Origin of the sequence: Jannaschia seohaensis (assembly GCF_900116765.1) — a bacterium.
Classification (GTDB): Bacteria; Pseudomonadota; Alphaproteobacteria; order Rhodobacterales; family Rhodobacteraceae; genus Jannaschia; species Jannaschia seohaensis.
In genome coordinates this window covers 56,356-171,698 of sequence record NZ_UETC01000003.1, presented here as the reverse complement: position 1 = coordinate 171,698, position 115,343 = coordinate 56,356, and the positions used below count along the sequence as shown (strand labels likewise).

At 68.4% G+C, this 115,343-nt stretch carries 78 protein-coding genes and 4 pseudogenes (2 of these 82 only partly in view); 49 read left to right on the top strand and 33 right to left on the bottom strand.

The genetic code is table 11. The features are described from left to right. From DTQ71_RS08720 to DTQ71_RS08605, 22 genes are all read left to right on the top strand, one after another. Window positions 1–605: the 3' portion of a GntR family transcriptional regulator gene (locus tag DTQ71_RS08720; RefSeq protein WP_146204830.1), read on the top strand. The gene continues 85 nt to the left of window position 1, outside the view; only the last 605 of its 690 coding nucleotides appear in the window; its start codon lies off the left edge, out of view; its stop codon occupies window positions 603–605. Between the two features lie 278 nt (window positions 606–883). Further along, window positions 884–1,279 carry a (R)-mandelonitrile lyase gene (locus tag DTQ71_RS08715; RefSeq protein WP_109563912.1) on the top strand — a complete coding sequence of 132 codons (396 nt, stop codon included), beginning with the start codon at window positions 884–886 and terminating at the stop codon, window positions 1,277–1,279. A gap of 181 nt (window positions 1,280–1,460) precedes the next feature. After that, window positions 1,461–2,633: a 2OG-Fe(II) oxygenase gene (locus DTQ71_RS08710; RefSeq protein WP_109563911.1), complete on the top strand. Its 1,173-nt coding sequence runs from the start codon at window positions 1,461–1,463 to the stop codon at window positions 2,631–2,633. Between the two features lie 29 nt (window positions 2,634–2,662). Then, window positions 2,663–3,205: a sigma-70 family RNA polymerase sigma factor gene (locus DTQ71_RS08705; protein ID WP_109563910.1), complete on the top strand. Its 543-nt coding sequence runs from the start codon at window positions 2,663–2,665 to the stop codon at window positions 3,203–3,205. Continuing rightward, window positions 3,189–3,956: a hypothetical protein gene (locus DTQ71_RS08700; RefSeq protein WP_146204829.1), complete on the top strand. Its 768-nt coding sequence runs from the start codon at window positions 3,189–3,191 to the stop codon at window positions 3,954–3,956. Before DTQ71_RS08705 ends, DTQ71_RS08700 begins: the two co-directional genes overlap by 17 nt. Window positions 3,957–4,234: 278 nt before the next feature. After that, a complete protein-coding gene (locus DTQ71_RS08695) occupies window positions 4,235–5,089 on the top strand; it encodes a CPBP family intramembrane glutamic endopeptidase (protein WP_109563908.1) in 855 nt (284 codons plus the stop codon). Between the two features lie 4 nt (window positions 5,090–5,093). After that, window positions 5,094–6,251: a serine hydrolase domain-containing protein gene (locus DTQ71_RS08690; RefSeq protein ID WP_109563907.1), complete on the top strand. Its 1,158-nt coding sequence runs from the start codon at window positions 5,094–5,096 to the stop codon at window positions 6,249–6,251. 2 nt (window positions 6,252–6,253) lie between these two features. Then, window positions 6,254–7,264, top strand: a complete 1,011-nt coding sequence (locus DTQ71_RS08685) for a medium chain dehydrogenase/reductase family protein (protein ID WP_109563906.1) — start codon at window positions 6,254–6,256, stop codon at window positions 7,262–7,264. Between the two features lie 32 nt (window positions 7,265–7,296). Beyond that, entirely contained in the window at window positions 7,297–8,661 is a 1,365-nt protein-coding gene (locus DTQ71_RS08680; protein ID WP_170125371.1) for a serine hydrolase domain-containing protein, read from the top strand. A 635-nt stretch (window positions 8,662–9,296) separates the two neighbouring features. Continuing rightward, complete coding sequence (locus DTQ71_RS08675; RefSeq protein WP_109563904.1) at window positions 9,297–9,821, top strand: P-loop nucleotide/nucleoside kinase family protein; 525 nt, start codon at window positions 9,297–9,299, stop codon at window positions 9,819–9,821. A gap of 1,839 nt (window positions 9,822–11,660) precedes the next feature. Further along, on the top strand, window positions 11,661–15,422 hold the full coding sequence (locus tag DTQ71_RS24590; RefSeq protein ID WP_109563901.1) for a CHRD domain-containing protein: 3,762 nt from the start codon (window positions 11,661–11,663) through the stop codon (window positions 15,420–15,422). A 791-nt stretch (window positions 15,423–16,213) separates the two neighbouring features. Then, window positions 16,214–16,444, top strand: a complete 231-nt coding sequence (locus DTQ71_RS08655) for a Flp family type IVb pilin (RefSeq protein ID WP_109563900.1) — start codon at window positions 16,214–16,216, stop codon at window positions 16,442–16,444. Between the two features lie 78 nt (window positions 16,445–16,522). After that, window positions 16,523–17,329 carry a Flp pilus assembly protein CpaB gene (cpaB, locus tag DTQ71_RS08650; protein ID WP_109563899.1) on the top strand — a complete coding sequence of 269 codons (807 nt, stop codon included), beginning with the start codon at window positions 16,523–16,525 and terminating at the stop codon, window positions 17,327–17,329. A 26-nt stretch (window positions 17,330–17,355) separates the two neighbouring features. Then, on the top strand, window positions 17,356–18,945 hold the full coding sequence (locus DTQ71_RS08645; RefSeq protein ID WP_109563898.1) for a pilus assembly protein TadG-related protein: 1,590 nt from the start codon (window positions 17,356–17,358) through the stop codon (window positions 18,943–18,945). Between the two features lie 10 nt (window positions 18,946–18,955). After that, a complete protein-coding gene (locus tag DTQ71_RS08640; RefSeq protein ID WP_109563897.1) occupies window positions 18,956–19,462 on the top strand; it encodes a TadE/TadG family type IV pilus assembly protein in 507 nt (168 codons plus the stop codon). Continuing rightward, the gene (locus DTQ71_RS08635) at window positions 19,459–20,178 is read left to right on the top strand and encodes a TadE/TadG family type IV pilus assembly protein (protein ID WP_109563896.1); all 720 of its coding nucleotides are present in this window, start codon (window positions 19,459–19,461) and stop codon (window positions 20,176–20,178) included. Before DTQ71_RS08640 ends, DTQ71_RS08635 begins: the two co-directional genes overlap by 4 nt. Before the next feature lie 20 nt (window positions 20,179–20,198). After that, window positions 20,199–21,410, top strand: a complete 1,212-nt coding sequence (locus DTQ71_RS08630; protein WP_170125370.1) for a CpaE/TadZ family protein — start codon at window positions 20,199–20,201, stop codon at window positions 21,408–21,410. 10 nt (window positions 21,411–21,420) lie between these two features. Beyond that, the gene (locus DTQ71_RS08625; protein ID WP_109563894.1) at window positions 21,421–22,821 is read left to right on the top strand and encodes a TadA family conjugal transfer-associated ATPase; all 1,401 of its coding nucleotides are present in this window, start codon (window positions 21,421–21,423) and stop codon (window positions 22,819–22,821) included. Further along, window positions 22,821–23,810 (top strand): type II secretion system F family protein, encoded by a 990-nt coding sequence (locus DTQ71_RS08620; protein ID WP_109563893.1) that lies wholly within the window; start codon window positions 22,821–22,823, stop codon window positions 23,808–23,810. The genes DTQ71_RS08625 and DTQ71_RS08620 overlap by 1 nt, the downstream gene beginning before the upstream one ends. Window positions 23,811–23,823: 13 nt before the next feature. Continuing rightward, window positions 23,824–24,822, top strand: a complete 999-nt coding sequence (locus DTQ71_RS08615; protein WP_109563892.1) for a type II secretion system F family protein — start codon at window positions 23,824–23,826, stop codon at window positions 24,820–24,822. Between the two features lie 176 nt (window positions 24,823–24,998). Further along, complete coding sequence (locus DTQ71_RS08610) at window positions 24,999–25,820, top strand: response regulator transcription factor (RefSeq protein WP_109563891.1); 822 nt, start codon at window positions 24,999–25,001, stop codon at window positions 25,818–25,820. Continuing rightward, window positions 25,817–26,284, top strand: a complete 468-nt coding sequence (locus DTQ71_RS08605) for a prepilin peptidase (RefSeq protein WP_109563890.1) — start codon at window positions 25,817–25,819, stop codon at window positions 26,282–26,284. Before DTQ71_RS08610 ends, DTQ71_RS08605 begins: the two co-directional genes overlap by 4 nt. 569 nt (window positions 26,285–26,853) lie before the next feature. On the opposite strand, the gene DTQ71_RS08600 is transcribed toward DTQ71_RS08605, so the two are convergent. Then, window positions 26,854–29,292 carry a calcium-binding protein gene (locus DTQ71_RS08600; RefSeq protein WP_109563889.1) on the bottom strand — a complete coding sequence of 813 codons (2,439 nt, stop codon included), beginning with the start codon at window positions 29,290–29,292 and terminating at the stop codon, window positions 26,854–26,856. 152 nt (window positions 29,293–29,444) lie between these two features. Then, window positions 29,445–30,086 carry a response regulator gene (locus tag DTQ71_RS08595; RefSeq protein ID WP_109563888.1) on the bottom strand — a complete coding sequence of 214 codons (642 nt, stop codon included), beginning with the start codon at window positions 30,084–30,086 and terminating at the stop codon, window positions 29,445–29,447. A 56-nt stretch (window positions 30,087–30,142) separates the two neighbouring features. Between DTQ71_RS08595 and DTQ71_RS08590 the strand changes: the two genes are divergently transcribed. Then, entirely contained in the window at window positions 30,143–32,227 is a 2,085-nt protein-coding gene (locus tag DTQ71_RS08590) for a sensor histidine kinase (RefSeq protein ID WP_146204828.1), read from the top strand. Between the two features lie 48 nt (window positions 32,228–32,275). On the opposite strand, the gene DTQ71_RS08585 is transcribed toward DTQ71_RS08590, so the two are convergent. Then, entirely contained in the window at window positions 32,276–33,235 is a 960-nt protein-coding gene (locus DTQ71_RS08585) for a LysR family transcriptional regulator (protein ID WP_109564179.1), read from the bottom strand. Between the two features lie 158 nt (window positions 33,236–33,393). Here DTQ71_RS08585 and DTQ71_RS08580 point away from each other — a divergent pair, with 158 nt between their 5' ends. The 8 genes from DTQ71_RS08580 to DTQ71_RS08545 all read left to right on the top strand — a co-directional run bounded on the left by DTQ71_RS08580 (window position 33,394) and on the right by DTQ71_RS08545 (window position 40,203). Beyond that, window positions 33,394–34,167 carry a transporter substrate-binding domain-containing protein gene (locus DTQ71_RS08580; RefSeq protein WP_109564178.1) on the top strand — a complete coding sequence of 258 codons (774 nt, stop codon included), beginning with the start codon at window positions 33,394–33,396 and terminating at the stop codon, window positions 34,165–34,167. Between the two features lie 118 nt (window positions 34,168–34,285). Beyond that, a complete protein-coding gene (locus tag DTQ71_RS08575) occupies window positions 34,286–34,933 on the top strand; it encodes an amino acid ABC transporter permease (RefSeq protein ID WP_109563886.1) in 648 nt (215 codons plus the stop codon). A 16-nt stretch (window positions 34,934–34,949) separates the two neighbouring features. Continuing rightward, complete coding sequence (locus DTQ71_RS08570) at window positions 34,950–35,606, top strand: amino acid ABC transporter permease (protein ID WP_109563885.1); 657 nt, start codon at window positions 34,950–34,952, stop codon at window positions 35,604–35,606. A 19-nt stretch (window positions 35,607–35,625) separates the two neighbouring features. Further along, window positions 35,626–36,408 carry an amino acid ABC transporter ATP-binding protein gene (locus DTQ71_RS08565; protein ID WP_109563884.1) on the top strand — a complete coding sequence of 261 codons (783 nt, stop codon included), beginning with the start codon at window positions 35,626–35,628 and terminating at the stop codon, window positions 36,406–36,408. Beyond that, window positions 36,405–37,769 carry an aminotransferase family protein gene (locus DTQ71_RS08560; protein ID WP_109563883.1) on the top strand — a complete coding sequence of 455 codons (1,365 nt, stop codon included), beginning with the start codon at window positions 36,405–36,407 and terminating at the stop codon, window positions 37,767–37,769. The genes DTQ71_RS08565 and DTQ71_RS08560 overlap by 4 nt, the downstream gene beginning before the upstream one ends. An 11-nt stretch (window positions 37,770–37,780) precedes the next feature. Further along, on the top strand, window positions 37,781–38,707 hold the full coding sequence (kce, locus tag DTQ71_RS08555; RefSeq protein WP_109563882.1) for a 3,5-dioxohexanoate:acetyl-CoA acetone transferase: 927 nt from the start codon (window positions 37,781–37,783) through the stop codon (window positions 38,705–38,707). 3 nt (window positions 38,708–38,710) lie between these two features. After that, complete coding sequence (locus DTQ71_RS08550) at window positions 38,711–39,196, top strand: GNAT family N-acetyltransferase (RefSeq protein ID WP_109563881.1); 486 nt, start codon at window positions 38,711–38,713, stop codon at window positions 39,194–39,196. Beyond that, the gene (locus tag DTQ71_RS08545; protein WP_109563880.1) at window positions 39,193–40,203 is read left to right on the top strand and encodes a histone deacetylase family protein; all 1,011 of its coding nucleotides are present in this window, start codon (window positions 39,193–39,195) and stop codon (window positions 40,201–40,203) included. Before DTQ71_RS08550 ends, DTQ71_RS08545 begins: the two co-directional genes overlap by 4 nt. Window positions 40,204–40,697: 494 nt before the next feature. On the opposite strand, the gene DTQ71_RS08540 is transcribed toward DTQ71_RS08545, so the two are convergent. The 5 genes from DTQ71_RS08540 to DTQ71_RS08520 form a co-directional block, all read right to left on the bottom strand. After that, window positions 40,698–41,291, bottom strand: coding sequence for an NAD(P)H-dependent oxidoreductase (locus tag DTQ71_RS08540; RefSeq protein ID WP_109563879.1), 594 nt, complete (start codon window positions 41,289–41,291; stop codon window positions 40,698–40,700). 57 nt (window positions 41,292–41,348) lie between these two features. Next, a complete protein-coding gene (locus tag DTQ71_RS08535; RefSeq protein WP_109563878.1) occupies window positions 41,349–42,257 on the bottom strand; it encodes a pirin family protein in 909 nt (302 codons plus the stop codon). Window positions 42,258–42,444: 187 nt separating this feature from the next. Further along, the gene (locus tag DTQ71_RS08530; RefSeq protein WP_109563877.1) at window positions 42,445–43,479 is read right to left on the bottom strand and encodes a glutathione S-transferase family protein; all 1,035 of its coding nucleotides are present in this window, start codon (window positions 43,477–43,479) and stop codon (window positions 42,445–42,447) included. A gap of 12 nt (window positions 43,480–43,491) precedes the next feature. After that, window positions 43,492–44,313, bottom strand: a complete 822-nt coding sequence (gene ygiD, locus DTQ71_RS08525; RefSeq protein ID WP_109563876.1) for a 4,5-DOPA-extradiol-dioxygenase — start codon at window positions 44,311–44,313, stop codon at window positions 43,492–43,494. 58 nt (window positions 44,314–44,371) lie between these two features. Further along, on the bottom strand, window positions 44,372–44,803 hold the full coding sequence (locus DTQ71_RS08520) for a DoxX family protein (protein ID WP_109563875.1): 432 nt from the start codon (window positions 44,801–44,803) through the stop codon (window positions 44,372–44,374). 148 nt (window positions 44,804–44,951) lie between these two features. On the opposite strand from DTQ71_RS08520, the gene DTQ71_RS08515 reads away from it, so the two are divergent. Then, window positions 44,952–45,857 carry a LysR family transcriptional regulator gene (locus DTQ71_RS08515; protein ID WP_109564177.1) on the top strand — a complete coding sequence of 302 codons (906 nt, stop codon included), beginning with the start codon at window positions 44,952–44,954 and terminating at the stop codon, window positions 45,855–45,857. Window positions 45,858–46,624: 767 nt separating this feature from the next. Here DTQ71_RS08515 and DTQ71_RS08505 read toward each other — a convergent pair. From DTQ71_RS08505 to DTQ71_RS08485, 4 genes are all read right to left on the bottom strand, one after another. Beyond that, complete coding sequence (locus DTQ71_RS08505; protein ID WP_109563873.1) at window positions 46,625–47,587, bottom strand: M23 family metallopeptidase; 963 nt, start codon at window positions 47,585–47,587, stop codon at window positions 46,625–46,627. Next, entirely contained in the window at window positions 47,584–48,423 is an 840-nt protein-coding gene (locus tag DTQ71_RS08500; protein WP_245947360.1) for a DUF6544 family protein, read from the bottom strand. The genes DTQ71_RS08505 and DTQ71_RS08500 overlap by 4 nt, the downstream gene beginning before the upstream one ends. A 590-nt stretch (window positions 48,424–49,013) precedes the next feature. Beyond that, window positions 49,014–49,982, bottom strand: coding sequence for an alpha/beta fold hydrolase (locus tag DTQ71_RS08490; RefSeq protein WP_170125369.1), 969 nt, complete (start codon window positions 49,980–49,982; stop codon window positions 49,014–49,016). Continuing rightward, window positions 49,982–50,884: an SRPBCC family protein gene (locus DTQ71_RS08485; protein ID WP_109563869.1), complete on the bottom strand. Its 903-nt coding sequence runs from the start codon at window positions 50,882–50,884 to the stop codon at window positions 49,982–49,984. The genes DTQ71_RS08490 and DTQ71_RS08485 overlap by 1 nt, the downstream gene beginning before the upstream one ends. A 98-nt stretch (window positions 50,885–50,982) precedes the next feature. Between DTQ71_RS08485 and DTQ71_RS08480 the strand changes: the two genes are divergently transcribed. From DTQ71_RS08480 to DTQ71_RS24180, 8 genes and pseudogenes are all read left to right on the top strand, one after another. Continuing rightward, window positions 50,983–51,465 carry a winged helix-turn-helix transcriptional regulator gene (locus tag DTQ71_RS08480; RefSeq protein WP_245947358.1) on the top strand — a complete coding sequence of 161 codons (483 nt, stop codon included), beginning with the start codon at window positions 50,983–50,985 and terminating at the stop codon, window positions 51,463–51,465. A gap of 673 nt (window positions 51,466–52,138) precedes the next feature. Then, window positions 52,139–53,020 (top strand): annotated as a pseudogene (locus DTQ71_RS08470) (aldo/keto reductase). Between the two features lie 145 nt (window positions 53,021–53,165). After that, complete coding sequence (locus DTQ71_RS08465; RefSeq protein WP_109563866.1) at window positions 53,166–54,056, top strand: LysR family transcriptional regulator; 891 nt, start codon at window positions 53,166–53,168, stop codon at window positions 54,054–54,056. 107 nt (window positions 54,057–54,163) lie between these two features. Further along, the gene (gene wrbA, locus DTQ71_RS08460) at window positions 54,164–54,787 is read left to right on the top strand and encodes an NAD(P)H:quinone oxidoreductase (protein WP_109563865.1); all 624 of its coding nucleotides are present in this window, start codon (window positions 54,164–54,166) and stop codon (window positions 54,785–54,787) included. Between the two features lie 423 nt (window positions 54,788–55,210). Then, on the top strand, window positions 55,211–56,110 hold the full coding sequence (locus DTQ71_RS08455) for an EamA family transporter (RefSeq protein ID WP_109563864.1): 900 nt from the start codon (window positions 55,211–55,213) through the stop codon (window positions 56,108–56,110). A 405-nt stretch (window positions 56,111–56,515) separates the two neighbouring features. Then, window positions 56,516–56,845 (top strand): annotated as a pseudogene (locus tag DTQ71_RS24860) (2Fe-2S iron-sulfur cluster-binding protein); the annotation flags it as partial. Beyond that, window positions 56,769–56,978: pseudogene (locus DTQ71_RS24855) on the top strand (hypothetical protein); the annotation flags it as partial. The pseudogenes DTQ71_RS24860 and DTQ71_RS24855, both read left to right, overlap by 77 nt. A gap of 13 nt (window positions 56,979–56,991) precedes the next feature. Beyond that, window positions 56,992–57,546, top strand: a complete 555-nt coding sequence (locus DTQ71_RS24180; RefSeq protein ID WP_245947357.1) for a [Fe-Fe] hydrogenase large subunit C-terminal domain-containing protein — start codon at window positions 56,992–56,994, stop codon at window positions 57,544–57,546. Between the two features lie 494 nt (window positions 57,547–58,040). Here DTQ71_RS24180 and DTQ71_RS08445 read toward each other — a convergent pair whose 3' ends face one another. The 3 genes from DTQ71_RS08445 to ftsH form a co-directional block, all read right to left on the bottom strand. After that, complete coding sequence (locus DTQ71_RS08445; RefSeq protein ID WP_109563863.1) at window positions 58,041–59,834, bottom strand: PHA/PHB synthase family protein; 1,794 nt, start codon at window positions 59,832–59,834, stop codon at window positions 58,041–58,043. 286 nt (window positions 59,835–60,120) lie between these two features. Continuing rightward, on the bottom strand, window positions 60,121–60,294 hold the full coding sequence (locus tag DTQ71_RS23450) for a hypothetical protein (RefSeq protein WP_170125367.1): 174 nt from the start codon (window positions 60,292–60,294) through the stop codon (window positions 60,121–60,123). Next, the gene (ftsH, locus tag DTQ71_RS08440; RefSeq protein WP_109564175.1) at window positions 60,291–62,183 is read right to left on the bottom strand and encodes an ATP-dependent zinc metalloprotease FtsH; all 1,893 of its coding nucleotides are present in this window, start codon (window positions 62,181–62,183) and stop codon (window positions 60,291–60,293) included. Before ftsH ends, DTQ71_RS23450 begins: the two co-directional genes overlap by 4 nt. A gap of 283 nt (window positions 62,184–62,466) precedes the next feature. Between ftsH and corA the strand changes: the two genes are divergently transcribed. Next, entirely contained in the window at window positions 62,467–63,561 is a 1,095-nt protein-coding gene (gene corA, locus DTQ71_RS08435) for a magnesium/cobalt transporter CorA (RefSeq protein WP_109563862.1), read from the top strand. Between the two features lie 5 nt (window positions 63,562–63,566). Here the strand turns inward: corA and DTQ71_RS08430 are convergent, their stop codons facing one another. Next, window positions 63,567–63,851 (bottom strand): hypothetical protein, encoded by a 285-nt coding sequence (locus DTQ71_RS08430; RefSeq protein ID WP_109563861.1) that lies wholly within the window; start codon window positions 63,849–63,851, stop codon window positions 63,567–63,569. Window positions 63,852–63,989: 138 nt separating this feature from the next. Here DTQ71_RS08430 and DTQ71_RS08425 point away from each other — a divergent pair, with 138 nt between their 5' ends. The 8 genes and pseudogenes from DTQ71_RS08425 (at window position 63,990) to DTQ71_RS08395 (ending at window position 71,148) form a co-directional block, all read left to right on the top strand. Further along, complete coding sequence (locus tag DTQ71_RS08425) at window positions 63,990–64,925, top strand: HlyD family secretion protein (RefSeq protein WP_109563860.1); 936 nt, start codon at window positions 63,990–63,992, stop codon at window positions 64,923–64,925. Continuing rightward, on the top strand, window positions 64,922–65,848 hold the full coding sequence (locus DTQ71_RS08420) for an ABC transporter ATP-binding protein (RefSeq protein ID WP_109563859.1): 927 nt from the start codon (window positions 64,922–64,924) through the stop codon (window positions 65,846–65,848). Before DTQ71_RS08425 ends, DTQ71_RS08420 begins: the two co-directional genes overlap by 4 nt. Window positions 65,849–65,862: 14 nt before the next feature. Beyond that, window positions 65,863–67,167: an ABC transporter permease gene (locus DTQ71_RS08415; RefSeq protein ID WP_245947356.1), complete on the top strand. Its 1,305-nt coding sequence runs from the start codon at window positions 65,863–65,865 to the stop codon at window positions 67,165–67,167. Beyond that, a pseudogene (locus tag DTQ71_RS24850) lies at window positions 67,053–67,865 on the top strand (MFS transporter); the annotation flags it as partial. The gene DTQ71_RS08415 and the pseudogene DTQ71_RS24850, both read left to right, overlap by 115 nt. A 112-nt stretch (window positions 67,866–67,977) precedes the next feature. After that, on the top strand, window positions 67,978–68,295 hold the full coding sequence (locus tag DTQ71_RS23840; protein WP_211317129.1) for an MFS transporter: 318 nt from the start codon (window positions 67,978–67,980) through the stop codon (window positions 68,293–68,295). A gap of 117 nt (window positions 68,296–68,412) precedes the next feature. Next, window positions 68,413–69,366 (top strand): LOG family protein, encoded by a 954-nt coding sequence (locus DTQ71_RS08405; protein WP_245947354.1) that lies wholly within the window; start codon window positions 68,413–68,415, stop codon window positions 69,364–69,366. Window positions 69,367–69,384: 18 nt separating this feature from the next. Further along, window positions 69,385–70,764 (top strand): MBL fold metallo-hydrolase, encoded by a 1,380-nt coding sequence (locus tag DTQ71_RS08400; protein ID WP_109563858.1) that lies wholly within the window; start codon window positions 69,385–69,387, stop codon window positions 70,762–70,764. Window positions 70,765–70,788: 24 nt separating this feature from the next. Continuing rightward, window positions 70,789–71,148, top strand: a complete 360-nt coding sequence (locus DTQ71_RS08395) for a SpoIIAA family protein (protein ID WP_109563857.1) — start codon at window positions 70,789–70,791, stop codon at window positions 71,146–71,148. A 6-nt stretch (window positions 71,149–71,154) separates the two neighbouring features. On the opposite strand, the gene DTQ71_RS08390 is transcribed toward DTQ71_RS08395, so the two are convergent. The 17 genes from DTQ71_RS08390 to DTQ71_RS23445 all read right to left on the bottom strand — a co-directional run. Then, window positions 71,155–71,982: a F0F1 ATP synthase subunit gamma gene (locus tag DTQ71_RS08390; protein ID WP_109563856.1), complete on the bottom strand. Its 828-nt coding sequence runs from the start codon at window positions 71,980–71,982 to the stop codon at window positions 71,155–71,157. After that, window positions 71,982–73,511 (bottom strand): F0F1 ATP synthase subunit alpha, encoded by a 1,530-nt coding sequence (locus DTQ71_RS08385; RefSeq protein WP_245947352.1) that lies wholly within the window; start codon window positions 73,509–73,511, stop codon window positions 71,982–71,984. Before DTQ71_RS08385 ends, DTQ71_RS08390 begins: the two co-directional genes overlap by 1 nt. Beyond that, a complete protein-coding gene (locus DTQ71_RS08380; RefSeq protein ID WP_109563854.1) occupies window positions 73,498–74,238 on the bottom strand; it encodes a F0F1 ATP synthase subunit delta in 741 nt (246 codons plus the stop codon). Before DTQ71_RS08380 ends, DTQ71_RS08385 begins: the two co-directional genes overlap by 14 nt. 4 nt (window positions 74,239–74,242) lie before the next feature. Further along, entirely contained in the window at window positions 74,243–74,491 is a 249-nt protein-coding gene (locus tag DTQ71_RS08375) for a F0F1 ATP synthase subunit C (RefSeq protein ID WP_109563853.1), read from the bottom strand. Window positions 74,492–74,504: 13 nt separating this feature from the next. Beyond that, window positions 74,505–75,170, bottom strand: a complete 666-nt coding sequence (atpB, locus tag DTQ71_RS08370; RefSeq protein WP_109563852.1) for a F0F1 ATP synthase subunit A — start codon at window positions 75,168–75,170, stop codon at window positions 74,505–74,507. Then, window positions 75,160–75,444: an N-ATPase subunit AtpR gene (locus tag DTQ71_RS08365; protein WP_170125366.1), complete on the bottom strand. Its 285-nt coding sequence runs from the start codon at window positions 75,442–75,444 to the stop codon at window positions 75,160–75,162. The genes atpB and DTQ71_RS08365 overlap by 11 nt, the downstream gene beginning before the upstream one ends. After that, window positions 75,441–75,728, bottom strand: coding sequence for an AtpZ/AtpI family protein (locus tag DTQ71_RS08360; protein ID WP_109563850.1), 288 nt, complete (start codon window positions 75,726–75,728; stop codon window positions 75,441–75,443). The genes DTQ71_RS08365 and DTQ71_RS08360 overlap by 4 nt, the downstream gene beginning before the upstream one ends. Then, window positions 75,725–76,165, bottom strand: a complete 441-nt coding sequence (locus DTQ71_RS08355; protein ID WP_170125365.1) for a F0F1 ATP synthase subunit epsilon — start codon at window positions 76,163–76,165, stop codon at window positions 75,725–75,727. Before DTQ71_RS08355 ends, DTQ71_RS08360 begins: the two co-directional genes overlap by 4 nt. Before the next feature lie 38 nt (window positions 76,166–76,203). After that, window positions 76,204–77,616, bottom strand: a complete 1,413-nt coding sequence (gene atpD / locus DTQ71_RS08350; protein ID WP_109563848.1) for a F0F1 ATP synthase subunit beta — start codon at window positions 77,614–77,616, stop codon at window positions 76,204–76,206. A gap of 4 nt (window positions 77,617–77,620) precedes the next feature. Then, window positions 77,621–78,502, bottom strand: coding sequence for a universal stress protein (locus tag DTQ71_RS08345; RefSeq protein WP_109563847.1), 882 nt, complete (start codon window positions 78,500–78,502; stop codon window positions 77,621–77,623). A 796-nt stretch (window positions 78,503–79,298) separates the two neighbouring features. Continuing rightward, a complete protein-coding gene (locus DTQ71_RS24845; RefSeq protein WP_170125364.1) occupies window positions 79,299–80,021 on the bottom strand; it encodes a cupin domain-containing protein in 723 nt (240 codons plus the stop codon). A gap of 858 nt (window positions 80,022–80,879) precedes the next feature. Next, on the bottom strand, window positions 80,880–81,638 hold the full coding sequence (locus DTQ71_RS08335) for a SapC family protein (protein WP_109563845.1): 759 nt from the start codon (window positions 81,636–81,638) through the stop codon (window positions 80,880–80,882). After that, on the bottom strand, window positions 81,635–82,459 hold the full coding sequence (locus DTQ71_RS08330; RefSeq protein WP_109563844.1) for an efflux RND transporter periplasmic adaptor subunit: 825 nt from the start codon (window positions 82,457–82,459) through the stop codon (window positions 81,635–81,637). Before DTQ71_RS08330 ends, DTQ71_RS08335 begins: the two co-directional genes overlap by 4 nt. Next, window positions 82,456–84,396 (bottom strand): preprotein translocase subunit SecA, encoded by a 1,941-nt coding sequence (locus DTQ71_RS08325; protein ID WP_211317116.1) that lies wholly within the window; start codon window positions 84,394–84,396, stop codon window positions 82,456–82,458. The genes DTQ71_RS08330 and DTQ71_RS08325 overlap by 4 nt, the downstream gene beginning before the upstream one ends. Further along, entirely contained in the window at window positions 84,393–86,543 is a 2,151-nt protein-coding gene (locus DTQ71_RS08320; protein WP_109563842.1) for an HlyD family efflux transporter periplasmic adaptor subunit, read from the bottom strand. The genes DTQ71_RS08325 and DTQ71_RS08320 overlap by 4 nt, the downstream gene beginning before the upstream one ends. Then, window positions 86,536–88,374 carry a GAF domain-containing protein gene (locus DTQ71_RS08315; RefSeq protein ID WP_109563841.1) on the bottom strand — a complete coding sequence of 613 codons (1,839 nt, stop codon included), beginning with the start codon at window positions 88,372–88,374 and terminating at the stop codon, window positions 86,536–86,538. Before DTQ71_RS08315 ends, DTQ71_RS08320 begins: the two co-directional genes overlap by 8 nt. Further along, window positions 88,371–115,343, bottom strand: the 3' portion of a protein-coding gene (locus DTQ71_RS23445) for an LEPR-XLL domain-containing protein (protein WP_109563840.1). The gene runs 3,354 nt beyond the window's last position; the window shows 26,973 of its 30,327 coding nt (coding positions 3,355–30,327); its start codon lies off the right edge, out of view; it ends in the stop codon at window positions 88,371–88,373. Before DTQ71_RS23445 ends, DTQ71_RS08315 begins: the two co-directional genes overlap by 4 nt.

The window sequence follows — 115,343 nt, the reverse complement described above, 5'->3', positions numbered from 1 at the left end:
TCGGCCTCCTTCGCCCGCACGAAGAGCTGCCGGAAGATGCGCTGATCGCCCGTTTCGACGCGAAGCGGCATGTGGTGCGCCAGGCCATCGCGCTGTTGATCGACCGCAGGGTCGCCACCAAGCCGTTCAACCGCTCGGCCCGGGTCAAGGACGTCTCGCCGCAGGAGGTGGCCGAGATCTATGAGATCCGCGACATCCTTCAGCGCGCGGCGATCCTGCGACTGACCTTCCCCAGCCCCCGCGAGCTGGACCATATCGAGGCCGTTCGCCAGGCCCATGCGCGGGCCTGTGCGCGCTCAGACCGGCGCGAGATCCACCGGCTGAACGACGCTTTTCACGCGGCGATCTTCAACCATTGCGCGAACAGGAGCTTGGCGCGGGACGTGGCGCGCTATGCCCGGATGGCGAATGCCGTCCGCTCGTTCGGCATCGCCGATCCGACGCTCCGCGCCCGCGCCCTGCGGGACCATGCCGAGATGGTGGAGGCCCTGAAGGCGCGGGACCGCGATGCCCTGGCGGAGCTTTGCAGCACCCATATTCGCGCCTCTCTGGACACATGGCTGACCCAGCGCGCGCCGATGCAACCCGGAGGCCTGCGCGGCTAAGCCGCCGCGGCGCCGCCAGGGCCGCGCAGACGGCGGAGCGGCCCAGCGTGACGAAGAGGCGGATCTCGGGCGCGGTCACAGGCGCGCCCATGGGAAAGGCGCGGCCATTGGACCAGGCGCGCCTCCAAGGCGTCCAGCATGTCGAAGACCTGCATGCGCTCGGGTCAGATCACGCCGCCCGATGATGAACTCGCCTATGTCCCACCCGGCGCTCCCGCGCTTAACCTCTGGGTCGGAGAAACGGCGCGACGGCGCGCCGTGCAGACAGGAGACCGCAGATGAAGATCACCCGCGCCGGCACAAACCCTTCCGGGCCCGGTCCCGCCGACTGGTTCACCGGAGCCGTCCGGATCGACCCGCTATTTCAGGCCGAAGCGCCCGGACGCGCCGTCGGCGCCCATGTCACCTTCGAGCCCGGCGCGCGCACCGCCTGGCACACGCACCCGGCCGGCCAGACCCTGATCGTCACTTTCGGCCGCGGCCGCGTCCAGCGCGAGGGCGGCCCCATCGAGGAGGTGCGCCAAGGCGATGTCGTCTGGTTCTCCGCCGGTGAGAAGCACTGGCACGGGGCCTGTCCCGACACCGCAATGAGCCACATCGCCATCCAGGAAAGCATTGATGGGAGCGCGGTGACCTGGATGGAGAAGGTCACGGACGACCAGTATCGCGGCTAGGCTACCGCAGCGGAGGGGGCCGACACGGCCATGCCCGGGCTCAGGCGCGCGCCCTCGGCGGGGGCACGGGCACCGCAGGATCTCATCCCTAAAAGGAACGGCGGCGACAAATCTGTCGCGGCGGGGGATGGGATGGCCCGCGGACTCCGTATGACCGATAACCGCATGATTGAGAGCCCGAATGGATTCCCCGTTAAAGATCGACGCCACGACCCTGCTGACGCCAGGCGACCCGGCGCCGAGTTTCATCCAAAGAAGCGTCGCCAACCCGCGCTATGCCTTCGACAGCGCGGCCGGGCGCTACCTCGTGCTCTGCTTTTACGGCAGCGCGGCCGATCCCCATGCCCAGGACGCGCTTCGGGCGGCCCATGACCGGCCGGACCTCTTCGACGACGATCGGGCCAGCTTTTTCGGCGTGAGCGTCGACCCGGCGGACGAAGCCCAAGGGCGGGTCCAAAACCGGATCCCGGGCTACCGGCATTTCTGGGATTTCGATCTGACCGTCTCGCGCCGCTACGGCGTGGCCGACAAGGCCGCCACACCCGCCAGCGGCACGCCGCTCGCATTGGTCCGGCAATGGGTCGTGATCGACCCCACGATGCGCGTGATCGCCGCGATCCCGTTTCGCCCGGAGCGGAGCGACCTGGCGGAGGTGATGCGCCTTCTGGAGGCGCTGCCGCCGCCCGCGCGCTTCGCCGGGGTCGAGATCATGGCGCCGATCCTGTTCCTGCCGCGCGTCTTCGAGCCGGAGCTTTGCCAGCACCTGATCGGGCTCTACGAGGCGCAGGGCGGCCAGGAGAGCGGGTTCATGCGCGAAATCGACGGCAAGACGGTCGGCGTGACCGACCCGGCGTTCAAGCGCCGCAAGGACTACGACATCCAGGATCGCACGTTGGTCTCCGCCCTTCAGGCGCGGTTCCTGCGCCGGGTCGTGCCCGAAATCGCCAAGGTCCACCAGTTCCGGGTCACGCGGATGGAGCGCTACATCATCTCCTGCTACGCCGCCGAGGATGGGGGGCATTTCTCGGCCCATCGCGACAACACGACCAAGGGCACCGCGCATCGCCGCTTCGCCGTCTCGGTCAATCTCAACGACGATTTCGACGGCGGCGAGGTCAGCTTTCCCGAATACGGGCCGCGCAGCTTCAAGGCCCCGCCGGGCGGCGCGGTCGTGTTCTCCTGCTCGCTTCTGCACAGGGTGAGCAAGGTCACGCGCGGCCGGCGCTATGCCTTTCTGCCCTTCCTCTATGACGAGACGGCGGCGCGTCTGCGGGAGGAGAACGCGGGCCATGTCGGCACATCCGGCTCCTCCTATCGTGCAGGGACGTCGGCCCGGGCCGAGGCCGCGCCATGACCCGCCCGTCGGACGAGAGGTGAGCCGCCATGGCCCGTGACACGCTCGACATCGTCGGACAGCTCGACGCGCTGCGGCGCTATGCCCTCGTGCTGACGCGGGATGCCGAGGCGGCCGACGATCTGGTGCAGGCTACCTTCGTTCGCGCACAGGAACGGCGGGCCAGCTTCCGCGACGGCGCGGATCCGCGGGTCTGGCTAATGGCGATCCTGCACAATCTCTTCATCGACGGCCATCGCAGCGCGCGGGCGGCGCAGGCGCGGGAACGGGCCTGGGCCGAGTCGCGGCCCCCCTTCGTCGCCCCGTCCGGGGAGAATGCGGCGCGGCTGGCGCAATTGCGCGTCGCCTTCCTGTCGCTCAGCGCCGAGCAGCGCGAAGCGTTGCACCTGGTTGCTTTGGAGGGGCTCGGACCGGTTGAGGCGGCGCAGGTTCTCGACGTTCCGCCGGGCACGGTCATGTCCCGCGTCGGTCGGGCGCGGGCGGCCCTGCGCGCCTTCGAGGATGGCGGAGCTGAGACAAAGCCCGCGAGGCCTTTCCGCATCGTCGGAGGACACAATGCACGACAGAACTGACCCCGATCCGGAGTTGGAGGCGGATCTTCTGGCGATGTTCCAAGGGCGGCTGGACGCCGATCGCAGCCTCGCCGTCGCCGATTATCTGGCGGAGCACCCGGAGCGGACATCCGACCTGCTGGCCGACGCGCGAAACGCCGCCGCGTTGCGGCGCGCCCTGTCCGAGGCAGAGACCCCCGCGCCGACACGGCTCGTGACAGAGGCCCGCCGCTTGCAGGATCGGCTGCGCGCCCAGCGCCTGCTGCACCGCGTCGCGCCCATCGCGGCAGCGGCCGCTCTGGTCGCGCTCGGCTGGACCGGCCATGTCCTCTGGCAAGCGGCCGGCCCCGCCACCGCCCCCCCGCTGGTCGAGGCCGCGCTCGACGCCCAAGCCGCGCTGGAGCTTCGGCATTGGATGGTGTCGCAGCCCGAAAGCGCGGATTTGGACCCACAGGAGATCGTCGCGGCGCTCGGCATCGACCTGCCGCAGCTGCCGGAGGATTGGACGCTGCGCGACGTTCAGATCGTCGCGACCCCCGACCGCCCGGCCGTCGCCATCGTCGCCGACGCGCCGGATCTGGGACGGCTCCTGCTGCTGGTCGTGGCCCGCAGCCCGGAGGATGCCGAGGACCCGCCCACGGCCTTCGAGTATCAGGGCCGCACCATCGCCATGTTCGAGCGCGGCCGGTCCTCCTTCGTGCTCGTCGATGAGTCCGGCCATCCCGAGCAGCTGGCGGGCGGCGCCGACCGGTTGCTGTCCCGGGCGAACTGACCGCCCGGCAGCCAGCCCGCAGCCGACAAGCCTGCGCAGGCGGCGGGCGCGCGTGGCGCTCTCACGCCGATCGCGCGGGGCGGACGCCGACCTCCCCCACCGAACCCCGAACCGACGTCCCCTCGAACCTGCCGGCCCTCGGCTCACACGGGCCCTGCGCCACAGGCGCACTCCACGAAAGCGGCTCCATGCGCCGTTCGCTTGATCCAGGTCACGGCAACGGTCCGGGGGGCTCGTTACCGGGGATGCGACCTCTCCCTTACCCGGCGGATCCAGCCATGGCAGCGAAGTCGAACACCTCCTCCTCGATGGCGATTCCGAGTTCGGCGCTCGCCCTGTTTCTCGGAGCGACGTTCCTGATCACCTGGGGCCTGATCGGGATCTACATCCTGGCGCCGGACAAGGCGGCCAGCCTCTTCGGCGAGATCAGCGGATCGCACCCGTTCTTCTTTCTCGCGACCTGGGCGCCCGCCATCGCCGCGTTCCTGATCGTCTTCCGCTATGCCGGAGCGTCGGGTCTCCGGGCTTTCCTGTCGCGCCTCTTCCTCTGGCGCGGATCCTGGGGCTGGGCGGCGTTCATCCTGCTCGCCTTGCCCCTGGTCTTCGTCGCGGGATCGCTGCTCAAGGGCGGGCCGATGCTGGCCCCGCTGCCGCCCGAGGGCGCGGGGCCGGTCGTGGCCGTTCTCTTCATGATGCTCTTTCTCGGCCCGGTGGAAGAGTTCGGCTGGCGCGGCGTCATGCAGCCCCTTCTGCAACGCCATATGGCGCCGATCTGGGCGGGCGTTCTCATCGGCGCGACCTGGGGAACCTGGCACCTGCCCGCCTTCTTTCTCGCGGGCGTGGTCTTCGCGGACTGGAACTTCCTGCCCTTCTTCGTGGGCAACGTGACGCTCGCGGTGCTGGTCACGCCGATCTTCAACAGCGCGCGGGGCAGCCTGCTTTGGCCGATGCTGTTCCACTGGCAGCTGATCAACCCGTTCTGGGCCGACGCCCAGCCTTGGGACACATGGATCCTGGTGGCGGTGGCCGGGGTCATCGTCTGGTGGAACCGCGCCACGATGTTCACCCGCGCAGGCGCCATAACGGAGGTTCTCCCGACGGCGTCCGGCCCTGCACCGCAGCCCGCGGAGTAAGGCGATGCGCCGGCGGTCTTTCCTCGCCCTGGCGACGGCGAGCCTCGTGGCGCCCGCGACGGCACAGGAGGATCGGCTTGCCCGCGCGTTGCGCGATGTCCTGGAGCGATATGGCATCCCGGGCGTGACAGCGGCCCTCGTCCTGCCGGACGGCGCGGTGATCTCCGGGGCCGCGGGCTTTGCCGATGTCGAAGCGGGGCGCGCCATGACGCCGGAGACACCGATGCTGGCGGCCAGCATCGGCAAGAGCTTCGTCGCCGCCACCCTGCTGGCGCTGGAGGACGAGGGCCGGCTCTCGCGCGACGATCTCTTGTCGGCCCATCTCGGGGATCGCCCCTGGTTCGGGACGCTGCCGAACGCCGACAGCCTCACCCTCGGCCAGCTTTTGCATCACACCTCCGGGATACCGGACTATGTGCATCTCCGGGAGTTCCAGGAGAGCTGGGCCCGGCTGACGGGGGACGGCAGCGCCTTCGACGCCGAGCGGCTCCTGGCCTTCGTGGCCAGGCGGGCGCCGCTCTTCGAGGCCGGACGCGGCTGGGCCTATAGCGACACGGGCTATGTCCTGCTGGGCCTCGTCATCGAGGAGGTGACGGGCGAGGGCTGGCACGACGCCGTGCGCACCCGCCTGCTGGGTCCGCTCGCGCTGGGCGCCACCTTCCCTTCGGACCGCCCCGACCTGCCCGGCCTCGCGGTCGGCTATACCGACCCCGCCAATCGCTTCGGTCTGCCCGCGCGCACCAGCGATGTGGAGGGGCACCTGCTCTGGAACCCGGCGGTGGAAGCCGCCGGCGGCGGCTTTGCCTCGACCTCCGCCGATCTGGCGCGCTGGGGCCATCTGCTCTTTGGCGGCGCGGCGATGCCGGGCCCCTATCTCGACCGGTTGATCGACGGCGTCGCCGTGGACCCGGACGCGCCCGGCATCCGCTATGGCGCGGGCGTCGCGATCTATGCCGATACGCCGCGCGGGCCTGTCTATGGCCATGGCGGCTGGATCCCGGGCTATGTCTCCAGCCTGCGCCACTACGCGGCGCACGGCGTGAGCGTCGCGTTCCAGATCAACAGCGATATCGGGATCGCGGATGACGCGAGCGACCTCGTGCCCGCCCTGGAGGCCGCGCTTGCGGATCTCGCCATCACCCTGAAGAACGAACGGAGATAAGGATGCCCTGGACCCAGGTCAGACTGACAGCCTTCGGCGGCCCCGAAGGTCTTGAGCTTGTCACGCGCACCGATCCCCCCACACCCGGGCCGGGCGAAGTGCGTGTCCGGGTGCGTGTGACCAGCGCCGCCTTCACCGATGTCATGATCCGCAAGGGCATGTATCCAGACGTGACCGAAAAGCCGCCCTTCGTTCTCGGCTACGACATGGTCGGGGTCGTGGATGCGCTCGGACCGGAGGCCTCCCGTTTCGCCCTGGGCGACAGGGTGGCGGATCTGACGACCATCGGGGCCTATTCCGAGTATCTCTGCCTGCCCGAGGACCGGCTGACGCCCGTGCCGGAGGGCCTCACGGATGTGGATGCGCTCGGCATCATCCTGTCGGGCGTCACGCCTTATCAGATGCTGCACCGGGTGGCGAAGCTGACCGCAGGCCAGAGCCTGCTGATCCACGGGGCCGGGGGCGCCGTCGGGACGGCGATGCTGCAACTGGCGCGCGATGCCGGGATCGCGGCCTTCGGCAGCGATGTCGCGGCCAAGCATGACGTGATCCGCAGCCTTGGCGCCACGCCGCTGGACGCGGATGCGCCCGAGGGGGTGATCCGGGCCGCGACGGGAGACGGGGTCGATGCGGTCTTCGACCCGCTGGGCGGCGACAGCCTCTCCCGCTCGCTTCATGTGCTAAAACCGGGCGGGATGCTCGTGGCCTTCGGCTTCCAGAACGAGGTGCTGGGGCGCGGCGGCACGATCCCCCTGGATTTCGTGAAGCTGAAAATCTGGGACTGGCTGCCCAACGGCCACGCCACTGCGTTCTACTCGATCGGGGCCATGCGACGAGCACATCCCGAGTGGTTCCGGGCCGATCTGGGCGCGCTGTTCGGGCTGCTGGCCGAGGGCCGGATCGCGCCGGTCGTGGCCGAGGTGCTGCCGCTGAGCGCGGTGCGGGAGGCGCATAGGCGGATCGAGGCAGGCACGGTCACGGGCAAGCTGGTGCTCCGGGTCTCGGAGGCATGAGGCCGCGCGCCCCGCGCTGCGTTTGTCAGGCAGTGACGATCTTCGCCGCGTTGACCCAAGCCGTGTCGGCGGACCCGGAGGGAGTGGCCGCTGGCGAGGCGCTCGGTGCCACGATCACGGGCCGGATGGCGTCGGACGGTGTGGCGGGCGCGGTGGTCGTACTGATCGAGGACGGCGCGCCGGTCTGGACGGGCGCTTTCGGCATGGCCGATCCGGCGACGGGCCGGCCGATGACCACGGACGCGCTCTTCCGCGTCGAGTCGATCTCCAAGCCCGTGACCGCCTGGGGCGCGATGCGGCTGGCGGAGACCGGGCGGCTGGATCTCGATGCGCCGATCGGCGGATACCTGACCCGCTGGACGCCGCCGGGCGACGCGGCGGCGATCACGCCGCGCGCGCTGCTGAGCCACAGCGCCGGTCTCGGTCTCGGCGATTTCGCCGCCCGCTTTCCGCCGGGCGCGGAGCGGCCGGACCTGCCCGGCCATGTCGCGGAGGATGTCGCCCTGATCGCCCCGCCCGGCGCGGGGTTTTCCTATTCGGACACCGGCTACAGCCTACTGGAGCTCGTCATAGAGGACGCCACGGGCGAGGATTTCGCCGCGCTGTTGTCGCGCGAGGTTCTGGAACCGCTCGGCATGGCGCAGGCCAGTTTCGACTGGACCGGCAAGCCGATCCCCGTGGGCCATGACCTGCACGAGCAGCCCGTCGCGCCCTATGTCTATCCGGGGCGCGCCTCGGGCGGGCTGCATGCGACCGCCGCCGATATCGCGCGCTTCGCAGTCGCCGGGATGGCGGGTGCGGACCAGCAGGTGCTGTCGCCCGATGACGTGGCCCGTCTGCACCGGAGCGAGGTCGCGGTCGGCGGCCTCTTCGGCTTCGCCGCCGAGGGCTATGGGCTGGGCCATTTCACCGAGCGTCTCTCGGACGGGCGGAGGGCGGTCTGGCATGGCGGGCAAGGCTACGGCTGGATGAGCCATCTGCATCTCGTGCCGGACACCGGCGACGGCATCGTGATCCTGTCGAACAGCCAACGGGCCTGGCCGCTCTTCGCCGCGATCCTGCGGGAATGGTCCGAGCGCCTCGGCGTCGCCCCCGTCGGCATGGCGCGCGTGCTCTGGGCCGAGCGGGCGGCGCAGGGGGCCATCGCGTTGGGCCTCGCCGTGGCCGCGCTCGGCCTCTGGCGCGCCTATCGCGGCAACCGGCGGCGCGCCCTCCTCCTGCGGATGCTGTCCGGCGGGGTGGCGCTTCCGCTTGTCCTCTGGCCGCTCTGGGCGCTGTGGCAAGACTATCTTTTCCTGTTCTCGATCCTGCCCGGGCTCTGGCCCTGGCTCGGGGCCGCGTCTGCTCTGGCGGGCACCGGACTCGCCGCGATGGCGCTTGGACCTGGGCGCGGGTGATAGACCTCCCGTCCCGTCGTGGCCGGTCGCCCGCCGCGATCCGCCCTTTGCTTCGGGAAGCGCAAGCCCGCGCGCGAGCGGAGGCGAGCTGCGCGCGCCCCACCGACAAGAGCACCGGGCTGGCACGTCCGAGCGCAGCGATCAGCTCGACCCCAAGCGAGCCGGCCAGGGCCAAGTCGTTCAGGAAAAACAGGATTTCGGTGAGGCAGAACGCCCGGACCGGAAAAGCGGCTGACGGAAGACGACGCGAAGGGAAAGGCGGGCGGCCTGTCTCGACCGGGGATAGAGGCACCCTGCATGACGCGGTGATGGTCGTGCATTCGTATGTGCTCGACCGCCGCCGGCTGCGGCCGGTGCCGCGCGGGCGCGGTTGCCTTCACGATCGGACCCGATGTTGGCGCCGCCGATCGACATGGCTGGAGGCGCGCCGGAACCCTGCGCGGACATGAGAGCCCCCGCCCCGACCGTTCCGCGACAGGCGCGGTCGCGCCACGGGCCGCGGGATCCCTCCCGTCGCTGGGGTGCCCCGCGCCATCCGGGCGACAGGATCGCGGGTCTTGTCCAAGCCGCCGAAAGGTGCCCCAGAGACGACACGGGCCGGCGACAGGTCCGGCGAATGACAGGAGAGCGCATCGATGCCGAACGCACAGCCAGTGCTGCACATCCTCTGCGGCAAGATCGCCTCGGGCAAGTCGACGCTGGCGGCCCAACTCGGCGCGGCCCCTGGAGCCGTCCTCATCTCGGAGGACGCATGGCTCGACGCCCTCTTCGCAGACGCGCTTCAGTCTCTCGACGACTATGTGAGATGCAGCGGCAAGCTTCGGCGCGTTATGCAGCCGCATGTGGCGGCGCTGCTGGAGACGGGCCTGTCCGTCGTCCTCGACTTCGCCGCGAACACGCCGGGCCAGCGCCGATGGCTGAGGACGCTGGCGGCGACGCCCGGCGTGGCTCACAGACTGCATTTTCTGGACATGTCGGACGACGCATGTCTTGCCCGGCTGCGCGCCCGCAACGCCTTGGGCGCGCACCCTTTCACGGTTAGCGACGCCCAGTTCCATGAATTCAACCGCCACTTCACGCCACCCACGGCGGAGGAAGGCTTCACCGTCCTCCACTACGGCGATGGCCGCGACGTCCGGCCCTGGGATCCGGCCAGATGACGGCGGCGCCGCGCCGCCCGTTCGTCGTCGGAACCGTCGATATTGCTACCCGCGTTCAGAGCTACGCCTTTCTTTCCCCAGCTCGGCTTGACGCAAGCCATGCAGTCCATAAGCGACGACACCCATGACGTGCCCGGCCAGGGCGCGATGTCGGACCAAGACCGGTCCCGCGCCGACCGGGGCCTTCGGCTCCTCACGCCAACCCGATGCGACCGCCGACGGCCCGCCCATGGCGGAGCGAGCTCGGACGCGCATCACCCTCTGCCCACGCGGGAGCGACCGATGCCCTCTCGTTTTCCCGCGCTATTGACCCAATCAGCGCTTGCGTTCGGCGTCCTCGGCTGTCGCCCGGTCAAGATCCGCGGGATCTGGCAGTTGGAACGCCACCGCCGGGTTCTGATAAATTCAGAGTACGGTCTCTCGGTCTATGGCGGCGCGGGCACGCCTCGGATGGACCGGAAGGCGCTGCCCCCAAGGGACGGGCGCGCTCCGATCGCAGCCGGTCCTGGCGCGACCGTCGAACAGGCCGCCGTCACCGGTGCGTTGGAGACCGCCACCGGCGAGGCGCGGCGCTCTCGCCCCACCTCAGGCCGCCCCCAGGAGGACGTCCGACCCAATCGGGCGATAGACGCTCATGACCGGGGGCGTCGCGGTGCGTCGACTGCGCGGGGAGGACGGCGAGGGCGACCGCCGCCCGGATGGCCCTCCACCAGCGCTGCGAGGAGGAGCCCCGATCGCCGACAATGGCATTGCCACGCCCCAAGCCCCTCACCGCCACACGTCGCTCTGGCGCCGCGCGCAGCTTGACCGCCCGGCCGGGCATCGAGCGGATGGGAGAGCATCCGTCCCGGCCGGTCGGAAGCGGCCACCGCCATGCAACCGTAGCAGCCGCGCGAGCGGCCAAGCGCGTTCAGGCGAGTGCCCCCTTCCGCTGGCCGCCTTGTAAGGGAGCCGGATGTCGCTGCGGTCCATGCAGACCTCCTCGGGTTCGGACCCTGCGCCGCCATCCCAAAGGCCTTCGAACGCCCGCGCCCATCGCCCTACCTTCGACCATCGGATGCGCAGCTTCGACGCTCGCCACGACGGGCCAAAGCGATCCGGGAGGGTGCGCCATTTCGCATCGTTCCGTAGTCGCCTGACGAGCCCCCTCGGCGACCGTCCTTTCATCGCGCAGCGGACGGCCCGTCCCAAACCGCGCCACGTCCAGGGCAGCCTTGAACGCGACCCGCTCCTCATCGCTCAACTCCAACGCGCCACTCGAATCCAGCCCCCGGTTCAGTGCCCAGACAAGACATGGTCGGGCATGTACGAAATCATTCGGATCGGAGGCGGGCTGAGCCGGAGGGGCCGGCTGGCCACCGCGTTGCGGATCCTGCCGCGACCGGTTCATCCGTGGCTCTATCCCGGAATCGCGCGGAACAGATACCGCCTGGGCCGGGCGGATCTGTCCGCCTTGTCGAACGAACGCCTCCGCCGGAGATTGATGACCTCACGACGCCGCGCGACCGGGCTGCCGATCTCCGCGTTTCACGATCCGCGCCGGCCCGAACGCTCCGGCTGAGACCTGCCCTTGCCATAAGCGGCGGGCGGGACGGACGCGGCCTCCGGTGCCCCGCGATCGGTAGGAACCGCCCCTCCCCGCGCGAGGGAGACGAGGGGTTACCGCGCCCCCCAGCGACCAGCGCAGAGGGCGACCCCGGGGCGGCACAACCCAGTGCCACGAGGGCCGCGCCACAGGCTGTCGGCCGGTGGCGGCCGCTTGATCCGCATCCTTGATACTCATCAAAGACAGGCATCGATCTTGGGCTAATCGGAAGGCCGAACGACTGAGGTTTGAGAATGACTTACCAGCTATTCCCCATTGCCGGCGCGACCCGCACACAAGCGGAGACGATCTCCGATCAGCGCGATCCGGTCATCGCCTCCCTGGCCGATGGCGGCGCCGTCGTCGTCTGGGTCAACCAGCCCGATGCGGACGACAGCTCGACCCATGAGTTGCTGGCGCAGCGCTACGATGCCGCAGGAAATTCCGTCGGCGCGCTTGAGACGATCTACAGCTCGTCCTCCAGCCGCAGCAGCAGCATCAACCCCGTCGTCACGGGGCTCGAGGACGGCGGCTATGCGATCGCCTGGCGGGATGCCGAGGCCGCGAATATGCGCGTCCGCACCTTCGATGCCGCGGGCCAAGACCTGTCGGATCGGATCCTGGCCCTGCCCGACCGCCAGATCTCCGAGACGCAGAGCGTCGAGGTCAACGGCCTCGCCGGCGGATATGGCGGCTCGACGATCACCGCGCTCGAAGGTGGCGGGTTCGCCGTCACCTGGGAAGCCGGCTATAGCGGCATCCTGGCGCAGTATATCGGCGCGCAGACTCTCTACAGCGCCATTTTCGGCGCCCAGGGCAACCTCACGACGGCCCCCTTCCAGGTGAGTCCGTGGATCGGGACGGGCTCCTATTCTTACGACCGCTGGAACGGAGTCTACGACTCGACCGGGCTTGCGGACGGGACCTATGCGATCGTCACCCGAATCGGCGAGACGACGGATGGCAATGACAGCGGCTTTCCCTCGGTCGGGATCCAGATCAGGGGACCGGAGGGCGCCCTTCTGCGCGATGCCTATCTCGTCTCGTCGGCCCCCGATGAGCCGATGGGCAGCCCGGCCGTCGCGACGCTCCGGGACGGCAGCTTCGTGGTCGCCTGGAACTCCTCCACCGAGACCCTCTGGCGCCGGTTCGACGCCGACGGGACGCCGCAGGGCGGCGATGTCTCCCTGGGGGCGCTCTATGACCGGCCGAGCGTGTCCGCCGTCGAGGATGGCGGCTTCCTGATCGGGCTTCGCTCGAAATCGGGCTACAACCCGTCCTTCGAGTCCTATGCCTTTCGGTTCGACGAAACGGGGGCGCAGGTCGGCGAGCGGTTGCAGATGCACACGCGGGGCGACTTCGAGATCAACTACATTCAGGTCACGCCTGAATTCGTGTCGCTCGGAGATGGCTCCCTACTGGCGCTGTGGAGCGGTCACGCGAGTTGGAACGGAGACGACGCGGATGTTCTGATCCGCCGGTTCATGGCCGAGCGGATCGGCACCGAGGCCGGCGACACGCTGACCGCAGCCGAGACCTCCACCGCCCTCTTCGGGCGCGAAGGGGACGACAGCCTGACCGGATCGGGGGCGAATGACGTGCTGTTCGGTGACGCCGGAGCCGACACGCTGCGCGGCCGCGGCGGGGACGACACCATCGCCGGCGGGGCGGACGGTGACGACATCTCCGGGGATGACGGCAACGACCTGCTCGACGGGGCGGAAGGCGACGACACCGTCTCCGGCGGCGCGGGGGACGATACCGTCACGGTCGGGTCCGGAGACGATGTCGTCTCGGGCGGGGACGGCACCGACCTCCTGGTGGTCGGCGCCCCAAGCGTAGCCCTTGTCGTGCGCGGTCCGGAGGATCGCCTCGTGCTGACCACCGAGGCCGGCACCATCACCACCTCGGGCTTCGAGACCTTCGAGTTCAGCGATGAGACGACACTCGATCTCCCCACGCTCCTCGCGCTGCGCAACCAGACGATCCGCGGCACGTCCGGCGCCGACGACCTGACCGGCGGCTATGGCGACGATCTGATCGAAGGATTGCAGGGTGACGACCTGCTCGCCGGAGCCGAGGGCAACGACACGCTGATCAGCGGATCGGGAAACAACACCCTCCTCGGCGGCGCCGGCGACGATGTCCTGCGGATCGAGGGGAGCGGATTGCGCGTCATCGACAGCGCAACGGTGAACCCGCTCACCCAGCCGCTTGCATTGGGGCGGGATTGGAGCCTCCTGGAGACGCCCGACATCGAGAATGCCACGACCCGCCCCCATCAGACGCTTGAGATCACGGGCTCCGGCGACCGGGAGGAGGCGTTCACCTTCCAGGCGAAGGCCGGGCAGACCTGGGTCTTCGACATCGACGGGGCCAGCTTCGACACGTATCTCACCCTGCTCCGTGCCGACGGGACGGCCATCACCTGGGATGACGACAGCGCCACCGGCTTGGGCGGCGCGGGTTCGACCTCCGGGCGGGATTCTTTCATCGAGCACCAGTTCGATGCCGATGGCACCTACACCATCTCGCTGAGCGCCTATGGCGGCAGTGTTTTGTCCGAGACCTCGACCGCGACGTTGAACATCAGCGTGGAGGGCGGCTTCGGACCCGAGTTCACCGTCGATGGGGCTAACACGGCCGATGGCGGGGCGGGCGACGACCGACTGATCGGGGGGAGCGGGAATGACACCCTGACCGGCGGGGACGGTGTCGACGTCGCTGTGCTGGCGGCCGATAGCCGGGCCATCGCGGTGGCCGCGGCCGAGGGCGGCCTGTTGGTGACCTCCGCCGCGGGGGCCGACTTCATCGCAGACGACATAGAAACCATCGCCTTCGACGACCGCACGCTGAGCTACGCGGATCTCGACGCGCAAGTCGGGTCGGCGGCGAACCGCGTGTTCCAGTTCACACTCGATGGCACCCAGCCCACGACGCCGACCGGCTCGGCGGGAAGCGGGGTCGGCTATGCCGTCTTCGACGCCGTGGCCGGCACGCTCAGCTATAGCGTGACGGTCGCGAGTCTCGCCAACATCACCAACGCGCATATCCATGCCGGCGCGCGCGGCGTCGATGGCGGCGTGGTCTTCGGCTTCCTGAGCGACGACGATCTGTCCGCGACCTTCAATCGCGACGGATCGGTCACGGCGACCGGCATCTGGGACGGCGCCGAGGGGATCGAAGCCTTCCTGCCCGCGCTCGCCCAAAGCGCGCCGGGCAGCGATCTAGACCTCTATGTCAACATCCACACCGCCGCCTTCCCCGGAGGCGAGATCCGCGGGCAGCTCGTCTCCTCCGCCGACGATACGGCGAACGCGATCACCGGCACGGGCGCCAACGAGACCCTCGACGGGCTTGGCGGCGACGACGTCCTGCTTGGCGGCGGGGGCGATGACCTGATCCGGGGCGGCGCCGGGAACGACACGATGACCGGCGGCCCCGGGGCCGATACGGTCGAGGGCGGCGCGGGCGACGATGTCTACATCGTCGATGACAGCGCCGACCGGATTGTCGAGACGGCGGGCGAAGGGTTCGACGAGGTGCGGACGACCGTCGATCTTTCCATCGGCGGCGCCTCCATCGAGAGGCTTTCGGCCGCCGGCCCGAACGGCGTCCGGCTGACCGGAAACGGTGAGGCGAACGAGCTGGTCGGACATGACGGCCGCGACACCCTGATCGGCGCGGGCGGATACGACACGATGACCGGGGGCGCGGGGGACGATTTCTTCGTCCTGCTCGGGTCGAGTTCGACCATCGAGGTGACCGACTTCGCGCGCGGCGACAAGCTCGTCCTCGACGATCGACTGCTGGGGCTTGGCGACGGCAGTATCGACATCCGCGCCCTCGCGCCAGAGGTCGCTCTGGGGCTGCTGCTGGACGGGACCGCCGGGTTCGCGCCGCGCACCGGCACGCTGCTGCTCGATTTGGATGGCAGCGGTCCGGAGGGTTTGCAGCCCGTCGTCACCCTCGGCCCCGATGCCAGCCTCGGGATCGACGATATCCTGATCTTCTAGGCGTCAGAGACGGCCCCGGGGGACAGCCACCCGGGAGGTTCGGCGCCGCCGAAGACTGGCGCGGGTGCGTCTCCAGAAGCCGCACCCCGCTCCGAGGGAGGATAGGAGGCGACCGGGCCGAGCAGGCGCCGTCCGGCCGCGCTCCGGCCGCGCGTCGACTCTCTCCCAACGCGCAGGTCCGGAGCCCGGCCCGCGCCAAGCCCCGCATCATCGGCGCAGGTCGATCCTTTCCAGGGGTCGCGGCGGTCGGGAGCCCCGCGCGTCTGAAAAGCGCGCGTCTGCGATGGCTCTCGGCTCAGGCGGGTCATGGCGCCGGACGCGCGCACCCGACCGGCATTTCTCGGCCTTGGGCCGGAGCACCGTGCCGCCAGCCCTCCGGCCCGGTCGCAATCGACCGCGCCCCCCGTCTCGCCTGGGCGGGGCGCTCGATCTTCACGAATCGCATGGACCAGAGCCCCGCCCTTCGGACCGGCCGGCTCCAGCCCTTTGCGTCCATTATCCCGAAGTTTCGGGCCACAGCGGCGGGCCTGGGCGGGCGAATCGGAGCACCGTTCGGCGATTCGCTCGCAGGGGCGTTCAGGGTCACCAAACGGCGAACCGTGGTGCGTACCAGCGGAGACCGGAGGAAAATACAACCCTGGGGTGTATTTCTAATACGTGCGGACGATGCGCGGCCCCGACGGCCCGGCCTAATCTGAATGCGTTCCTCGACGACGAGGCGACGCCAGACGCTCCGCACGAGGGGGGCGGCAACCCATCCGTCAAGATGACGGAAAGATTGGAGTAATGAGATGAAGAACCTGTTCACGCGCCTGATCAGCAACGAGCGCGGCCTCACCCTTCCCGAGTACGGCATCGGCTTGGCCCTGGCCATCGGCGTCGGCGTCGTCGCCCTGGGCGGTCTGGGCGATGAGATCACCGAGGCGATGACCGGTGCGGGCAACGCGATGCCCTGCGGATCCGAGAGCACGACAACCGGCGAGGGTGACGCCGCAGTCACGACGACCACGATCACCTGCTGACCAGACCGATCAGAGACAGGACCGCGCGGCGGCAGATGCCGCGCGATCCAAAGCTTCCACCGAACCCGGAGATCGACCATGCGCGTAGCCTCCCTTCTCACGGCCCTGACCGGCCTCGCCGTCGCCGGAGGCACAACCTATCTCGCGCGCGACTACCTGACTCCGGCCCCGGTCGAAGCGACTCGAGAAGCCGCGCCGGAGACCGTGCCGGTGATCGTCGCCAAGGCAGATATTGGCTTCGGCCAGGCGATCGAGGCGCATATGCTCAACATCATCGAGTGGCCCGCCGACGCGGCGCCCGCCGCCACCTTCACGAGCTTCGACCAACTGCTGCCCAGCGACGGCCAGGGACTGCGCCGCGCCAAGCGGCCCTTCAGCCAGGGCGACATCATCCTGGCCCCCAAAGTCTCGGACTTCGGTGAGAAGGTTACCATCACCCAGACGCTGGACCCGTCGCGCCGCGCCATGGCGCTGACCGTCAACGCGCAGACCTCGGCGGGCGGCTTCGTCACGCCGGGCGACTTCGTCGACATCGTGCTGACCCGTGGCGGCGGCGGCGGCCTGACCACCCACACGATCATGCAGAACGTCCGCGTCATCGCCGTCGACCAGATGTCCGACGAGAACAACGACAACCCGATGGTCGCCCGCACCGTCACCGTCGACGTGTCGCCCGACGAGGCGCAGCGCCTGTCGCTGGCCCAAAGCGCGGGACGGCTCAGCCTGACGCTGCGCTCCTTCGAGGAGACGGAGGACGCCCAGGAACTGGAAGCGGTCAGCCTGGTCGACCTGCTCGACGGCCCGGTCGTCGACTCCGAGGGCGAGCGGCAGAAGCGCGTCCGCATCCGCCGCGGCACCGAACTCTCCGACACGATCCTCAACTGAACCCGCGGACCCGGAGGCAGAGACCCATGACCCGCCGCCCCTTCCCCCGCCTGACGCGCGACGCGCGTGGCTCGATCCTGCCGATGGTGGGCGTGCTGCTGGGGTTGTTCTGCGGGCTCATGGCGCTGACCTTCGATACCGGCCGCCTGGGCGTCACCCATTCCGAATTGCAGGGCTATGCCGATCACGTCGCGCTGGCCGCCGCCGGAGAGCTCGACCTGAGGCCCGACTCGATCGACCGCGCGACCGCTGCGGCCGCGGCGATGGTGTCGGACTACAGCACCTATGGCGACGGCGGCCGCGACTTCGAGACCGGCGATTACACGCTGACCTTCTACAGCACCCTGCCCGCCTCCGACACCGACGCGGTCACCGCCACCACGACGGATCCGACGCGCGCCCGCTATGTCGGCGTCCAACTGGACGTTTTCGATGCGGGCTTCTCCTTCGGCCGCGCCTTCACGCAGCTCACCGGACAGGCGGACCTCAACACGTTCACCAGCGCGGGCGCGGTGGCGGGGATGACGCAATATGCTTGCGACATCACCCCGCTGATGTTCTGCATTCCCGCAGCCGATCCGGTGACGGGCGCGCTGTGGCGGGCGGATGACAATATCGGCCAGATGATCCACCTGCGCGACACCGGCAACGAGGCCTGGGGCCCGGGTAATTTCGGCTTCCTGGCCTCCGACGACATCATCTTCGACGACGAAGGCCCGTGCGCCGAGGAGAACAGCGTCGCAGGCGAGATGCGCTGCATGGTCGGCGCGCGCGAAGGCGTCACCCAGTGCTTCGCGCAGAACGGCGTCAATAGCGAGCCGGGCCAAAATGTCGGCATCTTCGACTACGCCTTCAACACGCGCTTCGACATGTATCAGGGCGCGATGAGCCAGAAGCGCAACGATCCCGCCTATGCCCCCGCGCCGAACGTGGTCAAGGGCGTGATCTCCGGCACCGGCAACCAGTGCATCGGCAATAACACGGACCCGTCCAACGCGGCCAAGCTCCCCTGGGACAACTGCCTCATCACCGGCAGCTGCGACTTCGATCTCGACGGGCTGGCCGATCCCTACGGCGACGGCACCTGGAACGACGCGGCCTATGTCGCCCAGAACCACGGTCTCGTCGATCCGCGCGATACGTACGGTTTCGATCCCTTGGACCCCAAAGAGGGCAAGTATATCGGCACCCGCTGGGAGATGTATGTCGCCGAGACGAAGATGAACGAGGCGCACGCCCTCGCCGTCGCCCAGGCGCAGCAGAACGGCACGACCGCGCCCCTGACCGGCTCGCCGCTGATCGACGGTCTTTTGCAGGAGACGGTGCAGGGCCAGTGCTCCGCCAATGTCGCGCCGGAGCCGGAGCGCCGGGTGATCTATGTCGCCGCCGTCAACTGCGATCCCGATGCCGGCGGAACCGAGATCGTCGGACGGACGAACGACGTGCCCGTGCACGACTACGTCAAGATCTTCCTGACCGAGCCGGTGTCCTCCTCGGCCACCACGCCGCGGGTCCTGTCGATCTATGGCGAGGTGCTGGGCTCGGCCGGCGGCAGCGGTGGCGGCACCGGCTCGGTCGGCGGCACCTACCGCGATGTCGTGCAGCTTTACCGGTGAGGGGGGACGGATGAAGATCGCATCTCTCCTGGCCCGCCTGCGCCGCGACGAGCGCGGCCTCGCCCTGGCCGAGTTCGCACTGAGCCTGCCGCTGCTGATGCTGGTGCTCGCCGTGACCATCGAGGGCGGGCGGATGTTCTACTCCTACCAGGCCGCGATCCAGGGCGTGCGCGATGCCAGCCGCTATGTCGGCCGGGTCGTGCCCAGCGACCTGTGCTCCTCCGGCGGGTCCATCGACAGTTTCGTCACGGGCGAAGACCTCGAAGGCCGCCTCAGCGCGCAGGCCAATGCCGCCGGGGCGTTCCCGCCCGCCATCACCATCACCGATGTCGTGCTGGACAGCCGCTGCGAGGGCGTCGCGGGCGATTACCGGGTCTCGCCCGCCCCGATCGCGATCGTGACCGCGACGCTGCGCATTGAGTTTCCCTTCTCCGGCGTCATGCGCTTCGCCACCGGCAATCCAGCCGGGGCGATCACGACGCAGATCACCGACGAAGCACGGATTTTCGGATCATGACCCGGCGCGCGCCCCTCTCCCTGCTCGGCTGCGAGCGCGGTACGACCATGGTCGAGCTTGCCCTGGCGATCCCGCTGTTCCTGCTGCTGATGCTGGGCGCGATCGACTTCGCGCGCTTCTATTATCACTTCTCCGCCAGCGAGAAGGCCCTGGCCGTGGCCGCCCGCACCGCGAGCGTTCGCCCGGCGATCTGCCCGAACGTGCCGACATCGAACGCCCGGGCCGATCTCTCGAACCTGCCGGGCGGCTTCACCGCCGACCTGCCGGATTTCGGCCAGGGTTGCGCTGGAACCGTGTTCGACGACACCGGCACGGTGATCCCAGGGGCGACGATCTGCGACTTCGATCCGGGCAATGACTACGACCCGAGCGGCACGCCCGGGCCGATCACCTGCACCCTGGCCGAGCTTGGTGGCTCGACAGCCACCGCCGACGAGATCTGGGGCCGCTTGCAGGCCTCGGTGCCGACCACGACCACGCGCGCCAACGTGCAGGTCAGCTACGCCTTCGACCCGGCCTTGAACTTCCTCGGCGGCCCCTTCGTGCCCGAGGTGTCGGTGACGCTGACCGGGGTCGATTTCGAATTTATCACGCCCGTCGGCGCCCTTGCCTCAATGGCGGGCGCGACGGTCGGCGCCTTCGATCAGTCGCCGCCGTTCCCAGCGCTGCGCGCGGTGGTGACCGGCGAAGACCTGGCCGCGGGGAACGACGGATGACCCAGATTGGGAGAGGAATGATGCACAACAAGATCGCCGTGTTTTCAAGCGACGACCTGCGGATCGCCTCCGTCAAGAAGTCGCTCCGGCGAACCCCGTCCATGCGGGTCGAGGCGCATCGCGAGTCCCTGGCCGGCCTCAACGGCTCTGCCGCCTTGCTGGCCGAGAACGTCGATCTGATCGTGATCGAAGCCGGCCACAACCCCGACGAAGAGCTCGCCGCGCTCACCGAGTTCCGCCGCAAGATCGGCACCGAGCGCGCCATTCTGGCGCTGGCCGACGAGGCGCTGTCGCTGCGCCAGGCCCGGCAGTTCCGCGAGGCCGGCGTCGACGAGATCCTGCCCGACAGCGCGACCCCGGAAGAGCTTGGAGAGCGCATCGAATGGCTGACCCGTGGCCAGCAATATCCCGTCCCGGCCCTGCGCGTGCCGGACCCGCGCCAGGGGCGGGTGATCGCCTTCGCCCAGGCCCGGGGCGGGCTGGGCACGACGACGCTGGCCGTCAACGTCGCCACGCGGCTGCTGGATCCGAGAGGGCTCATCAAGCGGACGGCGAGCCACAAGGTCGCGCTGCTCGACCTCGACCTGCAATATGGCGGCGTTGCCAGCCTGCTCGATGTCGAGCCCTCGGACGCGCTCTATCGCATGGCGGCCCAGGGGACGGTGCCCACGGCTGCGGAGGTCGAGGATGCCCTGATCCGGCACCCCAGCGGGCTCGATGTGCTGACCGCGCCCAAAACGCTCTGCCCGCTCGAAGCGCTGGAGCGCGGACAGGTGGGCACGATCATCGAGGCGCTGCGGGACAGCCATGACTTCGTGATCGTGGATCTACCCCGGGCGCTTTGCGACTGGACCTCGGCGGTGATGGACCGGGTCGACCGGCTGCTGCTGATGACCGACACCACGGTGCCGACCGTGCGCCAGGCGCGCCGGGTGATCGACATCCTCACCGAGGACGCGCTCAATGTCGATGTCCAGCTCGTGGTGTCGCGCGAATTCAAGCCGATGATCCAACGACGCCACCACAAGGTCGCGCAGGAAGTGCTGGAGCGGAAATTCGCACATTGGCTTCCCGAAGACCCGAAGTCCTGCCGCAGCGCCTCGGACCGGGGCGTGCCGATCCACCAGATCAGCCGGCGTTCGCCGCTGTCCCGCGCGATCGACGGGATCGCGCGCCAACTCATCGAAGATGTCGGAACGCGGCCGCGCGCCGCCGACCCGGCCCAAAAGTAAGGAAGAAGAGATGTTCAAGTCGTTCTCCAGGGACAGGGCCTCGGCGACGCAGAACGTCGTCGCGATGCATGCGGTTGGCGATCGCGCGCCCGAGATGGCCGAGATCGCCGCCAATCAGCCATCGCGTGAGGACATCGCGCTGTCCCGCCATCTCGCTCTCAAGAGCGAACTGCACGAGGCGCTGCTCGACCGGCTCAACCTCTCCGTGATCGACAAGGTCGAACCGGAGGAGTTGCGCCGCGAAGTCGCCGGCCTCGTGAATGAAACGCTCTCGGAAAAGGGCACCCAGATGGCGGCCGAGCCGTTCCGGGCCTTGGTCGACGAGCTGATCGACGAGGTTCTGGGCTTCGGCCCGCTCGAGCCGCTCCTGGCGGACCCGACCATCAACGACATTCTCGTGAACGGGCACGAGAACATCTATGTCGAGCGCGCCGGCGTCCTGGAGCGCATGCCCGCCCGCTTCTCGGACGAGCGCCATCTGCTGCGGATCATCGACAAGATCGTCTCCCGCGTGGGGCGGCGCGTCGACGAGAGCCAGCCTTGGGTCGATGCCCGTCTGGAGGATGGCAGCCGCGTCAACGCCATCATCCGGCCCTGCGCCATCGACGGACCGACCGTCTCGATCCGCAAATTCTCCAAGCAGCCCTACACGATGGATCGCCTGGTCGAGCGCGGCTCGCTCAACGCGAAGGCGGCCAAGCTCTTGCGGGCCATAGTCGAAGCGCGGCTCAACGTGCTGATCTCGGGCGGCACCGGCTCGGGCAAGACGACCATGCTTAACGCCATGTCCTCCTTCATCGGCGACAGCGAGCGGATCGTCACCATCGAGGACGCGGCGGAATTGCAGATGCAGCAGTCCCACGTCGTCCGGCTGGAGACCCGGCCCGCCAGCCCGAACGGCACCGGCGCCGTCCACCAGCGCGATCTCGTGCGCAACGCGCTCCGGATGCGGCCGGACCGCATCATCGTGGGCGAGGTGCGCGGCGCCGAGACCTTCGACATGCTTCAGGCCATGAACACCGGCCATGACGGCTCGATGACCACGGTCCACGCCAACACCGCGCGCGACGCGCTCGGCCGTCTGGAGCAGATGGTGACGATGATGGGCGTCGACTTCCCGATGCAGGCGGTGCGGGCGCAGATCGCCTCCGGTCTGCACCTGGTGCTTCAACTGTCGCGGCTGTCGGATGGCTCGCGCCGGGTGATGTCGATCTCCGAGATCACCGGCATGGAGGGCAACGTCATCACCATGCAGGACATCTTCGTCTTCCGCCGATCGGGCAAGACCGGCGACGGTAAGATCCTGGGCGAGTTCCGCGCGACCGGCATCCGGCCACGCTGCTTCGACGCTCTGGTCGCCGCCGGCGTCGATATCGATGAGGACATGTTCATGGATACCGGGAGGCCGTGATGCTCGAGGATCTCCTGGGCGGGCTCGACGGCGTCATCACGCCCGACAACTACGCCATTTTCGCCGGCGTCTTCCTGGGCCTTCTGCTCTTCGTCACGGGCCTCATGCAGCTGATTCAGCGCGGCGAAACCAATGAAGAGGCGAAGAACCGCAGGATGCGGATGATCGTCGAAGGCAAGCGCGCGCCGGAGCTGCTGGCGGTGCTCAAACCCGAGATCAAGCAACGCGCTTTTCTGGGGCTGCCCTTCCTGTCCACCTTGCCGCGCGACCTCAACCAGGCGGGCATGATCGTGAAGCCTGGGCGCTTCCTGTCCTTCTGCCTGCTCTCGGCGGCGGCGGCGACGGTGATCGCTATGGGGTTCGTCAGCATCGAAAGGGCGGTCCTGATCGGCATCGCGCTGGGACTTGCGCTGCCCATCGCCTATGTGCGCCGTAAGCGGAACAAGCGGCTGGAGGCACTGATTACACAGCTGCCCGACGCGCTCGACCTGATGTCGCGCGGCCTGTCGGTCGGCCATCCGCTCAACACGACCATCGGCAGCGTGGCCAAGGACATGCCGGACCCGATCGGAACGGAGTTCGGAATCATCTTCGACCAGGTCAGCTTCGGCGACGATCTGACGGATGCCGTGCAGGACTTCGCGGATCGCCTCGATCTGGAGGACGTGCACTATCTGTCCGCCTCGATCGGGATCCAGCACGGCACCGGCGGCGACCTCGCGCGGGTGACCAAGCTCCTCGGGGAGACGATCCGCAACCGCATCGCCATGCGCCGCCGCATCCACGCGATCTCTTCGGAGGGGCGCATGACGGCGAAGTTCCTGTCGGGCCTGCCCGTCGGCATCTTCGCCTTCTCGATGCTGACCATGCCGGACCATTTCGGCGGCGTGATGGACAGCGAGCTGTTCCCGATCTTCGCGGGCATCGTCATCGCCCTGACGGTCATCAATTACTTGGTGCTGCGCCACCTCGTGAACTTCCGCATCTGAGGAGGACGCCATCATGGACGAGATCTTCGAACTGTTCTCGCAGAACACCGGCCTCGACCCGCAGATCATGGTGTTCGCCGCGATCGGGCTGGGGGCCGGGCTCGCCTTCTACGGCATCGTCAGCGCCGTCACCCAGGTCGATCCGGGCACCGCGCGGCTGCTGCAGACCCGCGACGCACGCCGCCAGCGCCGGGAGGACAAGGGGCTGCTGCTCGAACGTGTCGAGACCTCCAAGGGCGTCTTGCGGACCTTTGTGCCGAAGAACCCCGGCGAGCTGACGAAGCTGAAGATCAAGCTGATCCAGGCGGGCTACCGGCGCGAGAGCGCGGTGCGGTTCTATGTGCTCGCGCGGATCGCGCTCGGGCTCGGCCTGCCCTTGGCCTTCGTGGCGCTGCTGGGTGTCGCGGCGCTCCCGAACACGATTTTGCCCCCTGGGGTGAACGCGCGGCTGGCGGGGCTGGGCCAGACGGAGATCCTTGCGATGCTCGGGATGCTGACCTTCGTCGGCTTCCTGCTGCCCGCGCGCCATGTCGAGGGCCGCGCGCTCGAGACCCGGACGCGGATCATGGAGAGCTTTCCGAACGCGCTGGATCTGCTGCAAATCTCGGTCGAGGCCGGGCTCGGACTCGACGCCGCGATGACGCGGGTGGGCAACGAACTCGCCGCCGTCTGCCCGGAATTGTCGGCCGAGTTCTTGACCGTGCAGCGCCAGATCCAGGCCGGCCGGCCGCGCGATGTGGCCATGCGCGAGATGGCGGCGCGCTGCGGCGTCGATACGGTGTCGAGCTTCGTCAAGGTCGTGCAGCAGTCGCTGCAATTCGGCACACCGCTGACCGAGGCGCTGCATGTCTACGCGAGCGAGATGCGTCTCTACCGAGAGCTCGCCGCGCAGGAAATGGCCAATAAGCTGCCGGTCAAAATGTCGATCGCGCTGGCGAGTTTCATGCTGCCCGCTCTGATCCTGATGACCGTGGGGCCGACCGTGATCCGGTGGCTCACCTATACCGGCTGACCCGGCTTTGGGGCCGATCTGCGGCACAAAACGCAACACTCTGTGGCCAAAAGGTGTCTTCTCACAAATGCCATTTTGTTGTTAACTGACATTAACAAAATACTAATATTTGAGAATCGAGCAGCCTAGTCCGTCGTGTGTTTGCGACGCGTATTGAGTTTTGGAGGCTGTCTGAATTGTTCGACGAGTTTGATACCGCTTGGCGGCAAGACGAGAGCGCACTGCGCGTCGCGCTCGAGAATTGGTACGAGGCCATGGATGGGGCGTTGCCGCTCCGGCGGGCGCTTGAGGCGCTGACGGAGGCTTTTGGCGCAGATGCCGCCGCCGTGTCGCGCTATGCGCAGGGACGGGGCCGGCCGCATCTCGTCGTCCATGACCGCAGGCCGCCCGGCGCCGCCGTGCCCGGCCTGGCCCGCGCCTACACCCATTGTGTCCTTGGTGAGTTCGCGCGGCGGGCGCGGCCGGGCTCGGTCTGGCAATCCTCCATGGTCTCCGACCTGGATCCGGCGCTGACCGTCTTTCAGAAGCGGCGGGCCATGCGCGAACTCCTCGTCTGCCCGCTGGGAGGCCGCGGCGGTTCGGACGACTACCTCGAGCTGCATTTCGATCACCCCGTCTCCGGCCCCGATCTCGGCCGGATCACGATGGCCGCCGTCACGTTGCACCGGGCCTGGCAGGCCGCGGAGGGACGGCAGTTTTTCGACCGGGTCGTCGATGCCGGACCGGGTGTCGGACCGGAAGAAGGGGTGGACCTGCTGGCTTGTGACAATCCCGCGCGCCTGAGCCGGGCCGAATTCCGCGTCTGCCTGCTGCTCAGCCGCGGTCTGAGCAACACCGCCGTCCGGGGCGAACTCAAGATCGCCAACACGACCCTGCGCGCGCATCTCCGGAGCATCTACTGCAAGACGGGCGTCGAAAATAAGGCGGAGCTCGTCTTCCGCTTGCTGTCGGCACAGCAGGGTGGAACTCCGGTCGCGGCCTTCCGGTCCTCGGCATGAGCATCACGCTCTGGCCGATGCTGCTGTTGGCGCCGGTGCTGCTGCTGGTGATTCATAGCGATCTCGCCCGGCTGACCATTTCCAACCGTCTCGTGCTGGCGGCGCTCGCGCTCGCCGTGCTGACCCTACCCGTGCTCGCCCCTGGTGAACTGACGGCGCGGCTGGTGGCGGCGCTGGCGGTGTTCGCAATTCTGCTGCTTCTCTTCGCGCGCGGCCTGATGGGCGGGGGCGATGTCAAGATGCTACCGGCGGTGGTGCTGTTCGTGCCGCCGGAGCATTGGTCGCTCTTTGCGCTTCTCTTCTCGGGGGCGCTGCTGCTCGGCGTGGCGGGCGTGTCCGCGGCGCGCGCGGCGGCGGGCGGGGCGACCGGCTGGGAGGCCTTGGATACGCCGGGCGCCTTCCCGATGGGGGTCTCGATCGGCCTGTCCGGCCTGGCCCTCCCGGCTGTCGCAGCCCTTCTCTGAACGTCGCCGGACGCCTGGACCCGCCCGGCCCGTCGCTGTCCCAGAACCTGATGCATTGATCCTTCGAAGCGCGCGCCGGAATGCGTCCCCGTTAGGGCGCGGCGCACGGAGCCCTACCCAGGCTGGGCGCTGCCGGTCCGCCCCAAGGCGTGCCGAGCCCCGGCGGGACCGATTGAAGGCCGGATCATACCTAGGTCGGTGAAAAGGATTGAGAGACGCGTCCGTCGCCGCTCGGGCGGCACATGGAACGTCCCCCCGATTGACGAAACGAAGGCCCGGCGATGTCTCGACGTGGAATTGCCATTCGCTGCACTGCGAGGGCCTGCTCCGAAGCAGGACCAGTCGGCCGCCGCATTGAAATCGGCAATCTACCCGCCACGCGTTGCGATCTCGCCCGGTAGAATAGCATGGAACTTGCGCCCCCACCCCCATCAGTGTCCGTTCCAGCCCGCACATCGACATTGCCGCATCGCAAGCGCGGTTCGGCCTCTCGGCGCGGCCGCCTCCGGCTTGACGCGTCGAGGCCGGAGACCCGCGTCCCCGGCCCGGAAAGTTGGACCTGATGAGTGTCAGACGAAGATGTCGGCGCTGATCGACAGGGCTGTCTCGAAGGTGGCCACATGCAGCGGCAGGGAGGGCGCGCCGCTGGCTTGCTCGATATCCAGGAACATCCGGCCCTGGGCGTCGATGGTCGTGCGCTCGGCCAGGAAGGCGGCGTCATAGTCGTTGCCCGCCGCGCTGCGGATCAGGAGCCGATCGCCCTCGGCGGCATTGAAGTCGGTGACCGTGTCGGCGCCGCCCTCGCTGAGGAGGAACATGAACGTATCCGCCCCCTCCCCGCCCGTCAGCACGTCCAGACCGGAGCCGCCCGTTATCTTGTCGTTCCCTTCGCGCCCGTCGATGACATCGTTGCCCGCCTTGCCGTCGATGAATTCCATGTGGCCCGTGCCGGTCAGGATGTCATCGCCTTCGGTCGCGATGCGCGTCTGGTCGATCTCGCTCCAATGGATGGTGCGGTCGTGGAACTCCAGCATGTCGACCCCCGACATCTGGGTGATGCCATCGGCGCCGGTGACAGCGACGTAGGGGGTCGGGCCTTTGAAGCTTCCGATCCCGATATAGGTGAGAACGATGGAGTAGTCGGAGGAGGCGCCATCGAACTCGATCACGTCACGGCTCCCGCCATAGTCGCTGATCCGGTCGTTGCCGCTGCTGGCGACATAGGCGTCGTCGCCGTTGCCATTGTCGTAGATCCGGTCGTTGCCGCTGCCGCCATCGATCCGGTCGGACCCGGCGCCGCCATGGATCACGTCATTGCCCGCGCCGCCGAACACCAGATCGTTGCCGCCATCGGCCCGGAACACGTCATCGCCCGTGCCGCCATAGAGGAAGTCGGCCTGCGCGGTGCCCGAGAGCGCGTCGGCGCCAGCCGTGCCGATATGGTGGGCCTCGACCGTCACATCGTCGAACTGGAGGACATCGATGCCCTGGAGATAGTCGGTCTCGCCGCCCTTCGAGACGTGGAGCTGATCGCCAACCGTCACGAGCGTGTGGTCCGCGAGCTTGCCCTCGAACAGAACCCGGTCGTTGGTGCCGCCCGCATCGACGATCCGGTCGTTGCCCGCGCCGCCGATATAGCCGTCATCGCCGGTGCCGCCATAGAGCTGGTCGTTGCCGGCGCCGCCCTTGAGGATGTCGTTGCCCGCGCCGCCATAGAGCCGGTCGTCTCCGCCATGCCCGACCAGGACGTCGTTGCCGTCCTCGCCCGAAATCGTGTCGCGGCCCTCGGTGCCCTTGATGTAGTCGTCGCCATCCGTGGGCGCGGCGGGGGCCTTGCGCAGATCCTGCTCGGTGCTGTCGGCGATCTCGGTGTAGACGTTCTCCAGCGTCTCCAGAGCCTGCCCGCCATAGCCGAAGCCCAGATCCTCCAGGATCATGTTCTCCACATGGAAGTCGAGATAGGCGTCCAGCGTCGCCCGGCCCGCATTGGTGGAGAGATCCCAGGACACGGTCCCGTCATAGCCCTCGAGGAACGCGAAGGTCTTGTCGTTCATGGGCAACCAGAAGGTCGGCGCGGCGTCATAGGGCGAGTTCCAGACGGACTTGGTGTAGGTCACGCTGGTCCCGGTGAGGCCGGTGGAGAAATGGATTTCGGACATCGCTTCATGGAGGGCGGCATGCGCGAAGGCCTCGTAGCCGTCGGCGCTGACCTTGGCGGTGACCGCGTTATCGTAGCTGACCAGTTCCTTCTTCGTGTAGGTGACGGTCTTGTAGCCGACGAGATGGGTGCCGAAGATGCCGAGGTTCCAATAGACCGGCTCCTGGTAGGAGGCCTCGACGCTCGCGTAATTGGCCTCCCGCGACATATCCAGCCTCACATCGATGTCGAGGTTCTCCACCAGATGCGTCCGCAGATCCCCCAGCCGCGCCGCCGCGTCCGTGATGTTCTGCTGGACATCGCCCTCGCGGTGGCCGCCCTCTTCGACGGTCTGCGCAACCAGCAGGCGCGTGGCGGTGGCGTAGGTCAGCGTGCCGACGGCGGCGGCGATGGCTTCGGGCGTGGCGGCGGCATCGCCCAGGATGTCGCCGGCGAGTTCATAGGCCGACCCGAAGGCAAGCGAGCTCTCCGAGACCAGGTCGGCGGCGACATCGGTGCGGTTGTCGTAGTTCGAGACACGCGACAGGACGCTGTAGACCTCGCCCCGCACCACGGCCAAGGCCGTCGCGTCGATATTGGTGCTCAGGTCGCGGCCCTGAAGTTCGACCGTCTGAGCCAGCGTGTCCACGTCGTCCATCAGATCGACGATGCTGGCTTCGACCCGGCCGAGCGTCGTCTCGATCCCGTCGAGCCGCTGGTTGACCCCGTCAAAGGCGGCTTCCTGGTCGAACTCGGGGTCGAAGAACCCGGCGAAGCCGCCCTCGATGGTGCCGTCCTTGATCCAGCCCTGCAGGATGTCGCCCAGAGTTGCCAGACCGCTGACGACGCCGATTGCTGTCACGATACCCATTTGCCTTGCTCCTTCGATCCATCGTTCTCGCCCGTCTGGCGCAATGCCTTGGGCTGATGACGACAGACCTACCGGCGCGGGGCGGTGGGCCGTTATGAGGGAGATCCCTCAATCGGAGGGCCGAGGAGAAAAAGGCCGCGACGGCGCCGCCTTCAGAGCTGGGCGGAACTGTCCAGCAGCCCTTCCTTGAGGGCATAGGCCAGCAGCTGGCCCACGGAATGCACGCCGAGCTTCGCCATCAGCCGGGTGCGATGGTTGTCGACCGTCTTGGCGCTGATCGACAGCCGCTCCGCGATCGCCGCGTTGGAGCAGCCTTCGGCGATCAGATGCAGGACTTGACGCTCGCGCTGACTAAGCTCGGCCACGGCCTCGGCGTTCTGGATGCGTCGCAGAACGTCCTTCGAGACATAGCCCTCGCCTTGCAGCAGCAGCGCGAAGCCGGTCGCCATTTCCTCGGGCGGACAAGTCTTGAGGAAGAGCCCGTCGACCCCCGCCGCGATCCAGTCGCTCAGCGAACCGGCGGCGTTGAACCCGGTGACCACCGCGATCCGCGTCTCCGGCGTCCAGCGGCGGACCTCGCCGAAGACTTCCATGCCGCGCGACAGCGGCATCCCGGCATCGAGGAGGAGGAGATCGGGGCGCTGTTCCTTGGCCAGCGCGATCGCCTCCAATCCGTTCTCGGCCTCCCCGACGACGACAACGTCGTCCAATCCCGCCAGAATGTTTTTCATCCCGGTGCGAACGAGTGCATGATCGTCGGCGATCACAACACGGCGAACCTGCGATGTCGGCATCGTCCCCAAACTCCTGGCGGCTCTGGGCCTTACCTCTCCTGGTTGGCCTGACCTTGGTGCTATTTCAAGCACTGAGCGACGGCGACGATGATAAGGACGACGATGACGACGAGGAGTGGGCCGCGCAGATCCTGGACAGGCGGGCCCCGGCCTGGATCGGTGTCGCACCCGGCGACGAGATCGAAAATCTGTTCGGCGCCATGGTGCGGCTCGACGATGCCGACGGCACCTGCCCGGTGGAACACGGGAAGCCGCTGTTGGCAGACCCGACACCGGACCCCGGCAGTTGGGCGTGCGGCTGGCTGACCAATACCGGGGCGGAGACCGGGATCTGGCGCATCGATTTCGGCGACACCTTCGGAACCGGCTATCTGTTCGAAACCCGGCGCAACGCTCGGACGGTCCCCGTTCTGGGCGGCTCCGCTCGTTCCGCCACGGCGGACAGCCGCCCCGAAGCCAGCCCAGCGGCGTTTCGGCGCGTGGCGTCCCTGCCAATCCCGATTGCACCGGGTGAGACCGTCGAAATCCGGGCGCGGATCGACACCCCCACAGACATCGAGGATGCCGATCCGGCTTGGCGCCCAGAACTGGCCTTCGATGCAGCCGTGCGCGCCAGAGCCGACGGCTTCGGCGTGATACTCGGGGCCTCGGCGCTGCTGATCGCGTTCCTGGCGGCCTTCGGCCGGCTGCTCGGAGCGGCGCCAGCCCAGCGATATGCCGTCTATTTCACGGCCGCGACCCTGGCGGCCGCCTCTGCCGAAGGCTACCTCGCCCCGCTCTTCGCCGGCGTCCCGCCCATCGGGCCGCTCCTGGTCGACAAGCTCCTGGAGGCAGGTCAGGTCGCGGCGCATCTGACCTTTGTGGCCGCCTTCCTCGCCGGCGCTCTGCCTGGGCACCAGGCGCCAAGATGGCTGCACCGGCTGGCCGTGGCGAGTTTCGTGGCCCTTACGGCGGCGGTCGGGCTGAGCTATGCCCAAGGCGGGATCGAGGCCGCCATGCGCTATCACGATCTCGGGTTCGAATTGGATCCACTGCTCGAAGACCCGGCCACCAGCCTGCCCAGACTGATCGCGGCCTCCGTGTCGGTGCTTTGGTATGCGTCCGTTCTCTGGGCCGCCGGCTTGCTGTTGCGCCATCGAAAGGAGGGTGCCGTTCTCTTCGCCCTCGGCGCGCTCATCCTGGTCGGCGCGCTTGCGGGGAGCAGCTTCCTGGATCTCCTGTTCGACGATCTGGACGATGACAATCTGACCTTGCGCTATGCGCTCCTGGCCGATGCCCTGCTCTTCGCGGCCGCCATGGTGCGCCAGTCCTTCGGGCTCCGCGATCAGCGCGACGCCGCTCTGCAAGGCGAATTGGCCGCGATACGCGAGAAGGTGCGCCTGGACGAGACCCTGCGCGATGCAAGGCGCGACCTGAGCTTCGCACGGGGCCTGGCCGAAAGCCGCCGCGAGCGGCTGGCGCTCACGGGGCACGATTTGCGCCAGCCGCTGACCTCGTTGGGCCTCGCGGCCGATGCCGCCGACCGGAGCGATCCGGTCCTGGCCGAAACGCTGAGAACCGGCATCGCCTATCTGAAGTCCGTCCTCGATCAGGCGGTGGAGGACACGCGGCCGGAAAGCGCCGGCGCGGGCGATGGCGCCCCGGCCCCCGACGGGCCAAGACCCGAGCCCGACCCCGAAGACCTGCCCCTTCAACTCGTCTTTACGAATGCGCAACGCATGTTCGGCACCGAAGCCGCCGAGAAGGCGCTGGCCTTCGACGTGACCCCGACAGACCTGGTGGTGCAGGTCCATCCGGTGGCTCTGATCCGGATGGTGTCGAACCTCGTGTCCAACGCGATCAAATACACGCCCTCCGGGCGGATCGCGCTGGCCGCAATAGCCGCCGAAGAGGGGGCCATCATCGAGGTCTCGGACACGGGGCCCGGCCTGAGCGAGACCGAGATAGCGCAGGTGATGCAGACCTACCGGCGCGGCGCCGATGTCGACGGGATCGAAGGCGAAGGGCTGGGCCTGTCCAGCGTGCAGGAAAACGCGCGCTCTCTGGGGTTGCGGTTCAGTCTGCACCGAAACGAGGAGGGCGGTCTGACCGCGCGGATTTCCGGCATCCCGCTTGCGCCGGCCGGCGGGTCCGCGCCTTGATGTCGCGATCGGAAGCCCTCCGACTGCGACGCCGCGACCGTCCGCGCGTCATCCCCCATAGGTGCGGTCTTCGATGCTGATCGCAGACAGATCGGTCTGAACTTGCGAAAGAAAGGCGCGCTCCGCCTCCGTGAACCGGCGGGCCGGGTTGCTGATGAGGTGAATGGAAATGCGGGGCAGTTCCGTGTAGGGAGGCACCTGACGGATCCGGCCGGCCGCGACGTCCTGCTGCGCGACATGGACCGGCAAGGCGCCGATGCCGATCCCGGCCATGATCATCCGGCGGATCTCGTTGAGACTGGAGGACACGCCGCGCCATTGCGGCGAGAGCTTCATCCGGGTCCGCAGCCGGGAGATCGCTTCGAGCGGCCCGCCGGGCGTCTCGGTCTGAAAGGCGACGAAGGGCTCGCCTTCGAGATCTGCGGTCGAAACCCTCTCGGCATGAAACAAGCGATGCCTCGGTCCGCAGTAGAGCCCAAAAAATTCGCGATAGAGTTCCAGCCGGTCGAGTTTCTGGGGTGGCGTCGAAAGCAGGCAGATGCCGAAACTGGCGCGGTTGAGGGTGACGATGCTCTCAACCTCATCGCTCTCGTGCACGGCGAAGGAGTAGGTGACGCCAGGATGCGCGGCCGAAAACCGGTGCAGCACATCGTCGAAATGCGAAGAGATCACGGAACTGGTCACCGCGATCGACAGATGCCCGCGCAGCTCCGCCACCTCCTCGTTGAGAACGGTGGGCAATTGCGAGACCGTCCCGAAAATGCTGGTGCATTCGGCATAAAGCCTTTGTCCGGCAAGGGTTACAGCGAACTCGTTCGGCTTTCGGACGACGAGACGCTTGCCGACCGCCGTCTCCAGCCGCTTGAGCGCGGCCGAAACCGTGGGCTGCTTGAGCCCCAGGGCCAGCGCCGCTTTCGAGATGCCGCGCTGCTCCACCACGACCAGGAAGGTGCGGAGCAGGTTCCAGTCGAGGTTCCAGGGAAAGCGCGCGCTATCGGGAGGCTGCATCCATTTCATCTATATTTATGATCTTGATTATTTATTTGCGCGATACCGGCGCAGATGCAAGGCTTTTGGAGCGAAACGGAATCAAACCGCACATGGCCGCGGGCCACATCCAGACCAAGAGCGCCGCGCCCCCGCGAATTCCCGACACGGAGAAAGAAATGACCTCACGCCGCATTGTCCTGAAATCCACCGTCATTGCCGCCGCCCTCGCCGCCACCGGGCTGGCGGCTGGCGCGGACGAACTGGAAACGCTCAAGGAAGAGGGCGTGATCCGCATCGCCATGTCCGGCGCCTACCCGCCCTTCAACTTCGTCAACGACCAGAACGAGGTGGTGGGCTTCGATCCGGCGATCGGCGCCGAGATCGCCAAGCGCATGGGGCTCGAGGCGGAAATCGTCACCACCGCGTGGGACGGTATCATCGGCGGCCTGCTGGCCAACAAATACGACGCCATCGTCGGCTCCATGACGATCACCGAGGAGCGCGACCAGGTCGTCGATTTCGTCGGCCCCTACTATTCCGACAAGCGCGCGATCTTCACCCAGCCCGGCTCCGGTATCACCAGCCTGGAGGATCTCGAGGACGTCAAGGTCGGCCTGACGCTGGGCGAGACCCACGAGGCTTGGGCTCGCGATCGGGGCTATGACATCAATACCTACAAGGGCCTGCCGGAGCTTCTGCTGGAGTTGGAGAACGGCCGGGTCGACGCGATCGTGAACGACTCGATCGCCGCCATTCTCGCCATGGGCGCGAAGGATCAGGAATTCGAAATGTTCGCCGATCCGACGACTGAGCCCTTCGGCGCGGGCATCGCGATCCGCGAGGGCAATCCGGACCTCGCCGCGGCGATGCAGGCGGCGCTCGACTCGATGATGGAAGACGGCACCTATCTCGCCATCGCCGAGGAGTGGATCGGCGCCGACATCCGGTGACGTGACCACTCCGCAAGGAAACCGCGCCCCGTCCGGGGCGCGGCTCCGACGCGGCGCGTGGGATGCGCGCCGCCATTCCGAACCGTCCGCCATGCTGATCGAGCCATAAGGGGGTCCGATGGACACTGACCTGATGCTCCGGGTCTATCCGTTCTTTCTGGAGGCGGCCTGGGTCACCATCCAGTTGTCCGTGCTGACCGCCCTTCTCGGCCTCGCCATGGGCGCCCTCGGGGCCGCGGCGCGGCTGTCGCGCTTCGCCCTGCTGCGCTTTGCCGGGGCCGCCTATGTCAGCGTCTTTCGCGGCACGCCGGCGCTGATCCAGATATTCATCCTCTATTTCGGAGGGCCGCAGATCGGCATCCAGCTCGATGCCTTCGAGGCCGGCGTGATCGGTCTGGGCATCAATGCCGGCGCCTATATGACCGAGACGATCCGCGGCGCGATCATCTCCATCGACAAGGGCCAGCGCGAGGCCGCCCGCACCCTCGGGCTCAGCCAGTTCCAGGCGTTCCGCAAGGTCATACTGCCTCAGGCGGCGCGACTGATGGTCCGGCCGCTCGGCGTGAACCTGAACATGCTGATCAAATCCACGGCGCTCGTGGCGGCGATTTCGGTCGTCGAGCTGACCTACACCGCGCAGCGCTACATCGGCTCGACCTACAAGCCGTTCGAGATGTTCCTGCTGGCGGGCATCCTTTACATCATCATCATCTACGCGACGGGGCGGGCCGTGGCCTGGCTCGACCGCCGGGTGCAGATCACCTGACCCGGAAGGACGCGACATGGGCCTCGATTTCACGATTATCCCCGGCTACCTCGATATCATCCTTCTGGGTTGCCTCTGGACCATCGCCATCACGGCGGCGGCGGCGTTGCTCAGCTTTTTCGGCGGCATCCTCTTCGCGGTCATGGCGCTTTATGCCCCCGCCGTGATCCGGTGGCCCTTCAAGGTGATCGAGTTCGTCTTCATGGGCACGCCGCTGCTGTTGCAGCTCTTCCTGATCTATTTCGGCCTCGTCCAGATCGGCATCGACCTGCCGGCCTTCGTCGCCGGGGTCATCGGTCTGGGGCTGCATTTCGCGGTCTACAATTCCGAGCTGATCCAGACCGCGATCCTGTCGGTGGACAAGGGCCAGATGGAGGCCGCGCGCACCTTGGGCCTGAGCCGGGGCCAGGCGCTGCGCAAGGTCGTCGTGCCGCAGGCGGTGCGGGCGGTCATCCCGCCCATCGGCAACAACATGATCGCGCTCCTCAAGGACAGCGCGCTGGTCTCGGTCATCGGGGTGAGCGAGCTGACGCTTTCGGCGCAGCGCGCCATCGGCGCGACCTACCGGCCCTTCGAGTTCTATCTGCTGGCCGCGGCCTTCTACTACGTCATCAACCTCGGGATGGAATGGGTGCAGCGGCGCATCGAGCGCCGCATCTCCCTGTCCCGCTGATCCCGCGCGAGGTATCGCCATGAGCACCGACCAGACCCACCTGACCGATTTCGTCCAGATCCGGCACGCCCAAAAGGCGTTCGGACAGCTGGAGGTGCTGAAGGACATCAGCCTCAACGTGGCGCGCGGCCAGATCGTCGCCATCATCGGGCCGTCGGGCTCCGGCAAGTCGACACTCCTGCGGGCGATCAACGATCTCGATCCGCTGACCGGCGGCGAAATCTGGCTCGATGGCACCCAGGTCAACAAGTCGCTGCCGCATCGGCAATACGAGAAGCACATCAACCAGATGCGCCAGGAGATCGGCATGGTCTTCCAGCACTTCAATCTCTTCCCGCACATGACGGCGCGGGAAAACGTGACGATGGCGCCGAAGATGCTCAAGGGGCTCAGCAACGAAGCCGCCGACGCGCTGGCCGAGGAACAGCTGCAAAAGGTCGGAATGCTGGAGCGCATCGACTACTACCCCTCCCAGCTGTCCGGCGGGCAGAAACAGCGCGTGGCCATTGCCCGCGCCCTGGCGATGAAGCCCAAGCTGATGCTCTTCGACGAGGCGACCTCAGCGCTGGATCCGGAGCTCGTGGACGAGGTCAACCAGGTCATGAAGAAGCTCGCCGAAGAGCAGATGACGATGATCATCGTCACCCATGAGATGGATTTCGCCGCCGCCGTCTGCGACCGGGTGCTCTTCATGGACCAGGGCGTGGTCGTCGAGGAAGGCCCGCCCGAGGTGATCTTCAAGCGCCCAGAGAAGGAACGCACCCGCGCCTTTCTGCGCAAACATCTGGAAAATGCCCCATGAGCAGGGCCGAGGCCGATACGGGCGGGCACCTCTTCTACCAGTCCCGCAACCCGCGCCCCTTTCTCGACCGGGGCGAGGGGATCTACCTCTACGACGAGAGCGGCAAGCGGTATATCGACGGCTGCTCAGGGGCGATGGTCTCCAATATCGGGCATTCCAACCCGCGCGTTCTCGCTAAGATGAAGGCGCAGATGGACCGCGCGACCTTCGGCTACCGGCTGCATTTCCGCACCCACCCGTCCGAGGATCTCGCCGCCAAGACGGTGTCGCTCTGCCCCGAGGGGCTGGACCGGGTCTTCTTCGTCTCCGGCGGTTCGGAAGCGGTGGAGAGCGCGGTCAAGCTCGCCCGGCAATATGCGCTCACCCAGGGGCTGGGCAGCCGGTATAAGGTCATCTCGCGCTTCCCCTCCTATCACGGCTGCACTTTCGGCGCGCTCGACCTGACGGGCTACGATCCTCTGCGGGAGCCGTTCGCGCCGATGATGGAGGGCATGCCCAAAATCACCGCGCCGATGACCTATCTCGACCGCGACAACCTAACCGAGGAGGCGCGCGGCCTGAAATATGCCGAACTCTTGCGCGACCGCATCGAGGAGGAGGGCCCGGAGAATGTGCTGGCCTTCCTGATGGAACCCATTGGCGGGGCATCGACCGGCGCGCTGGTCGCGCCGGACAGCTACTACACCCGCATCCGCGAGATCTGCGACGAGTATGGCGTGCTGCTCATCTTCGACGAGGTCATGTCCGGCGCGGGCCGCACCGGCAAGTTCCTCGCCTCCGAGCATTTTGGCGTCGTGCCGGATATCGTGGTGCTCTCCAAGGGGTTCGGCGCGGGCTATGCGCCGCTCGGGGCCATCGTCGCGCCGTCGCGGCTGGTCGAGCCGGTGCTCGACGCAGGGGGCTTCCTGCATGGCTTCACCTATGCCGGCAACCCGCTGGCCTGCGCCGCCGGTCTGGCCGTTCTGGAAGAGCTGGAGGAGCAGGGTCTCATCGAGAACGCCGCGCGGATGGGCGATCTGCTCAAGGCCAAGCTGACCGGGCTGATGGACCGCTATCCCTTTATCGGCCATGTGCGCGGCAAGGGTCTTCTGCTCGCCTTCGAGCTGGTCTCGGACCGCGAGACGATGCGCCCCCTGCCCCGCGAACTGAACGCCTATAACCGACTGGTCGAGATCGCCTACGAGCTCGGCTTGATCATCTACTCCCGGCGCACGCGGGGCGGATATGAGGGCGATCACTTCCTCGTCTGCCCCCCGCTCATCGTGACCGAGGCGCAGGTCGACGAGATCATCGGGCTGCTCGATACGGCGCTGGCGCGCTTCGCGACCGAACTCTCCCCGGCGATGTCGGAACCGGCCTGAGACCCAAGACCATGTCCAAGATCCTCATCACCTGCGCCATCACCGGCTCAATCCACACGCCCTCGATGTCGCCGCACCTGCCGGTCACCGCCGACGAGATCGCCACCCAGTCCATCGAGGCCGCCGAGGCGGGGGCGGCGATCCTGCACCTGCACGCCCGCGACCCCGAGACCGGCCGCCCCTCGGCGAGCCCTGAGCATTTCATGGCCTTCCTGCCGCGCATCCAGGCGGCCACGGATGCCGTGCTCAACCTTTCGACGGGCGGCAGCGCGGTGATGACCCTGGACCAGCGGCTCGCCGCGCCGCGCAAGGTCGCCCCCGAGATGTGCTCGCTCAACATGGGCACGATGAATTTCGCACTCTACCCGGCCGCCGCGCGCATCACCGACTGGAAACACGATTGGGAAAAGCCGTTCCTGGAAAACTCCGACGATCTGGTCTTCAAGAACACCCCTCGCGACATCGCCACGATCCTTGAGGATCTCGGCCAGGCGCGCGGCGCGCGCTTCGAGTTCGAATGCTACGATCTGAGCCACCTGACGATGCTGCGCCATTTCGCCGATCGCGGGTTGGTGCAGCCGCCCTTCTTCATCCAGTTCGTCTTCGGCGTGCTGGGCGGGATGGCGGCCGAGCCGGAAAACCTGACCCATATGGTGCGTCTGGCCGACAAGCTCTTCGGTGAGGATTACATGTTCTCGGTCCTTGCCGCCGGGCGCCATCAATTTCCGATGGCCACGATGGCAGCGGCGATGGGGGGACATGTGCGCGTGGGTCTGGAAGACAACCTCATGCTGTCGAAAGGCGTCATGGCGCGGCGCAACGCCGAGCAGGTGGAGAAGATCCGGCGCATCGTCGAAGACCTCGGGCGCAGCCCCGCCACCCCTGACGACGCCCGGGAGATGCTGGGTCTGAAAGGGGCGGCGGCGACCGCGATTTGAGCCATGCGTGACGGGGACGACATACGGCAGGCGGAGCCGCGGGATCTCGCCCTGCTCGACGCGGCGCTGCGCCGGCTGTCCGAGGATATCGGCGACCCCCACCGCGCCGACCGCGCGATGCTGGAACGGGCGCTTTTCGGACCGAGGCCCAGCGCCGTGGCCTGCATTGCGACCGCCGGAGAGGCGGCCCATGGCGTCACGCTCTTCTCGCCGGTCTTTTCGACGGCCCGCGGGGCGGCCGGTCTCTTCGTGTCCGATCTCTGGGTCGCGCCGGAGGCGCGCGGCCGCGGCCTCGGACGGGCGCTTTTGCGCGCGGCGGCCGATGAGGCGGCAGATCTCTGGGGCGCGGGGTTCCTGCGCCTCATCGTGCACGACCACAACGAGCCGGCCCGCGCCTTCTACGATGCGCTCGGCTTCGAGAGCGTGACCGGAGAAACGACGCTGGTCCTGCCCGGACCGGCCCTCGACAGCTTGCGGAGCTCCCCATGAAGGCAATCCTCGACACGCGCCAGACGCGCCACGACCCGCAGAATTTCATGGCCAACGGGGTCGTGTCCCGCAGCCCAGAACAGCCGGCGCGGATCGACGTGCTCCGGGCGGCGGCGGAGGCCGCGGGCTACCGCTTCGAAGCGCCTTCCGATGCCGGGATGGGCCCGATCGCGGCGGTGCATAGCGCCGAATACCTAACCTTCCTGCGCACGATCTATCCCCGCTGGCAGCGGATCGAGGGGGCCGCGCCCGAGGTCATCCCCAACATCCACCCGGCCAGCCGCACCGACAGTTATCCCAAATCGGCCATCGGTCAGGCGGGATGGCACCAGGGCGACACCGCCTGCCCCATAGCCGAGCACACTTGGGAAAGCGCCTACTGGTCCGCTCAGACGGCCATCACCGGCGCCGATCTCGTTGCTGCAGGAGAGACCGGGGTCTATGCGCTCTGCCGTCCGCCGGGACATCACGCCTTCGCCGATCTGGCCGGGGGCTTCTGCTTTCTCAACAACTCCGCCATCGCCGCCGAGCGCCTACGCGCCGAGGGCCTACGGCCGGCGATCCTGGATATCGACGTGCATCACGGCAACGGCACGCAAGGGATATTCTACCGCCGCGGCGACGTGCTGACCGTCTCGATCCACGCGGATCCCGCGCGGTTCTACCCGTTCTTCTGGGGCCATGCCCATGAGCGTGGCGAAGAGGCGGGGCTCGGGGCGAACCTCAACCTGCCCCTGCCGCGCGGCACCGACGACGACAGCTTTCTCAAGGCGATGGAGACGGCCTTGGCCGCGGTGGAGTCCTTCGGCACCGATTGCCTGGTGGTGGCCCTGGGGCTCGATGCGTCCATCGACGATCCGTTCAAGGGCTTCGCCGTGACGCAAGACGGGTTCCATCGGATCGGCCAGCGTCTGAAAGCGACGGGCCTGCCGCTTCTGTTCGTGCAGGAGGGCGGGTATCTCAGCGACGCCCTCGGACCCAACCTCACGGCCTTCTTGCGCGGCTGACGGAGCGCGGGCCTCGACAGGGCGCTCTCCCACGATCTGGTCCCCGGGGCGTGCCCCTTTGGCCGTTCAACCCGCTCCGGTGTGAGGCCGTCTCTGACCAAGCGATCGATGTCCTCCGGGTGGCGCCAAGGCACACCCCTGCGGGGGCGGTCTTGGCCATGATCGTCGCGCCGTACCGCGCTGACAGGGCGGGCCGGGCGCGCAAACCGCCGACGGAGTCCGCGTCGAGCCGACGCGGCCCTCTGTGAAGCCGCTGGCACGGCGCGACCGCGTTCGGCATCCCGGCCGCGAAGGCCGCGGGACGGGTCCGCCCCGAGAGGCGGCCCCCCTCGGCCATCGCCCGATCGGCGCGACAGGGCCTCCGCCGGTCGGACCGATGCCGTCGCGGAGCCCCTCGCCGCGTCTGTCGCCCCGCGGAGACCCTTGCGCCGTCGATCTGGATGCCCCCCGGCGCGGCGATTGCCCTGCGCGCCGCTGAGCGTGCGGGCCAAGGATCAGCTAGCGATCTTCGCCGCCATCTCCACAAGCCGCTTGGCCTGATGGGCAACCGCCGCCTTGCCCGCCTCGTCATAGCCATTGGCATTGGCCGAGTAGCCGTAGGGGTTGCCGCTGGCGTCGAAAATGGACTGATCCGTATAGCCGGGGACGACGATCACCGCGCCCCAATGCATCGCGGTCGTGTAGAGGCCCAGAAGCGTGGTCTCCTGGCCGCCATGGGGGTTCTGGGCGCTGGTGGTGGCGGTGAAGGTCTTGTTGGCCAGCTTGCCGTTGGACCACAGCCCGCCCAGCGTATCGATGAAGGCCCGCATCTGGCTCGCGACGACACTGAAACGCGTGGGCGCGGAGAAGAAGTAGCCGTCGGCCCACTCCATGTCGTCGGCCGTCGCTTCGGGAATGTCCGCCATCTTCTCCAGTTGGGCCTTCCACGGCTCCTGACCGTCCACGACCTCTTTCGGAGCCGTTTCCGGGATGCGCACCAGCCGCACCTCCGCGCCGGCCTCGCGCGCCGCCTCCGCTGCCGTGAGCGCAACCGCGTGGTTCGTGCCAGAGGTGGAATAAAGGACGACTGCGATCTTTGGCGGTGCGATTCCCTCTCCCTGTCTGGTCCCTGACGGTGTCGCCCGTCGACTGGATGCCCGATCCCTTCAGGCGGTCTTGATGAAAGTTCCGTTCCGCAACTCGCGCATCGCCTGCCGCAGTTCTTCCTGCGTGTTCATCACGATAGGCCCATGCCACGCGACGGGTTCCTGGATCGGCCGGCCGGTCATCAGAAGAAAGCGGATGCCCTCGTCTCCGGCCTGAACGGTGATCTCATCGCCCGATCCGAAGCGCACCAGGGTCCGGTTTCCCGTCATGTCGCGGATGTTGAGCTCGGTGCCGCGGAATTCCTTCTCGACGCGGATGCCGACGGGGTCGCTCGCATCCCGGAAGGTGCCTGCCCCCGCGAAAACATAGGCCAGCGCGTTTGCCCGCGTGTCCACGGGCAGCACCTTGCGCCGGCCCGCGGGGACGGAGACGTCCAGCAGCATCGGGTTCGCCGCGATGCCGTCCACCGGGCCCGTCTTGCCCCAGAACGACCCGATGATGACCTTCACGATCGTTCCGTCATCGTCGATCTCGACCGGGATGTCGCTGCTCGACACGTCCTGATAGCGGGGCGCCGTCATCTTGAGCGAGGACGGCAAATTGGCCCACAACTGAAACCCGTGCATCTGTCCTTGGGCGTTGCCTGCCGGCATTTCCTGGTGGACGATCCCCGACCCGGCCGTCATCCATTGGACGCTGCCCGCACCGAGCAGGCCGCGATTTCCCAGGGAGTCGGCATGTTCGACCTGGCCTTCCAGCACATAGGTGATCGTCTCGATCCCGCGATGCGGATGCCAGGGGAAGCCGCTCGAATAAAGACGCGGATCGTCGTTCCGGAAGTCGTCCATCATCAGGAACGGGTCGGTCAGCGAGGGGTCGCCGAAGCCGAAGACACGATGCAGATGGACCCCGGCCCCCTCCATGGTGGGCTGGGCCGTGCTGGTAGCGGATACGGGTCTGAACGTCATGGGCTGCTCCTGGTCTCCAGCCAGACATGGCGCAGCGTGCAGCGTCTGTGTATGGGCGACGAATATCTGGCGTTTGTGCGGCTATGCACAGAGGGGCGGCGGCGCGTCGGAAGATCCGCGCCGCGCCGGTCTCATGGCCGGCAGGCTGACACAGCTTCGGAGGGTCGGGCCCCTCTGCGCCACGCCGTCAGTCACGACCGGCGCGGGCCCGGGACGCATCGGCCGCCGGTGCCTCCCAGGCTGCGACCGCCTCGGCCTGCGTCCCGCTGTGGAGCATAGCCGCGACATGCGCCGGAGCCTGCGGGACGACTCCTAATGGATTGAGCGCCTTCATCGAATAATAGCCGTGCAGGATGTGATCCATGTCCACGGTCTCGCGGATGCCGGGGAGGTTCAGCAAACGCGCGAGATAAGCCGACAAGCGCGGGTAGTCGCGGATCTGCTTTCGGTTGGTCTTGAAGAACCCGTGATAGGCCGCGTCGAACCGGATCAGCGTGACGAAGGCTCGGATATCGGTCTCCGTCAGCCTGTCACCGAGCAGGAAATCCCCCGTCAGGCCGGTTTCGAGCTCGTCGAGCATGCCGAAGATGCCGTCCATCGCCTCGTCATAGGCCGCCTGCGAGGTCGCGAAACCGGCCTTGTAGACCCCGTTGTTGAGCAGATCGTAGATACGCTGGTTGAACGCGTCGATCTCCGTGGCGCGCGACGCGGGATAGAGTCGCAGATCGGACGGCGCGAGATGCTCGAAAGCCGTGTCCAGCATCCGCAGGATGTCGGCGCTTTCGTTGTTCACCATCACGTCGCGCTTCATGTCCCACAGCACCGGCACGGTCGCGCGCCCGGTGACCTGCGGATCGGCGCGGGTGTAGATCTCGTGCATGTAGCGCGCCCCAAAGAGCGGGTCCGCGTCGGTGCCGGAAAAGCCGCCGAATTGCCAGCCCTGGTGGGTCAGGCTCGGGTTCAGCACGGTGACCGCGATGATGTATTCGAGTCCCTTGAGCTTGCGGGCGATCAACGTCCGCGAGGCCCAAGGGCAGATCAGCGCGACATAGAGCCGGTAGCGACCGGGTTCGGCCTCGAAGCCGCCTTCCCCCGTCGGGCCAGGCCGGCCGTCCGGCGTGATCCAGTTGCGGAAGCTCGACACCTGGCGCACGAAGCGTCCCGCCTCGTCGACCTTCTGAACCGGCTGCCATTTCGCCACCCATTTTCCATCGACAAGCATGGTCCGCTCTCCTCACTGTGCGTGAAAGACGAAGGACCGCATCGACACGGCTCCGAGATCGATCGCATCGGTCATGAAGGTCAGGCCGTCGCGCTCGTCCGAGGCCCCCGCGATGGCGAGCGCGGGCATGTAGTGATCCACCGTCGGATGCGCCGCATGCAGCAGCGTCCCCAGCCCGTCCGCATCCGCCAGCGCGGCGAAGTCGCGGGCCGCCAGCCGGTCGGCAAAGCGCGCGTCGAACTCCAGCGCGAAGTCCAGCGGCGCGCCGCCCGGGCGCATGGCGCGCAAGTTGTGCACGACGTTGCCGGACCCGAGGATCAGCACGCCACGTTCGCGCAGCTCCGACAGGCTGCGACCGATTTCGAGTTGATGCGCGAGCCCTCGGCCCATGTCGATCGAGACCTGGAAGACCGGCACATCGGCGTCGGGGTAGAGAAACTTCAGCACGGCCCAGGCGCCATGATCGAGGCCCCAGCGGTCATCCTCCTGCGCCCGGTGGCTTCGGAGCAGTGCGACGACCTCGCGTGCGAGCTCCGGCTGACCGGCAGCAGGGTAACGCTGATCGAACAAGGCCTGCGGGAAGCCGTAGAAATCGTGGATCGTGCGCGGCATTTCCGACACGTCGACGAGCGTCGTGCCTCGGGTCATCCAATGCGCCGAGACAACCAGAATAGCCTTGGGACGGGGGAGGCTCCGGCCCAGCTCGGACCAGGCGCGGCTATAGGCGTTGTCCTCGATCACGTTCATCGGGCTGCCATGGCCCAGAAACACGACCGGAAGCCGGTCGGAGGGCGCGAAGCGGTCGCGAAGGTCCTGAAGGCTGTGCGTGTGCATGAGGGGTCTCCCGGGTCAGGCCGGACCGCCCTGCGGCGATCCGGCGGGGGCCGAAGGATCAGGCGAACTTGCCCAGGGTGCGGTCGAGCATGGGCAGGTGCAGCGCATAAGCCCCGGCGCCGAGCAACAGGATCACGCCCTGCACCACCGCCCAGAACAGCGGGAACTCCCAGCCGCCGCCCTCGTTCGAGAACGTCCAGCCAAAGCCCGAATGTGCCCAGACCGAGCCGAGCAGGATCGCCAGCAGCGGAACCGAGACGGCGCGGACACCGATGCCGAGGATCAGCGCGAGGCCGCCGCCCAGCTCGCCGAGGATCGTTAGATAGGCGAAGATCCCGGGCAAGCCGAGGCTTTCGAAATAGGCCACGGTGCCGGGAACGGTGAAGAGGCTCACCTTCATCCAGCCATGGGCGAGAAAGGCCACGCCGCTGGTGACGCGAAGAACGAACGCGGCGGTATCGGCGTTGGCGGCTGCGGAAGTCTTGGACATATCGGTCCCCTGCTTGGGTCTGGTCGGTCCACCCGGGAGGTTTCCACGGGGCGACGTGTTTCGGATGGCCGATGGCTACGCCTTGCACACCATCAACGAAATGACGATTGTGGTGAATGACTATCCCCATATCGTTCGCAATGTTGCCATGGACCGCCTCGACCAGCTCCGCGCCTTCGTCGCCACTGCACAGACCGGCTCCTTCACGGCCGCCGCGGATCAGATGGGTATCTCCAACAGGCTGACGTCGAAATATGTCGCCGGGCTGGAAGCCCGTCTCGGCGTGCGGCTGCTTCAACGGACCACACGACAAGTCGGCCTGACGCCGGCGGGCGAAGACCTGCTCGCGCGGGCGCCGGCGCTCCTGGATGAATTCGACGCCATGCTCGGCGAGGTCGCCGAAGGCTCGAAGGGGCTCTCGGGGACCCTGCGCCTGTCCGCGCCGATGACCTTCGGAGAGGTCTACGTCGTGGGCATGCTGGCAAGGTTCGGGAGGGCGCATCCGTCCATCGCGGTCGATCTGCGCCTCAACGACCGGTATCTCGACCTCGCCGCCGAGGGCCTGGACCTCGCCTTTCGCCTCGGGCGCTTCGATCAGGCCTCGCTCAAGGTTCGCAGGATCGGGCGCTTTTGCAGCACGCTGGTGGCGAGCACGGATTATCTCGCCGCCCATGGAACGCCCGCCACGCCGCAGGACATCGAGCGGCATGCCTGTATCGTCGACACCAACCGGCGCAATCCGCGCAGATGGGTTTTCAAGCAGGGCGGCGAAGAGGTGATCGCCAACGTCTCGGGGCGGATCTTCGTCAATTCCGCGCGCGCGGCCGTGGCGCTCGCTCAGGAAGGGATGGGGCTCGCCTATGTGCCCCGCTTCGCGCTCGCCGGGTCTCTGGACGCCGGAGAGCTCGTCGCCCTCCTGCCGAATTACGGGACAGAGTCCGGAGAAATCGGCACGGTTTACCTCGAGGGCCGGGCGCTTCCCCGCAAGGTGCGCGCGTTGATCGAGTTCGCCGCGGCGGACATGAAGGCATCGGGCATCCTGGAGGATCTCTGAGGGCCGTCCTGGAACGCGGCGACGGAGATTGAGCGATGGCCGCTCCCGAGCGGGGCAAGAAGAGTCGAGAGCGCCCTGAGGGTCCGCGTTGGAGGCCACCGCCTCACCCGAACGCGGAGTGAAAGGGTCTGCCAAGCCGGCGGTCCCCGTGTCGGTATCACATCCGGGCCTCGACGGCGCGCGGTCGGTCGTCCTCATCTTCTGGGCCAGTCGGATGGGCGCGCGACGGGAGCATGCCGGCCTGTCATGCGATCACGCCTGCCGCGCCAGTCCTCGATGCGAGGGGAGGTGCGACGGCTCGGGACTCTTGGAAACGTGAATCCGGCGGAGAGCCGGACTGGCGCGCTTGCCCGATGCGCCCCGCGCCCGGGCCGCCCGATCAGCCGCCCCGGCTTGGCGTCGCCCCCGGCCAGAGCCCAGGCGACCCCCGGCGCCATGAGGACGATCCCAATATCGCCGTCCGGGACCACCCCCCCGTAATGAGGGATTGCCCGGCCTGGCCCACCGCATTGACCAGACGCCCGCCCGCGACGATCGCCGCGATCCAGTTCCAGGCCCAATGCCTCCGTTCCCTCGCCGCTGCGGCGAGGCAGGCCGCGACCGTCGCCGTCGGCAGAAAGACCGCGACCGCGAAGACCGCCCGCTCGACGGGGGCCGTGGCCTCCCGATGGTCCGCCACGCCTCGAAGCGGAGGACGTCTTCGAGATCGTGCGGCGCGACCGCAACCCCGAGGAGCGCGCGCCGCCAGCCCATCGCGGCAGCCTGGCTCACCCATCTGCTCCCCCGATCCGGTCCCCCCGCACGAGGATACGCCCGTCGATGCGCAGGCCCAGCGGCTCGCCGGAGATCAGTGGCGCGCCGGCCTCGGCGGGCTGCTGGGCGTGAATGTGCAGATGCGGTTCGGTCGAGGCGCCGGAATTGCCGACCTGCCCCAAGGGCTGCCCCTGCTGGACCCGGTCGCCGGGGCGAACCGCAACGCTGCCTTGGCGCATATGGGCCAGCACGATCTCGGCCGTGCCGCAGCGGAGGATGATGTGATTGCCGAGGCGGTTTACCGGGTCCTCCTGCGGCACGTCGAAATCGGGCCGGTCGCCCTCGGCGGCCACCACGGTGCCTGCGCACGGAGCCACGAGCGGCGCGCCGAAGATGGCGTAAGCCTCGGGCTCTGCGGGGCGCCAGCCCTGCGCGCGCAGGCCCCAGGGGCCAAGGCCGAAGAAATCCACGGCATAGGACTGACCACGCCAGGGCCGGAACCGCGCCACACTCTCATCGAGCGTGCGCATATGGGCGTTGACGATCGGGTGCGAGCCGCCGCTTGCCACGAGGAATTGCCCCCGTGCGAAGGGAGTACCGATCTCCACCACTTCCACCGGCGGCGACGACCGCCCGCTGAGCGCCTGCGCCCCGAACCAAAGCCCCGCCGCCAGGAGCGCTCCACCGAGGGCCGCCGAAAGCCAGCCCCAGCCGGAGGGCCAAACCGACAGACCGGCCAGTCCCGGGCGGAATGCGACCAGCATCACCGCGCCGACCAGCCACAGCGCGCCGTAGACCCAAGGCAGCCACCAGACAGGCAGCGCCCATTGCGCGACGCGCGCAAGCGCGAAGAGGAACGCCCCCACCCCGGCGATTTGCAGGGCAAGCCCCATGGCGGAGCCGGAGGGCAGGAAGAAAATCCAGCCGAGCAGTGCCAGCGGAAGCGTGATCTGGAAAAGGAGTATCGTGGCGGTCATCGGTCCCTCCGCGGGAAAGAAATCTCTGTCACGTCGGCGATAAAGAACGGGAAATAGTCGTCCGTATCGAAATGGTTGCCTGCCTCTACATGGGTGGGCAGGCGGAAGCCGTCGACCTCGCGGAACTCGGAGAGATAGCCACCGAAAGGCTGGAGTCGGTGCAGCTTCTCCGGGTTGGCATCGCTCCAGCGCTGGAAGGCGACATGACGCGGCTGGCCATTCTCCGCCACCGTGACCTCTACCGCCTGTTCAAGACCCTGATGGCGCATGATCATGCGGGCGGTGGTCTCGGACGCCGGCTCCCAGGTCACGTTCGGGCCAGGAAGCACGGCGGCGGGCGTCCAGAACACGGCCTCGGCGACGTAGCGGCCGAAAGCCGAGCGCCTGTGATCGGGATCGCCGCCGAACCGGGCGACGGGCACGAGACCGGAGAGCCAGAAGCGGGTCCACGAGCCGCTGTCCGAACCGCCCATGCGCATCGCGCCGGCGCCCCCCGACATCGCCCAGACGAAGCCGTGCGGCGCGGCCAGCACCTGCGTCGCGGTCATCGGCATGTAGCCCGGCGTGGCCTTGTCGCCCATCCCGAACTGCCCCTCCATCTCCAGCCGGGAAACGGTGTAAAGCGGCGTCCCCTCGGCAATCGCGAACGTGAAGAACCGGCGCGCGGGTTCGGGCAGATCGGCGACCATGTCGGATGCGAAACGGGCCGGCTCGACCGGTTGGGACGCGATCAGCCGGTCCATCTCCGCGCGGTCGGCGCGGTGATCGAGCTGCCGCCACAGGAATAGTCCGCCAAGAGCAACGCCGATGGCAGCCAACAGCCAAACAAATATCATTCGCATATCCCGTCTTTGCAGAGTGCGCCCCGCTTGCATCGCCCTGGCGCGGCCGGACGGATGCCGGCGCCGGAGCTCCGCTTGAAACTCGCGAGCGCTCGGTTCCGCCGACACGCTAGAGACTTGGCCGCCAATCGCCTTGATCCGGATCAGACTTGGGCCGGTTGGAAACGATGATGGGCCGCGCGCATGAGCGCTTCGACCCCGAGGCCGCGGACAGGGGCTCTTCTCGGCCTCGCCTCCGGCATCTACCGGACCGCCTGGCCGCTGTGGCACAGGCCGCTGTCCCGCCTGCCTGGAGATTTCCACGGGGTCATTTCGCAGGGCCTCTTCGCCGTGCGGATCGTCGCGTCCAGTGTCGTCCATGCGCGGCTTCATCGAACGAGCGGCGGATCGCTCATCCCGGCGCCTCTCTTCCATGCGTCGCTCAACGCCTCGGCGGCGATGCGTCCGATCCCGCCACAGGTTCGGGGCGGCGACCCGGCGGCCCTCGCGGTCGCGGCCGTCCCGTCGTCATCGGCCCGTCCCTGCGGGCAGGCGCGGCTGGTGTCGCACGCTCGGGACGTGGGATCGGGGTGACAGGCGCTCTCCTATTCCGGGCCAACCGACTGCCAGAGGGCACGAATTTCCCCGGCCACCCGCGCGGCATGCTCCGGGTTCTGGACCAGTCCGTAGTGGTCCGCACCGGACACCACCGTCAGCCGGCTCTGCGCCGACAATCCTGCGAGGTCGCGTTGCAGTGCGATCCAGGACTCGACCAGCCCATCGGGATACTCGTCGGCCACGAGGACGCGCATCGGCAGGTTCCCCAAGGTCTCGATGTCCCGCGCCAACCCCGTTGACGCCCCATCGCGCCAGGCGGCGGCCTCTTCGGCCGCCGCGGCCATGTGCGCCACGCTGGCATAGACGGCGGCGGCACGGTCGCGGGCGGCGTCCTCCAATCCCGCCATCCAGAGGCCCGGCGCCCCTGTGATCCGCAGCACGCCGAACCGGTTCGCGATGCTGAGCTTTCCAAAGGCGCTCAGGATGTCGTCGACCATGTCGCGGCCAGCCGGCGGCAGTCGTTCGCCCATCTCCTCGTGCGACGAGTCCACGAGCACGAGACCAGCCACGCGCTCGGGATAACGGTGGGCAAAGACCCGCGCCACGAGCCCGCCGTAGGAATGGCCGACCAGGACCATCGGACGCTCGACGCCCACCGCCTGGGCCAGGGCCGCGAGGCGGTCGGCCGTGGCACCGGCATCCTTCGGGCCATCGAACCGCGCGCTATGTCCGGTGCCCGCGCGGTCGTAGCGGCAGACGCGATGATCCTCGGAGAGGTCATCCTGCACCCGGACCCAGGCATCGGACACCACGCCCATGCCGGTCTCGAGAAAAACCGGCGGCGCCTCCGGGGGGCCGCTGCAATAGACGTGGAGACCAGCGCCGCCCGCGGTGACGATCTCTCCGGGCGGCGGTAGCCTGGACCTATCGAGGGCGGAGGCTGCGCCCTGCAAGAGGGCACCGCCGGCAGGCAGGAGCAGAACAAGGCCCGCGATGGCGAGAGCGATCCGTCGCATCAGCAGTAGGCAAAGGCGGGCAGAGAGACGGCCGCGGTGCGGGATGTGGACGCACCGCCCGCCTCCATGGCCGCGACGAGATGCCGGATGTCCCGGTCGAGGGGGATCGTCGCAACGGCCAGGAGCAGCCATCCGAGGTGACGATGCTTCGGCCGGACGGTCCACCAGATGTCCACGACAGAGCCTTCGGGGGCCGGGCTGACCGACCAACCGCCCGTCATCGCGGCAAAGGGAAACGGGAAGTCCTCGGCTTCGGCCCGAAACCGGAGCACGAAAGAGCGCGTGGCGTCGTCGAGGGACACGACCTCTTCCGCCCAGCTCTGATCGTTATGATTGGTGCAGACGCGCACCGCGCCGGGCGCCGGCTCCTCGGCCCCTTCGAGACGGGACGACTTCAGCCCCGTACCGTAGCGCGCAATCGAACCCAGGTCGCGGATGACCGGCCAGAGCGTGTCGGGGTCGGCACCGCTCGTCAGCCGGACGCAGTGCTTGAACGTGTTCGGCGCGCCTTTGGGATCGCGCAGCAACGCCCGAATGCCGGCGAGCTGCAGGATGCAGGCCAGACCGACCACGGCGGCCACGCCCGCGACGACGAGCTGTCCCTGGCTTGTCAGGAAGCCTGGGACGATGGCCATCGGAAGCGTCCCGATCACCCAGAGCACGTCCAGCCCCGAGATCAGCAGCGCCAACCCGACGCGAAGCCGCCACAGCGCAAACCCGATCAGCGCCGCGAAGCCCAACAGGCCAATCCCGAGGCCTGCCATGAACCAGCCCGGAAACGGCCCGAGCGCCGCGCCGACCGCGGCGGGCCCCAAAACTAGCACCGAGAGGCCGCACAGCGTTGAGAAAGCGAGATTGAAGGCGAGCGCGAGGCGCAACAGGCGGGAGGATCTGAAGGACATGGGAGCTCCTTTTCAGTTGGTCGGCACGCAGGAAGGCATGCAGGAAGATTCTGAGTTCGTATTTTGAACTCAGTGCAGGCTGAGCTATCTGGGTTCGCATGTCAAACCCAGAATCATCGAGCACCGTTCGCCGCCGCGCCCCCGTCCCCCGCGCGGACTGCGCGCTGGCGCAGGCTACGGAGGAAATCGGCGACCGTTGGTCGCTGCTGATCCTTCGGGAGGCGTTCTTCGGGGTGATGCGCTACGACGATATCCGCGAAGACCTCGGGATCCCGCGCTCGGTCCTCACGGACCGGCTCGCCAAACTCGTGGCGCGCGGGCTCCTGGAGAAGCGCCCCTACCGTGAAGCCGGCGATCGACAGCGGTTCGGCTATTCCCTGACGGAGAAAGGCCGGAACCTAGCGCTGACCTTCATCGCCTTGACCCATTGGAGCGAAGCTCACGTCCTCGGGGCGCTTGGGCCGATCGAAATCGTGGATCAGGAGACGGGGCGCGGCTTGCGGGTTGCGCTCGTCGATGACGAGGGGCGGATCGTCCCCGCCGAGAGAGCCGTGCCGAAGGTTCGCGTCCAAGACGGGTGACAGAGGGTGCCGACCGGTCTCGAAGGATCGGTCGCGCGCAGTCCGTCTAGCAGGTTGGTGATCCGGCCGATGACGAGGCGCCCGCCGGCCTTCGGGAGACGGTTGCGCCGGACCGCAAGCCCCAAATCGGTGTCGACGCCGCGACAGAGGACGACCTCCGGATCGGCGAAGCCAGCCGGATCGACGCGGCTCCCTGGCACTGGCTCACGGTCGCTTTGGATGAGGGCACGGGCATAATAAGCTCCCGCCTTCCGGCCCCTGGTATCGCGATCACATCCCCCCGTTAGACCGGCACCCCCGTGAACGCGCAGCCGCCTCTTTCCGAGGATGACGGCCGCGTCCGCCGCCGTCGCGTCGTTTCTGCAGATCCGGCGCGCGGTGGACGGCTGACACGGCCCAGCCTCTCCCCGCAGCCCTTTCCTTCGGCCAGCGCATCGGCCCCGCAGGCCTCGCGCCTTGGGACGCCCTTCGGGGGACATGCGGCATATGCCTGCCCTGCACCGACCTTCCTTCCTCGGTATCGCCCGACTCGACACGCCCGAACCGACAAGGAGGCGCCGATGGCCGCTGAAACGAAGCCCGGCATGCCGACCGCGATGCTGGGAGGCGACCCATTCCCAGCTCGACCTGTTTAGCACCGCCGGCATCTCCTTCCTCGACAGCGCCGGCCTCCATGCCACGGGCGCGATCGGAGCGCATGATCGGCCGCTGGCTCGAGAGGCGCGGAGGCCATGACGACCGGATTATCGCCACCGAGGGCCGCTTCGGCCCGCCGCCCGGCAGCACGGGCGCCTCTCGCCGGGGCCTGCGGATCGCCGCCGAGCGCAGCCGCGCGCGCCTGAGGGTCGAGGCGATCGATCTCTAATTCGTCCACGGCAGGGACCAGGACACGCCGGTGGAAGAGACTCTGGAGACGCTTGCCAAGCTCGTCGCGCGCGGGGTGATCCATCAGGTCGGCTGGTCCAACGTCATCGCCTGGCAGTTCCAGAAGATCGTCTCGACGGCGGAGGTTCGGAACCTCCCGCGGCCGGTCACACTGCAACCGCGATCCAACCTCCTCGACCGGGGGGATCGAGACCGCGATCGCGTCCTGTTGTCTCGACGCGGACAGTTCGCTCATGCACTGGTCGCCCCTCGGCAAGGGCTGGCTCACCGGCAAGTATACGGACGGCGCGCGCCCGAGGGCGCGACGCGGCTGGGCGAAAATCCCGCCCGCGGGGTCGAGGCATACGACCTGGGCCACACCGACCGGATATGCCGCATCCTGACCGCAGTGCAGGAGATCTCGGCCGCGCATGGTCGGCCGAAGTCCCATGCCGCCCTCGCCTGGCTTTTGCAGCGGCCGGGGGTGGGGAGCGCGCTGCCGGGCGCCCTGACACCCAGAGCCCGGCGTCCGGCGGCGATCTCCCTCCGTCCCCGCTGGGGCCGTGCCCCTTGGATCGGGTCTCTGGCACCTGATCCACGCCCCGCGGAGATCGCGCGCGCGGACCGCCGCACTGGCATCGGCCCAAACCAGCCGCCGAGTGGGGCTCCAGGCATCGCCGAGCGCGGCTGAGTGTCGCCTTGCCGGTTCCCTCCTTGCCTCCGCCAGCAAAGCGGGCTGTTGCCCAAGCCGTTCGCACCCCTCAGAAACCATGTTATCGGAGAAAGGCGATGCCTTTCTTCGGATCGCCGCCCGACCCGACAGAGGCCCGCCCGAGATGGACAAACTTTCCGTCATGCAAGCCTTCCGCCGCATCGTCGAGCGCGGCAGTTTCGCGCGGGCGGCGGAGGATCTCGGCGTCTCGCCCGCGCTTCTGAGCCGTGAGATCAAGCTACTCGAGGAAAGTCTCGGGACGACGCTTCTCACGCGCACGACACGTTCGATGTCACTGACCGATGCCGGCCGGCTCTATTATGACGAGGCGAGCGGGATCCTCGACGCCGTGACCCTGGTCGAGACCCGCATCCGTGACGGGGCCGGAGCGGTCAGGGGACACCTGAAGGTCAACGCCTCCAGTTCGTTCGGACAGACAGTCATTGCGCCCATCCTGCCGCAGTTCCTGTCGGCCCATCCCGATTTGCGTCTCACGCTCTCGATGGATGACCGCGTCGTGGACATGGTGGAGGGCGGGTTCGATGTCTCCATCCGCATCCGGGCCGCGATGCCGGACTCGGCGCTGGTGGCCCGCAAGCTCGGCACCATGCGGCAACGGATCTTCGCGTCGCCGGCCTATCTGGACCGTGCCGGCGTCCCGCACGGCCCCGAGGACATACCGAAGCACAAGGTCGTCGGCTTCCTGCTTGCCGAACATCTGACGTCCTGGGCGCTGCACGGCCCCTCCGGCAGCCGCGCCGCCATCGACCTCGATCCGGCCGTGCGCGTGGGCAATAGCCTCGTGCTGCGCGACCTCCTTGTCGCGGGCCAGGGCATCGGCACCCTGCCCGACTTCGTCTCCAACCTGCCCGAGGCGCGCGGCGATCTGGTCCGCGTCCTCCCGGACTGGGAACTTCCCGCGCCGGAGATCTTCGCCGTCACGGCCTCACGGCTGGGCATGGACGCAAAGGTCACCGCCTTTCTCGACCACCTTCGGGCCGCGCTCCAGCGCTGACATTGTTCAACCGGCCTGAAGACTGAAGTGACAGCCGGGCGATTATTCCCGCCCGGCTCATCCCCGATCCTCACGGGCAAGGAAGTCCCAAGCCCCCGGAGGATCTCATGACCCGCGTTCTCGTTCTCTATTATTCCAGCTACGGCCATGTCCGCGCGCTCGCCGAGGCCGAGGCCGAGGGCGCCCGCAGCGTACCCGGCACCCATGTCGACCTGCGCCGCGTACCGGAGACCGTCCCCGAGGCGATCCGGCGGAAGGCCGGGTTCATCGCCGACGAGACCCCCGTCGCAAGCCCTGCGGACCTGGAAGCCTACGACGCCATCCTTTTCGGCACGCCAACCCTTTTCGGGATGATGGCCGGGCAGATGAAATCCTTTCTCGACCAAGCCGGCGGCCTCTGGGCGCGCAATGCGCTGGTGGGGAAGGTCGCCGCCGTCTTCGCCTCCACGGGGTCCCAACATGGCGGGCACGAGGCGACGCTGCTCTCGACCCAGATCCCGCTGCTGCACTTCGGGATGCTGATCGCGGGCATGCCCTACAGTTTCGCCGGACAGACCACAGCCGAGGAGATCGTCGGCGGCGCGCCTTATGGCGCGGGGACGATCGCGGGGGCCGATGGCGCGCGCGCGCCCACCGAGACGGACCTTGCCGGTGCACGCTTCCAGGGCGCGCATGTCGCCCGGATCGCCGCGCGGCTGGCTGCCGCAGATGAGGCCTATGAGGCCGCGTGATGGCCTCCCCCGTCATCGACGTCTCGGACCAAGCGGCCTGCCGCCGGCGTGTCAGCCTCTTGTCACGAAGGCGGGTGCCCGCCCGAGCACGGCCGGAGACGCCCCGGGGTCCAATCTCGGACACCGGCGCGTCCTCCGCCGGCCAGCGACTGCCAGGAGCGTCCCGGGATTCCCGCCATGCGCGCCGCCCCCATCGGCCGCCTCCCTGCCCCGAGCGAAGCACCCTTCGGGACGTCGGCTGACAGACCAATCCTCGTGCCCGTTGTTCCGCCGCAGAATGCCCCCGACCTCCCCTCCCCGGCTCATGCCGCCTGGGACGTGACGCGACCAACCGCCCCAACCGATGCGCGAGATCGGCCCCGACCCGAACGCCCGCGCCTACCCTTCCATGCGCTCTGGTGAGCGCCCGACAGGAGACACCCCATGCCCCGCACCGCCGATATCCTTCTCACGGCGCTCGCCCCCGCGATCTGGGGCAGCAGCTATATCGTCGCGACCGAGACTCTGCCCTCGGGCCATCCGATCACGATCGCGGCGCTGCGCGCCTTGCCGGCGGGGCTGCTGCTGCTTGTCTTCACACGCTGCCTACCGCCCCGTGCCTGGCTCGGGCGCAGCTTTCTTCTCGGCAGCCTCAACTTCGCACTGTTCTGGACGTTGCTCTTCGTGGCCGCATACCGGCTTCCGGGCGGAGTGGCCGCGACACTGGGCGCCCTTCAGGCCATGATCGTGATCTTCATGGCGCGCGGGTGGCTCGGCACGCCCATCCGGGCCGGCTCGGTCGCTGCGGCCGCGACAGGCGTTCTAGGCGTGGCGCTGCTTCTGATCGGTCCGGACGCCGCGCTCGACCCGGTCGGCATTGCCGCCGGTCTTGGCGGCGCGGCGTCCATGGCCGCGGGAACCGTCCTGAGCCGGAAATGGCAGCCCCCCGTGTCGGCGCTCAGCTTCACCGCCTGGCAACTGACGGCCGGCGGTCTGATCCTGCTGCCCTTCGCACTGATCCTGGAGCCCGCGATGCCGCCCCTCACGATGACGAATGTCGCGGGTCTGGTCTGGCTCGGTCTCGTCGGTGCGGCGATCACCTATGCGCTCTGGTTCCGGGGCGTTGCGAAGATCGAACCCGGCGCGGTCTCGATGCTCGGCATGATGAGCCCGGTGACGGCGGTTCTCTTGGGGTGGGTCGTACTGGGTCAGGCCCTGTCGCCGCTGCAAGGGCTTGGCGCCGCCATCGTCCTCGGCTCTGTCTGGGTGGGACAATTGGCGAGCCGCCCAACCGCCGGAGCCGAGACCATGCGCATGGTCTCGGCAGGGGCGAAGACCGCCTGACCGCCGTTCCAGGCCCCCCGGACTGACACCGCTGAAATCGGCCCACGTGCTCGGGTGCGCGGAGCAGCGGCGTGCCCCCCTCCCCGACCATTCGCGTCACGCGACGATGCGGCTCCTTGCCCTCACCGCCGAGCGGTTCCGGCGCCGAACAGCCGGCATGACGGCCCCGCGCCGGGCCGGGGACGCAGGGCCATCCGCACGCGCAACGCAGAGCCGTGCGGCACCGAACATGCCCGGACCCGCGCCAGCTTGCCGTTCTTGACAGCCATCAGTCCGGTGGCGCCCAGTCGAGACCCAGAGCCCTGCGGCGGGATCGGAGCGGTCGCGGGCCTTGGAGCAGACGCCGATCCCGGACACCGCGCCGGATCTCGCTCCGCCGGCGCCAACGGGAGGGGTCGCAACCTGATGATGCTCTCGATCAACGGAAGACGGGTCGAGGTCGAAGATGGCATCACCTTGCCTGACGCGGCAAAGGCGGCGGGCGTCCACATTCCCACGCTCTGCTATCACCCGGGCCTTCCGGCACATGCCGCGTGCCGGATGTGCCTCGTGGAGATCGAGGGCCATCCCGACCCGCAGCCCGCCTGCCGCCCACTGGCGCAAGACGGCGATGTCGTCGCAACCGACAGCGCGGCTCTGCAGGCCTTCCGCGAGTGCGATGCGGAATGGCTTCTGGCCCGGCATCCCAAAGACTGCATGCGGTGCGAGGTGGACGGTTTTTGCGAACTCCAGCGGCTGGTGCGCGAAAAGCAGGTGGGAGGACCGCTGGCCCGGGCTCCCCGCCGCCCCGGGGGACTGCGCGGAAGACCTGCCGAGCGACCACAGCTCGCCCAGCATCTGGCGGGATCCGCAGAAATGCATCGAATGCGGGCTCTGCGCCGATGTCTGCGGCGCCAGCGTTCAGATCCAGAACGTCATCGGCTTTGCCGACCGGGGCGGCGGCCGCCGGCCCGTGCCCCGTCTTCGACCAGCCGCCGAGCGCCACGAACTGCATCTCCTGCGGCCAGTGCACGCTGGTCTACCCGGTCGGCGCCATCATCGAGGCGCCGCACTGGCATGACGTCCTGAAAACGCTTGACGCGCATCGCCGCGTGTCCGTCGTCCAGGTCGCGCCCGCGACCCGCGTGGCCATCAGCGAGGAGTTCGGACTGAAGCCCGGCACCGTGAGCACCGGTCGGTTGATCAACGCGCTGCGGCAGCTCGGGTTCGACTATGTGTTCGACACGATTTTCGCCGCCGATCTCACGGTCATGGAGGAAGGCTCCGAACTCCCGTCGCGGCTCAGGGCCGGACCGCGGCATCCGCTTTTTACGTCCTGCTGCCGGGGATGTTCGCACCGAATGGCGTCTGGTGCACGAACAGCGACTACGGCACCGCCCAGGGGCCCCGACGCCATCGCGGCGGTCATTGATGACAGGCTGCCGCCGCGGCGTTAGAGGGCGGGACTTGCCCGGCACCGAATGGCGTCGGCCAGCGATGGCAGCGATCTTGTGGTGCTGAGGCCCAATGGTGGCCGGTGCAGGTTCGAGGTGGAGCTCGCCGCACCCAAGGACAGGCCGTCTTCGGAAAGAGTAATCCGGCGGCTTGTTCGTACCGAGTTCTGACAGGCACCCGAAGGGAGGTTGGCATTGCCCTGCGACGGCCGTCGGCTTTTCTTGCCACCGTCATCCGATCGCTGCCGGTGCCGCCCGTTCGCCGCGCCAAAGGACGACCCAGCAGCGAGGGGCCCGGTCGTAACGTCTGAAAGGTCTTCCGCGATGCCCATGCCCCTGCCCCGCGGCACGTCCCCCCTGTCGGTCCTCGCATCCTGTCGGATCGGGCGCGGCTTCGAAACCGGCCGAAAAGGCCCAGCCGACTTGACCGCTCGCCCAGGCGGGGGCACGCGGAGCCCCCTCGCGGGCCCGCCACGGAAGCTGACCTCCGGTGGCTGTCAGGTCTGAAAAATGTAGGTGCCCGGCGCAGCTCCCAGGACCGGATAGCCGGCATCGGGCGCCCCGAGCGAAGGCGGCGTGACTTCGCCCGAAGAGGCCGCGGACAACCACTGGAACCAGTCGGTCCACCAGGACCCCTCCACTGCTTCGGTCGAGGCAAACCATGTATCGGGATCGACGTAATGCGCTCCGGCCGGCCTTCGGCCCGCGCGATAGTGGCGGTTCCGGTGTCCCGGCTCGCTCAGGATGCCGCCGTTGTGACCACCACTGGTCAGGACGAAGGTCAGGTCGCAATCGGTGAAGAGCCGGGCCTTGTAGACCGATTTCCAAGGCGCGATGTGATCGGCCTCGGTCCCCACGACGTAAAGCGACCCGTGAATGTCACTGAGCGCGATCACGCGTCCCTCCACGGCGAACCGCCCCGCCGTCAGCCGGTTCTCGAGGAAGAGCCCCCTGAGATATTCCGAATGCATGCGCGCCGGCATCCGGGTGGTGTCGTTGTTCCAGACCGTCAGGTCCGAGGGCAAGTCCGCGACCCCGAGGAAATAGCGCCGGATCGCGCGGGCATAGATCAGATCCTCGACGCGGATCGACGCGAAAGCCCGGCTCATCTGCGGACGGTCGAGATAGCCCTGGGCCCACATCATGTCCTCCAGGAAGGCGACCTGGCTGTCATCGAGGAAGAGAAGCAGCTCGCCCGCCTCGGTGAAATCCACCTGCGCGGCCAGAAGCGTGACCGATGCCAGGCGGTCGTCGCCGTCGCGCGCCATCGTGGCCGCTGCGATGGCGAGGATGGTGCCGCCGAGGCAGTAGCCAGTCGCATGGACCTTTTGTCCCGGCACGATGGCGCTGACGGCATCGAGCGCGGCCATCACGCCCTCGTTGCGATAATCCTCAAGCGAGAGATCCGACTGGTCCTGCGTCGGATTGCACCAGGAGATCGCGAAGACGGTGAAGCCCTGCGCGACCAGGTGCCGGATCAGAGAATTGTGCGGCGACAGATCGAGGACGTAGTACTTCATGATCCAGGCCGGCACGATCAGGATGGGTTCGGCGTGGACCTTCGCGGTGACCGGCGCATACTGAATCAACTCAAACAATGCGTTTCGGAACACGACCTTGCCAGGCGTACAGGCGAGATACTCGCCGATGCGGAACCCTTCGCGCGGCGCCTTGCGCGACTGGGTGAGGGTCTGCCTCAGATCCTCGCGGAAATTCCGCAGACCCGCGGCGACATTCGCTCCTCCGTCCCGGACCGTGCGCTCGATGATCTCCGGATTGGTCGCCGGGAAGTTCGAGGGCGAATAGAGATCGAGGATCTGCCGCACCATGAAGCGCACCCGAGCGGAATCCGCGTCGCTCAGCCCGCGCAGCTCGTCCGTGGCGAGGTCCCACCAATCCTGGGTCGCCAGAAAGCCCTGCTGCCAGAGACCGAACGGCATCCGCCTCCAGCCGGGATCGGTGAAGCGATGGTCGTAGGGCTTGGGGTGGAACGGCGGCGGCGCAGGGGCGTTCGGCTTGTCCGAGATGGCGAATTCGGCCAGCTTGACGGCGTTTTGTATCGCGCGCTCGGCCAGTTCCATCTGCCGCCCCGGCGCCCGGCTGATGTGCAATGCCCAGTCGCTCCAGGCCTGGAACGCCGAGAACGGCGAGACACCGCCCGTGTTCCGGGCAATCAGGGCGCGCGCGATCCTGTCGAGATCCCGATAGGGATGCAGCTCGGATTGTGGCGCCGCCGTCGCCGCATGGCCGCGCGCTCCCTTGGGGGGCGTTTTCCTCTTGCCGCGCACCATCCCGAAACGCTCGCCTTCCTTGCCCTTCCGAACCCAAGACCCCGCATCAGACGCTAGGCGCTTTCCCTCGGCTTGCCTTGACGCAAGTCAACGGGGCTCGGAGGGCACGTCGAGCCCGGGCCGGGACATGGGATCTGGTGGATCAAGCGGGCGCGGGTCGCCTCCACGGGCGTCGGCCCCTCCTTCTGACGCCGGGGCCAGCTATGACGACCCGACACGCAGTCTGCTTCCAGCCATCGTCAGGGCCGCCGGCGCGAAGACGGTGCCCGACATGGACCGGCCGACGCTATGGCAGGAATGCGTAATCGAGCGCGCGCAAACCAAGAACGAGCACGATCCAGACCACGACACCGCGAAACAGCCGACTGCCGGCATTTTGCAGCTTCGGGTGGTCGAAAAGATAGATGCCGATAGCGATCAGCGCCCCGGACATAAGGAAATGCACCAAGGATTGCGTCATGTCGTCTCTCCGGTTGCGCCGTGGAGAGCCGGGTTCGGCGCGGGGCGCGTGTCTTGGGCCCGGTCCGGCGTACCGGAGGCACCTGGGGCATGTGCGGGCGCGAGCGCGGGGAAATCGCCCGGCGTGAGCGACTCTCGTTCCAGCAAAAGCGCCGCGCCCTCCTCAAGGAGCTTCCGCTTTTCCGTCAGGATGGACTTCGAGCGCTCATAGGCCATCGCGATGCCCTCGCGCATCGCCAGATCGACCTCGCGCGCGGTTGCCTCGGAATAGTCCCGCCGACGCGGCATGCCGAAGCCTTCCCCGAGAAAGCGCTGGGCCTGCTCCTCCAGCACGACCTGCCCGACCGTCTCGCTCATGCCGTAGCGGGTCACGCATTCGCGGGCGATGTCGGTCACCTTCGCCAGATCGTCCGAGGCCCCGGTGGAGACCTCGCCGAAGACGATCTCCTCGGCCGCGCGGCCGGCGAGCAGCACGACCATCCGATCCTGCAATTCTGACAGGGTGATGAGGTAACGGTCCTCGGTCGGGCGCTGCATCGTATAGCCGAGCGCGCCGACGGAGTGCGGGATGATGGTCACCTTCTGCACGGGGTCGGCGCTGGGCAGCGACGCGGCGACCAGCGCGTGCCCCATCTCGTGATGGGCGACACGTTCGCGTTCCTTGGGGTTCATCAACCGCGTCTTGCGCTCGGCCCCGGCGATGATCCGCTCCACGGCGGCGGTGAAATCGACGTTCGAAATGCAGTCGGCGCCGCGCCGGGTCGCGACGATCGCCGCCTCGTTCACGAGGTTCGCCAGATCCGCACCGGTGAAGCCGGTCGTCAGCCCCGCGATCTCGTCGACACTCACCCCCGGGTCGACCTTCACCTTGCGCATATGCACCCGGAGGATCTGGGCCCGTCCGACCCGCTCGGGGCGATCGATGACGATCTGCCGGTCGAACCGCCCCGCCCGCAAGAGCGCGGGGTCGAGCACCTCGGGCCGGTTGGTCGCGGCCAGCAGCACGATCCCCGACATCGGATCGAAGCCGTCGAGCTCGGCCAGCAACTGGTTGAGCGTCTGCTCCTTCTCATCGCTGCCGCCGAACCCGGACAGGGCCGAGCGCGCTCGCCCCAGCGAGTCGAGCTCGTCGATGAAGATGATGCAGGGCGCCGCCTTGCGCGCCTGCTCGAAGAGGTCGCGCACCCGCGCCGCGCCGACGCCGACGAACATTTCGACGAATTCCGAGCCCGAGATCGAAAAGAACGGCACGCCCGCCTCGCCGGCGATGGCGCGCGCCATCAGCGTCTTGCCGGTGCCCGGCGGCCCCACCAGCAGCAGCCCCTTGGGAATCCGCGCGCCGAGCCGTCCATAGAGGTCGCGGTCATGCAGAAAGGACACCACCTCCTGAAGCTCGGCCTTGGCCTCGTCTGCGCCGGCCACGTCATCGAAAGTGACGCCCGTGTCGCGCTCAACATAGACCCTGGCCTTGGACTTGCCGATATTGACGAGCCCGCCCATCCCCTGACGTTCGGCCATGCGCCTGAAGAAGAACGCCCATATGCCGACGAAAATCACCGCCGGGAGAATCCAGGACAAGATCGTCGTCAGCCAAGTCTGGTCATGCGCGCCCGCGAAATCCACGTCGTATTTCGCAAGCTCTTCAGCGAAACCGGGCTCGACCCGCGTGGTGGCGAAGACCGTCTTGCCGTCGACCGCCTCATTGAACGTGCCTCGGACCTCCGTCTCGGTGACGATGAGGGAGGCGACCTTGCCCTCCTCCAGGTAGGTCAGGAGGTCACTGTAATCGATCCAGATAACGTCCCGGGCGGCCATCCAGATCTGGAAGATCAGCAGGAGCGCGAAGGCAGCGAGCGCATACCCGAGGTTGAATTGGTGCTTCTTTTCCAAGTCCGCCATCCTTGCCAGGCAAATGTCCGAGACAACGCCCTTTTCCGGTCCGCGGCGAAGGCCGGGGCGGGAGGACGAGAGACCCCCTGGACCATACGATAGGGACCGAGGCCATGCCAACGGGCCGCCGCGCCTGGAATTGACGGGCCAGCGCGCGGGTGCCTGACCGGCAATGGCGGCCTCGCTCAGCCCCCCTTGGCCCGGCGCCCGCTGTGGACGCGGGCGCAATACTGTAGCATGCGCAGATGGCGACGCCTGACGTCACGGCCCACGAGGTTTGCGCATGAAGGCCCCGCCACCGGTCGAGCGAAAGCTCGACATGGCCAAGCAAGCGAGGCGGCAACCTGCCGCGTCGGACGAGACAACCGGCCCGGAGGAGGCCGGCCGGACGAGCGTCAGCGTCATGGCGTTCGGCTCGGACGAAATTGTCGAGCGAACGGAGATGGACCTTCGCGCCATCGCAGACCTCAGGCAGCGCCACCGGGTGATCTGGCTCGACGTGGCCCAATCGGTCGATACACGCCTTCTCACCGCGATCGGCGAAGAGTTCGGTCTGCACGAATTGGCGCTGGAAGATGCCGTCGAAGCGGATCAACGCCCGAAGGTCGAGGAATATGACGACCACCTGTTCATCGTCGCGTCGGCGCTGGAGGGGAACGGGCCGCTGCGGGCCCGGCAGATCGCCTTCTTCATCGGCGAAGGCTTCCTCGTCACCGTGCGCGAGGAGACTGTCGACAGCTTCGAAAGCGTGCGCAAGCGTCTGCGCCGCCCAAAGAGCCGCATCCGCCATTCCGGATCCGACTATCTCTGCTACGCTTTGCTCGACGCCATCGTCGACGGCTACTTCCCGGTGCTGGAGCAGATCGGCGAGACGCTGGACGCGCTGGAGGACCGCGTGCTCGCGACGCCCGACAACCGCGACATCTCCGACATCCACGATTTGAAGCGCGGACTGCTGCAAATCCGGCGCGCGATCTGGCCGCACCGAGAGCTCTTCAACACGCTGATCCGCGACGAGCACCCGCTCATCGCCCCCGAGACGACGCCCTTTCTCCGGGACTGCTACGATCACACGGTGCAGATCATCGACATCGTCGAGACCTATCGGGAGATCGCGTCGGAACTGGTGGACGTCCACATCTCCAGCGTCAGCGTGAAGATCAACGAGGTCATGAAGGTGCTCACGATCGTGGCGACGATCTTCATCCCGCTGAGTTTCATCGCGAGCGTCTACGGGATGAATTTCGACCGCGACTCCTCGCCCTGGAACATGCCCGAGCTGGGCTGGTCTCTGGGCTACCCTTTCGCGCTGTTGCTCATGTGCGCGACAGCCGCGGGGCTGATCTGGTACATCTGGAAGAAAGGATGGCTCAGATAGCGCGGTCAGTAGACGCGCGTCAGCCAGCGTTCCAGCGTGTCGCACAAGGCGTCGGCCTCCTCGCGGAAGCTCGTGTGAAGCACGGACCAGTCCGCGGAATTGTCGCGCTTCGCGGCCTCGACCTTTTGCAGGAGATGCTCCGGGCGCATCTTGAGATGGCTCCATTCGTCCAGCGCCTTCGCCCGGTCCTCGGGACCGCCCTCGTCGATCGCAGCCTTGGCCCGGGTGAGCTTCGCTTCGACGCTAGCAAGCTGGCTTTCGAGATGCTGCATGTAAGCGTCGGTCGGCATCGGGGTCTCCCCAAGTTTGGTGGCGCCGCAGATAGTTACAGCATTGGAAAAGGGACGCTTCGATGAATGTCATGGAGGACGGCCCGAACTGAGCGAACATCAGTCCGGTTGAACTGCGGGAGATGGTTTGCGGGCGGCATGATCTCCATTTTCAAGCTTTCGGTCCTCACGGCGCTTCTGATCCCAATGATCCTGCACTCTTGCGCCGATCGGAACGGCGAGACTGCCCTCGGCATGTTGATGCGCGACCGTGTCGTGCTGACCGCGACCGCCAATGCGATCGTGACCGACCTCCCGGTCGCCGAAGGGAGCGAGGTCGAGGCCGGCACGATCCTTGTCCAGCTCGAGGACAGGTTGCAGCGGGCGAACCTCCAGGGGCGCGGGCCCGGCTGGCTGAGGCGGAGGCCGATCTCGAACGAGTGCGGAGGGGCGCGGGTCCAGGAGATCGCAATTGCCGAGGCGCGGGTCGGAGGGGCCCGCGCCGTCTACGAGGAGGCGGAGACGACGCTTGAACGCGATGCGCGACTGCTTGAAAGCGGGACGATCACACGGGCGCGGCTCGACCAGGACATCGCCCGCCGCGACTCGGCCCTCGCGGAACTGACGAGCGCCGAACAGGTGCTCGCCGAACTGGAGGAAGGCGCGCGCGAAGAGGACATCCGCATCGCAGAGGCGCAGGTCGCCGCCGAGCGCACGCTGCTCGAGGACCTGACGATCCGCGCCCCGCGGGACGGCCTTCTGGACAGCCTGCCCTGGAACCTCGGTGAGCGCGTGCCCTTTGGCAGCCCGGTGGCCTTGCTTCTGACCGGCGACAGACCGCGTGCCCGCATCTATCTGTCCGAGCCCGCGCGCGTCGGGAGGGCGGTCGGCGATCCCGTTTCGACCCGCCTCGACGGGACGGAGGCGGTTTTCGAGGGCCAATTCCGCTGGATCAGCGAAGAGCCCGCTTTCACGCCCTATTACGCGCTCAACAGCGAGCAGCGCAGCCGCCTCGTCTACCTCGCCGAGGTCGAACTCCCCCCCGAGGCGGCGGGCTTGCCCGCCGGCGTCCCGGTCAGCGCCGCGTTGCCATGACCGCACCGGTGGCGCAGACGATCGGCATCACCCGGCGCTTCGGCGCCAAGACCGCCGTGGACTCGCTGGACCTGACGATCCCCGGGGGCGTTGTCTACGGTCTTCTGGGCCCCAACGGCTCGGGCAAGACGACGGTGATGCGGTTGCTCACAGGCCTCTTGAATCCCAACGCGGGCCGGGCGGAGGTGTTGGGACGGCCCCTGCCCGGCAATGCCGAGGCTCTGAAGAGCCAGATCGGATACATGACGCAGGGCTTCACCCATTACCGCGACCTTACCGTGCTGGGAAACTTGAGATTCGTCGCCGGAATCCACGACCTGCCCGCGAAACGCGCGCGGCGGCGCATCGCGGAGCTTCTGGAGACCTACGACCTGACCGCGCGGGCCACCGACCTCGCAGGCGCGCTGAGCAGCGGGCAGCGCCAGCGGCTCGCGCTGGCGGCGACCGTCATTCACGAGCCCCAGCTTCTGTTCCTCGACGAACCGACCGCCGCCGTCGATCCCGAGACGCGGCGCAACTTTGGGGAAAGGCTCTTCGACCTCGTCGAGGCCGGAACGACGATGATCGTCTCGACCCACCTGATGGACGAGGCCGAGCGCTGTCACCGGATTGCCATCCTCGATCTGGACCGGAAATGTGCAGACGGCACCCCACAGGACCTCATGGCACAGGTCGAGGGCCGGGTCGTCGAGGTCACGGGTGACGACCTGCGCCAGATCGGGCGCGCCCTCAAGGCACAGACGGAGATTGCGTCGGTCGCCCAGATCGGCGCGCGGCTCCGGGTTCTGGTGAGCGAGACCGTGGAGGATGCCGAGGCGGCGGTGACCACGGCCCTGGGCGGTCGCGCGGATGCCTCGGCGCGGGCGGTGCGGCCAAACCTGGAGGACGTTTTCGTGCTGGCCACGCGGGTCACGGCGCGATGATCTCGGTCCGGCGCGTGACGGCAATCCTGCGGAAGGAACTCCTGCAACTCCGGCGCGACCGGCTCACCTTCGGGATGATCCCGTTCATCCAACTGGTCCGCTTCGGCTATGCCATCAACACCGAGGTCCGCCACATCCCGGCGGCCATGGTCGACCAGAGCGAAAGCAGCCTCGGCCAAGCCCTGACGCATATGCTGGAGGCCACGCAGGTCGTCCGCTTCGAGAAACGCTTCGCCACGGTCGAGGAGGCCGAGCGTGCCATCTTGCGCGCCAAGGTCCGCGCGGCCTTCATCATCCCTCACGATCTCGACGACCGCCTCGTCCGCAACCCCGCCATCGCCAGCCGCTTCGCCGCCCCCGCGCAGGGCGACGCGGGCCGGCCCGTCGCCCAATGGACTGCCAACGGCTCGGACACGCTCGTGGCCGGTGCGATCCGGTCGCTGCGGACGATGCCGCTGGGCGAGCTGTTCCGCGCGCCCAGCACACCCGCCACGCCGACTTTCGAGGTGACGCTCTATTACAATCCCGAGCAGCGCAGCGTCGTGAACATCGTGCCGGATCTGGTGGGGATCATCCTGACGATGACCATGATCATGTTCACCGCCGCCGCCATCGTGCGCGAGAGCGAGCGCGGCAAAATGGAGATGCTCATCACCACGCCGATCCGCCCGCTTGAGCTGATGATCGGCAAGATCATTCCCTTTGTCGGCATCGGGCTCATCCAGGTCGGTGTCATCCTTGGTCTCGGAGCGGCGCTGTTCTCGGTCACGGTGGCGGGATCGCTCGGCACGCTCCTGGTGGTCACGCTGCTGTTCATCCTGGCAAGCCTGTCGCTGGGCCTCGTGCTCTCGACCTTCGCGAAAAGCCAGATGCAGGCGATGCAGATGACGGTCTTCGTGCTGCTCCCGTCGATCCTGCTGTCGGGCTTCATGTTCCCTTACGAGGCCATGCCCGAGGCCGCGCAGCGGATCGCGGACCTGCTGCCCGCGACGCATTTCATGCGCATCATCCGAGGCGTGGTGCTGCGCGACGCGGACCTTGCCGATCTCGGGCCGGACGGCGCCTGGCTCTTGGGGTTCACGATGCTAGGCCTGATCGTGGCATCCTTGCGGTTCCGAACGAGACTGGACTGCTGGCAAGGCGGGCACAGAACGACGCAGACGGGACGCCGCCGCCCCGTTCGCCCGAACTGCGGCACCGGATCATGGCAGGCTTCATCGGCAATGTCGTCGAGTGGTACGACTTCGCGCTCTACCGCTATCTCGCGGGCATCATCGCGCCGCTCTTCTTCCCGTCGGAAAACCCGGCGGCGGGCCTGATCGCCACCTATGGCGTTTTCGCGGCCGGGTTCCTGATGCGGCCCCTCGGCGCGGCCTTCTTCGGCTGGTTCGGCGACCGCTATGGGCGCGCGCGGACGATGCAGATCTCGGTGACCATGATGGCGCTGCCGACGGTTCTGCTGGGGCTGCTGCCGACCTATGCGCAGGTGGGCCTGCTCGCCCCCGTCCTGCTCGTTGTCCTGCGCCTGATGCAAGGCGTCTCCGTGGGCGGCGAGTTCTCCTCCTCGGCGACCTATCTCGTCGAGAGCGCGCCCATGGGACGGCGCGGCCTGACCGGAAGCTGGGCCAATATCGGCTCGATGTCGGGCTCGCTTCTGGGCGTTGGCGCGGCGGCGCTGGTGACGAACCTCTTCGATGCCCAGACGGTCTCGGACTGGGCCTGGCGCTTGCCGTTCCTCTTTGGCGCGCTGCTTGGCGGCACGGCCATCCTGATCCGCAGCAACCTGCATAACTCCGAACGCTTCGCAGCCCAGCACGCCCAGCGCGACGAGACCTCGCCGCTGCTGGAGGCCTTCACCACGAACCGGCGCGAGACGGTCCTCGTACTCGCTTTTGCCGCGTCCTACGGGACGTGTTTCTACATCGCCTTCGTTTACCTGCCAGAATGGCTCTCGGGACAGGGCCTGATGGCGCGGAGCGAGGCCCTGACGATCAACACGGCGATGACCGTGCTGGTGATCCGGCTGATGCCGCTTCTGGCGATCGTCGGCGACCGCCTGGTCGCGCGGCGCAGATGGATCGAGCGCCCTCCTCACGCTGAGCCTGCTGTCCTGGCCGCTCTCCCAGTGGATGCTCGCCTCCGGGGGATCGACCGCCTCGGTCCTTGTGACGCATGCCGTGACCTTCATGCTCCTGTCGGTGCCCCTGGGTTCGGGTCCTGCGCTCTTTGTCGAGATGTTTCCCGAGCGCGACCGGCTTTCGGGCTATTCGGTCGCCTTCAATATCGGCGTGGGCGTCTTTGGCGGCCTGACCCCGATGATCGCGACCACGCTGATCGAGGCGACCGGCCTCGCCACGGCGCCCGCGCTTTACATGACGGTCGCGGGCCTGTGCGCGGTCGTCGCGCTCTCCCGAACCCCGGATCGAAGCCGCGCGCCGCTGCGCTGAGGCCCTCCGCCACGACCTTGATTTTCGTCAATGGCTTGCGCCGGTTCGCCTGTATCAGTTTGAGACCCCGGCGTCCGGGGAAGGATGCGGCCCGGCCGCCGAGGAGGAGTGGCGCCTGTGATCGACGATCCAGAGATGCCCTGCGTCAAGCCGGCCCCGGCCCATCCGCACCAGCGGATCGCCGACCTTCCGTGGAAGACGCCCAAGCCCGCCACCGAAGATATCGACGCCCCCGCGCTTGTCGCCGAGATCCTGCACGCTTCGAACTACCGGCTCGCCGACAGGGACGTGGCCTTTCTGAACCGAAGCGACAACCGCGGGCTCAGGCTGCAACTCGACTATTCCAAGGCGGAGACGCTCCTTGAGGAGCATGGCGTGGCGCATTCCATCGTCGTCTTCGGCAGCACCCGCGTGCCCGAGCCGCTCGCGGCGCAACGGGCCGTCGAGGCGCTGGAGCGGAAAGCCGCCGGAGCGCCGGACGATGCGGCGCTCTCCAAGCGCCTGACCATTGCCCGGCGCGTGCTGGAGAAAAGTCGCTTCTATGAGGTCGCGCGCGACTTCGGCCGGATCGTCGGCCGCGCGGAGGGTGAGTCGGGAAACCGGCTCGTGGTGGTTACGGGCGGCGGGCCCGGCATGATGGAAGCGGCCAATCGCGGCGCGCACGAGGCCGGCGCCCGCACGGTCGGGCTCAACGTCTCGCTCCCGCACGAGCAGTATCCGAATCCCTACCTCACCCCGAGCCTCTGCTTCCAGTTCCGCTATTTCGCGATCCGCAAGCTGCACTTCCTGCTGCGCGCCCGTGCGCTGGTCGTCTTTCCGGGCGGCTTCGGCACGATGGACGAACTCTTCGAGACGCTCACGCTGATCCAGACCCGCAAGGTCAAGCCAGTGCCGGTCATCCTCGTGGGCCAGGCCTATTGGCGGCGGGCCTTCGACCCGGATTTTCTCGTGGAGGAAGGCGTGATCGACCCGGAGGACCGGGACCTCTTCTGGTACGCCGAGACGGCGCAGGAGATCTGGGACGACATCGTCCGCTGGTATGCGCGCTGCGGAACGACACTCATCGGGTAGACGCGGCAGGAGGCGTCCATGAAGATCGCTTTTCACGGTGCGGCGGGGGTCGTCACGGGCTCTTGCCATCTCGTCACCTGCGGGGGGCGGCGCATCCTCGTCGATTGCGGCATGTTTCAGGGCCAGCGGGAACTCTTCGAGGAGAACACCCGCGACTTTGGCTTCGATCCCGCCGAGATCGACGTGCTTCTGCTGACCCATGCCCATCTCGACCATTGCGGCCGCATCCCGCTGCTGGTGAAGCGCGGCTTTCGGGGGGAGATCGTCTGCACCGCGGCCACGCGCGACCTGTCGCGGCTCGTTCTGCTCGACTCGGCGCATCTGCACGAGGAGGAGGCCAAGCGGCGCAACCGCCACCGCCATAACGGTCGGGAAGGCGAGCCGCTCTTTGACACGGTCGATGCGCTCGACAGCCTGGACCGGTTCGGGCGCGAGGCCGAGTATGGCCGCCCCATGGTCCTGTGGGAAGGCGCCCGCGCGACGTTCCACGATGCGGGCCACATTCTCGGTTCGGCCAGCATCCTGCTCGAACTCGAGGAGAATGGCCGGTCGCGGCGCCTCCTCTTCTCGGGCGATATCGGCCCGGAGAACCGGCCGCTCCTGGATAGCCCCGCGCCGCCCTCGAACGTCGATGTGGTGGTGATGGAGACAACCTATGGCGACCGCGACCACCGTCCGCTCGACGCCTCTGTGGCCGAGTTCCATGACGCGGTCCGAGGCGCCGACGCGCGCGGCGGCAACGTCATCATCCCCACTTTCGCGCTGGAGCGTGCGCAGGAGCTTTTGTTCTTCCTGCGGGAGGGGATGGAGCACAAGCAAGTCCGGGCCTCCACGCAAGTCTTTCTCGACTCGCCCATGGCCATCTCGGCCACGCAAATCTTCAAGCGCCATCCCGAAGCGATGAAGGCCGAGATCGAACGGATGATCCGCGGCGGCAAGGACCCCTTCCGCCTGCCGGAGTTGCACATCACCCGCGAGGCGTCGGACTCGATGGCGCTCAACCGCATTCGCGCGGGCGCAGTGATCATGGCAGGCTCGGGAATGTGCACGGGCGGACGCGTGCGCCACCACCTGCGCCACAACCTCGCCCATAGCGATTGCAGCGTGATCTTCGTGGGATACGCCGCCGAAGGCACGCTGGCGCGGATCATCATCGACGGCGCGAAATCCGTCAAACTGTTCGGCGACGAGGTGCGGGTGCGGGCGCGGATTCACACCATCAACGGCTTTTCCGCCCATGCCGGGCAGTCCGAACTTCTGAACTGGCATGCGCGCACCGGCCGGCCGGAGATGACCTTCCTGGTCCACGGCGAGGAAAAGGCCCGCAAGGCCTTCGCGGGACACCTGAAGGGGAGACGGATCGCCATGCCCCGGCTGCACCAGGTCTACGAGCTGTAACGCCATCGCACGGAGGGAGCCGACATGCTGAAGATCATGGAGGAAAGCGCAGGGAACGTGGTCGGCATCCGCGCGGGCGGGAGGTTGACCGAGGCCGATTACAAGGCGCTCCTGCCGAAGCTCGAGGAAAGGTTCCGCGAATTCGGCAGACTCAACCTGCTGTTCTATGCCGACGAGACCTTCGCCGGCTGGAGCATGGAAGCCGCCTGGGAGGACGCCTCCTTCGGTTTCGCCCATGTCTCCGATTTCGAGCGGCTGGCATTGGTCGGCGCGCCCGACTGGGTGGTCTGGTGCGTGAAGCTGAGCGCCTTCCTGTTCAAGGGAGAGGTGCGGATCTTCGAGGCCGACGCGCTCGGCGCCGCTTGGGCCTGGCTGCGCGGCTGACGCGGTTCAGCCGTTAAAGATCGCCTCGGCGCCGGTGACGACGTCCAGCATGTCGGCCGTCATCTCTTCCTGCCGCGCCACATGCGCGGCCCGCCGCAGGCGGTCGAGCTTGTCGGAGATGTTGCGCGAGGCCGCGTCCATCGTCCTGAGCCGCGCGGCGTTCTCGCTGACGAGGCTATCCATCAGGGCGTCGGCGACCGCGGCGAAAACAAACTCCGAGGCGAGCGCCCGCATCAGCCTGGGCACGGGCAGGTGGTGGAGCGGCACGTCCCCACCCGGCGCCGTGTCCTGGCGCGACAGGGGAAGAACCTGCTGCAGTTGCGGTTCATAACCCGCGCCGCCCGCGTGATGGGCGTGGACGATGCGCGCCGAGGACAGTCCGTCAAGTCGAAGGGAGATGCGCCGCGCGAGCTGGGTCACGCCGGCGGCCCGGGAGGTCATCGCATGGGCCTGATCGGGCGTCACACCGCGTTCGGCCAGCGCGATCTCGCCGCGCCGTCCGACGACGATCAGACGCTCCTCCTGCCGCCGCTCGGCAAGAGCGAGCTCGGCCAGGCGCTCGTTGAAGCCGCCGGCAAAGCCGTTCTGCGGCGTGATCACCAGAAGCAGGCCCGCCTGCCGCCGGTCCCGGGCCTCGGGCAACGCGGGCGGCGCGGCAATCGGTGCGATCTCGCCGACCGCGCGCTCGACAACGGCGCGAAACACCCGCGTGCCGTCGAGAGCCTCCTGCGCCTCCCGCAGGCGCGAGGCCGCCATAGACCTGAGCGCGCCGACGAGATCGCCCAACTCGCTCAGGCTTTCGAGCCTTGCCTCTATGCGCGTGAGTTGCTCCATCAGTCGTCGGCCTTGGGCGCGAGCCCCGCGACACAGTCCTGGATGAGCGTCAGGAGCCGGCGCCGGGTCTCGTCGGAAAGCGCGCCTGTCTCGTCGATCTGCCGGGCCGCACGCGGCAGGTCTTGCGGCAGCCGCTCGGCGAGACGTTTTCGAACTTCCGGAATGAGGGAAAGCGGCAGATCGTCGAGACAGCCGTCCGCCACCGCCAGAAGCAGCGCGACCTGGAGCGACAGGGGCAGCGGCGCGTATTCCGGCTGGGCCAGGATCGCGCGCAGCCTGCGGCCATGGGCGATCTTGCGTTCGGTGCGCTCGTCGACCATCGAACCGAAGCGGGTGAAGACCTCGAGTTCGAGAAATTGCGCATAGTCGAGCTTCAGCGAGTCCGCGAGCGACTTGATCGCCTTGGCCTGCGTCTTGGCGCCGACACGGCTGACGCTCATGCCCACGTTCACGGCCGGCTTCTGGCCCTCGTAGAACAGTTTGGGTTCGAGATAGACCTGCCCGTCAGTGATCGAGATGAGGCTCGTCGGAATGAAGGCGGAGGGGTTGCCCGCCTGCGTCTCCGCGATCGGGAGAGCGGTGAGCGAGCCGCCCGCCTTCTCCTGCGACAGCTTCGCGGCGCGCTCCAGAAGCCGCGCGTGCAGGTAAAAGACATCGCCCGGATAGGCTTCGCGCCCCGGCGGCTTACGCAACAGCAACGAAAGCTGGCGGTAGGTGATCGCGTGCTTGGTCAGGTCGTCGAAGATCAGAAGCGCGTGCTGGCCCCGGTCGCGGAAATACTCGGCGATGGAACAGGCGGCATAGGGCGTCAGCCATTGCGCCCCCGGCGGCGCATCCGCCGCGCCCACCACGAAGATGCAGCGCTCCATCGCCCCATGCGCGCGGACCGCTTCAGCAACGCGCGCCACGGTCGAGGCCTTCTGCCCGATGGCGGCGTAGACGCAGATGACGTCGCTGTCGCGCTGGTTGATGATCGTGTCGCTGGCCAGCGTCGTCTTGCCGGTCTTGCGGTCGCCGACGATGAGTCCGCGCTGCCCGCGGCCCAGCGGGATCATCGCGTCGATGACCGTGATCCCGGTCAAGAGCGGCTCTGTCACCAGATCGCGGTCCACGATGGCCGGCGCGGGGCGCTCTACCGGGTCGGTCCGCTCCGCCTCGATGGCCGGGCCGCCATCGAGCGGCGCGCCAATGGGCGAGACGATGCGGCCCAGAAGGCCCGGCCCCACGGGCACGCGCGCAATCTCACCGGTGCCTTCGACGGCAGCGCCCGCCCGGATGCCGCTCCCCTCGGAGAGCAGGATGCAGCCCAGCTCCGCCTCGCCGATCCGCATCGCAAGGCCCAGCGTGCCATCCTCGAAGCGGAGCAGCTCGTCCAGCCGCGTCGCGGGCAAGCCCGACACATGCGCGACACCGTCGCCCACCTCCTCCACACGACCGATCTGGCGCAGACGCGGGCGCAGATCGGCCGTCTCCAGCCGCGCCCGCGCCCGTGCGATGAAATCCGCCGCGTCCCGCTCAAGCGTCATCATCACCTCCCGCCATGGCCCGGGCCGCCGCCTCAAGACGCCCGGCGACGGAAGCGTCGAGTTCGCCATGGGGCAAGCGCAGGCGCAGCCCGCCGAGAATGCCGGGATCGAGCTCGAAGGAGAGCGCCGGCACATCGCCCAAAGCCGCGCCGAGTGCGGCGCACATCCGCTCCCGCATGTCCTCCGAGAGCGCCATCACCGTCACGAGCGTGAGCCCGCCGCCGGACGAAAGATCCCGCCGCATGCGCGCGAGGTCCGCCTCTTCCTGCCGCGCAAGTTCGGCTTGCAGGCAAGCGAGCGGGTCGGCGGGCGCGTCCGACAGCGCCGTTTCCGCGAGGTCCCGCGCCAGGGCCACGATCTCGTCGCGGAGCGCGGTCAAGGCGCGTGACCTGGTCTCCTCGATCTCGGCTTGGGCGGCGGCGCGGAGGCGCTCGGCCTCCTGGCTCGCATCCGAGAGCGTCTGTTCGCGCTCGCGCTGCATCCCCTCGTGCAGTTCGGTCTCGCGGCTGTCCATCTGCTCGTCGAATGCCGCAAGCTTCCGCTCATAATCTGCGCGCAGTCTCTCGGCCTCGTCGGCCTTGCCCTCGGCGTCTTCGGCAGCGGCACGGTCGGCGGCCTCGCGCGCCGCGATCATGCGTTGGACGGGCCGGTCGAGGAACCGGCTCAGAAGCCAGACGACGACGAGGAAGTTGACCGTCTGGATCGCCAGTGTCCACCAGTCGATTTCCATGGCCTCAGCCGGTGAACGGGTTGGCGTAGAGCAGCAGGAGCGCGACCACCAGGCAGTAGATCGCCATGGTCTCGATCATCGCCAGCCCGACGAAAAGCGTCCGCGACAGCGTGCCCGCCGCCTCCGGCTGGCGCGCGATGGCCTCCATTGCCGCGGCGACGGCGCGACCCTCGCTATAGGCCGGCATGATCGCCCCGAAGGACACGGCGAGCACCGCGCCGAAGATGCTCACGATCTCGATGAGGTTGTCCATTCGATCTCCTTTTTTACGCGTCCACCGCACCGACGGCGGCGCCGATGTAGACGGTTGCGAGCACGGTGAAGATGTAGGCTTGGATGATCCCGATGAGCACGCCGAGGAGCAGGAACGGGATCGGCAAGAGCAGCCCGGCCAGAAACACCACGATCGCGATGACGAACTCGTGGCTCATCATGTTTCCGAAAAGCCGGATCATGAGCGAGAAGGTCCGCGTCGGTTCCGACAGGACATTGAGCGGCAGAAGGAACGGATTGGGCTCGAGGTAATGGCGGAGGTAGCCCCGCAGACCCTTGGCCTGGATGCCGTAGAAATGGACCGAAAGAAACACGATCAGCGCCAAGGCGGCGGGGGTCTCCACATGGGCCGTCGGCGGGGTCGCGCCGGGAAAGACGGCGGCGAGATTGGCCAGAACGATGAAGATGAAGAGCGACCCGAGCAGCGGCAGAAATGGCCGAGGATCCCGCCCGAGGATCACCCTGATCTGACCGGACAGCGTGGTCACCAGGATCTCCAGCGCCGTCGCCAGCCCGGAACCGGGTCGGGCCAGGCGAAGCGTGGCCGTCAGGACGGCCGCGAGCACGCCCATGATGACCCAGGTCGTCACGACCGCCCGGCTGATCGGAACGGGGCCGATCCAGACCAGGATGTCGGGGCTGAGCGGGCTACCGTCCACGATCGGCCCCCACCGCGCGCCGGATCGCGACGGTCCGCGACAACAGGAACCCGGCCAGCGCGGCCAAAAGCGGCCCCGCACCCTGCATCGCGCCAAGCGCCAGCACCGCCGCGGCCAGACCGAAGCGCAGCAGCAGCCAGCCGGCGGCCGCGCGGTTGGAGACCGGCCGCGCGATGGCCGCGACGGTGCGGGAGATGAGGTGCATGTAGACGGCCCCCAGGGCGATGCCCCCCAGCAGCCAGGGCACGAGTGCCAGGAGCGGATCTGTCGTCATTCTTCGTTCATCCTTTTCCATGCCAGCCAGAAGCCCAGACAGGCCCCGAGAAAGGTGAGCGCCCCGCTGAAGGTCACTCCGGTCTCCAGGGACGCATCCAGCCAGCGTCCCGCGAACACGCCGATCAGCGTCGGCGTCACGACCAGCCAACCCAGCGCGCCCATCATGGACAGGTTCTTCCACAGTGACCTTTCGACCTCGCGCTCCCATTTTTCGCGGCGCGATTGCCGACGTTCGACGGCATCCGAGATCATCTTGCGCCCCTCGTGGTTCGGCTCCGTCATGCGTCGCCCTCCGCGCCGGCGGGCTGGAGGGAAGGCGCTGCGGGCCCGCCGCCGCGCCCCGCCGCGAGGACGCGCTCGATCTGTCGCATCTTGGCCAGATGCAGCCGCGAGTCGGCGGTGCGCGACACGTCCTCCATCTCGTTATGGCGTTCGAACTCACGGATCGCGTCCCGCCCGAGCGAGGCGAGGTCGTCCCGGCTGAAGGCGCCGCGCGCGGCGATCTCCACCAGCGTGCCGTCATGGACGGTCAGGATACCGCCGCGGACCAGAACGAACCCCTCCGCCCCGCCGCCGCAATCCCAGGTCACGACCGAGATCGGCAGCACCGTCAGAAAGTCGGCATGGCCCGCCATGATGCCGAACGCGCCCGTCTCGTCCTCGGCCCTGATGTGCCGGACATGGTCCACATCCGCGACGATCGCGGTAGGCGTGGTCACCACCAGCCTCATGCCGCGTCGCCCCCGACCTGCGCCTTTTACTTGCGCCGCGCGTCCTCCAGCGTGCCGACCATGTAGAGGGAACTCTCTTCCCAATCGTCCGCCTCGCCTCTCAGGATCGCCTCGCAGCCGTCGAGCGTGTGCGAAAAATCGACCGACACGCCCTGATGACCGGTGAATTGCGCGGTGACCGCGAAGGGCTGGCTGAGAAAGCGGATCAGGCGGCGCGCGCGGCCCACGGTCTTGCGGTCGTCGCCGCTCAGTTCTTCGAGGCCCAGAAGTGAGATGATCTCCTGCAACTCGCGATATTGCTCGATCACGCGGCGGACCTCCTCGGCGATGGCGTAATGCCGCTCGCCGATCACCGCGGGGTGTTGCAGCGTGGACGTCGAGGCCAGCGGATCCACCGCCGGATAGAGGCCTTCCGAGGCCATCTCGCGGCTCAGCACGATGGAGCTGTGGAGATGGGTGAAGGTCTCGGCCACGGCAGGGTCCGTGAAATCGTCCGCCGGCACGTAGACCGCCTGGATCGAGGTCACCGAGGCCCCCCGCACCGAGGTGATGCGCTCCTGCAATTCGGCGATTTCGGTGGCGAGCATCGGCTGGTAGCCCACACGCGACGGCAGGCGCCCCAAGAGACCCGAGACCTCCGAGTCCGCCTGGACGAAGCGGAAAACGTTGTCGATGAGGAAGAGGACATCCATGCTGACCTCGTCCCGGAAATACTCGGCGACCGTCAACGCGCTCAGCGCCACCCGCCAGCGCGCGCCCTGCGGCTCGTTCATCTGGCCGAAGACCAGCACCGTTCGGTCGATCACGCCGGACTTCTTCAGGTCGAGCCAAAGCTCGTGCCCCTCGCGCGAGCGCTCGCCCACGCCCGCGAAGACCGACAGGGCCTTGTAGCGGTCGGCGATGGTGCGGATCAGTTCCATCACCAGAACCGTCTTACCCACGCCCGCGCCGTCGAACATCGCCGCCTTGCCGCCCTGCGCCAGCGGTGCCAGTAGGTCGATGACCTTGATGCCGCTCAGAAAGACCTTCTGTTCGTAATGCTGTGACGCGAGCTTTGGCGACGGGTGGTGGATCGGGCGGCGCGGCATGTCGGCGGCCAGCTCGGCATCGTGATCGATCGTCCGGCCCACCACGTCGAGAAGCCGGCCGACGACCGTATCCCCCACGGGCATCGTGATGGGCGCGCCGCTGTCGATGACCTCGGTCCCGCAGGCCAGGCCCGCCGTCTCCTGAATGGCGACGCAGCGCGCGGTATGGCGGTCGGCATGGTGCTGCACCTCCAGCGTCAGCCGGCGCGGCTCGGACCAGACGGCGTCGAGCGCCGTGTTGATGGGCGGAAGCTCTCCGTCGAAGCGCACATGCACCACCGAGCCCGAGATCTGCGAGACGACGCCTCGGCGCGTCGCGCCGGTGTTGCGATAGTCGTGCCCCTGCGTCATCGCATCAATGCGCCATCAGGACCGGCAGGCGGGCATGGCGGAGCGCGGCGCGCGTGACACCCCACAGCAGCGCGCCGCGATACCGCGCATGGCGGTCGCCGCCCATCACCAGGAGACCCGCGCAGGCCGAGCCCGCGACGTCCAGAAGCCTGGCCCCGACGCTGCGGAGCCCCGCAGCCCTGTCGCCGCCCCTGACGCTATGCCGTGCCATCCGAGATGCACGATGCACGATGCTGTCCGCCGTGCCGGGCGCCCCGCCGGCGGTCTCTTCGGTGACGTGGAAAGCGGTCGCGCTCGCGCCCTCTTCGGCCAGACCGCTCGCGGCGGAGACCGCCCCCGCCGCGCCGCTCAGGCCGTCCCAAGCCAAGAACGGTCGCCGGAACCGCGCGACCGTGGCGCCCTCGGGCAGGCAGGGCACGGGCCGCCCCGACCGCAGAAGCGTCACCCCCGGAAGATTTTCAAACAGCGGGGTGTAGCGCGCGGAGGATGCGGTGAAGGATGCAAGATCCCCACGGCGCGCCGCAGCTGGCATCATTTCGAGCGGCGCGCCCTTCACCGTCCTCCGGACCGCCGATGCGGCGGGTTCGGGGTCCGGGCGATGGGCCTCCGGCACGACGGCCTTTCGGCACAGGGCCCCAAAGCGGCGGCCACAGCGCTCGGCCTCCGCCCCTCCCCTCTCATCGGCACGCTGGCTGATCTGACGCTCAAGCACATCTCGATCGGTGGCGCCTGAGCCGGCCAACTCGAAGGCCGCCTTCGGGTCGGAACGACTGTATATGGCCTCCAGATGCGCGGAATAGGCCTGCGCGCAGGCGAGGCCGACCGAAAGCTCGACCGAACCTTTCCCGTCGCCGACGACGGGCATGGACCCGGCACGGGTCGTCATTTCGACGACACCCGCCTGACGGCTGCTGTCCAGACACGATTGCGCGTGCGTTTCCCTCTCCGGTCCCGGAGCGAGTGGAGATTAGGGGGATCGCGGCGGGCAGCCTTGATCCCGGTCAATCCCGCCGCGGGCACGGATGACCTCGGCCGCCTCTCCCTTTTCGCGCATGGCAGTCGGCGCCCGCTGGAGCCAGTTCCGACGCCGGCGCAGGGAACAAGGGCCACGGATCGGCGGGCGTCGGGGAGCAGACAGGCTGGCTCGGCCAGGCGCAAGGGCATCGATCACGTCCGGAGCACCGAGCCTCTCTCGCTCTGGCAGTGTCATCGAAGTCGAGCCACCCAGGGAAGCAACCGCATAGTCCGAGAGATACGAGATCGTCTACAAGGAGATCTTCGCCGTCAGGGATGACATCAGCCACAACATCGCGATCACCCAGCAAACGTAGCTGGCATAGGGCGCCAGTTCGCAGCTCTGGACGAGACAGACCAAAACCCTCCGCGCCTTGGGGAAGGATAATCAAGGGCGCAGATCGTTCGATCTTGAGAACCGGGCCGACATGCTAATGGCCCGCAACCGGTTGGGGGAGCCGCTGGATGCCGGCGACTTGCGCCAAGCAGTTCCTGGAAGATCGGCGCGCTTGGCCCGGTCCGCATCTTCGGAGGCGACGAGGCGGGCGGAGTCGCGGGCCGGAGACGCGCGTTGCAGCTTTCGCCAGTCTCTTGCGACCGGCTTCCCTGGAACATCGTGCTTCGAGATGCGTGGCTCGGTATCAGTTAACCGCACGCGTTCCGGGTTCTCAGAGCCAACACGGAGCGCGTCCCGACCGACCCATATGGGCCTTGGAATCTGGTGATTGTTGCGATGCTGTTTCGGGGAGGGCGCCCTGGCCACGGAGCCGATCGAGCAGCTTACAGCGGAGGTTCCGGGAGTCATCGGCGCCTTGAGGCGTCTCGGCTTCCAGGAAGCCGAGAGAACCGGGCAGGTGATACGCGCGGTGCCGGCTGACGCATTCGAGATCGCCCCTTCCGGCCAGGGACGCGCCGCCCCTGCATTTCGCCCTCATGCGCCCTTCTTGCGATGCCAGAGGCCGGCCCGACCAAGGGACCGGAGAGACATGCCGCCGAGCGGTCAGCCCTCGCGAAAGAGAGGGCGCAGCGGTGTCCCCGCGATCGTCTTCGACGGTCGGGGCGGACAGCAGGAGGCAGCGCACGGGATCTTCCGCGTCGTTGCGGACCTCATGCGCCACGCCGGCGGAGACATGCAGCAAATCGCCCGGGCCGAGCCGGCAGACCTCCCTCGGCAAATCGATCGTCAAAGTCCCAGAGAGGATGTGGGAGACCTGCTGACCGAAGAGGTGCAGGTGCTCGCCGCAGCCGGGCGGGATTCGCCCTTCGCGAGCCCTCAGCCCCGGCGTCTCGACGAGCCGCCAGCCATCGCAGCCGGCGCCCCATCCATGTTGAGTCGCGGATTCAGCCCTGGCGCGGGCCGGGGCTTCCTGCGCATCAGGGATCTCATTCATAGGGGACGCCAGTCTGGTCCGCTGCCTGGCCGTTTCTCGGCACGAAAGGCACCTCCGCCACCATATCGAGGGCATGGCGGGCAGCGACATCCTCCGGCACGTCGGCATGGTCCGGCTCGTGCCGGCGATCACCGAGGCTGAGGCCCTACCCTGCCCCGCCCGCGAAACGCTGATCGCCGGGATGCAGCCCGGCCCGCTCGCGGCCTCGTCGGGCTATCGCATGGGCGCTGATCACGCGCTGTTCCGCATCGGCGCTCGTCCGGCACCGCCATGCGGAAGAGAACGCGCTGTTCCGCGTGCATCGCGGCTGGCTGAGACTGAAACTCCGCGACCGAGACGAGATCCTGGAGGAAGGCGCGTTCATCGATGTGCCCCTGAGGATCGAACCTTGTCCCGTGGCGCTGAGCGCCGTCCGCCAGGTGATGCTGCCGGCGCCCGTGAACACGCGCAACAGCGGCAACGTGGTCGAGAGGCGCGGGGTTGGGTTGTCGAACTGGGCCGTGTCTGAGCAGCCGCTCGGCCGGACGCGCATGGACCGCGCCTTCCACCTTCGGACCGTCGAGGCTCGGCTCCGCGTCGCCGTTCCGAGCCGCGACTCTGTCCATGGCATCTCCTCACGGAACCCGTCACCCGGGCCGACCGGAGTGGAGGAAAGAGCGGCCCTCAGCCACTCAATAAACTCGCAGCCTTGCCCCCCGGACAGGGAGCGCGGTGGCGCCGCTCCGCGCCATGCAGCCCGCCCGAGGCGAGACCGGGGCGCCGTCTCCCGGCCGATGGCGCCCCTGGACCAGATGGCGCCTCATCCGCGGACCGCGCGCCAGGATAACCGACCGCCGGAGTGCTCCGGCGCGAACCGCGTCAATGCGCCGTCTCCGCCTCCGCCTTCGACGACGCCTTGCGGATCCGGTCGAGCTTGCGGCCCAGCGCTTCCAGCCCGTTCAGCGAGAAGAGATGCGCCATGATCGCCTCCAGATAGCCCGCGCGCATCAATTCGCCCAACGTCTCGTCCGAAAGGCCCTTTAGACGCTCCCGATCGACCGCCGAGAAGCCGCCCGCCAGCGAGGTCCGGCCCGCGGAATCCGTGACCGAGACGCGCTGCTTCGTCAGCAGGTCGAGATCCGACAGCCTTTCGCAGAAGGCCACCGTCGCAGCGCGCACCCGTTCCCATTCGCGCGAGAGAGCAAGCTGGCGCTTGAGATAGTCCGACTGCTCGCCATCCGGCCCGAAGAGCGGCTGGCCCTTGCCGTCGGTGTTACAGGCCGGCGAGGCTTCGTCGATGCAGAGCGTGTAGCTGTCCTTCTCGGCGTCCTTGGCCAGCACGAAGGGATAGCGCCGCACGAAGGCGGGAATGTAGCCCCCGCTCCAGCTCCCGTCCGGCTCGACCGACAGGTTCTCCTTCTCGGTCAGTCCCAGCAGCGCCAGCGGCGTGAGCCCGCCCTCGCCCTCGACGAAGACGATCGGATGGTCGCGCCCGGCGATCGGGAATTCCACCGCCGCGAGCGGCGACGCGGCAAGCTCCCGTGCGAAGCCGTAGCCGCCGGTTGTGTTCACGCTCCAGCCTGCGTGCCACGATTTCGCGACGGGCCGGGGGCGTTCATAGAGCAGTCCCTGTTTCATTGGTCTTGTCCTTCTTCGTTGGGGGCCGCGCCGTCGAAGGCGACGCGGCAAGCCAGCCCGGCGGGCAGGCCCTGATCGGGATTCGGTAATTGAAGGCGCACGCCCATCGTGCCGCTGGCGGCATCGAAGACCTGATCGACCGAAACGACGGTCGCGGCGCGCTCGCCTCCGACCGGCGCGTCGGGACGCACGCGCGCCTCCTGCCCCGGCGCGATCGAGCCCCAGAGAGAGGAAGGCACGAAGGTCCGCACCTCTAGAGGGTCGAGTTGCGCCAGGGTGACGACCTGCGCCTGGTCGCCCGCGACCTCTCCGGGCCAGAGCAGCCGCTCGACCACGACGCCCGAAATCGGCGCGCGCACGACGCGCTGGTCGAGGATGGCGGCGGCGCGGGCCTGTTCCAGCTCGGCGAGGCGACGCTCGAATTCGGCCCGGTCGAGCTCGATCTCGGCGGAGCGGGCCTCGGCCTCGGCCTCCTCCAGGGCGGCCCGCGAGGCGATGTTGGAGCGCGACAGCTCGCTCAGGCGGGCGAGATTGCGCCGCGCGAGATCGAGCCGGACCTCGCCCAGCTCGAGCCCGGCCTCATAAGCGGCGCGCTCGGCGGCAATGTCGGCATTCGCCCGCTCCACCGCAGAGCGCAGCCGGGCCAGGACCTGTCCCTCCTCGACGTAATCGCCAGGCGCGACCAGCACCTCGTCGACGACGCCCGAGACCGCCGAGGCGACACGGACCGTCGCGCGCGGCGCGATCAGACATTCGTGCCAGTCCTGCGCGGGGGCCGGCGTCGCCGCCAGAGCGAGAAAAAGGGGGAGCGCCGCCCTCATGACCCGCGTCCCGCGAAGGCCAGGAAATCGGCGAGTTTCTCGTCAGTGCGCAGCACGGCGCGGCGTGCCCGCGCATCGGCCTGCTCGGCCCGCTTCTGCGCGCTGCGCAACAGGCCCGGCCCGGCCAGCCTGCGGGCCAGCGGCCCCCGGATGCCGCGCGCGGCGTCGGGCAGGAAACGGCGGAGCAATTCGTCCTCCAGCGACAGGTGGACCTCGACCCGGCCCGGATCGCCCTGCCGCCCGGAGCGGCCGGCCAGCTGGCGGTCGATGCGCCGGCTTTCGTGACGTTCGGTCATAATGACGTGCAACCCTCCCGCCCTACGCACGGCGTCGTCCAGATGAATATCGGTGCCGCGCCCGGCCATGTTCGTAGCCACCGTGATGCGGCCAGTCCGGCCGGCCTGCGCGATGACGTCCGCCTCCTCGGCGTCCTGCCGCGCGGACAGCACACTATGGACCAGCCCAGCCTCGGTCAGCGCCGCCGACACCGCCTCGGAGGCCGCGACTGAGCGGGTGCCGATCAGCACCGCGCGCCCGGCCTCGGACGCGGTCCGCGCCCGCGCTACCACGGCGCGCCATTTCTCGGCCTCGGTCCGGTGGACGCAGTCGCGCGCCGTCTTGCGGCGCGAGCGGCGGTTGGTCGGGATCGGCACGACGCCCAGCCGGTAGGTCGCCCAAAGCTCGCCGCGCACGTCGCCCGCGGTGCCGGTCATGCCGCCCAGATGCATGTAGCGGCGGAAGAAGGCCTGGTAGCTGATCTTGGCCCGGGTCACCTGCCCATCGGTCAGGGCGACGCCCTCCTTGGTCTCGATCATCTGGTGCAGCCCCTGCTCCCACGAGCGGTCGGGCATCAGACGACCGGTGAACTCGTCGACGATATGCACCTTTTCGTCCTGCACGATGTAATGGTGGTCGCGGTGAAAGACGCAGAGCGCGGTCAGCGCCTTGCCCACCAGCTCCTCCCGGCGCAGACGGCCGCGCCAGATGCCGCCCGCCGCCTGCCCGAAGCCTTCGAGCCTCCGCCGGCCGGCCTCGGTCAGTTCGACCGAGCGCTCCTCCTCGCGGTGGGTGTAGTCCCGGCCCGCCATCAGCGCCCGCGCGAACTCCAGCGCCTCGCGGAACGTCGTTTCGCGCGCCTCGTTGCCCCGGGATTTCTCTGCGATGACGAGCGGCGTGCGCGCCTCGTCGATGAGGACGCTATCGGCCTCGTCCACGATCCCGAAGCAGAGACCGCGCAGCATCATGCCGGCAGGCGGCGCCCCATCCTCGCGCGCGAGCCGGTCGCGCAGGTAGTCGAAAACAACCTGCTTGTTGGAGCAATAGGTGATAGACGCGCCATAAGCCGCGCGCTTCTCGGCCTCGGACATCTCGGGGAGGACATGCGCGACCGTCAGCCCGAGGAAGCCGTAGAGTGGCGCCATCTCGGCAGCGTCGCGGGCCACGAGATAGTCATTGACGGTGATGACATGGACCGGCACCCCGGCCAGCGCGGCAACCCCGGCGGCCAGCGTCGCAGTCAGCGACTTGCCCTCGCCGGTGGCCATCTCGGCGATGCGCCCGTCCAGCATCGCCAGCCCGCCCATGAGCTGCACCGCGAAATGTCGTTTGCCCAGCGTTCGGCCCGAGACCTCACGTACCAGCGCGAAGCCAGCCTCCACCAGATCCCGGCGGAAGCCGTGCCGGTGGAGATCGGCCGAGAGCCGCGCGGCCTCCGCCCGCAGCGCGGCGTCGTCTATCGCCTCCAGCGCGGGCGCGCGGCGCAGGATCGCGCGCGCGCGTTTGCGATAGGGTCCGGCCCGCGCGCCGATGAACTGCCGCAGCTTTCCGGCGGCGTCCTGCGCGAAGCGATCGAGCGCGGGCATCGGCTCCCACTTACGCTCAGGGTAGCGGCCGGTGACGGGCCCCGGGCGGGCCTCGAAGGCGGCGGCGACACTCACAGCTCGAACCTGTCGAGGAAAAGTTGACGCAGCGCGTACCAGACCTGCCCCGCCAGCGGCGCGGTGCCGTGATCGAAGCGGACATGAACGCGGCGACCGACCAGCACCTGCGGGTCGGGATTGGCGAAGGCGACGTCGATCTCGAAGACCTGCGCCAGCGCGCGCTGCCCGTTGGGATCGCCCGGATCGACCGGGATCGCGCCGCCGCCGCGCGTGCCCAGAGCCGGGCTCGAAAGCTGGCGGGTGCCGCCCGGGATCTCGCGCTCGAAGCGGGCCGGGATCGGGTCGGTATCGGCGGGACCGGCGGGCCAGACCGCCACGCCCTCCCGACGGTCGCGCACCAGCCCGATCCGCGCCTCGGGAACGGCCACGCGGGCCGAGAGCCGATCAGCATCGAGCACATAGGCCGCCACCTCCCCCTGGGAAAGCATTGTGCCCAGAAGGTCGTCCCCCCGCGCCAGCACCAGCAGCCCGTCGGCGGGCGCGCGGATGGTCAGATCGGCCAGCGCCTCTTCCGCGTCGTCGAGATCGGCCTGCGTGGCGGCGATCTGCTCGCGCAGCACGTCGGCGCGGCGAGCGTCTTCGGCCAGCACCATGGCGAGCCGCGCGTCATACTCGGCCAGCTGCGTGCGCAGCACGGCGGCCCGCGCCTCAAGCAGCGGGTCCTCGGTCCGCAGGATCGGCTGGCCCGCCACGACACGATCCTGCGAGGCGGCGAGGATCTCGGTCGCCTCCCCGGCGGAGGCGGCGCGGACGATGGCCTCGTCGGGGGCGCGGATCACCCCGTCGGCGATGGTGGCGTAGGGCAAGGGCACGACCAGCGCGGCCAGCGCCAGCGCGCCGAGCCCCAGGCCCGACACCCATAGCGCCCGGCGGCGCTGACGGCCGACGCGGGGGTCGGCGACAACGAAGCGGGAGAGTTTTGCCATCGGGACCACCAATTGCGTGAACACCGCCCAGATCGCCAGCAGTACGCCGATGAAGAAGAACTTCGTCGCGACGAACAGCACGATCCCGAACATGATGAACATGCGGTAGAGGAAGGACGCAACCGCGTAGAAGGCGAACCACTCTCGCTCGCCCGGCGCAGTGACCGGATCCTCGGCCTCCTTCATGCCGAAGCCGTATTTCTGGATCAGGTAGCCGATATACTTGTTGGCCCGGGTCGCGAGGTTCGGGATCTCCAGCCAGTCGGCCAGCACATAGTAGCCGTCGAACCGCAGGAGCGGGTTGCCGTTGAAGAGCACGGTCGAGACGCCGCAGATCAGCATCACGTTCCAGGCCACCGCCCGCGTCAGCCCCGGCTCGGCCCAGGCCCAGATGATCATGGCGAGCGCGGCGAGGAACAGCTCGGCGAAGACGCCCATCGCGCTGACCAGCATCCGGCGGCGCTTGCGGCGCATGGTGATCGCCGAGGAGGCGTCCACATAGGGAACCGGCATGAAGACGATCATCATCACGCCCATCTCGTGAACGTCGCCGCCCCATTTCTTGATCATGTAGGCATGAGCCAGCTCGTGCACCGCCTTCACGACCGGGTAGACCAGCACGGCGATCAGGATGTTCGACCCCGTCAGCACACGGTCCGCGAGGTTCGCAGTCAGCGCCTCCCAGTTGAGCAGGGCCAGCGTCAGCCCGCCGAGACAGACCGCCAGCCAGATCGCGACCCCGAGCCAGCCGAGGAAGGGCGCGACGAAGGGCAGCGTCCGTGTGACGAAATCGTCCGGGTCGAGCAGCGGGATCTTGAGCGAGAGCGGGCTCCAGACCTTCTGCCGGAGCTCGGCCCGCTTTTGCTTCTTGCGGCGGCGGCCCAGCTCCTCGGTGTCGGTGGGCGCGCCCGAGATCAGCAAGTCCGAGGAATGGAGCTGCGACAGCAGGCGAATGAACTCGTCCTGCGTGGGCGCGTCGTCGCCCAGCCGGTCGCAGGCGGCGGCCCAGATCTCGCCCACGCTATGGGTGCCGTCGAGCCGCGAGACGAGGAAGTTAGTCGCCTGGCTGAACCGGCTGGAGCGCGCGTTCACAGGGTCGAACAGCACATACCAGATCGCGTCGCGATATTCGTGCCGATGCAGCCGCACATGGGCACGCAGGCGGGGCCGGAGATGCTCGACTCGGTACCAGTGATCGCTGAACAGCCGTTCAGCCATGCGGCCACCAGCGCCACGCCGTCATCCGCGCCCAATGCAGGAAACGATGCGTCCAGACCCAGGCCAGCCGCCGCTCCTCGATGGCGATCTTGGCGACGCCTTCCATGCCCGGTCGCATCTCGGGCAGGGACTGCTCCAGCCGGCCCTCGACGCGGAAACGGTTGGCGCCCTCGACCACCTCGGAGACCGGGGTCAGCGTCTCGACGGTGAAGGGGAAGCTGCGGTCGGGCAGCGACGCCAGCACGATCGCGCCCTCCTGCCCCGGCTCGATCCGCGAGATGTCGCGCTCATCGACCTGGGCCACGACGCGGTAGGCGTCGAGCGGCGCGACCTCGAAAAGCACGTCGCCCCGGTTGACCGGCGAGCCGAGTGCCTGGCTCAAGTCGCCCGAGACGACGACGCCGTCGAAGGGCGCGGCGATGGTCACGCGGTCGAGCTGTGCCTCGATCAGCGCGAGCCGGGCCTCCGCGCCGTCGATCTGGGCGCGCACGACACGCGCCTCGGCCCGCTCCTCGGCGGCGAACGCCTCGCGGTATTTCTGCTCGTATTGGGATTTCTCGGCCAGCACGCGGACCAGTTCCAACCGAAGCTCGCTATCGTCGAGCTCGGCCATGGGCGCCCCCTCGGCCACGATGTCGCCGGGCCTGACCAGGGCCGTCTCGACGAAGCCCTGCATCGGCGCGGTGATGACGCGGCGCACCGTCGCCTCAAGCCGCGCATCCGACGAGACGCGCCAAGTGCCGGTCGCGGTCAGAAGGAAGGCCGCCGTCGCGATCAGACCGAGGGCGATGAGCTTGGCGGCGACGTGGCGCGGGCCCAGCACCATGCGCAGCCCCGCCGCGACCTGGTCGCGGGCGCGCACGAAGAACCAGCGGTCGTTCTGGCGCCGCGCCTCAAGCGAGGGCGTCACCAGCGCGGCGAGTTGTTCCAGCAGCGCGGCGTCGGCGTCGCGGAACGGCGCCTCCCGCTCCAGGGTAATCGCGCCGACGGCCTCCCCGTCGAGATGCAGCGGCGCGGTCAGCACGGCGCGCCCGCCACGCTCGGCCAGGTCGCGATGGGCCCGGGTCGAGAGCGGCGTGCCTTCGCCGGCCTGCGGCAGGCGGATGACCTCGCGCTGCTCGATCGCCTCGTCCATGGCGCCGGCGATGGCGCGGATTTCCTTGCTGCGCTGCTTGAAGGCGGCGTTGTTCGACACGGCGCGCACCCGGGCATGACGCCCCCGGAGCCGGCCCAGGCTCACCCGCTCGCAATCGAGACGTCGCGCCAGCTCGTTGACGAGCGACAGCGTGGCATCCGCATAGGTCAGCTTGGTGGAGGCGCTGGACACCAGTTCGATGATCGAGACCAGCTGCTCGCGGGAGCCGGGGTGGCGGCGCCGGATCAGCACCTCCAGCCAGCCGGTGCCCCATTGCAGCTGGCGCATGACCCGCTTGGCTTCGACGCGACTGCCGGCGAGGAATTCCAGCGCCACGACGCCGCGCAGGGTGTCGTCGATCAGGATCGGCAGCGCGAAGGCCGAGGCGCCGTCCTCGCTCTTGCGGACGACGCCGCGCTTCTCGGCGGCCGCGCGTTCGGCGGCCGAGATCACGCCGGGCGAAAGCTGCGCCGTCGCGGGGCGCAGCGCGATGGGTTTCATGGGCGTCCCGTCCTCGGGCGCCATCAGCACGGCGGCAAGCCGCACCGCGCCCAGCAGCCGGCATTGCAGATCGAGCCAGGCCGCCGCGAAGGCCTCGGCCGAGGGCGCGGCGTGCAGGCGCGACCAGACCTCGGTGTCGAGCAGTTCAGCTTCCGGCCCGGCGACCTCCTGGAGCCTGGCCTGTGTCTGGATCATCGCGCCGCCTTGCCCTTCGCTGTGTCGCCGCCCGCCTTTGTGTCGCCCCAGTCGATCAGGCCCGGCGTCGTCACGGCTGTCTCCTCGTCCCTTGCGACGATCACGAGGTAATCCTCCTCGGGCGCCGTCTCAGGTGTCAGGGTGCCGGTGGACTGATCAAAGAGCAACGCCTCTTCGGTGTCGCGGGTGCCGGTCCCGCGGGTGGGCGCCATGACCGAGAGCGCCGCGTCATGGTCGAAGCCCACGACATGCCCGATCTCGTGGAGCAGGACGCTGAGCAGGTCGATCCGTCCCGCCGCCGGCCCGGTCGCCGCAACCAGCGAACCATCCGCGTCGCGGATGAACTCCTCTGCCGTGCCGGGCGTCGGATCGACGAACCAGCCATGCCCCGCCGCGTCGGCGTCGAGAGTGATCGCCGAGCCGTCCGCCACAGCGAGCGCGGCGCCGCCAAGCTCCTGGACCGAGAGCGTGATATCGCCCAGCCCCCTGACCTGCGCGGGCTTCAGCAGGCCCGAGCCGGTCCAGACGGAGACTGCCTCGGAGAGGACCGGCAGCGCGGCCTCGACGGTCAGGGCCTCGGCCCCCTCGCCCAGGGTCTCGGCGGTCAGGGCCGCCACAGGCTCGGCCTCGCGCAGCACGTCGCGCTGCTGGCCGCCCTTGTTGCCCGGCTGCGGATCGTCCGGCGCGCCGCGCTGGTCGCCCCAGTCCGGGTCGCGCTGATCGACGAGCCCGATCTCGCCACCCGGCTCGCCGTTGCGCGACCCGTCGAGCCCCTGATCGGCGGCGCGCGTCGGATCGGCCCCGTCTGCGGCCGAGAGGTCGTAGAGATACTGCTTCAGCGCAGGCTGGATGCCCCGGCTGACGGTTCCCATACCGAAGGGCGCGAAGGGCACGACATAGGAGTTGAACTCCCCCGACCAGTCGATCAGCCGGTCGCCGCCGGTATTGGCGATCATCACGTCGCGGCCCGCGCCACCAAAGGCGATGTCCTCATAGGAGGCCACGCCCTTCTTAGCGGGCCCGTCGGGCACATCGTTCAGCTCGCCATTGGTGGTCAGGTCGTCATCGGCGCTGAGCAGGTCGTCGCCATAGCCGCCATACATGTGGTCGCGCCCGGTGCCGCCATGGACCCAGTCGTTTCCGAGATCGCCGAAGATCACGTCGTCTCCATCGTTGAAGACGAGGCCTTCGGTCGCGGTCTCGCCGGTGGCGAAGCCCTCGGTCGCGTCGAAGTTCAGGACGAATTCCTGCGCACCGGGGGTGTCGGCGGTGGTGAACTGCCAGACCGGCAGCCCATCGGCGCCCGTGACCTTGGTCACATAGACCTTGGAGCGCGGATCGTTCTCGTCATAGGCCGCGAACTCGACGCTGCGGTCGCCCGCGCCGGTGCCGCGCCCATAGCCCAGGATGTCGCCCGGGTTGAACAGGAAGGCATCGTCCGCCTCGCGCGCCGCGCCCAGGTCGAAGGGCAGGCCCTGCGCATCCGGGTAGTAGACCGCCAGCGCCTCCGCGCCCGAGATCGCATCGTCGCCATAGCCGCCATGCAGGAAGTCGCTGCCGAGGCCACCGAAGATGATGTCGTCGGCCTCGGTCCGGTCGGTGTCGAGCGTCCAGTCCCCGTTCTGCGCCGCGAGGCCCAGGTCGAAGGAGGTCAGATTGACGCTCTTCTTGAGGGCGCCGGCGTCGTGGACCTCGGTGATGAAGAACGGGCCGTTCGCGCGGACGGTGGCGTTCACTTCGACGGCGGAGATGCCGAAGAGCGGCTCGGTGATCCCGGTCCCGGCGGTGTTGCGCGAGGTGTAGATACGGCCGTCATCGCCGATCACCCCGTCCTGGCCGGTGCCGCCCGAGATGAAGTCGTGGCCCTGGCCGCCGACGATATCGTCGTCGCCCGCATCGCCCAGCAGGATGTCGCCGCCGACCTGACCATAGATCGCGTCGTCGCCGCCCTCGCCATGGACCTCATCCGCCGCGCCGATGTCGTTCGCGGCACCCTCGGACCAGTCCAGCCCGCCGCGCGTGTAGTCGAGATGGTCGACCGCGCGCACCACAAGCCGCTCTTCGCCCAGGGTGTCGTAGGCGAACTGCTCGCGGCTGCCGTCCTCGCGCAGGATGCGGAGAATCCGGCCGTTATCGCCGACGATCACGTCGCTGTCGCGGTTGCGGTCGGCGTCGTCGCCCTCCTGGTTGCGGGCGATATCGGTGCCCGCGCCGCCGAAGATCATGTCGGTGCCGTCGGCCCGCTGCTCGGGAGTCCAGAGCCCGAACAGGTCGGAGCTGCCGCCGAGCAGGTCGTCCTGCCCGAGCCCGCCGAAGACGACGTCGGCGCCGGCATTGGCCTCGACATAGTCGTTCCCGTCCGTCCCCGCGCCGTAGAGATCCTCGACCGAGGCGACCAGCTCCAGCCGCGCGAAGCTCGCCGCGTCGCGGCTGCGCGCGGCGCCGGGATCCTCGGGTAGGTCGATGGACCCGTCGCCCTGCACCACGTCGTCGCCGGTCTGGCCGAAGATCATGTCGGCCCCGAGGCCGCCCGCGATCGAGTCGTCGCCCGTCAGTCCCGAGGCGCCATCGTCCAGACGCACCTCGTAGCCCGCCCATTCCGGCGTCTCGTCGGGGTTGGCGAAGTCCGTGGACATGTCGGTCAGCGACAGGCCGTCATTCACGCCCGGCGTCTCGCCATAGAGCCGCTCGCCGGTCAGCTTGCGGAACCGCGCATCGCTCAGGTCGCCGGGCTTGCGAGAGATCAGGCCCGCGTCGCCGAGGATCAGGTCGCGATCCTCGCGCTCGGCGATCAGCGCGACATGGGCGAGGTTGGCCCCGTCCAGCCGGTCGGAACCGATGCCGCCCAGCACGATGTCGTCGCCGAGACCGCCCCGGATCACGTCATCGGCGCCCCGCGCCGCGTCCAGCCCGTCATTGTCGACATCCGACTCGATGGCAGGGTCGCCCAGATCCTGCGCCATGTCGAACACGCGGTCCGGCATCCGGATCACGCCGTCGGTGAAGTCGCCCGGACCACCTGCGCCGAAGCGCTGCGCCACGGCGGCGCCGCTCAACATCTGCACCCGGCCGCCATCGCCGAACAGGATATCGGTGTCGAGACCGCCCTCGATCACGTCCGCCCCCTCCTCGCCGAAGACGAGGACCGGGAGGTCGGTCGGCGCCAGCGCCCCGGTACCTGCCGCGCTGACGGTGTCGTCGCCGCTGCCGGCATTGACCACCAGCATCGTCGGCGCGCCGTAGCCCGAGGCCGCATCGCCCGAGAGCGAGGCCGTCAGCCTGTCGCCGCCATCGCCGAGATCGACGAAGGTGGTCATCCGCAGCGCCTCGCCCGCCCCGTTCTCGGCGGCGCGGCGGAAGGCCTCGGTCAGGGTAACGTCGTCGTCGCCCGCGCCAGTCACGAGCCGTACGCCCTCGGCGAAATGGCCCGTGGCGCCCGCTCCGAAGCGGATGTCCGCCGGCGCGAGGCCGGAGACCGCGATCTCCATTCCGTCTGTCTCCGCCGCTTCGACGGTCACGGTCTTGCCGACGGTCTGGCTCGCATCCGAGATCCAGAGTCCGTGGCGCCCCTGCCCCGCCTGGAGGTCCAGCGCCCCGGTGACACCGTCGAGATCGCCCGAGAGGTAGTCGAAGGCGAAGACCGGATCGGCCGGGTCCGGCGCCGCATAGCGCGTGGCCTCGTCGCGGTTGGGCCGCAGCCGCGCGTCGAGATCGGCGTCGGAGGAGACGAAGACATGCTCCGCCGCATCGTCCGTGCCCCCCGGCCCGGTGTCGATGCCGGTCTTGGCCACCGTGCCCTGGACGTTGACGATATCGTCGCCCGCGCCCAGCGCCAGATCGAGCGTCTCGACCCCGTAATAGCCCACGCCGTCCATCCGCGCCTCGACCTCGACGCGCGTGGAGGGATCGCTGGCACTGGCCACGAGATGCCCGACGCCCGCGCCGCCATTTGTGCCCCGTAGCACGCCCTGGAACGCGACCATGTAGACGTCGCCGTCGGGCCCGTCGAATTTCGACACCGAGATGTCCTGCGCGAAGCGGCTGCCCAGCAGCGCCAGTTGCAGGGCGTTCTCTACCGCCTCGGCCCCCGCGCCGACGGCGATCGCATCGGTTTCGACGACCCCCTCGCCGAGATCCAGCCCGAGCTGGAAGCTGCCGGTCGTGCCGTCCACCCGAATGATCTGCACATCGTCGCGCGCGGGCTCGTCCGAACCGTCCCGGAACGTCGAGACCAGCACGGTCGCGTCCCCATTCGCGGTCATCGCGTCGATCCGGCCCGGCGTGAACACGACAGCGAAGCGGCCCTCGCCCAGATCCTCGACCGAGGCGAGACGCCCGGCGGCGATGGTCTCGATCGCGGCGGCCAGCCCGGCGGCATCGACGTCGCGGTCGATCAAAGGCGTCGTCTCGCCATCCAGCGCCAGCGTGAAGGCGGCCAGTGCGGTGTAGCGGATCTCGACCTCGGCCTCGGCGGCGAGGCCCTCGACGGTGACGCGGCCGTCCGACAGGGTCGCGGCGGTCGCCACGCCGTTGACCAGCACCTCGATGTCCGACCCGACGGGCGTGCGCACCAGCTCGAAGGTCTCGTCCCCGCCCGTGGCCACGAACAGGTCGCGCCGCGCCTGGTCCGGTCCGGGCTCGGAGAGGTCGACGATCTGGATCTCGGCGGTGGCCGCGTCGGAGCTGCCGTCGCGGCGGGTATAGACCGTGGCGCTCGCCTCGCTGCGCGCATCGGCGAGGGCGCCGTTGCCGAAGATCGGCGCGGTCAGCGCGGCCTCGACCACGCGCAGTTGCGACAGGTCGCGCCCGGTCAGATCGCCACGGAAGCGCAGCACGAAGCTCGGCGCCTGGTTGGCGTCATGGGCGCGCATCGAGGTCACGGCGACATTGCCGATGCCGATGACGTCCAGAGCCTCCAGCGCGGCCTGGAGCCCGGCAGCGGAGATATCGTAGGCCAGTGGCCCGGTCCGCTCCGTCACCTCGGTCTCGTAGGCCACGGTGAAAGCGGATTCCGGGCGGGGATCGGCGAAGACGATCCGCGCGACCCCGCCATCGACGACCACGGCATAGGTTTCGGGGTCCAGCAGGACGCCGTCGGCCTCGATGCTCACGGCGCCCGCCGGGATCGTGCCCAGCGCGACCGAGGAGGTGGCGCCGCTGCCCGCGAAGGTCTCGCGCTCCGGGAGGGTTCCCTGGAATTCCAGACCGAAGGTGCCGCCCGAAGCGCGGACGACGAGGACCTGCTCCTCGTTGACGCCGCCCATTCCCAGCCCGGAGACGGTCTCGCGGGTCACACGGACGACCTCGGAGGCGGTCTCGCCGGTGTCGTCGAGATCGAGCGCGTCCGCGCCCTCCCCGCCGTCGAAGGTCAGGAGGGCGCCGATATTGTCGAGCCGCCCGCCCTCGCCCGTCGCATCCAGGAGCGGCACGTTGGAGCCGGCCCAGACGCGGTCGTCGCCCTGCTCGCCCCGGATCGTCGTCAGGCCCGCGACCGACTGCACGTCGAACACGTCGTTGCCTTCCCCGCCCCGGATCACGGTCGAGCCGCGATGGGTGGTGTCGACCCGGAAATCGTCCGAGCCACGGCCGAGCTGGATCTCAAGCTCCTCGAAGCCGAGATAGGTCAGGCCCCCGGCCTGCCTCTGCCCGCCGATCACCACGTCCTCGCCCATGCCGAGCCCCGTCAGGCGCGTGGCCGTCAGAACACCCGTGTCGTCGCGGACGGAGTCGCCGTTGGCGACGAAGACGGTGTCGACCTGATCTTCCTCGACGGCGAAGAAATTGATGCTCTTGTTGGTGATGGCGAAGTCGCGGCCCTCGATCTCCTGGGGCGTAGCCTCGAAGGCGGCGTTCAGGGTCAGGGTGGTGAAGTCTCCGGAGTCCTCGGCGGCGAGGATCAGACGGAACTTGCCCCTGAGCTCGACCCCGCCCTTCTGATCGCGGTCGACGATCTCGAAGGTGCGGCCCTCCAGTTCGACCAGCTCCGGCAAGGCGTCGCTACGCACGGTGATCCGGGTTTGCGCGACCGGGTCGACATCCACGACGGTGCCGTCGGGCACACGGTCGTTGCGTTCCTGCGGGAGCATGACCGGCGCCGGCAGGCCGCCCAGCGTGCCCGCCCCGCCCGCGCCGTCGACCAGCAGCGGACCGCGGATGCCGTTCACGACATTCGGCGTCTCGGGGAAGAGCTTGGTGTCGCCCCCGTCGATGACCCCGTCGTCGATCGCCGCGACATGGACCGTCTGAGCGACGTTCCAATTCTCGGGCGTGAAGACAAGCCGCGTTTGCGACAAGTGCACCTGGTCGGCGAAGGTCGAGACCTCGCCGCGCGTCGTCCGGCTGTGGCGGGGATCGAGCGTGACGACCACCTCTTCGGTGGGCCGCTTGGAGAGAACGACCGAATAGCTGTCGGTCACCGGCTGTCCGGTGAAGTCGAGCACGGCGTAGTCGCTCGTCGCGTCGGGCGTCCCGTCATAGGACACGCTGACCTCGCCCGTCACCGGACGGTCGAAGATCAGAAGCTGTCCGTCCACGGTGTAGCCGGCCGGTTCGCCGTCGCCGCCGGTGATCGTGACCGAGACCGAGCCCTCGCGCGGGATGGCGCGCAGCTCGAACGTATCCTCGGCGAAATCGAAGGCGAAGCTCTCCTCGGAGAGACCAGCGAGGTCGGTCATCAGCGTCACGGTGTTGCCGTCGATGGCGGAGATGACCGCAGACTGGCCCGCGCCGGCGCCTTCGGTGACAAAGAGGCTCATGCCCAGGGAGACGCCGGTCACGTCCGACAGTTCGACCGTCATGCGGCCTTCGGCATCGACCCCGGTCGACAGAACGTCGCCGGTGACGGCGGTGACCGTCTCGCTTTCGATCACGTCGGTGGAGCCGCCGGTCTGCGTCACGAGGACGGTCGGCGCATCCTCGTCGAGGACGGTCACGTCGATCCGCGGCGTCGCCGCGCCGTCGAAGCCCGCGATGGCGCGATCATAGCTGACCTCGATCTCGCCGAAGACATCGACCGGATCGCCCGACGGGTCGCGGAAGATCAGTTCGCTGCCCTCGACCTCGATCTCGATCACGTCGGGGTCCAAATCCTCGCCGTCCACCGTGACGGTGACGCCCTCGATCAGCCCGGCGCCGTCGCCATCGACGCGGCCCACCGGTTCCTCGAACGTCAGCTCGAAGCTGTTGTCCGTCCGTACGACCGAGACCTTCGGCAGCCCCGCGCCGGTGCCCGAGATCGCCGCGCGGCCGACGGTGGAGAGGTCCGCCAGCGCTTCGGCCAGCGCCTCGGCGGAGATGTCGAAGCCCAGCGCCTCTGTGCGCTCGCCACCGACGATCAGGCGGAAGGTCCCGCCGACCACGCCTGCGCCCAGATTGACGGTCTGGACAAGATCCTGCGCCCCGTCGCCGCGAATGGCGATCGGGCTGCCGACGACCGGGTTGGCCGACAGCAGAAGCGTCGCGGTCGCGTCCCCCTCGGCGATCGAGAACGTGTCGGTGACACGCGGGGTCGACCCGGTATCGTCCGATGTCAGGCTGTGGGTGACGAGTTGGAACTGCGTCCCCTCGACCACTTCGTCCTCGACGGCCGTCAGCTCGACCGCGGCGGCGGTCGTCCAGTTGCTCGCGTCGAAGGTCAGGGTCAGGTTGCCCTCGGCATCGGTGCCGGCGCGCGCATCGGCACTGGCCGCGCCGGTCTCGCCATCGGTCTTCACCGTCACCACCACGGGCGCAGTCGGCGCGCGGGTCAGCTTGACCGTGTAGACGTCACTCTGGCCGACCTGCCGCGCCTCGGCGACGGCGGTGACGGGCGCGCTGCCATTCTCCACGCTTTCGACCACGGCGAGGCCCGCCTCGTCGTCATCGAGGATCTCCACCCCCACGATCGGCAGCGCCAGCCCGTCGAAGCCACGCTGCGCGAAGATCGTGCCCGGCTCCAGCGCGCTGCCCCATGGACGCGTGACGGTGATGCGGTCGCCATCGACGGACTCCACGATCCGCGTCTGCCCCAGGTCGGAGCCCGCGAGGATGGTGATCTCCGCCCCGCGGGTGATGCCCCCGATCACGGCGTCGGCCTGGATTGTCCGCGTCGCGGTGCCGGTCAGCGTACCCGTGAAGGTGACCGGATCGCCGTTGGGATCGACCAGACCGTCCTCGTCCAGCAGCGCGGGCTGCCCGTTCTCGTCCAGAAGCTGGAACAGCTCGTCGCCGGTCTCGCTGGTGTAGACGCCATAGGTCCAGCCGGCCTCGGGCGCGGTCGTAGACCACGCGCCGTCCACCGTGAGCGTGTCGCCGGTCGTGGACAGGATCTGCCGCGCCTCGGCGGTGACGCCGTCGGAGACGCGGAGCCACTGGCCGATGAGCTGATCGCCGACCTCGGTATCGCCCTGCACTTGGAAATTGGCGTTCACGTCGCGCACCGTGTCGTCGACCGCTCCCGCCACGACGCCGCGGAGACCGTCATCCACGGTCAGCGTCGCGATGTCGTCCGCGGAGGGGGTCAGCCCATCGGCCCAAGCCGTCTCGAAGCCCAGCGTCAGGATCTGCGTGCCGTCGGAGGCCGTGCCGAGCACGGCGGAGGTGATGAGGCGCGAGATCCCCGCGGCGTCGCCCTCGCCGAAGGTGAACGTCGTGCCCCGCAACTCCTCGCCCGCGGCAATCGCGGCGGCGAGACCGGGCGAGACGTTCAGAACCAGCGTCTCTCCGCCCACGGCGGCCTCGCGCACGGTCTCTCCGTATGTGCTGGCGGCCGTCACCGTGTGGGTGATGTTGGCCGCGTGCAGCCCCTCGGCGCCGTCATCGTCGATCGCCGAGAGCCAGACCGTCTGCGCCTCGTCCCAGTTGTCCGGGGTAAAGGTCAGCTCGGTGCCGCCACCGGCGGCGCCGTCGAGCACGGCTTGCCGGTCCTTGTCGACGATGATCGTGCGGCGGTCGCGCGCCGCGTCCTCCGGCGTTCCCTGGTCGGCGACGATCGTGACCGTCACCTCGCGCGTCGGACGGCGCGTGAGCACGACGGCATAGCTCTCGAGCCCGGCGACCAGCCCGGTCAGCGCCTCGTCGACCTGGGTCGTGCCGTCGGTCTGGGTGATGCGGATGGCCGGCTCGTCGTTGTCGGCCACGTTGACCGAGATGCCCCGGGGCTGGACCGCGCCGCTGTAATCGGGGTCCACCGTCTCGATCCCATGGGAGATCAGACCGGAATGCCCCAGCAGATCGTTGGAGACCACCGGCGGCGTGTCACCCGAGACGAAGACGGAATCCGAGCCGAGACCGCCGAGAATCCGCGTGGCCAGATCGGCATTGGTGGACTGGACGAAGAACCGGTCGTCGCCCTCGCCGCCATCGACCTCCAGCGTCTCGACGCCGACGAAAGTGACGTTGAGACCGCCGCCGTAGACGCCCTCGTCGGTGATGACGAAATCGTCGCCGAACTCGGTCCCGATCACGATGACCGTGTCGAGCCCGTCGCCGCCATTGATGGCGACCGGAGCGTTGACCGCGTACTGCACGAGATCGGCGCCTCCGTCGCCCGAGATATCCGTGCGCTCCCGCAGATCGTCCTGCGAGCCCTCCAGCGCGAAGGCCCGGACGGTGAAGCTGTCATCCCCGTCGCCGCCGTTGAGCGACAGGACGGCGAGGTTACGGAAGACGGTGAACTCATCTGCGCCGGAGCCGCCATAGGCGGTCAGCGCCTCGCTGATGCCGTTGGACAGGTAGCCACGCGTCGTCAGCGTGGTCTCGAAGCCATCCTCGGCGCCAAGGCCCGCGAAGCCGTCCCCGGCGATCCGCTCGCTCTCGAACATCTGGCCGAACTGGAAGCTGTCGTTGCCCGCCCCGGCCGACAGGGTCGTGCGCGCGGCGTTGTCGTCGACGGCGAAATGGTCGTCGCCCCAGCCCGAGGACACGGTCAGCCCGCCGCCGATGGAGGCGTCGTAGTTGACCCGCTCGAAATCGTCCCCGTTCTCGCCCAGCAGCGCGACCATCCCGCGGCCCAGCGCCCCCGCGCCCTTGCGCAGCAGGAACTGGTCATCGTTGTCCGTGCCGTTGATCGTCAGCACGTTCAACTCGGTCAGGTTGTCGCGCACGTCGACAAGCGAAGAGCCCTCGCCCGCGAGGTTGACCGTGTAGCCGTCATCCCCGGTGCCGCCCGACAGGATCAGCTCGGCTCCGATCTGGTTGTCGCGATTGGGCTCGGTCCGGCGCGGATTGACGGTGAACGTGTCCTCCCCGCCCTGCCCGCGCAGCTCGCTCTCGCCCGAGATCACCTCGATCTCGGCCACGTCCGCGCCCGCGCCCAGCTCAAGCGTGGTCAGCGCCGTATGGGTGCCGTCGACGAGCATTTCGTCGTCGCCCGAGCCCATCATCACGGTCAGCCGGTCGATCCCGGCGTAATCCAGGCCGGTCTCCGGCAAGCCCATCCCCTCGACCCGGGTGCCGGTCAGGCGGGCCTCGCTGTCATCCGTCTCGGCCGAGTCGTCCACCCGCAGGCGATCGGAAATGGCATCGGCGGCGCGGATCTCCAGCATCGGCACGGCGCGCGCGCCGAGCCCCTCCTGGAAGGTCACATCATAGGCATAGCCCTGCAGTTCGCCATGATCGGGGTCGCGGATCTCGGAGCGGGTCACCGCTAGGTCGCCCTCTGCGATCTTGCCGCCCCGGACGATCTCGCCCACCAGGGTCGCTTCGAGCGCCGCGAGCAGCTCGGCGGCAGTGGCGCCATAAGCAATGGGATCGGTCGAGCGGCCCTCGAATTCCAGCACGAAAGCGGTGCCGGCGGGCAGATCGGCATTCTCAAGCTCGCCGATGACGGTGACGCGCTGCACCTCGTCGGCGGCATCGACCGGATCGACCGACTTTCCACTGGTCAGGTCGTCCAGCGTCAGCCCGTTCGAGCCGCGGGAGACGGTCTCGACGCCGAGCGCGAGATCGGCGCCCGCGATCAGGAGCGGCCCTCCGATTTGCTCAAGCTGACCGCCCGGGTCATCAGACGCCAGCGACCCGACGGAAGCCTCGTCGGCGCCGTGGCCCATCACCGCCTCCAGCGCGCCGGTGGTGCCGGTCACGCCGAGAAGGTCGTCGCCGCCATGCATCGCGACGGTAGTGAAATCCTTGTGCGTGCCCTTCACGCGCAGCTCGTCCGCCCCCTCGGAGGTCGCGAGATGCAGCTCCGACAGGTTGGAATAGGCAATGTCTCCGCCGGCGATGTTCGCCCGGAGCTCGTCCGCTTCGAGGGCCAGGATGCCGCCCGCGCCGCTCGCCGCGTCCGACAGCGACAGCACGTCGATCGTCTCGAGCTTCGAGGTATCGAAGGCCAGCGGATCGACATTCGTGCCGAACCAGGTGCCGCCGAACTGCACGGTGAAGGCCCGGGCGTTCGGATCGATCGGAGCGGAGGGGTCCGGCTCGAAGCCGGGAATGACGGTGATATCCGTCGCGTCGAGCGACGGGAACTGCCGGGCGGCCAGCGCGCGCAGCTCCGCCTCGACGGCCGTGGCGATGGCATCGACCGTGACCGACGGGCCGATGGCGATCTCGACGGTGGACCACTCGGTCACGCCGTCGCGCGGAAGCCCGATGCGGAACGTTCCAAGCGCCGCGTCGATGGAGAAGATCTGGATCTCCTGCGTCGGCACGAGATCGTAGCCCGCAACCACCTCGGTCGCCGTCAGCGGCACCTCCGCCGCGCCGTCGACGCTGAGTTGAAGCTGCGGCAGGTCGACCCCGCCGAAGACAGTCCCATCCTGCGCTTCGACAGAGTCGAAAGTGATCTCGTAGAGCGTGGGATCGCCCGGCACGCCCGTCACCGTCACGTCGGTCACAGTAACGATCGTGTTGACCGCGTTGACCGTGATCTCGGCGCTGCGCCCCTCGATGGCGGCCTCCAGCGCGTCCTCGGTGGCTTCGCCGTCGAGCAGGCTGACCTCGGCCAGCACGGCGTTGACATCGCGCCCGAGCGTCAGCTGCACCGCGCCCGTCCCGTTGGCGGAAAGCGGCAGGTCGGCGAGCGAGAAGCTCTGGATCTCGGGAACGGGGTCGGGGTCGCCGCCCTCGCTCAGGCTGCGCTGCACGATGGCGCCGGTGCCGCCGTCGATCTCGACATCGCCCGATAGCGTCCTGAGCAGCGTGACCTCGCGCACCGCGACATTGCCTGCGCCGTAGACGGACTCCGCCTGGAGGGCCGCCTCGAGCTCGGCGGCGGTGATGCCGCTGGGCAGGTCGATCTCGGCGGTGCCGACGGTCATCCTGGCCGGACCGGAGGCTCCGTCATAGACGACGCGCAGGTCGCCGGTGACGGTGGCGGCCTCGCCCCGCTCGTCGAGGAAGGTCAGCACGTCGCCATCGACGGCGAAGCGCCCGTTGTCGCGGCGGACGCCATCGACGAAGACATCGACCACGCCATTGGGGTCGACGATGTCCGAAAGGGTCAGGGACGCGGTTGAAGCGCTGAGGAACACGTCCTCCTGCCGGTCGATCACGAGGCGCTGGATCTCGCCGACCTGCGCGCCGTCGGAGCGGCGCTGCACCCGCAGCGCGGCGGCGCCGCTGATGCCGGCCAGGGCCACGTCGTCGGAAGTCAGCTCACCGTCGAAGACGAGGTCGAACACCCGGGTCAACACGTCGCCCCAGCCGCCCGCGTCCACGCGGTCGTCGCCGGAGCCGCCATCGACGCGCAGCTCGCCCGTGGTCGCCCGCACCTCCACCCGGTCGTCGCCCTGGTGCGTGTCGATCCGGGTGATGCCCGCATGGCTGTTCAGCACGACGAAGCGGTCGTCGAACACCGCATCGTAGGCGGCGTCATAGCCCGGCTCGTCGAAGAGCAGGGCCGAGCCGCCCTCCTCGACACGCTGGTCGCCCAACCCGGTCCATTTCGCCAGTTCGACATGGAGGTCGGCGAAGTTCGCGTAGAACACGGTGCGGTCGGTCAGGCCGGTCAGGCTTTGCCCCGTGAGCACGCCCAGCCGCGCGCCGCCATCCTCCATTCCGGTCGCGTCGACATGGGCCGCGTCGCCCGAGCCGCTGCCGCCGTCGATCTCCAGCGTCAGTTCGATATCGTCGAGCACCCCGTCGAGATCGCCGAGGCGGATCGCGTCCGACGCCGCCCCGAGGGCGATCAGCGCCGAGCGCACCACCGGCGCGTTCGGATCCTGCCGCCCGTCGCGCAGGGCTCTCACATCGACGGAATCCTGCCCCCCGCCGGTGTAAAGCTCCAGCCGGGTCGCGTCGAAGCCGGTGTCGTGATCCACGATCAAGCTGTCGGCCCCGCTGCCCAGGCGCAGCGTCAGGTTCTCGATGTTGCGGTAGTCGGTCTCCACCAGCATCCCGAAGCCCGCGACGCGCTTTGCGCTGACGCCGAGATCGTAAAGCAGGCCCGAATTCTCCTTGCTGTCGTCGAGATCCAGGAACGTCAGGGAGTCCTCGCCCTCCGCCCCGCCGTCGATCCGCAACGGATTGTTGAACACGGTGTTCCCGTCGATGCGGTCGAGCAGGCGGTCGACCCGCTCGGCGACCGGGAGCGCGTCACGCCGCGCGCCCTCGCCGATGCGGATGTCATCGTCGCCCTCTCCGCCCTCGATCGAGGTGCGGATGCCGCCGGGCGTCGCCTCGAGCCCGACGAGGTCATCGCCGCCGCGGCCCTGGACGTTGAGCACCTCGATCCCGGACTCGATCTCGTTGCCATCCGCGTCGGTCGAGACGAAGGCCACGGCCACCTCGACATCGGAGTCCTTCTCGTGCAGCGTCACGTCCCTGGCGGTGACGGTGATGTCGTCGGCCGCGCCGTCGAAGCCCAGCACCTCCAGCCGGTCGACATTGTAGGACGGCCCCGTGTCCTGCACGAAGATCTGCCCCACGATGTCATTGGTTCGCTCGATCAGGTAGCGGTCGGTACCGCGTCCGCCGCCCAGTTCGACGCCCTGCGCCCCGGTGGCGCGGACTTCGTAGCGGTCCAGCCCGCGCCCACCGAGGATCGTCTCGATGGCATGGGTCTCGCCCGCGACGGCGCCGACCACGTTCACTTCGACCTTGCCCGCGTCCGAGCCGTCGATGCTGGAGACCAGCCCGCTCGCCTCCAGCCGGTGGGTCAGCGAACTCCAGACGGCGGAGAAGTCCAGCACGTCGGGCCGGACGATCGTGTCGTCGTCCTCGTAGATCGGACGCTCGATCTCGTTGCCGTCCTCGTCGCGCACGATCTCGGTGCGGCCGACGCCCGCGCCCTGCGCGGCGATGACCGGAAGCTGCCCGGCCTCGACCGCCAGTTCCTCGATCACGTCGTTGCCGAAATCGTCCTCGAACGCATAGCGGTCGCCGCCGGCCCCGCCGGCCATCAGGTCGTCGCCGAGGCCGCCGACGAGGAAGTCGTCCCCGTCGCTGCCATACAATTCGTCGGCATCCTCTTCACCGCGCAGCAGGTCGCGCCCGGCGCCGCCGGTCAGCACGTCATCGCCGAACTCGCCGACGATCAGGTCGTCGCTGTCGCCGCCGGTCAGGCTGTCATTGCCCTCGCCACCGAAGAGCCGCATCTTGCCGGTCCAGCCGCTGGCGGTGACGACATCGTTGCCCTCGTCGCCGAAGAACTCGACCTCCAGCTCGACGGTCTGCCCGTTGCCGATCAGTTCCAGCGTGTCGTTGGCCGCGCCGCCATAGGCGATGATGCGCTTCACGCCGTCATAGGTCTGCGCGAGCGCCGTCTGGTCGTTGAACACGACGGAGACCGAATCCCCGTCGATCCGGGTGACCGTCATCTTCTCGGCGCCGTCCTCGACATTGCCGTTCAGACGCGAGCCGGCGTTCGGACCGATATGCAAAAGTAGGTCGCCGTTGCCCTGGTCGGTGGCGAGCTGCGGCTGGCGCTGGAAGTTGATCTCGAACGTGGCGATGGTGCCGCGCGCGATCTCGAATTCCTTGTAGTAAAGCCCCCAGAGCGCCTCGATATAGGCGCGCACGAAATACTCGAGCTTGCCCGTGATGTCGAAGATCGCGAAGGGGTTTCCTTCGTTGATGCGGACATTGGTCGCGAGCTCGTCGAAGCGGACGCGCCCGTCCTCATTGGGGTCGTCGAGATCGAAATAGGTCGTCAGCGTCAGCCCGCCCTCGACCCCCGCGGAGGCGACGCCGGCATTGAGCTCGGCGCCGGCGCTGATCTCGCCCTGTAGCGTCAGCTCGGCCGTGTCGCGCCCCGTGCCGTCCGCATTGGTGCGGTCGGAGATGAAGAAGCCCTTGAAGAGATCGGCGCCGTTACGCGACTTCTGGAAGCTGTCGATGCCCGCGCCGTCATAACCGAAGCCGAGATCGATCGCCGCGCTGACCGACCCACCCAGCGTCGCGAAGAGCGGGCCGTAGATCGAAAATTTCTGCCGGTATTCGAAGCCGAAGGAGAAGGGCGGCAGCTTGTAGGTGAAGAAGGTCGCGTTGGCGAAGTTCCCCGAAAGGATGTTCGCGATCTGATTGACGTCAGTCAGGATCGGGAAGTCGATCGCGCCCGAGCCGTTGGCCCCGCTGACGTTGTTGATGAAATCCTTGGACGGCCGCGTGCGACTCTGCTGGGAGCCGCTGGTCGTGTTGGATTCGTCCGTGGCCGGCTTGGCGTTGGACGTGTCCGCGCCGTGCTCCGTCCCGTCCTTGTTCTTCTCGTCGAGCTGTTTCTTGCGCTCGACTTCGCCGAATTCGATGTCGCCGAAGGCCAGGATGAACTCGTCGCCCGGCGTGTTGGCGTCCTCGGTCGCGGTCCGCACCTGCTGCGCGAGACGGTTGACCTCTTGGATCTGGGCCAGGAAGCCCGATACCTGCGCGGTGCCAAAGGTTTCCGCGAGGGTCAGCAGCGAGATGTCCTGGCCCGCCAGGTCCGAGATCACCGGAATGCGCGCCGTCAGCAGGCCGTTCGGCCCGATCAGGAAGTCGAGCGGTTCGGTGATGCCCAGGATCGAGTTCAGGATCGGCCCGGCGAAGTCGCCGATGAAGGATCCGGCATAGAGCTTGACGTCAGTGAAGCCGACCGTCGCGCTGTCGATCAGCGAGAACGTCACCGTGCGCAGCCCGCCGCGCGCGTCGTCATCCTTGACGAAGTCGAGGCGGCGCTTCTCGTTGTTCCACTGGACCTTGACCGAGCTCGCGAAAGAGGTCGACCGAAGCGCCTGCTCGACCTTGCCCTGGACGTGGGCGATCAGGTCGTCGAGCGTGTCGAAAAACTCCGTATCGAGCGCGCGGATGGTGACGGTCACCGTCTCCTTCTTGCTGCCCTCGAGGATCAGCGCGAACTTGACGTCCTTTTCGAGCTTGCCGTCGGCGGTGGCCGGGAAGGGCTTGTTGCCCCGCCGCGAGAGGCTGCTCGTGCCCGGGCCGGTGCTCGCCTGGAAGAGGTTCTTGGCGTAGTGGAAATTCGCGCCGAGCTGCGGCAGCACTGCGTTGCGGCCACCCTCGCTGTTCTTGATGTAGATCTTGAGGCCCAGATTGACCCGCGCGTCGGCGCTGGCCTTGCCCTCGATCTTGTCGGCGGCCTTGAATTTGGACGACCGCAGCTCCTTAAAGGTCAGCTTGTCGCCGTCGTCGTCGAAGGAGATTGAGCGCGAGGTGTCGATCCCCTTGCGGAGCACGTCCTTGCCGCCGGTGTTGTTGTCGAGCGTGTATTCCTGAACCACGAGAGTCGAGACGTCCTTGCCCTCGAACTCGGCGCTGCGGAAGACGATGTCGAACACGCCATCGCGGCGCTTGATGACGTCGATGGAATCATCAGGCAGCAGGAAGGGCGAGTTGTCGTCGCCGAGGCCCGCCTCCAGCGCGCGCAGGACCTTCTTGCGCACGTCCTCCGCCTTTGTCGGCATCTCGGTGAAATAGGTCGTATTGCCGGATTTGGTGGCGGCCCGGCCGTCATAGCCGATGATGTATTTCGTGCCGGACTTGTCGAAGGCGGTCGACTCGAAGGTCAGCCGCTGAACGGCATATTTCGGCACGCTGGTGACGTCCTGGCCGTCTTGCGAGACGACCAGCTCGGCCACGTTCTTGCGCGCGAGGTTCTTGGTGAAATCGCCGAGGCTGCTGTCTCCGAAGGTGACCTTGAAGAACTTCGTGCCCGGCTTGAACTTGGCCTTGCCCTTGAAGAATTCGCGCGTGCTGCTGGCGAGGCCGGTCTGGCTGCTGGCGTCGATCTCCTCGACGCTGACATTCGTCGTGTCCAGCATCGGGTGATCTTCGAGCGCGCGCGCGATCCCCGCCGCGGTGAGGCTGGTGATCTTGCCCACCCCGGCGGGCATCGACTTGCCCGCATAGCGGAAGTCGATGAGGAACGGCTCACTCGCCGAGGCCGAGACGAGCGGGCTGAAGATCAGAAGCTGCTGTTCGTTCGTGTTGTCGAGCCCCGAGCCGTCGACCAGCGTCTTGACCTGGACCGGCGGCATCGAGGCGTCGGCGATGACCTTCACCGTGGCGCCCGCGCCCTGCACCTTGATGTCGAAGCCCGCCTTTATCGGATCGAACACGACCTTGAGGTCGCCCACGCCGATCCCGTCCGTGCTGGGCAGGGTCCGGATCTTGGCATCGAGCGCCTGCTGGATGTGGTCGATCAGGTCTTCGAGGGGCTTGTTGCCCTTGGAGGCGGTCTTGGCGCCGACCGTGAAGGTGATCTCCTTCTCGGTGCCTAGCCCCTCCTTGTCGAGCAGCGGGACCTTCACCGTGACCTTGGCCGGCTTCTTGAGCGACCAGTCCTTGGTGACGGGGATCGCCAGCAGGCCCCGATCGGGATCCTTGATGTCGATGCTGAACGTGGCCGAGAGCGCCGAGCCCAGCTTGCGCAGCTCGGTCTCGCCCGGGGCCGCGACCTTGTCCTTGGCCTGTAGCGCCAGCGCGTTGGCCAGCGTGCCCTCGGCGCTGGCCGGGTTGTCGAGCCCGGTGACCGAACTCTTGGGCGTCTCGAAACCGGCGTTCGCGATCGTCACCGAGCCGAAAGCGTCGAAATCGCCGACATGCTGCCCGTCCACCTTCAGCTGAGGCACGTCCAGCGTTGCGAGGTCGCCCTTGAACTTGATCTTCCAGATGCCGGAGCCGACGACCGTCTCGGTCACCTCGACATGGTCGGCGAGGTTGTCGACGGTGCGGGTCTGGCCCAGGTCGCTCGTTCCGGTGAGGCTCTGGTCTTCCAGCGCGGCCTTGATCTCGGCGGCGGAGGCCTGCGCGACGCGCACCAGCTTGCCCTTGGTGATGGCCGCCACGGCCTTGGCCGCGTCGGTGCCGCGCTGGATCTCGTAGCCGCTGCCGGTGCTGGATGCGTTGAAGGACAGGATTCCGTCGAGCAGGCGCCCGAGGTTGAGACCGTCCGCCTCGTCCCAGAAGCTGAGCGTCTCGCTTCCGACCCTTGTGATCTTGAGCCGTCCGCCGTCGATCTTCGCGACCATCGTCTCGTCGCCGGTCGCGGCGCGCAATGCGGCCGTCAGCGCGTCGAGCCCCTCGCTCTGCGACAGACCGAAGAAGTTCACCGTGACCACATGACGCTCGCCGCCGATACGCAGGGCGAAGGAAATGTCGTCCTCAACACTGCCCAGCGCGTCCAGCTCGGATTCGGTCGCGCCCACCAGCACGTCGCCGGCCTGCCCGTCCGCGATGCCGAGAAGATCCGAGGGCAGCTTAGCCGCCGACAGCCGCAGGCGGTCGGCGCCCGCGGTGAGGACGCGGTAGGCGCCGCCGTCTTCCAGCCCCTCCGGCACGTCGGAGGCGCTGCCCTTGAGGAAGGTCACGATATCGCCGTCGGCATAGCCATGCGCATCGACCCGGAGGGTCGCCGCCTCGGCCGGCTCCCCATCGACGGTGATCGCGAAGACGCCCGCGTCGCCGATGATGTCGATCGTCTGAACCTCGTCGCCGGGCGCCTTCAGGTCACCCTGAATGCGGACCTGGATCTCGGGCACGTTGCCCAGGCCGGGCAGCTCCACATCGGTCTTGGTGTAGATCCCCTCGCGGCCAAAGCCGAAGTTGAGGCGCCAGTCCCAGGCGATATCGAGATCGAGAACCGCGTCGAGATCGAAAGCGAAGACATCGCCCAGCCCGAGGTCGAAGCTGACATCGACCTGCGGCGCATTCTCCTTGAGGAGCGCCTCGAGCAGATCGGCCTGGCCGAGATTCATGGCGAATTCGAAGGCTTCGATGTTCTTCGTCGAGAACACGCTCTTGACCCGCTCGCCGCCGGTATCGGTCGTGGTGCCGTCCGTGCCCAGCCCGTCGAAGAAGGACGTAACGAAGCCGATGCCGATATCGTTGCGGTTGACCGGCGTGGAATCGGTCGGGTCCAGCTTCTTGAGGATGTTCCAGGCGCCGACCTTGCCGCTCGCCGTCTCGAAGGGCACCGCGATGTCGCCGATGCCGCCGACCGAGGTCTTCTCGATGGTCACCTTGTTCGAATTGGGCGGCGCCACCGACAGCGTCGAAATGTCGATATTGGACAGCAGGCCGACGAACTCGACGATGTATTTGTTGCCGAAGATCGAGACCTTGAGGTTGTCCTCGCCACCGATGTTATTGAGCTTGCCCAGCGCGGCCTTCAGCTCGTCAGCCGAGGCGTCGGCCTCGACCTCGACGCTGTAGCGCGGCGCGGGAAGATCATCGGCCACGCCGACCAGCTGCTGCACATCGCGGCCCGCCAGCTCGCCGATGAACTCGATGGTCAGCACCTTGTCGTATTGCGTGTGCTCGGCCTCGTTGCTGTTACGGGTCTCGGTATAGCCGACCCTGACGTTGCCCGCGCCGAGGATGTCTTCCAGCGAGCGCTGCGCCGAGGCGGCGATCGCCGCGCGAAGTGCGTCGCCGCCGTCACCGCGCGTATAGCCGGCCAGCGGCCCGCCCGGCGCGGGCGACCCCGTGGGGCTGACATAGGGGATCGGGAAGGTTTCCTGCCCGCCCAGCGCCAGTCGGAAGGCGCCCTCGTCGCCACTGCCTTCCATCGCGGTCAGAGTGACGGTCTGGATCTCGTTGCGCGCGTCGCTGCCCAGCGTCTCGCGCACGCCGTCCTGATTGAAGGTCACCTCGAAGAAGCGGCCCTCCAGCGCGGTCCCGGCGACGTCGGCCCCATCGGCCACGGTCACGCCCCCGGCCGCGCTGATCTCGGAGAGCGCGTTCAGCGCCGTCGCGATCCCGGCGGCGCCGTCGCTGACCCGGATCACGTCAGTCACCTCGCCCCCGAAGGCCAGGCGGAACGAGGTCGGCACGGTCTGCGGGTCGAGCGTCACGGTCTGGACCGAGGCGGTCGAGGCATCGCCCTCGACGGTCTGCTCGATGAAGATGCCCTTGGCGCGCTGCACCGTCACGACATCCGCACCCGCATCCTCGAGCCGGATCGTGTAGGTGTTGTCCTTGCCCACGAAGAGCAGGTCGAGCTCTTCGGTGGTTTTGAAGGTGACGGTGTAGACCGTGTCGTCGCCCGAGCTGGACTTGACGACGGACTCCACCCCTCCGGCATTCTCGACGACCACCAGCCCTTCGAGTGCCGCCTTCACGGCCGCCTCCTCCGCATCCTTCTCGATGATCGCGCTGGCCTGGCCGCCCAGCTGCAGGCGATACTGATTGGCGTCCTTGTCGACCGTGATCGTTTGGACGGTGTTGCCGTTGGCCGCATTCGCCCCGCGCGCCGTCGAGACCTTCTCTTCGGTCAGGGTGAAGAAGGGCGTGCGCTGGACCTCAATGGTCTGGATCGTGTTCGAGCGGCGGACATCGTCCTCGCCGGGACCGAACAGGTCGAACAGCGCCTGCTGGATCAGCTGCCACGGCGTCAGCGCCGGATCGCCCCGGCGGAGCGCGAAATCTAGGAAGGTGAGCACCGCGTCGGTGTCGAAGAAGCCGGTGAGGATATCGCTCAGCCCCTGCCCCACGAGCGGCAGGTTGGTCAGCGCGACCTGCTCCACCAGCTGTTCCTCGACCGAGCCGAACAGCGCGCCCAGACCGTCGATGAAGACCTCCGGGTTGTTGCGGATCTTGTCGACGATGCCCTCGTATTTGGCCGCGTGCAGCTCCAGGTCGGGCGCGTCGAACGTGGCGAAGATCTCGACCGGCGGAGCCTCGGGTAGGATGCCGTCGGCCAGGTCGCGCAGCGACAGCAGATAGGCCTCGAGATCGACGGCCGAGTCGAAACGCAGCACCAGGTCGTTGCCGAGCGAGGTGCCGTCCTTCTCGTCGAAGACCGGCAGGACGGCCTCGAACGGGGCCGAGGTCGGGTCGGAGGTTGTCAGGATCGACTGCACCAACTCCCGGTCGGCGGCCTCCTCAGCGAGATCGTCGAGAAGCTCGGCGCCGGTCAACCGGCCATTCTCGCCCGAAAGCGCCAGGGCGACGATCGCGTCGATATTGACGGAATGGCCGTCGACATAGACCGCCGCCGGCCCGGCGAAGCCACCGAAGCCTTCCGACTGCGTCCCCGCCGACAGCGCGAAGGTCATGCGCGTCCCGCCATCCTGCGGATCGGCATAGATGAAGGGCCGCAGCGAGGGCGAGGTCGCCCCGCGCAGCGCCAGCGTCGCCTCTACACCCTGGCTGACACCGTCCTCGGCCACCGCCAGCATGGTCGCGCCGGCATTGGCCCCCTCGCGCGGGTCGATGATGCTGAGCGTCAGCACCTGGGCCCCGGTCGAGCTCGACACGGTGGGCACCCAGATGTCGCCCTCCCCCTGGTAGAGCGTCTGCACCGCGTTCAGCGCATCGGCTACCTCGGCGGCGGTCGCGCGGGCGGAGATCTCGTCGGTGACGACCGTCACGAGCCCGCCGGAATAGCCCAGCCCCTCGCTCGCGAAGAGGTCGTTCTGACCGATGAACTCGTATTCCGAGACGCCGCCCAGCACCGCGAGGCCCGGCACGTCCGAACCGGCGAGCCCGGTGAAGAAGATGTCGAACTCGATCGGCCCGTCCAGCGGGGCCGAGGCGACCTCGACGGTCAGCTCCGTGCCCGCCAGCGCGGGCAACTGGCTCAGCGCCGCCGCGACGGACTCGGCGGTCAGCGGCAGCCTGCCGAAGAGGTCGGGGCTGTTGATGAAGCCGATCTCCTCGGTGACGTTCTGGATGTCCGCGAAGGCCAGCGTCGCGGCGCTGTCGCGCGCGACGATTTCCAGCGCGCCGCTCGCGGCGGTCTGAGCGATCACGCGGGGCTGGCCCGACCCGGATTCGGTCCCGAAGGCGGAGAGAAGCGCGGCGTTCAGCGCCGTCTCCAGCCCGGCGGCGTAGTCCTCGGCGGTCAGGGTGACGCGGCGCGTCTCGGGGGTGCCGCCGTCAGGGGTGAGCGTCAGGTCGAAGGCGAAGCCGAAGGTCTCGGGCGCCTGCGGCAGGCCGCGCGCTGCGATCCCGCCCACGCCGCTCTCACCGTCGGCGATGCCGAGGATCTCCGAGGCGGTCGGCGCCTCGGTCAGACGGAGCTGGAAGCCGACCGTGTCGCTGTTCACGTTCCCCACGCGCAGCTTGATCCGCTCGAACAGGTCGCCGGTCGTGCCATCCGCGGCAGCGCCGTCGACGACGGTCTCGACCTCGACGCCGGAACTGCGGGTCACCAGCACGTCGGAAAGCTCGATCCCCGACAACTCGGCCAGCGCCGCGCGCACCGTGTCGGCGGAGGCGTTGACATCGAGCGCGGCGGTGGTCTCGCCGCCATAGGACAGCCGGAACGTGCCCTGCGGCGAGATCGCGCGCAGCACCTGCCGCTTCGCATCCGCGATGACCGTGCCATCGGCGGCGGTGACCACCTCGTCGCGGGTCGCGTCGCGCACCTCGACGGCCAGCAGCTGGCCCGACGCGTCGAGCAGCAGCGTCTCCAGCGCGAAGCTGCCACTGATCGCGGCGGGCTGGCGCAGCACCCATTCCGGATCGCCGGCGCCTGTCGTCCCCTCGGACACGTCCACGCCCTTGGACAGCACGCGGATCGTGCCCTCGCTGGCGGTCAGCTCGGCGAAGCCGCCCGAGAAGGAGGCGGAGACGCGGGCCGGGTCGAGACCGGCCTCGGTCAGCGCGGCCGAAAGCGCCGCGCTCAGGGCAGAGTCGTCCCCGTAGGGCGCGCGCAGGTCGAGTGTGGCGAGCGTCTCGCCCGCATCGTCGAGCACGTCGAGAAGGAAGGTGCCCTCGCCGTCGGGCGAGCTCCAGACCGAGGTCTCGACGACGCCGGTGACGCTGGCGCCGGCCTGCCCGTCCGCGAGGCCGAGCCCCTGGATGACATGCGCCGCGCGGTAGCCGCCCTCGGCGGTCGCGTCGGTGAAGATATGGATCTTGGTCGGGTCGAGATCGAAGGAAGCGTCATCGCCGTTGAACTGCTTGGCGAGCGTGTCGTCCTCCGCGCGCCACAGCTCGATCCGCGGAGGATTGCCGTTCTCGGCGGGCACGAAGCGCGCGACCAGGTGGCCCGCCTCATAGCCGGGCGTGCCCTCCATCGTGGCGTCGATGCTGTCCTGGACCACCTGACGCAGGTCGGCGGCCGAGCTGCCGCCGGTGGTGGCGTCGAAGGCTAGGTTGAAGCGCGCGAGGCTGCCGTCCTCGGGCACGTCGAGCTCGATCCCGAAGGCCAGGTCGAAGCGCGCGGCGACGTCGACGCCGACCCCGGCGCCGTCGCCGATGCCCGACAGGGAATCGACCACAGAGAGCGGATTGCCCTCCTCGTCCACCGCGGCGCCAGCGGGCAGGCCGCCCAGCGCGTCGAAGTCGAATTCAAGCCCGGTCGTGCGGCTGACCGAGGCGAGGAAGGGGAACTCGACCTTCAGCGCCCGGCCCTCAACCGGGTCGTCGTCGATCGTGACCTTGACGTTGGCGAATTCCGACGCTGGCAGGCCGAACGCGGAGGCGATGGCCGTCGGCAGAAGATCGACCGTCAGGGGCGCCGAGTTCAGGAGCACCGCCAGACGCTCGGCGAAGAGGTCCGAGAATTCGAGGAAGTCGGAGATCGAGCCGTTGATGACCGGGAAGGCGGTCTCCAGCAGCGGTTCGTCGAGCTCCGCCAGGGCGGCCGCGAAATCTTCGAGCGCGGTGGCGATGTCCTCGAAACCGGCCTTCGAGACGGTCTCGAGTTCCTCGGGAAGCGTCGCGTCCACGGTCGGGACGAGGTCCGGGTCGGCGGCCCAGCTGTCGCCCGATAGCTTGATGGTGCCGTTCCCCAGCTCATCCAGCAGATCCGGCGTCAGCGCGGCGAGCAGGTCGATGGACTCGCCCGGGGTCAACGTCAGGTCGAGATCGAAGTCCGATCCCACCTGCGAGATGGCGACATGGGCCCCGGCATCTTCCAGCAGGTCATCGGAAGCGACCGGTCCCGCGGCGAGGTCCAGCGTCCCGGAGGCCGTCACCTTGGCCAATCCCTCGATATCGACGGCGACGAAGCCGAGCCGCCCCTTGGCCTCGAATGCGCCATCCCCGGTATCGCCGAGATCGAGATTGGCCGCGATCAGCGCCGCCGCCTCGTCGGCCTTGTCGAGGAACCAGCTGTCCGAGCGCCCCCACTTGATGAGGTCGACCGAGCCGCGCAGCGCCTCCAGCGGATCGACCGGCCCCTCTCCGGCGGGCAGCGCGCGGAAGCCGAGCGTCGTCACCGTCGGGTTGCCGAGATCGGCTTGGAGCCGCAGCCCCAGGATACCCGCGCCATCCTGCGCGACGAAGGCGATGCGCGCGGCTGGCCCGGTGGCGTCGCCCTGCACGACGACATCCACACCGGTGATCCCGGCCGCGTCGATCTGCTCTTGGATGTCGGCCGCCAGCGCGCTGATGCGCGAGACGGACTGCCCCGCCGTGAAGCCGAGGGCCTCGACATTTTCGCCGCCCGCGATGCGCAGGCCGATCACGCCCGACCCGTCGGCGCCCGCGATCCGCAGCGCGCCATCCGTGTCGAGCGGGTCCAGCAGCCCCGCCTCCAGCAGGGTCGGATCGATCCCCGCGGCGCGGAGCCCGACATCCAGCGCGGCCTTCAGGTCGTCGCCCAGATCGGCCATGTCGCCGTTCTCGGCCATGCGCCCGCTGTCGAGGACGCCGATCTCCAGCGTCGTATCCGTCGTCCCGTCCGCCGCGGTCGCGGTCAGCACCAGCGCGCCCGATCCGTCGAGCGAGGCGTCGATGGTCTCGGCACTCCCGGGCAGGCCGCCCTCGCCGCTCGCCACGGCCATCACCAGCGCGAGGTTCAGGTCCGCGACCAGATCGTCGAGGCTCTCGTTGTCCTGGGTCTGCGAGGCCAGCAGCATGACCTGCATCACCCGGCTGTCCGTCCCGTCCGAAACCGAAAGGCCGAAGCTCAGATCGCCCGTCAGCTTCCCGTCCGCCGTGACCGGAGTGGCGCCGGCGGTCAGCACGCCGCCCGACGCCGTGCCTGCGGTGAACCCCAGATCCGACAGGCCGAGAGTCGAGACGAGCACGTTGGCCCGCGTCACATGCCCGAGAGAGACGAGCTTGTCGCCCGCCCCGGCGCCCCCCGCGCCCAGCGAGACGACCGTATCGGCCAGATCGACCGCGCTGACGGCCAACTCGAAGGTGTTCTCAGTGAGATAGTGGACGAAATAGGTCCGGTCGGCCTCCAGTTGGCCCAGGTCACCCGTGTCCCCCCCGGAGCGGAAGATCACCCGGTCGCCGTCGACGAGGCCATGCCCGTCCTTCGTGATGACGTTGCCGGAAATCTTCTCGGGAAGGAGATCGACGTCGCCGCGCTTCTCCTGGATGTCGAGTTGAAGGAACACGTCCGCATCCGGCGCGGCCGTCTCAGGCACGCTGCCTTCCAGCGTGGCGAGCGCGTCGCGGTTGGCCGCGTTGGGCGAGACGACGATCTGGTTCGAGCTCTGCCCCGTCCCGTCGGTCACCATCAGCGTGAATGTGAGGCTCCGGGGAAGCTCTCCGTCGACCGGCACGGCCGATCCGCGCGGCCGCTCCGCGGCGGCGGCGAGCGCCGTGACCCGGGTGGAGCCCGGGGCCAGCTCCAGCGTCGCCACCCCGTCGGTGACGCTGCCGATTGAGACGACGACATCGCCGTCGCTATAGGCGGGAACGCCCTGCTCCGGCAGCATGACGAGGCTGCGGGCGACGACCTCCCGGCCGCCGGCCACGACCGGGGCGAGATCCTCCATCTCGATGGTGCCGTCGTTCTGGACCGTGACGGCGCCGACGAGGCTGTCGGGGCGCCGCAGCGCCTGTTGGCCGGTCGCGCCTGATATCGGCGTCGCGGTCTCCGCGAAGGCCAGCTGCTGGCTGGTGGCGAGCTGGAACCGGTCGGCATCGAGTGCGATGGCATAGACCGGCCCCCCGGCCGTCAGACCGCCGAAGGACGATCCCTCGGGCTCGTAGAAAAGCGTGTCCCCGGTGACGAGCCCGTGGCCCGCAACGGTGAAGACGCCGGTGGCCGGATCGAACGCGTCGGCGTCGAACACGACGTCGCGCGCGCCGAGCGCCGCGTCGATGGCCGCCTGCACCGTCGCCTTGAGCGCCGGGCCATCGGCGGTATCGGCGGTCCCGCCGGGGGCCACTTCGACGGTGAAGCTGCGCGGGGTCTGGAACCCATCGCTGGAGGCGACGAGACGGAAGCGGATCGTATCGGTGAACCCGTATTCGGGATCGCGCGGAGAGGCCTCGATCACCGTCCCGGTGGCACCGTCGGCGGAATAGTTCAGCCCCAGCTTCTCGGCCGCGCCGGACGCGACGATCCCGTCGATGGCGGCTTGGAGGTCTTCGAGCGTGGACCCCTCGGGCAGCGAGACCGGGCGCGGGTTCTCGAAATCGTTGCCAAGATAGATGTCGAAGAGCAGGTCCTCGGTGGTCGCCTGCGCCACGGCATCATAGGCGACGGTGAGATCGCCCGGCCCCGATCCGGGCTGCGGCGGCGCCAGCGTGATCGGAGCCCGCGCGCCCAGATCGATGCCGAAGGCGAGGTTGAAGGCGAGCGTACTGGTATTGTTGCCCTCGTCATCCGTGAGCGTCTTCAGCCCCGCCTCGCTCACGATGTCGGACAGGTCGCCGAGATCGTAGGCGAAATCGAGCGGCAGGCCGCCGATGTCGAGCGCATG

Bases quoted from the DNA above. Each gene is read 5' to 3' on its own strand.
- DTQ71_RS08715 (WP_109563912.1), top strand. From the start codon at position 884: ATGAAGATCACCCGCGCCGGCACAAACCCTTCCGGGCCCGGTCCCGCC.
- DTQ71_RS08710 (WP_109563911.1), top strand. From the start codon at position 1,461: ATGGATTCCCCGTTAAAGATCGACGCCACGACCCTGCTGACGCCAGGC.
- DTQ71_RS08705 (WP_109563910.1), top strand. From the start codon at position 2,663: ATGGCCCGTGACACGCTCGACATCGTCGGACAGCTCGACGCGCTGCGG.
- DTQ71_RS08700 (WP_146204829.1), top strand. From the start codon at position 3,189: ATGCACGACAGAACTGACCCCGATCCGGAGTTGGAGGCGGATCTTCTG.
- DTQ71_RS08695 (WP_109563908.1), top strand. From the start codon at position 4,235: ATGGCAGCGAAGTCGAACACCTCCTCCTCGATGGCGATTCCGAGTTCG.
- DTQ71_RS08690 (WP_109563907.1), top strand. From the start codon at position 5,094: ATGCGCCGGCGGTCTTTCCTCGCCCTGGCGACGGCGAGCCTCGTGGCG.
- DTQ71_RS08685 (WP_109563906.1), top strand. From the start codon at position 6,254: ATGCCCTGGACCCAGGTCAGACTGACAGCCTTCGGCGGCCCCGAAGGT.
- DTQ71_RS08675 (WP_109563904.1), top strand. From the start codon at position 9,297: ATGCCGAACGCACAGCCAGTGCTGCACATCCTCTGCGGCAAGATCGCC.
- DTQ71_RS24590 (WP_109563901.1), top strand. From the start codon at position 11,661: ATGACTTACCAGCTATTCCCCATTGCCGGCGCGACCCGCACACAAGCG.
- DTQ71_RS08655 (WP_109563900.1), top strand. From the start codon at position 16,214: ATGAAGAACCTGTTCACGCGCCTGATCAGCAACGAGCGCGGCCTCACC.
- cpaB (WP_109563899.1), top strand. From the start codon at position 16,523: ATGCGCGTAGCCTCCCTTCTCACGGCCCTGACCGGCCTCGCCGTCGCC.
- DTQ71_RS08645 (WP_109563898.1), top strand. From the start codon at position 17,356: ATGACCCGCCGCCCCTTCCCCCGCCTGACGCGCGACGCGCGTGGCTCG.
- DTQ71_RS08640 (WP_109563897.1), top strand. From the start codon at position 18,956: ATGAAGATCGCATCTCTCCTGGCCCGCCTGCGCCGCGACGAGCGCGGC.
- DTQ71_RS08635 (WP_109563896.1), top strand. From the start codon at position 19,459: ATGACCCGGCGCGCGCCCCTCTCCCTGCTCGGCTGCGAGCGCGGTACG.
- DTQ71_RS08630 (WP_170125370.1), top strand. From the start codon at position 20,199: ATGCACAACAAGATCGCCGTGTTTTCAAGCGACGACCTGCGGATCGCC.
- DTQ71_RS08625 (WP_109563894.1), top strand. From the start codon at position 21,421: ATGTTCAAGTCGTTCTCCAGGGACAGGGCCTCGGCGACGCAGAACGTC.
- DTQ71_RS08620 (WP_109563893.1), top strand. From the start codon at position 22,821: ATGCTCGAGGATCTCCTGGGCGGGCTCGACGGCGTCATCACGCCCGAC.
- DTQ71_RS08615 (WP_109563892.1), top strand. From the start codon at position 23,824: ATGGACGAGATCTTCGAACTGTTCTCGCAGAACACCGGCCTCGACCCG.
- DTQ71_RS08605 (WP_109563890.1), top strand. From the start codon at position 25,817: ATGAGCATCACGCTCTGGCCGATGCTGCTGTTGGCGCCGGTGCTGCTG.
- DTQ71_RS08600 (WP_109563889.1), bottom strand. From the start codon at position 29,292: ATGGGTATCGTGACAGCAATCGGCGTCGTCAGCGGTCTGGCAACTCTG.
- DTQ71_RS08595 (WP_109563888.1), bottom strand. From the start codon at position 30,086: ATGCCGACATCGCAGGTTCGCCGTGTTGTGATCGCCGACGATCATGCA.
- DTQ71_RS08585 (WP_109564179.1), bottom strand. From the start codon at position 33,235: ATGCAGCCTCCCGATAGCGCGCGCTTTCCCTGGAACCTCGACTGGAAC.
- DTQ71_RS08580 (WP_109564178.1), top strand. From the start codon at position 33,394: ATGACCTCACGCCGCATTGTCCTGAAATCCACCGTCATTGCCGCCGCC.
- DTQ71_RS08575 (WP_109563886.1), top strand. From the start codon at position 34,286: ATGGACACTGACCTGATGCTCCGGGTCTATCCGTTCTTTCTGGAGGCG.
- DTQ71_RS08570 (WP_109563885.1), top strand. From the start codon at position 34,950: ATGGGCCTCGATTTCACGATTATCCCCGGCTACCTCGATATCATCCTT.
- DTQ71_RS08565 (WP_109563884.1), top strand. From the start codon at position 35,626: ATGAGCACCGACCAGACCCACCTGACCGATTTCGTCCAGATCCGGCAC.
- DTQ71_RS08560 (WP_109563883.1), top strand. From the start codon at position 36,405: ATGAGCAGGGCCGAGGCCGATACGGGCGGGCACCTCTTCTACCAGTCC.
- kce (WP_109563882.1), top strand. From the start codon at position 37,781: ATGTCCAAGATCCTCATCACCTGCGCCATCACCGGCTCAATCCACACG.
- DTQ71_RS08550 (WP_109563881.1), top strand. From the start codon at position 38,711: ATGCGTGACGGGGACGACATACGGCAGGCGGAGCCGCGGGATCTCGCC.
- DTQ71_RS08545 (WP_109563880.1), top strand. From the start codon at position 39,193: ATGAAGGCAATCCTCGACACGCGCCAGACGCGCCACGACCCGCAGAAT.
- DTQ71_RS08535 (WP_109563878.1), bottom strand. From the start codon at position 42,257: ATGACGTTCAGACCCGTATCCGCTACCAGCACGGCCCAGCCCACCATG.
- DTQ71_RS08530 (WP_109563877.1), bottom strand. From the start codon at position 43,479: ATGCTTGTCGATGGAAAATGGGTGGCGAAATGGCAGCCGGTTCAGAAG.
- ygiD (WP_109563876.1), bottom strand. From the start codon at position 44,313: ATGCACACGCACAGCCTTCAGGACCTTCGCGACCGCTTCGCGCCCTCC.
- DTQ71_RS08520 (WP_109563875.1), bottom strand. From the start codon at position 44,803: ATGTCCAAGACTTCCGCAGCCGCCAACGCCGATACCGCCGCGTTCGTT.
- DTQ71_RS08515 (WP_109564177.1), top strand. From the start codon at position 44,952: ATGGACCGCCTCGACCAGCTCCGCGCCTTCGTCGCCACTGCACAGACC.
- DTQ71_RS08505 (WP_109563873.1), bottom strand. From the start codon at position 47,587: ATGACCGCCACGATACTCCTTTTCCAGATCACGCTTCCGCTGGCACTG.
- DTQ71_RS08500 (WP_245947360.1), bottom strand. From the start codon at position 48,423: ATGATATTTGTTTGGCTGTTGGCTGCCATCGGCGTTGCTCTTGGCGGA.
- DTQ71_RS08490 (WP_170125369.1), bottom strand. From the start codon at position 49,982: ATGCGACGGATCGCTCTCGCCATCGCGGGCCTTGTTCTGCTCCTGCCT.
- DTQ71_RS08485 (WP_109563869.1), bottom strand. From the start codon at position 50,884: ATGTCCTTCAGATCCTCCCGCCTGTTGCGCCTCGCGCTCGCCTTCAAT.
- DTQ71_RS08480 (WP_245947358.1), top strand. From the start codon at position 50,983: ATGTCAAACCCAGAATCATCGAGCACCGTTCGCCGCCGCGCCCCCGTC.
- DTQ71_RS08465 (WP_109563866.1), top strand. From the start codon at position 53,166: ATGGACAAACTTTCCGTCATGCAAGCCTTCCGCCGCATCGTCGAGCGC.
- wrbA (WP_109563865.1), top strand. From the start codon at position 54,164: ATGACCCGCGTTCTCGTTCTCTATTATTCCAGCTACGGCCATGTCCGC.
- DTQ71_RS08455 (WP_109563864.1), top strand. From the start codon at position 55,211: ATGCCCCGCACCGCCGATATCCTTCTCACGGCGCTCGCCCCCGCGATC.
- DTQ71_RS24180 (WP_245947357.1), top strand. From the start codon at position 56,992: ATGTCTGCGGCGCCAGCGTTCAGATCCAGAACGTCATCGGCTTTGCCG.
- DTQ71_RS08445 (WP_109563863.1), bottom strand. From the start codon at position 59,834: ATGGTGCGCGGCAAGAGGAAAACGCCCCCCAAGGGAGCGCGCGGCCAT.
- DTQ71_RS23450 (WP_170125367.1), bottom strand. From the start codon at position 60,294: ATGACGCAATCCTTGGTGCATTTCCTTATGTCCGGGGCGCTGATCGCT.
- corA (WP_109563862.1), top strand. From the start codon at position 62,467: ATGAAGGCCCCGCCACCGGTCGAGCGAAAGCTCGACATGGCCAAGCAA.
- DTQ71_RS08430 (WP_109563861.1), bottom strand. From the start codon at position 63,851: ATGCCGACCGACGCTTACATGCAGCATCTCGAAAGCCAGCTTGCTAGC.
- DTQ71_RS08425 (WP_109563860.1), top strand. From the start codon at position 63,990: ATGATCTCCATTTTCAAGCTTTCGGTCCTCACGGCGCTTCTGATCCCA.
- DTQ71_RS08420 (WP_109563859.1), top strand. From the start codon at position 64,922: ATGACCGCACCGGTGGCGCAGACGATCGGCATCACCCGGCGCTTCGGC.
- DTQ71_RS23840 (WP_211317129.1), top strand. From the start codon at position 67,978: ATGCTCGCCTCCGGGGGATCGACCGCCTCGGTCCTTGTGACGCATGCC.
- DTQ71_RS08400 (WP_109563858.1), top strand. From the start codon at position 69,385: ATGAAGATCGCTTTTCACGGTGCGGCGGGGGTCGTCACGGGCTCTTGC.
- DTQ71_RS08395 (WP_109563857.1), top strand. From the start codon at position 70,789: ATGCTGAAGATCATGGAGGAAAGCGCAGGGAACGTGGTCGGCATCCGC.
- DTQ71_RS08390 (WP_109563856.1), bottom strand. From the start codon at position 71,982: ATGGAGCAACTCACGCGCATAGAGGCAAGGCTCGAAAGCCTGAGCGAG.
- DTQ71_RS08385 (WP_245947352.1), bottom strand. From the start codon at position 73,511: ATGATGACGCTTGAGCGGGACGCGGCGGATTTCATCGCACGGGCGCGG.
- DTQ71_RS08380 (WP_109563854.1), bottom strand. From the start codon at position 74,238: ATGGAAATCGACTGGTGGACACTGGCGATCCAGACGGTCAACTTCCTC.
- DTQ71_RS08375 (WP_109563853.1), bottom strand. From the start codon at position 74,491: ATGGACAACCTCATCGAGATCGTGAGCATCTTCGGCGCGGTGCTCGCC.
- DTQ71_RS08365 (WP_170125366.1), bottom strand. From the start codon at position 75,444: ATGACGACAGATCCGCTCCTGGCACTCGTGCCCTGGCTGCTGGGGGGC.
- DTQ71_RS08360 (WP_109563850.1), bottom strand. From the start codon at position 75,728: ATGACGGAGCCGAACCACGAGGGGCGCAAGATGATCTCGGATGCCGTC.
- atpD (WP_109563848.1), bottom strand. From the start codon at position 77,616: ATGACGCAGGGGCACGACTATCGCAACACCGGCGCGACGCGCCGAGGC.
- DTQ71_RS08345 (WP_109563847.1), bottom strand. From the start codon at position 78,502: ATGACGACCCGTGCCGGGTCCATGCCCGTCGTCGGCGACGGGAAAGGT.
- DTQ71_RS24845 (WP_170125364.1), bottom strand. From the start codon at position 80,021: ATGAATGAGATCCCTGATGCGCAGGAAGCCCCGGCCCGCGCCAGGGCT.
- DTQ71_RS08335 (WP_109563845.1), bottom strand. From the start codon at position 81,638: ATGAAACAGGGACTGCTCTATGAACGCCCCCGGCCCGTCGCGAAATCG.
- DTQ71_RS08330 (WP_109563844.1), bottom strand. From the start codon at position 82,459: ATGAGGGCGGCGCTCCCCCTTTTTCTCGCTCTGGCGGCGACGCCGGCC.
- DTQ71_RS08320 (WP_109563842.1), bottom strand. From the start codon at position 86,543: ATGGCTGAACGGCTGTTCAGCGATCACTGGTACCGAGTCGAGCATCTC.
- DTQ71_RS08315 (WP_109563841.1), bottom strand. From the start codon at position 88,374: ATGATCCAGACACAGGCCAGGCTCCAGGAGGTCGCCGGGCCGGAAGCT.